This is a genomic window from Mesorhizobium sp. M0496, from assembly GCF_040321205.1.
In the GTDB taxonomy this organism is placed as follows: Bacteria; Pseudomonadota; Alphaproteobacteria; order Rhizobiales; family Rhizobiaceae; genus Mesorhizobium.
Genome location: NZ_JAMYRC010000013.1, coordinates 1 through 113820, shown reverse-complemented (window position 1 = coordinate 113820; position 113820 = coordinate 1). Strand labels below are relative to the sequence as shown.

Here is a 113820-nt window from a genome sequence, read left to right as displayed (position 1 = left end):
AAGGATTCGCCGTCCTTGGTCAACAGCCTCACCTTGCCGTCCATCAGCGGCACGACGACATAGTCGTGGCCGTGGCGGTGCCAGCCGGTGTTTTCGCCCGGCGCGAAGCGATATTCGGTGACGATGACACGCTCATTGTCGATGAAGACGGTGGCCTTGGCGGATCCGGTCATTGGGTTCTCCTATCTCCCTCAAGCAGATGACATGGAGTGGCCGGACGCGAGGGCCAGAGCGGCGCAGCGCATGACCCAGAAAATCGGAATCGATTTTCTGAAAGGATCATGCGCCAATCAAACTGCTACAGCGTCCTTTGCGCGTCCAAGGACGCGCGGCGCTGTAGATGACGCCAACAAAAAGCCCGGCGCTAGGCCGGGCTTGATGGTCACGAATTTCAGATGGATCAGGCGAGGCTGCCATTGATCCAGTGCGACAGCGCGGTCTTGGGCGCCGCACCGACCTTCATGTCGGCCACTTCGCCGCCCTTGAAGATCATCAGCGTCGGGATCGAGCGCACGCCGAACTGCGCGGCAAGCTCGGGATTCTCGTCGATGTTCAGCTTGGCGATCTTGATCTTGGCGCCGAGTTCGGTGGCGATGTCTTCCAGCGCCGGCGCGATCATCTTGCAGGGACCGCACCATTCCGCCCAGAAATCGACGACGACCGGTACGCTGGCGTTAAGCACATCGGCCTGGAAATTGCTCTTGTCGACCTTGACAGTGGTCATGCAGAAATCCTTTCGAAATTTTTCGTCGCACCAAATGTGGTGGTGATCGCGCCCGTCTTCAAGCAGGTGTTGTGTCACGCTCCCGTGAGTCGAGCAAGGGCGTCATCCATGGCACCGGCCGGCAGCTCGATCAGCCGCGGCGCCTCGGTGAACAGCAGGGCCGCCTTGACCGCGCGTCCGGGATAAAGCGGCTGCAACAAAGCGCGATAGAGCGCGAGCTGCAGGACATAGGCCGGCGGGACCTCGGCCAGAGAGGCGGGTGCCGGCCGGTTGGTCTTGTAGTCGACGATCGATACCGAATCTGGCGTCACCGCCAGCCGGTCGATCTTGCCGGAAATCGAGCGCCTTTTGCCCTTGACCTCCAGGCTGCCCATGATCGCGACCTCGGCACGCGACGACGGCGCAAACAGCGGACCGAAGCTGGCGTCGGCAAGGATGGCGGTCACCGAATCCAGGGCCTTCTCCCGCTCTGACGGAGGCCATTCCGCACCGGTTCGTGCGAGGTAGCGTTCCGCCGCGCCCTGACGCTCGGGCTCGGCAATGCCAGGCAGCATCTGCAGCAGTTTGTGCAGGGCAAGCCCTCGCAGCACGGCAAAGCCAGGCTCCGCATCGGTGTCCAGCACCGGCGAAGCCTTGTCGACCACCGCTTCCTTGCCCTCGTCGATCAGCGCCGAGGCGCCGGATGGCGACAGCGGACGCGGCAAGTCCTCGAAAGGCGGCAGGGGCCGGAACAGGCCAGTCGGCAAAGGCTCGAAAACGTCGGCCTGCCGTACCTGCTCGCTGGATACCAGTGCGACCGGCGGCAGTTTGGTGACATGGAACCGATGCACCGGCTCGCCGCCGGCGGGATGGGGACGTTGCTCGCTCTCTGGAGCGCCGAGCAGCGCGCGGCTGACGATCGAGTGCCAGGTGCCGGCGTTCGGTGCCCGCTTGCCGTGATAGCCGCAGACGATCAGCCGGTCCTCGGCGCGGGTCATGCCGACATAGAGCAGCCGGCGGTATTCGTCGTCGGCGAGTTCTCTGGCCCGCACTGCCGCTGCTTTGGAAAAGCCATTGGCGACGTCGCTGGCCGAGCGCCAGAGATAGCCCTTGCCGTCCCAGTTTGCGCCGGAGCCATCGAAGGGCATCAGGCGCGGCAGATGCTGATCGCTGAACGGGGCGGAACCGCCATCGACCAGGAACACGACCGGTGCTTCCAGGCCCTTGGCGGCGTGCACGGTCATCACCCGGACCTCGTCGCGGGTTTGGTCCATCTCGCGCTTGATCTCGGGACCGGCGTTTTCCAACGTCGACAGGAACGCTTCCAGCCCCGGCAGGCCGGTCCGCTCCTCGGCAAGGCAGAAACTCAGGAACTCGTCGAGAATGTCGCCGGCTTCAGGCCCGAGCCGCGCGATCATCTTTTTGCGCACGCCATCGCGCGCCAGCAGCCCGGCATAGAACTCGAACACCGGCTTGAAGGCGGCTTCGCTCGCCCAGGTATCGAGCCGAGCGACGACCGCCGCCAGCCGCTCGCTGTCGCCGGCCTGGGTGCGCAGCGATGCGATCAATGACAGGCCAGATGGCCTCTCCGCGGCGAGTGTGAACAGCGTCTCTTCAGGCAAATCGAATATCGGGCTACGCAGCACGGCGGCGAGCGACAAATCGTCCTGCGGCTGGATCAGGAAATGGCCGAGCGCGATCAGGTCCTTGACCGCTATGTGACCGGGCAAGCTCAGCCGGTCGGCGCCGGCGACCGGAATGTCGCGGCGTTTCAAGGCGCGAGTCAGCGCATGGACGAAGCGGTCGCGCTTGCGCACCAGCACCAGCACGTCGCCAGGCCGCAGCCGCTTGCCGCTTCCTTCGATGATTTCGTCTGACCCGATCCAGCCGGCAATGGTGGCGGCGACATTTTCGGCGACGCGCACCGCCGGCGCATGCGCATGGTCGATGGCTTGCGTCCAGTCGTCGGGCTCGTCGACGACGTCGGCACCAACCGACGGCCACACCTCGACATAACCCGGCGCGTCGGTGCGGATCGCCTTGTGGCTCAGCGGATCGGGATCATGGCTGATGCCGCGCCGCACGAGGGGATCGGCGAAGACGCGGTCGACGGCGGCCAAAACGTCGTCGGTCGAGCGGAACGACCAGGTCAGCTTGAGGTCGGCAAAGGAAGCCTCGGCGTCGCGCACCCTGCCGGCAAACAACAGCCGGCTGTCGGCGAAGGAATCCGGCGCGGCTCCCTGGAACGAATAGATGGACTGCTTCTCGTCGCCGACAGCGAAAACCGTGCGATGGACATTGTCGCGGGCGCCGAAGCCGGCAAAGAACTCTTCCGCCAGCCGCTTCACAACCTCCCATTGATCCGGGCTGGTGTCCTGCGCCTCATCGAGCAGGATGTGGTCGATGCCCTGGTCGAGCTTGTATTGCACCCAGGGGCCGGCATCGGGCCGCGCCAGAAGGTTGACGGTTCGGGTGATCAGGTCGTTGAAGTCGAGAAAGCCGCGGCTGCGCTTTAGCACTTCATAGCGGGCGATCAGCCAGTCGGCGATGGTCAGCGCGGCAACCGTGCCTTCGAGCATCCGGAACAGCGCCAGCCGTTCGACGGTTTCGACGATGGCTTTTGTCGCCGAGAGATAGCGCTCCGCCAGATCCGGCAGCCGATCGACCAGAGCTTTCTTGAAGGCCTTCGCCGGGTCGTAGGCATCGCCATCGGTCTTGAGGAAGGCTCTTGCGAGCAATTGCAGACGGCGAATGGGGTCGCCCTCGGCGAAAGCCTGGCGCGCATAGGGCAGGATGTTGTTCAGCACCGCTCTCGCATCGGTGGCATCGGCGGCCTGGGCAAAGCCGGCAAAATAGTCCGGCAGGAAGCCCGGCAACGGCCAGACCGACGCCGCTATGCCCTCGGCGGTCTGGCCGGGGCGGAAATGGAATTCGTCGAAAAGCGCCTGGAAGCGCGTGCCGTCGCGGCCAATTGCGTCGATAAGATTGCGCAAGCCGTCACGCTTGCGCACGATCTCGCCCAGCAAGGCGTCGAGCCCGGCTTCGCCGCCGCGATCGAGTATGGTGGCAAAGGCCTCGGCCAGATCCCTGTCGCCCGCAGCAGTGCCGGAGATCATGTCGCGGCGCGCGGCGGCAAACAGCGATGCCTCCATCTGGCCGTCGAGCATCTCGAAATGGGCCGGAATGTTGGCTTCCAGCGGGAACTGGTGGAGCACCGATTCGCAGAACGCATGGATGGTCTGGATCTTCAGCCCGCCGGGTGTTTCCAGCGCCTCGGCGAACAGGCGCCGCGCCCGGCGCATGGTCTCGATATCGGGCCGGCGATCCTCCAGCGCCTCGACCTTTGCCGCCAAATCCGCGTCACCGAGCGTCGTCCATTCCGACAGTGTCGAGAACACACGATTCGACATGTTGGCGGCAGCGGCGCGCGTGTAGGTCAGGCACAGGATCTTCGACGGGTCGGTGCCGCGCAGCAGCAGCCGGATGACGCGCTGGGCCAGCACATGGGTCTTGCCGGAGCCGGCATTCGCCGACACCCAGGCGGAATTCCCGGGATCTGCGGCGCGGGCCTGGCTGGTCGCGGTGTCGCTGGGGATGGGATATGCCTTCTTCATGCCTCCCCTCCCTCGTCACCGGCGTCGCCGCCAGCCGACCATTCGAGCACGCGAGCGAGATGGTCGTAGTCTCCATCGGTCTCGCCTTCGCGAAACGGCAGCGCGCGCGACAGATAGCCCGTCGCCGGGTCGGCATAGTGGATCAACAGCTTTTCCAGCCGCGCCAAGGCCTCTTCGGCAAGATCGGTCGCGGTTCGCGGCTGGCGGTTGTGTTCGAGGATGGATTCCTCGAACACTTCGCCATTCGGCTTCAGCCTGATGAAGGCCAGTTGCGAGGGTTCGCGCGCGCCCAAATCCTTGAAAGCGCCGCGCCTGAGCAGCGCGCCCTCCAGCGCCAGTTGCGGCGCCAGCAGCGTGTGCGCCTGCGCCTTGGACGGCGAGGAGCCGGTCTTGTAATCCAATATGTCGGCCATGCCGCCGGCCAGCAGGTCGACCCGGTCGGCGTAGCCGGACAGCGTCACGCCGGACTGGCCGACGACGGTCTTGCCGGCGCGCTCCTCGGCATGCCGCCGTATCACCGCGTCGGCGCGCGTGCGCTCCCACTCGATGATGTTGGCGGCGAGTTTTTCAAAACGCGGCCACCACACCGCCTCGACATCAGCCGGAAGTGCGGCTTCGGCAAAACAGGCGCGGCCGGCGGCGATGAGACCGGCGAGCGCGTCGGGCGCTCGTGGGTCGGCCACACGTGCCGAGAACAGATGCAGGATGGCATGGAACAGCGTGCCGCGCTCGGCCGCTCCGGGGTCGCGGATGACCGGGTCGAGCGGCATCAGGCCGAGGACGCGTCTTGCGTAGACGGCGTATGGATCACGGCGCAGGGTCTCAATCTCGGTGACGGAGAAATGGCCGGGGCGCACTGACAAGGGCGGTTTCGGCTGCGGCCGTGGCGCGAAATCCTGCCTTGGGCCGGTGTCGAGCGAGCGCGCCCAGGCGAGCAGCTCGTCGCCGCGGCGACGTATCTCCAGCCCCTGGTCCTTGCCGATGAAGGTGAGCAGACGCTGCAACCAGCGCGACGGTACGGCGGGCGCATCGCCGGCACGCGCCGAGCGGGACAGCACCACCTTCTTCGCCCCCATGGCCATCTGGAAATCATGCGCGGCGAGGCCGATGCGCCGTTCCGGCGGTTCGAGGTCGATACCGGTCTTCATCAGCCGCGACATGAAGCGGTCGCTCTCCGGCTTGCGCGGCCACACGCCCTCGTTGAGCCCGCCGATAACCAGCGTATCGACAGTCTGCAAGCGCGCTTCCAGCGCGCCCCAGATGGCGATGTTCCTGTCGGTGCCTTGCGCCGGCTTGACCGTTTCTGGCGCGATCAGCGCCGCCATCACGTCTGGCCATTCGCTCGCCGCGAAGGACAGCGATGCGGAAGCAGCGACCAGTCCGCGCAGCAGTTCGGCAAGCTTTTCGCCGGCGTCACCGGCATAGAGTTCGCCAAGGCCGCCATCGGCGGTGCGGCCGAGATTTTCGAGTGCGACGACGCTGGCTGTGGCCAGTGCGGCAAGGTCGGCGTCATCCTGGCCCCGGAAAGCCGCAAGTGGCGCCAGTGCTTGCGTGAGACGTTCCAGCAAATTCCGCGCGCTTTCGATGGCGCGCACGGTCAACCGGGAAAACCAGAAGGGCGGCCGGCTGCCGCTGCCGAGGCCGGTGAGGCGGGCTTCGAATAGTTCCAGCAACGAAACGATGTCGGGACGGCCTGTGCCGCCGCGCAGCGCCACCAGTTCGACCAGTTCCGCCGCATGGCGCATATAAGCGCGTTCGAGGCCGAGGCCAAGCAGCGGATGCTTGAGCAGCGACAGCAGGCCAACCGGATCGCCTGGCCGGAACACCGCTTCGAGCGCCAGCCGGAGCAGGCTGGCCGGCGGGGTGTTGGCGAGCGAGGTGCCGCCGGAATCGTCGGCGACGACGCCGAAGCGCTGGAGTTCGATCGAGACGCGCCGCGCCAGCGCGCGGTCGCCGGTGACGAGAGCCGCCCTTTGGCCTGATACCTCGACCGCGCGCTTGAGCGCGACGGCGATGGCGACGGCTTCATCGCGTTCGCTGGCAGCTTCGAGCAAGGTCACCTCGGCGAAGGCGCTGGCAATGTCAGACGCCGGGAAACCGGCACGTGTCTCAGCCCAGAGTTCGGTGGTCTCGGCCGGCCGCAGCGCTTCGCCGACAAGAGCCGCGCGGAGCGCAAGCTGCGGCTCGGCCGCGCCGACCTCCTCGACGTCGCCACGCAGCACGCCGATCTTGCCGATCAACCTGGCGAGGCCATATTGCGGGTGGCCGAGCACGGCCGGGCGGGCGCCGGGCGCCGCGATCGCCTGGAAGGACGCTTCGTCCAGCGTCCGGTCGAGGCCGGGCAGCACGATGGCGCCGCCGGGTAAGCTGGCGATCGCGGCAAGCAGTTCGGCGGTGGCGGGTATGGAGCCGGTGGACCCCGCCGCGATGACGGGCCCGGCAGGCGGATTGCGCTGCAGCCGTACGGCCTCGGCGCGGATCAGCGCGCTACGATGCGCGGCCGGATTGGAGCGATCGCTCTCCGCAAGGAATTTCGGCCAGGCATCGGTGACAATGCCGAGGAATTCGAGCGTCACCTGCCACCATCCGGCAAGGTTGCCGGTTACCAGATCGGTGAGTTTGGCCCAGTCCGTGCCTTCCGTCTCGATCTCGTCCATCAGCCCCGCAAGATCGCGTGCCAGCCAGATCGCGTCGGCGGTCGAGGCCGGGATGACAATCTCCTCGGCGAAAAGGGCGGCGACATGGGCCGGCAGCCGGCGTTTCCAGGCCCGCACCAGCGGCGTCAGCAGCAACAGGCGCTCAGTCGCGGCTATCGGCGGCGCGAGATCGATCGCCGCCGCTGCCTCGGTCTCGAACGCGGCCTCATCCTCATCGAACTCGCCGAGTGGCCGGATGACCGGCAGGATCGCCGACCCACCGCCGCCGCGTGCCGCCAGGCTGTCGACGAAGACACCCCGCAAGGCGCGCGCGGCGCGGCGTGTCGGCACGTAGATGGTGACATCGGCCAAAGCGAGCGGGTCGCCGTCAAACCGAAACCCTGGAACGAGGCGACCATCAAGCAGCGCCTCGGCAAGCGTCGGCAGAAACGGCGCTCCGGGGGGAATTGAGAAAACGCGGCTCGAGCCGCTCATTGCGACTCGATTAACGCATCGGCGACCGCCGCTTCGGCGAGCGGAATGGCATCGGGTGTGCCGACGGTGATCCAGTGGCCATGCATCGGCATACCGAACAGGCGCCCGGCGGCAATGGCCGTGTCGAAATAAGCGTTGAGCGAGTGCGGCCCGGCCGGTGCATGCCTGAACAGGCGCGGATGGACGATCGCCGCGCCGGCATAGATCAGGCCTGCCGGATCGCCTTTTGAACGCCGCAAGCCACCATCCGGCGCTACCAGGAAATCGGTACTGCCGCAGTGTCCGGTCGCCTGATGGAGATCCGCCAGCATCAGCAGAATATCCATTTTCGCCGCGTCCCATGCAAGGGCGAGGCGCTTGAGATTGAGAGGACCGTCGTCGATCCAGAACGTGTCGGCGTTGAGGATGTAGAAGGGCTGCTCACCCAGTTCCGGCAACGCCTTGACGATGCCGCCGGCGGAATCGAGCAGTTTCTCACTCTCATCGGAGATAACAATCTTCGGCGACTGGCGCGCCGCGACATGGGCGACGATCTGTTCGGGAAAATAATGGACGTTGACCACGGCCTTGCCGACACCGGCGGCGGCCAGGCTGTCGAGGCTCCAGTCGAGCAGCGTCTTGCCGGCGATCCTGACCAGCGGCTTGGGAATGGTGTCGGTGATCGGCCGCATGCGTTTGCCGAGCCCAGCGGCAAGTACGATGGCAGTGTCCGGTTTTGCTGTCACAGCGCTCGCTCCTCCAGCAAACCGTTGGCGTTGTAGAAATCCCGCAGGCTTGCGAGCGCCGGATGAGACAAGGCCCGGCGCAGATAGTCGCGAATGCGCGGCAGGTGCTTCAGATAATAGGGCTTGCCGTCGCGCTTTTCGAGACGGACGAAGATGCCGAGGATCTTGGAGTTTCGCTGCGCCGCCATGATTGCGTAGGATTCCAGGAAACTTGCTTCGTCGAAAGCACCGGCTGCGTGGCGCGCCGCGATATAGGCATCCAGCGTCTGTTTCTCGATCTCGGGCGACATGGTGACGCGCGCGTCCATGGCGAGCGAGGCGACGTCATAGGCGGACGGGCCGATCAGCGCATCCTGGAAATCGACGATTCCCAGCCGGTCATGCCCTGAGCGGTCGCCACGCCAGATGATGTTGGGCGAATGGAAGTCGCGCAGCATCAGCGTGACTTCACGACCTTGCAGCCGGTCGAATAGCGCGTTCCATTCCCTGCGGTAGCCGGCGCGCAAGCTGTCGCTTGCCGGGCCGCCCGATATCGCCGGCACGTACCAGTCGACCAGCAGATCGGCTTCGATCATCATGGCGTCGCGGTCGAAAGGCGGCACGTCGTGGAAACCGCCCAACCCTGTTTCCAGGCGCTGCGGCCAAGTCCTGCCATGCATCATGGCCAACAGCTCGGCCGCCGCCGCGCAGCGCTCCGCCACCGGCTGGCCATCGCTGCCGAGAAATGCTTCAGAACCAAGATGTTCGAGCAGCAGGAATCCCTGATCCTGATCCTCGGCATGGATTTCCGGAACGCTGACGCCGCCGGCCTTCAAGGCACGGTCGATGGCGACGAAGGCCGAGACCGACTGCGCGGTATGAGCGATTTCGGCATAGGGCTTGCCGTCGCGCACCGGCGGGCCGAGCACCAGCCGGGGCGAGTTCATCAGCACTTGCGGCTTCCGGTCCGGCAGCGAAACGATCTCATAGGAGCGGGCCGAGGCATCGCCGATGAAATGGCGGCGCTGTGCTTCTCCCCAGCCTGCATTCACGAGAAAGTCGCGCATAGCCAGCGACCGTGCTGCCCGATCGAAGGCAGCACCCTGCCCCGACAGCCGCGCCAGCCGGCCCTCGCCATGCTGGATGAGTTCGATCAGGACCGTGGTTTTCGGCAGATAATCTTCCGCCCGTTCCGGCCATTCGACCAAGGCGGCGCCTTGGGTCAGGGCTTCGTCGAAGCCGAGCTCATCGATCTCGGCCGCCGAGGACAGGCGGTAGAGATCGAAATGATGGACCGGAATGCGGGTGTCGTAGCTCTGCACCAGCGTGAAGGTCGGGCTCGGCACATCGAGGCCGGCATCGTCGGCCAGGGTCCTGATCAAGGCTCGGGCAAGCGTGGATTTGCCGGCACCGAGATCGCCCTTGAGGGCAAGCACATCACCCGGGCGTAGCGACAGCGCCAGATCCTCGCCCAGCCGCGCTGTCTGTGTCTCGTCGGCGAGTAAACGCTCCAGCACCAATTCGGTCATCGAGCGCGCTACTCGGCCGCGGCGCGGATGCCCGGCATGTCGGGAAAGGTGCAGATGACGGTCGTACCCTTGTCCTTGCCGGTTTCGATGCGAACGCTGCCGCCATGCAGCTCGACAAAGCTCTTGACGATCGACAGGCCGAGACCGGCGCCGCGCCGGCGGCCGCCATTGGCGCGCGGCTCGAAACGGCGGAACACCGAATCGAGCACATCGGGCGGCATGCCGGGGCCGTCGTCATGAACCGAGAATTCCACCCCGTCTGCCAGATGGCGGCAAGTGAGCCGGATGGTGCTGGCTTCCGGCGCGTAGTTGGCGGCGTTGCTGAGCAGATTGTAGAGTATTTGGCGGACACGGATTTCGTCGCCGTGGAACGTCTTCGGCGCGGCAGTGGCGTCGACCTCGAGCCTGATCGAATGCTCTTCCAGCCGGTCGGCCACCAGTTCGGCCGCGGCCGCAATGGTGCGATCGACCTGTACCTCGGAAATGTCGAGCTGCATGATGCCGGCGTCCACCGTCGCTAGGTCGAGGATATCGTTGACGATGGTGAGCAGGACTGAGGACGACGAGCTGACATGCTCGACATATTCGTGCTGCTTCTGCGTTAGCGGACCGGTCGTGGGCTGCGACAGCAGTTCGGTGAAGCCGATGATGTTGGTCAGCGGCGAGCGCAACTCATAGGAGACGTGCTGGACGAATTCGTTCTTGAGCTGGTCGGACTTTTGCAACGCCTCGTTCTTGTCCTTCAGCGCCCTTTCGACATGGACGCTGTCGGTAACGTCGACGAAGGTCATCATCACTTGCCCGTTGGGCAACGGGATCATGGCGTAGCTCAGCACATTGCCGTTGTTGAGTTCGGTCTGGCCGTGGCGGTCGCGGCGCTCGTCGTCGAAGCCGGTGACGGCGGCCACGAAGCTTGGCCAGGGACTGTCCGCCGCCTGCCCGTCGCAAAGGTCGCGGATCGTGGACACATGGACATTGGGCTTGGCGGCTTCACCGCTCAAACCCCAGAGTGTGGCAAAGGCGGGATTCGACAGACGAAGCCTGCCGTCGGGGCCGAACACCGCCACGCCTTCGGCAAGATTGTCGAGCGTCTCGCCCTGGACGCGCACCGCCGTCTGGTAGCGGCTTTCGAGGTCCATCTTCTCGGTCAGGTTCTCGAACACCCAGGTCACGCCACCCTTGGGCTGCGGGTTGGCGACGACGCGGATGGTCTTGCCGTCCGGCAGATGCCACCAATGTTCCTGGGATTCGACAGCGCGATAGGCGCTGAGCAGGCCTTCCTTCCAGCGGCGCCATTCAGGTTGCTCGGCGATCTTGCCCTCGCTACGCAGCCGGTCGAGCAGCAGCGCATTGTCGGGAGCGCTGTGCAGGAAACCACTGTCGAGGCCCCACAGCTTCTGGAAAGCCTGGTTGAAGAACCGAAGCTTCTCGTCGGTGTCGAAAATGGCGACCGCCGTATTGAGCTGGTCGAGCGTGTCGGCATGGCTCCTGACGGTCCGCTCGTATTCGCCGCGAACCGTCTCGATAGCGCTGGTGTCGCAAGCAAGACCGGCCGAGCCATCGCTGCCGGCGAAATCGGTGACCGCGAACACACGGCGATCGCCTTCGATCACGGTGGAAAGCGACTGTTCGAAGACCGGATGCGTCTTGTGCTGGGCGGCAATTGCGTCGCGTGCCTGGCCGCCGAGGAACTCTTTTGCCTCCCGTACCGCGGCTTCGGCATTTTCAGCCTCGACCGCATCGGCATAGGCGCGGTTGACCCACTTCAGCCGCCCATCCTCGCTGCGCAGCCAGGCTGGCATGTTCAGCGCGTCGAGCAGGCCGATCATGGTGTCATGGTCGGCGGCCAACCGCTGGTTCTCGATCTTCAGCCTGGCTTGGCTGCGCTGCGTCTCCGAAAGCGAGACGAAGCGCACGAGCACATGCGCCGCACTCTTGCGGCCATGCACTTCGAGCGGCGCGCCGGCCTGCGATTCGATGACGAGGTCGAAGGGTTTCGCCTTTTCGCGCAATCCCGCAACGGCATGTTCAAGCGCCGCCGCCGAACGCGGCATCAGCCAGCGGCCGAAAGCAAGAAAAGCCGCCCTGTCCTCCGGAGCGCCGCTTTCGACGGGCAATGTGCCGATGAGTTCGGGCTTCTTGTTTTCCGCGGCCCAGACGACCACGCGCTGGTCGCGCAGATTGAGCAGCGCCTCCGAGCGGCGGAGCGCCGCGTTGATGTCGGCGAGGCGGCTCCTGAGCTCGACATTTTCCGCCGAGGTGCGGGCTCTTTCGCGGATGAGGACGATCGCCGATATCAGCGCAGCACCCGTCACACCGACAAACACCGCAAGCTGCATCACCTCGACGGCGCTCATGGAAAATCCGGCGACGGCGGAACCAGCGGTTTCGGCATGCGCGACAGCACCGGCCAAGGGGCCGGCAAGCGCGGAGGTGGCAAGGAAGATTGACGCGCGGGCGCGCCAGGACAGGCTTCCGTTTTGCAAGGCGGAGCCGGTGATCCTCGAATCGTCATGGCCGCCGGAAACGGCCCGTCCCGCTCTGTGCGGGTGTTGCCCCGGCATGTCTTGGTCCTCTCCGCCGCCTGAATGCAAGACCGCCCTGATGCGCACCTCTCTTGAACCCCTCTCGGGCCGGAAGCATCGCCGAATCACCTGACAATAAACCCTCGCCGAATCGGCGTGAAGGCTGATGGCGCGCAAAAATAAAGCCGGGCGAAAAGTCAATCGCCCGGCCTCAATATCTGGTAGTAATTTTAGCTTTGGTTAATAGCGGTAGTGTTCCGGCTTGAACGGCCCCTGCTGGGTGACGCCGATATAGGCGGCCTGCTCACCGGACAATTCGGTCAGGCGGGCGCCAAGCTTGTCGAGATGCAGGCGCGCGACCTTTTCATCGAGGTGCTTGGGCAGGACGTAGACCTGGTTCTCGTACTGGCCGGGCTTGGTGTACAGCTCGATCTGGGCCAGCACCTGGTTGGTGAAGGACGCCGACATGACGAAGCTCGGGTGACCGGTGGCGTTGCCCAGATTGAGCAAACGGCCTTCCGACAAAAGGATCATCCGCTTGCCGTCCGGGAAGGTGATCATGTCGACCTGCGGTTTGACGTTGGTCCATTTCAGGTTGCGCAGCGAAGCCACCTGGATCTCGTTGTCGAAGTGGCCGATGTTGCCGACGATCACCATGTCCTTCATCGAACGCATGTGGTCGAGGGTAACGACATCCTTGTTGCCGGTGGTGGTGATGACGATGTCGGCGGTCGGAGCCGCGTCTTCCAGCGTGACGACTTCAAAACCGTCCATCGCCGCCTGCAGGGCGCAGATCGGATCGACCTCGGTGACCTTGACGCGGGCGCCGGCACCCTTGAGCGAGGCCGACGAGCCCTTGCCGACGTCGCCATAACCGCAGACGACCGCGACCTTGCCGGCCATCATCGTGTCGGTGCCGCGACGGATGCCGTCGACGAGCGATTCCTTGCAGCCATACTTGTTGTCGAACTTCGACTTGGTGACCGAGTCGTTGACGTTGATGGCGGGGAAGGGCAGCAGGCCCTTCTTCTGCAGCTGGTAAAGCCGGTTGACGCCGGTCGTCGTCTCTTCGGTGACGCCGCGGATCGCCGCCTTCTGCTTAGTGAAGAAGCCGGGCGAGGCCTTCAGGCGCTTCTTGACCTGGGCGTAGAAGTACTCCTCCTCCTCGCTCTGCGGGTTGGACAGCACGTCCTCGCCGGCCTCGGCGCGCGCGCCGATCAGAATGTACATGGTGGCGTCGCCGCCATCATCGAGGATCATGTTGGAAAGGCCGCCGTCGGTCCACTGGAAGATCTTGTCGGTGTAGTCCCAGTACTGCTCGAGGCTCTCACCCTTGACGGCAAACACCGGGATGCCAGCCTCGGCAATGGCCGCGGCCGCGTGATCCTGGGTCGAGAAGATGTTGCAGGAGGCCCAGCGGATATCGGCGCCGAGCGCCTTCAGCGTCTCGATCAGCACCGCCGTCTGGATGGTCATGTGCAGCGAGCCGGTGACGCGCGCGCCCTTGAGCGGCTTCTTGTCGCCGAATTCCTCGCGGCTGGCCATCAGGCCCGGCATTTCGGTTTCGGCGATCTCGATTTCCTTGCGGCCCCAGCCGGCAAGCGAGATGTCGGCGACCACATAGTCCTTGCTACCCGTCATGGTAGTACTCCCTGCGAATGTTGTGCTGCGAATTGGTAGCGGATGCGCCCACGCCGGCCGGCGCGTCGAAGGGCGCGAATTGCCGGCCTGACTAGCAGATCGGGGCGAAGACGACAATGGGATATAAAGAAATCTTTATTCGTGCATGTCTCTCGGACATGCATTTGCGATGCACCGGATCAGCTTTCCTCGCCGAAACGAGACGCCACCAGCTGCTCAAGGGCGTCGATGACCTGCCGGGCCTCCGGTCCGCTGGCGGTAACACGGATCGAGTAGCCGGGGCTTGCCGCCAGCATCATCAGGCCCATGATCGAGGTGCCGCCGACTTTGACGCCGTCCTTCTCGACATGCACCGAAGCGTCGAAACCGCTGGCCAGCTGGACGAACTTCGCCGAGGCGCGCGCGTGCAGGCCGCGCTGGTTGATGATGGGAAAGTCCCTGGTGATCGTATCTTTGGCAATATGATCTTTTTCCGGGTACAGCGCGTTCATTTGCTGCTCAAAAGCTGGCTGGCGACATTGATGTATTTGCGGCCGGCCGCCTGAGCCTCGTCGAGGGCGGCCGCCATATTGTCGCCCTTGCGGATCGAGGAGAGCTTGATCAGCATCGGCAGGTTCATGCCGGCGATCACCTCCGTGCGGCCCGATTCCATCACCGAGATAGCGAGATTGGAGGGCGTGCCGCCGAACATGTCGGTCAGCACGATGACGCCTGTCCCGGTGTCGACACGGGCAACCGCATCGACGATGTCGCGGCGACGCTGCTCCATATCGTCGTCGGCGCCGATCGCCACGGTTTCGAAATTGTCTTGTGGCCCGACGACATGTTCCACGGCATGTCGAAACTCGGCGGCCAGTTGACCGTGCGTTACAAGCACGAGTCCGATCATTCTTTGGTGGCTCCCGTCATCGCCGCTTCACAGGCGCATATTATGCTCGCCAGCCATTCCTGGCGGCGGGAGCGCTATCTTGTCGACGCGCGGCCCGTTGACAAGCCCAAAATTGCGCAGGCCCATGCCATTTTGACGCATTGCAGCAAAAAAGCCGGGGCGGATCATAGAAAAGGCGCGATCGACAGCCGCGCCATCACGGCCGGCAAGGCCGTGGCAGCGTTACGCTCGGCGAGGTCGATACGCGGCACCGGGCAGCCTGCGACCGGCTCGCTGATTTCCTCCTGGAAACGGGCCATCTCTGCCTTGGGCACCAGCCTCACATGCAGGTCGATCACTCCGCCCGGCTCAAACGGCAGCGGGCGCGGCATGAACCCAGGTACTTCGGCGAGACCGGCGATGGTCGCCGGCACGCGACAGACCAGCCGCCCGGCGCGGGCCGCGGCAAGCAGCCTGTCGTCGCCGATCAGCCGCGAGAACAGCCCGCGCGCGCGGCAATGGTCCAGGAGTGTCAGCGCCAGCGTCGTCTTGCCGGCGCCGGACGGCCCGGTGATAAGGACGCCGCGCTCGCCGATCAGGATCGCGGTTCCGTGAATGTTTTCAGGCTGTGCAACTGAATCAGGCACGATCTTGCACGATCATGTTTTTGGATGAAGCATGATGATCTTGTCCGAAAACCGGTTTCCACTTTTCGGGATCATGCTTCGGCCGGCAGCGTCACGACAAAGCGCGCACCCTTGATCTCGCCGGGTTTGGTGCCCGGGATGTTCTCGGCGGTCAGCGTGCCGCCATGGGCCTCGACGATCTGCCTGGATATCGACAGGCCAAGGCCGGAATTCTGGCCGAACGCCTCGCCGGCCGGCCGGTCGGTGTAGAAGCGTTCGAAGATGCGGTCGATGTTGTCGGCGCGGATGCCGGGACCATTGTCGTCGACGGTGACAATGTTGAACTTGCCGGCGCGCGCCAGCGACAGGCCGATGTGGCCATGGTCCTCGGGAACGAAGGAGCGGGCGTTCTCGATCAAATTGGTGATGACCTGGCCGATGCGCAGATCATGGCCAACGACGAAATAGCCTTTGACGCCTTGCGGCAGTTTGGCGACCTTGAACTCGATCTCGACCGCCTTCTTGTTGCGCGTGGCTTCACGCGAAACGGCGACGAGATCGGTGATGAATTTCTTCAGGTCGACGTTCCCGGCATCTTCGCGCGCGAGCTCCGCATCAAGGCGTGAGGCGTCGGAAATATCGGTGATGAGCCGGTCCAGCCGCCTGACATCGTGCTGGATGATGTCCATCAAACGGCCGCGCGAATCGTCGTTCTTGGCCAGCGGCAAGGTTTCCACCGCGCTGCGCAGCGACGTCAGCGGGTTCTTCAATTCATGCGACACATCTGCCGCAAAGCTTTCGATCGCCTCGATGCGGGCGTAGAGCGCGTTGGTCATGTCGCGTATGGCGATCGACAGATTGCCGATCTCGTCCTGGCGGTCGGAAAAGTCGGGGATTTCCTCACGGCTCTTGACGCCGCGCCGCACCCGCACGGCCGCCGCCGACAGCCGGCGCAGCGGATTGGCGATGGTGGAGGCGAGCAGCAGCGACAGGATGGCGGTGACCAAGGCCGCGATGCCGAAGACGCGCAGGATGGCCTTGCGCTCGGCGGCAACGATCTTGTCGATGTCGCCGCCTTCGGTCGACAGCATCAGCACGCCAAGAACGGCGCGGAAGCGCTGGATCGGCACCGCCACGGAAACGATCTGCTCGCCCTGTTCCGAGACGCGAACGATGGTAGACGGGCTGCCGGTGAGCGCCTTGACCACTTCCGGGAAGGCGGCGCCATTGCCGCCCGGCTGCTCGTGATAGACCGGCAGCTCGGTGTTGCGGAAGAAGTCGAAGACGAATTTCTGGATGCGCTCGACCAGGTCGGGCTCTTCCTCTTCGACCGGCGGCAGGTCGTAGCGCAGGATCTGGCCGCGCGAATAGAGATGGCGCGAATCGAGCAGCAGATTGGCGTCGCGGTCATAGATGCGGGCGCGGGTCCGGGTCGGCGAGATCAACCTTCTCAGCACCGGCGCGACGCGCTCCGGGTTGATCGGGAAGTCGAGATTGTCGAGTTGGTCGGAGCCCGGTCCCAGGCTTTCGCCGGCCTGCAGCTCAAGCAGCTTTTCCGGGTCGATGCTGATCGAGTCCGTCTCGACCGTCGCCGACGCGGCGATCGCGCCGGCGATGATCTCGCCCTGGGTCATCAGGCTTTCGACGCGGGCGTCGATCAGCCCGTCGCGGAAGGTGTTGAGATAGAGGATGCCGGTCACCAGGACGGCAAGGCCGGCAAGGTTGAGGAAGAGGATACGCCGCGTCAGGCTGGAAAAGATATGATGGCCGAGGAAGCGGCGCATCGGCACCGTGATCTTCGACACGAAAGACGGCATGATCCGCGACGGCCGCCTGGAGGCGCCCGCCGGTCTGCTTCGCTGTGCTTCCACTGCCATCGAATAGCAGTCCCTGCTAACTTACGCTTCGCGGAACCGGTATCCGACTCCGTAAAGGGTTTCGATCATCTCGAAGTCGTCGTCGACGGCCTTGAACTTCTTGCGCAGCCGCTTGATGTGGCTGTCGATGGTGCGGTCGTCGACATAGACCTGTTCATCATAGGCCGAATCCATCAGCGCATCACGGCTTTTTACGACACCGGGACGCTGCGCCAGCGAATGCAGGATGAGGAATTCGGTGACCGTGAGCGTCACCGGCTCGCCCTTCCAAGTGCAGGTATGGCGCTCCTGGTCCATGACAAGCTGACCGCGCTCGAGCGAGCGGGCCGCTTGGCTTGGTGTCTTGGCCGCGGCTTCGCGGGCACTGGCACGGCGCAGCACGGCGCGCACCCGCTCGACCAGCAGACGCTGCGAGAACGGTTTGCGGATGAAATCGTCGGCGCCCATCTTGAGGCCGAACAATTCATCGATCTCGTCGTCCTTGGAAGTCAGGAAGATCACCGGGAGGTCGGACTTCTGGCGCATCCGGCGCAGCAGTTCCATGCCGTCCATGCGCGGCATCTTGATGTCGAGGATGGCAAGATTCGGCGGGCGTGCCGCCAATCCTTCCAGCGCTGACGCACCATCCGTGTAGGTCTCGACGCGATACCCCTCGGATTCGAGGGCGATCGACACCGATGTCAGAATGTTGCGGTCGTCATCGACAAGCGCGATTGTTGCCATTTCAAGCGGCTCCCTCATGAGCTGTCCCTTCTTTCGTAGAAGGGGCTTTTGCAGGACAAATTAGGTACAAAATGTGGCATAGGCCTTGTCCGCTGTCACGCGCGGCTTGCCGGCGGCCACAATCCTACCTCGATATGGATTGGACGAACGAACATCGCCAATCCTTTGGGCAACCGCGAAACTTTTTGCACATATAAACGATTTAAACAACTTTCAAAATATTTAAATCGATTAATGATTTGATATCATTTGGCTTTTCTGGTTCTGACCATTTCAGCCTGCGGTGCGGGCTTGCCGGAAACGTGCCGGCAAAGATGCGGCAAATCCAGAAGGGACACCCATGTCGGAAGTCGGCAAACGCAATTCCGCCTGCGCGATCGATCATATCGGCCTGAAAACCACCGGCATGGTGCGCTATAATTTCGGTGCAGCCGCGCTTTATGAGGAATCGATCCGGCGCGGCGAAGCCCGGCTGACCGCACATGGCGCGCTGGTCGCCGAGACCGGCCAGCACACCGGCCGCTCGCCCAAGGACAAGTTCGTCGTCCGCGACGGCGCCACCGAGCCGCATATCTGGTGGGACAACAACAAGGCGATCTCGCCGGCCCAGTTCGACACGCTGCTTGCCGATTTCCGGGCGCATGCCGCGGACAAGGATCTTTACGTCCAGGATCTGGTCGGCGGCGCCGATGAGGAGCTGAAGCTGCCCACCAGGGTGATCACCGAGTTTGCCTGGCACTCGCTGTTCATCCGCAATCTGCTCATCCGTCCGAATGCGGCCGAACTTGAGCATTTCGTGCCCGAGATGACCATCATCGACCTGCCGTCCTTCCGAGCCGATCCCGTCCGCCACGGCAGCCGCACCGAAACGGTGATCGCCGTCGATCTCACGCGCAAGATCGTGCTGATCGGTGGCACCTCCTATGCCGGCGAGATGAAGAAGTCGGTGTTCACCATGCTCAACTATCTGCTGCCGGCGAAAGGCGTGATGCCGATGCATTGCTCGGCCAATGAGGGTGCGGCCGGCGATGCCGCCATCTTCTTCGGCCTGTCGGGCACCGGCAAGACGACGCTCTCGGCCGATCCCTCGCGCACGCTGATCGGCGACGACGAGCATGGCTGGGGGCCGCACGGCATCTTCAATTTCGAAGGCGGCTGCTACGCCAAGACGATCAAGCTGTCGGCGGAGGCCGAGCCGGAAATCTTTGCCACCACGCAGCGCTTCGGCACCGTGCTGGAAAATGTCGTGCTCGATGTCCATGGCGTGCCGGATTTCAACGATGGAAGGCTCACCGAGAACACACGCTGCGCCTACCCGCTGGATTTCATCCCCAACGCCAGCAAGACCGGACGCGCCAACCATCCCAACAACATCATCATGCTGACCGCAGATGCCTTCGGCGTGATGCCGCCGATCGCGCGGCTGAGCCCGGCGCAGGCGATGTATCATTTCCTGTCCGGTTACACCGCCAAGGTGGCCGGGACCGAAAAGGGCGTGACCGAGCCCGAAGCGACGTTTTCGACCTGCTTCGGTGCCCCCTTCATGCCACGTCATCCATCGGAATACGGCAATCTGCTGCGTGAACTGATTGCACGCCATGGTGCCGATTGCTGGCTGGTCAACACCGGCTGGACCGGCGGCGCCTACGGCACCGGCAAGCGGATGCCGATCAAGGCGACGCGGGCCTTGCTTGCCGCCGCACTCGACGGCTCGCTGAAGACGGCCGAGTTCCGCACCGACCCGCATTTCGGTTTCGAGGTGCCGGTGGCGGTTCGCGGCGTCGACAGCGCCATTCTCGACCCGATGATTCTGGACCCTCGGGCGACCTGGGCGGACAAGGCCGGCTATGACCTGCAGGCGACAAGACTGGTCGGCATGTTTGCCGTCAACTTCGAGAAATTCGAAAGCCATGTCGACGCCGTGGTGCTGGGTGCCGCGCCGCGCATGCAGGAAGCGGCGGAGTAATCACGCCATCCGGCTCGGCTATCGTTGAAAGGCCCGGTTTCGATCGGGCCTTTTCTTTTTCGATCCGCCGCGCCATGACTGCGGCATGGCGAACGACGACAACATCATCATATCCGACGATGCGGTGATCTACCCGGGCGACCTGCACGAGGACTTCATCCGTTCGTCCGGTCCGGGCGGCCAGAACGTCAACAAGGTGGCGACAGCGGTGCAACTGCGCTTCGACGCGGCCAACGCGACGGGCCTGTCGGAGCGCGTGCGCGAGCGGGCGATCAAGCTTGCCGGCCAGCGCGCCACCAAGGACGGTGTCATCGTCATCGAGGCAGGCCGCTTCCGCACCCAGGAACAGAACCGGGCGGACGCACGCGCACGGCTTACGGCGCTGGTCGCCAAGGCCGCCGAACCGCCGCCGCCGCCGCGCAAGAAGACGCGGCCGTCGAAGGGCGCCGTGGAGCGGCGGCTGAAGAGCAAGGCCGGACGCGGCACGATCAAGAAACTACGCGGCCGGGTGGAGAACGATTAAGCACCACACCAATAACGCGCTCAAAACGACTTCCCATTTCGCATCGCAGATGCAAGGTTCCCTCATTGCCACAGCAAGGGAGACCAAAGATGGGCATGTTCGATTTCGTCAAGAGCGTCGGCAAGAAACTGGGCATCGGCGGCGACGAAGAAGCCGCACCCACGGCCGATACACTCAAGAAGGAGCTCGATTCGCACAAGCTCGGCACCGATGGCGTCGAGGTCGTCGTCAAGGGTGATACGGCAGTACTCAAGGGTGTGGTCAAGGACCAGTCGATCTTCGAAAAGGCGGTCATCGCCGTCGGCAACACGCTTGGCGTCTCCAAGGTGCAGGCGGACGAATTGCAGGTCGCGCCAGAGGCCGGCAAGACCGCGGCCCCAGCCAAGGAACCCACCTTCTATACTGTCCAGAAGGGCGACAATCTCTGGAAGATCGCCGAGAAGAGCTACGGCAAGGGCAAGGGTGTCAAGAACACGGTCATCTTCGAGGCCAACAAGCCGATGCTGACCCATCCCGACAAGATCTATCCGGGCCAGGTGCTGCGGATACCGGACCTGGCCTGATCGGGGCGAACTGCGAATTAGGCATGAGCGGCGGCTTTCGGGTCGCCGTTTTCATTCGATCGTGACATTTTACGGTTCCGAACTCTTCGCGAGGTGACCGAATCCGTGCTTGTCCTGCCCAAAGGCGTCCGCCACATGCCGGCTTACCTGTCACGCAGCGTGCAGGAAGCGCTGGTCGAGGAGGTGAGAAATATCGTGCAGCAGGCGCCGCTGTTCGTGCCGGCCATGCCGCGCACCGGCAAGGAGATGAGCGTTCGCATGACCAATTGCGGCCCGCTCGGCTGGGTCACCGACAAGGAGCAGGGCTACCGCTACCAGCCGACCCATCCGGTGACCGGAGCGCCATGGCCGCCAATCCCGGAGGCATTGCTCGAGCTGTGGCGGCAGGTCTCTGGCTATCCGCATCCGCCTGAGGCGTGCCTGGTCAATTTCTATACGCCGGAAGCAAAAATGGGCCTGCACCAGGACCGCGACGAGGCCGATTTTTCGGCGCCGGTGGTTTCCGTCTCGCTCGGCGACGACTGCCTGTTCCGGGTCGGCCAAGTGACGGGCGAGGGGGCGACGCGCGATGGTGCCACCAAGTCGTTCCGACTGAAAAGCGGCGATGTCGTGGTGCTCGGCGGCGAGGGGCGGCTGTGCTTTCACGGCGTCGATCGGATCTATCCCTCGACCTCGGCGCTGCTGAAAAATGGCGGCCGCATCAACCTGACGCTGCGACGGGTGACGAAGCCGGCCGTCACAGCTTCCTGAGCGCCACTTCCTCAACGAGATGGTCGGCGCCCTTGCGCAGGATCAAGTCGGCGCGGGCCCGCGTCGGCAGGATGTTTTCGCGCAGATTCTTCAGATTGATGTTCGTCCACAGGCCTTCGGCGATGGCGCGCGCCGAACCCTCCGAGAGCTGCGAATAGCGGTGAAAGAAGGAGTCCGGGTTGCGGAAGGCGGTCTCGCGCAGCCGCATGAAGCGGGAGATGTACCAATTGTGGATCAGCTTCTCGTCGGCGTCGATATAGATGGCGAAGTCGAAGAAATCCGACAGGAAGGGCACGATCTTGCCGTCCTGCGGCAGCTTGCCTGGCTGCAGGACATTGATGCCTTCGAAGATCAGGATGTCGGGCCGGTCGATGGTGACGAACTCGCCGGGAATGACGTCATAGGTCAGGTGCGAATAGACCGGCGCGCGGACATCGGGCAGCGCCGACTTGATGCCCGAGAGGAAGCGCAGCAGCGCGCCGACGTCGTAGCTGTCTGGAAAACCCTTGCGTTCCATCAGGTTCTCGCGGCGCAGCACCTCGTTGGGCAGCAGGAAGCCGTCGGTGGTGATGAGGTCGACCTTGGGGCTCGACGGCCAACGCGCCAACAGCTCCTTCAACACGCGCGCCGTGGTCGATTTGCCGACCGCGACGGAACCGGCAATGCCGATGATGAAAGGCGTCTTGACGATGTCCACCGCGTTGAAGAAGGCCTGGCGTTGCCTGAACAGCAGCTGGCTCGCCTCGACATGCGCGGACAAAAGCCGCGACAGCGACAGATAGATGCGCTTGACCTCTTCGAGGTCGATCGGGTCGTTGAGCGAACGCAGGCGGCGGAATTCGTCCGCGCTCAGCGTCAATGGCGTGTCGGCGCGGAATTGCGACCATTGCTCGGCGGAGAAGAAACGAAAGGGGGAATATTTCTCGGTTGGCGCGAGCTGATCCATCGAGATACCTGCCCTCCTCGCGGTCAGCCCTTGGGCCGTGACGCCTTCTCGGCGATGCCCGAACGCCTGGTGCGGCCTTCGAGTTCCCTAAGCACCTCGCTCAGCGGAACCCCGGAGAGGCCGAGAACGACGAGCCAATGATATACAAGATCGGCACTTTCCGAAACGAGGGCCTGCTTATCGCCCTTGACGGCGGCAATGACAGTCTCGACCGCTTCTTCACCGAGCTTCTGCGCCGCCTTGTCGATGCCGCGCGCAAACAGGTTTGCGGTCCAGGAGTCCGGATCACCGGAATGGGCGCGTTCCCCGATGATCTTTTCCAGGTCGGATAGCGAAAACTCTGTCATGACCGTCATCTATCTGCTTGTTTAAGCATGATCTTTTTCCGAAAACCGGTTCCCATTTTTCGGGATCATGCTTTAGGACCGATTACCGAGGGAGTCCAGCCGCATCGGCAGCCCCGCGGCGGCCATATGCGCCTTGGCCTGCGCTATCGTGTAGGTGCCGAAATGGAAGATGGAGGCCGCCAGCACCGCGCCGGCATGGCCATCGCGAATGCCTTCGACCATGTGATCCAGCGTGCCGACCCCGCCGGAAGCGATCACCGGCGCGCGCACCGCGTGGGCAATGGCGCGGGTCAGTGCGATGTCGTAGCCGGCCTTGGTGCCGTCTCGGTCCATCGACGTCAGCAGGATCTCGCCGGCGCCGCGATCGACCATCAGCCGAGCGAATTCGACCGCGTCGATGCCGGTCTTCTCGCGCCCGCCATGGGTGAATATCTCCCAGCGATCGGCCTCGCCGGTGCCAGACACCTTCTTGGCGTCGATGGCGACGACGATGCACTGGTTGCCGAACTTGTCGGCCGCCTCGGCGACGAAATCCGGGTTCTTCACCGCCGCCGTGTTGATCGACACCTTGTCGGCGCCAGCCAGCAGCAGCTTCCTGATGTCGGCGACCTGGCGCACGCCGCCGCCGACGGTCAGCGGCATGAAGCATTGTTCGGCGGTGCGGGCGACGATGTCGAAGATGGTCTCGCGATTGTCCGACGAAGCGGTGATGTCGAGAAAGCAGAGTTCGTCGGCGCCAGCCGCGTCATAGGCCTTGGCCGCCTCGACTGGATCGCCGGCGTCGATGAGATCGACGAAGTTGACGCCCTTGACGACGCGACCGTTCTTGACGTCGAGGCAGGGGATGACACGGGCTTTGAGCATCAGCGGCCCTCTATCGTGGCGATGAGATCGTTGAGCAACTGACCGACCAGCGGCGGGACGTCGCCCTGCGCGTCGAAAGCCGGATCGTAGGCGGAGACGGTGATGCCGACGACCGGCACCGCAAGTGCCATGGCGCAAGTGGCGTCGCGCAACTGTTCCGGGCTCGGCCCGCCGGAACTGACATAGCGGTTGGCCTGCAACTCCCGGGGATCGTGTACGTCCATGTCGAGATGCATGTGCACGCGTTTGGCACCGGCGACCTTCAGTCTTTCGGTCGCCTGGGCCACTCCGGGGCATTCCGTCCGGATTATCGGCAATGTTTCGAGGAGTTGCTTTTCCGCCGGATCGAGGTCGCGCGCGTTGACGAGCACACAGCGTGAGGGATCGATCGGCTTGAAGCCGGGGATGGCCGCCGCCATCGGCCGCCAGCACAGGCCAAGCACCGTCGCCAGCGCCATGCCGTCGAGAAAGCCGTATGTGGATGTCTCGGGCGTGTTGAGGTCGCCGTGCTGGTCGGCCCAGATGATCGCATCGGCGTCCTCGCCGGCGACCGCGCCGGCGCTGGTCAGGCAGTTTCCGGCAAGGACGATGGGAAACCGACCGGCGTCACGGGCAAGGCGAACCTCGGTCGCAACCGCGTTGCAGACAGCAAAGCCGGTGGCGATTTCGCGCTCCTGGGCATCTCCAACCTTGCCGATATCCTCGACCATCACATCGTGGCCGGCCATCGTCAGGGCGTCGACAAGCCCGCCTGATATCAGCGCATCCGGACCCTGGCCCATGCCGCCATGGTAATGGCCGCTATCATAGGAGGCCAGGATGATGGAGATGTTCACGTCCGCGTCTCCGCCTTGCCCTGCAGGATCGCCAGAGCCTCGGCCGGATCGATGCGGCCGTCATAGAGCGCGCGGCCGGAGATGGCGCCTTCGAGCTTCTGCGCATCGGGCATGGTCATGCGCACGATGTCGGCGATCGATGCGAGGCCGCCGGACGCGATGACCGGGATCGACACGGCGTCGGCGAGGTCGATGGTGGCATCCCAGTTGATGCCGGTCAGGACGCCGTCACGGTCGATGTCGGTATAGATGATGGCGGCGACGCCGGCGCCCTCGAATTTCTTCGCCAGTTCGATAACGCCGAGGCTCGACGCCTCGGCCCAGCCCTCGACGGCGACCTTGCCGCCCTTGGCATCGATGCCGACGGCCACCTTGCCCGGAAACGTCTTGCAAGCTTGCTTGACCAGGTCGGGATCGCGCACCGCCACCGTGCCGAGGATGACGCGGGCCAGCCCGCGATCGAGCCAGTCCTCGATCTGCGCCAGCGTGCGGATGCCACCGCCGAGCTGCACCGGGTTTTTCGTCGCCTTGAGGATGGCGCCGACCGCCGCACTGTTGACGCTCTGGCCCTGGAAGGCGCCATTGAGGTCGACGACATGCAGCCACTCGAAGCCCTGCTGCTCGAAGGCTTTGGCCTGGGCTGCCGGGTCGTCATTGTAGATGGTCGCGGTGGCCATGTCGCCGTGCTTGAGGCGCACGCATTGGCCGTCCTTGAGGTCGATGGCTGGGAAAAGGATCATCCGTTCAGGCGCCTTCAACGATGACGAAATGGCCTGATGAGGCGGCAAGCCGGAACTTCGAGGCGTGTTGATATTCCGGCGAATGATAGCATTCGACCGCCTTGTCGTAGGAGTCGAACTCAACCAGCACATGACGGTTGCCGGTCGGTCCTTCGGGATTCTCGTAACGACCGGCCCGCACTGGAAATTTAGCGCCGTATTTCGCGAAGGCGACGGCATTCGCCTCGATGTACTGCTTATACACATCGGGATCGCGGACATCGATCATCGCCATCCAATAGCCCTTCTTGCTCATGCGTTATCCCTTCGCTTGAGCATGATCTCTGGACAAACGGGAACCGTTTGTCCGAGAAAACCGGGGGCCATTTTTCGGGATCATGCTCAGGGCCTCCAGCGCAGGAAATTGGTGATCAGGGCAAGGCCCAGCGCCTGGCTCTTTTCGGGGTGGAACTGCGTGCCGACGAGATTGTCACGGGCAACGGCGGCCGTCACCGGGCCGCCATAGTCGGCGACCGCCAGGACCTCGTCCGCCTTGCGCGCATCGAGATGGTAGGAATGGACGAAATAGGCGTGCAGCCCGTCCGGCCCGGTCGGAATGCCGGCAAACAGCGGATGCCGGCGTTTGAGTTCGATCGTGTTCCAGCCGATCTGCGGGATTTTCAGCGCCGGATCGGCGGGCGTGATCTCCTTGACGTCGCCTGATATCCAGCCAAAGCCGTTGGTAATTGTCTTTTCGAGGCCACGCTGCGACATCAGCTGCATGCCGACGCAGATGCCGAGGAAGGGCCGGCCTTTACCGATCGCGACTTCTTCCACCGCTTCCCACATACCTTCGACGGCATGCAAGCCGGCCGCGCAGTCGGCGTAGGCGCCGACGCCGGGCAGGACGATGCGATCAGCGGTACGCACCCGTTCGGCATCGGCGGTCAGGTCGATGTCCGCTGATATGCCGGCTTCCCGCGCGGCGCGCTCGAAAGCCTTGGTGGCCGAGCGCAGATTGCCCGAACCGTAGTCGATGATGGCAACCCGCATGTCAGCGTCTTCCCGGAATGTGGGTCAGCCCCAACGCCATGCCCGGCTGCGCGGGCCGCGCGCGAGCAGCGTCCGGGACCATGCGTTGCACCGGGGCAGCCTCATCGGCAAGCGCATCCGTCTCGAGCGCATAGCGCGTATCGGCATCATCGAGCCATCCGGCCTCGACCACGCCCCATTCGTGCCAGCCGCGCCGGCGAAGTGCCGATATGCGCAGCGCCTGTCCTTCCAGTCCGACATAGAGCGAAACCAGCAGCGACAGCAGCGAGTCGGCCAGCCCAAGACCGAGCTTTTGGCCGAGCATCGAAAGCAGGCCCATGATGACGAAGGCAAGGGCTGCTTCGATCCACAGCCGGTGCCAGGCGAGCCATAGCGGCGGCACCAGAAAACCGAGCCAGGCGAAGCCATCGCGGACAAAGGCCGTTGTATCGGCTTTCTCACTGCCGCCGGGCGGTTCCATGACGACATAGGCGGCCATGACGCTATCCCTTCAAAGATCCCTTGGTGGAAGGAACCGCGTCCGGCTGACGCGGATCGCGTTCGAGTGCCGTGCGCAGCGCACGCGCCACCGCCTTGAAGCAGGTCTCGGCGATGTGGTGGTTGTTGGCGCCGTAATGATTGGTGACATGCAGCGTGATGCCGGCATTCTGCGCCAGCGCCTGGAAGAACTCGCGCACCAGTTCGGTGTCGAAGGTGCCGATCTTCGGCGACGAGAAGGAAACGTTCCAGACCAGGAAAGGACGGCCGGACACGTCGATCGCCGCACGCGTCAGCGTTTCGTCCATGGCAAGGTCGATCGAGGCATAGCGCATGATGCCGCGCCGTTCGCCGAGTGCCTTGGCCAGCGCCTGGCCGAGCGCGATGCCGGTATCCTCGACCGTGTGGTGGTCGTCGATGTGCAGGTCGCCCTTGGCCCTGACCGTCATGTCGATCAGCGAGTGGCGGGAAAGCTGGTCCAGCATATGGTCGAAGAAGCCGACGCCCGTCGAAATGTCTGATTTGCCCGAACCGTCGACATGGACCGATACCGCGATATCGGTTTCCTTGGTCTTGCGGCTGGCTTCGGCGGAACGGGGCAGCATGACCTTGTCCTTGTCCCAGGGTTTTCACGCGTTCCAAGCCTTCACCGGCTTGAAAACGAGAGCCTTCTAGCAGCATGATCCGGCGATTGCCAGTTGCCATCCCGGTCGGGTATCGAGCCGTTTGCAATCACCGGGCCCATGCATACATATGGCCGATCAAGTCACTCGTACCGCGCCAATCGCCTTTTGGGATAGCGCTGCTCGGAGCCAGGAAATGTCGAATGAACTGACCATGCACGCCACGACCATCGTGACGGTGCGCAAGGGCAACAAGGTGGTGATCGCCGGCGATGGCCAGGTCAGCCTTGGCCAGACCATCATGAAGGGCAACGCCAAAAAGGTGCGTCGCATCGGCAAGGGCGGCAATGTGATCGCCGGTTTCGCCGGCGCCACGGCCGATGCCTTCACCCTTCTGGAGCGGCTCGAAGCCAAGCTCGAACAATATCCCGACCAGCTGACGCGCGCCTGCGTCGAACTCGCCAAGGACTGGCGCACTGACCGCTATCTGCGCCGGCTGGAAGCGATGATGCTGGTTGCCGACAAGTCGGTCTCGCTGGCGCTGACCGGCACCGGCGACGTGCTCGAGCCCGAACATGGCGTCATGGCCATCGGTTCGGGCGGCAATTACGCGCTGGCCGCGGCGCGCGCGCTGATGGACAGCGACAAGGACGCCGAGGAGATCGCTCGCAAGGCGATGCAGATCGCATCCGACATCTGCGTCTACACCAACAATAATTTCGTCATCGAAACGCTCGATGCCGGCTGACCCGGCCGCCAATCATGATCCCGAAAAGTGGAAACCGGTTTTCGGGAAAGATCATGGTTGAACAAGAAGACAGGTATGATTTTCGGCCGGTAACCGAGAAAGACCTGCCGATGATTGCCGGCTGGCTCGCCGAGCCGCATGTCGCGGAGTGGTGGGACGATCCCGAAACGGAAATCGCCGAGATTCGCGAGCACATCGATAGCATTTCCGTCGAGCCGCTGATCGTCGAACTCGACGGCAAGCCGATTGCCTATCTGCAAAGCTACGATCCGCACATGGAAGACGACCATCCCTATGCCGACCAGCCGTTCGGCACGCTCGGCATCGACCTGTCGATCGGCCGGCCGGAGCTGCTCGGGCTCGGCCATGGCTCGGCAATCGTGCGCCAGTTCGTCGAACAGCTGTTCGAGGAAGGCGTGCCGCGCGTCATCATAGACCCGGATCCATCCAATGAACGGGCCATCCGAGCCTATGAGAAAGCCGGCTTTGTTGCCTTTGACACCAGAACATCGGAATACGGGCCAGCATTGATGATGGCGCGCGACGCGCCACAGGAGCCCGATTGATCCGCGCGGAAACACTCGACAAGGCAATCGCCGCGGGTCTGATTTCGCAGGCGCTGCGGGATCAACTTGAGGCCATGGAACGCTCGGTCGCGGCTGAGGCGCAGCGCGTCGATGATGAGGGTGACGAGGAAAACCTGCGGCTGGTCGGCGGCGGCAATGATCTCTTCATCACCGTGGGGACTGTTCTGCTCAACGCCGGTATCTTCTTCGTCCTCATCACCATGCTTCCTGGTCAGACGTTCTGGATTGCCGGCATTCTTGCGGTTTTCGCCTGGGCGCTCGCCGAAATTGTCACGCGTCAGCACCGGATGAAATTGTCTTCTTCCGTGCTTGCCCTGATCTTCATGGTCGCCATCCTGGTCGCGCTGGCACTGCGGGTTGAGGCCAGCTTTGACATCCGCATGCCGGAGACCATCTGGCAGCTATTGGCGTTGCGCCAGACGGCTTCCCGGGCCGGATATCTGTTTCTCGGCGGGGGAATAGCGGCGGCGGTAATCTATTTCTGGCGCTTTCGCGTCCCCGTCCTTGCCGGGGTCATCGCCATCGCCTTTACACTGCTTGCTTTCCTGCAAACGGCAATAATCCTGTACGACGGCGTGACGACAGGCGCGGTTGCGCCGCCAAGCCTCGAGGATGTTCCCGAATTGCTCCGCGCGGCACTCTACATGCCGCTGATCTGCGGCCTGATCGTATTCTCGACGGCCGTGGCTTTCGACATCCACGACCGGGATCGGCGCAAGATCTGGTCCGATTGTGCGTTCTGGCTGCATGTCGTATCGGCGCCCATGCTGGTGCATCCGCTCTTTATCATGGCAACTGGCCAGAACGTCGCATTTGGACATATCGCGCCCGACGCCAATGCGACCATCATGCTGACGATCCTGATCCTTGGCTTCGTTTATGTTGCGCTTGCCATAGACCGCCGTTCGCTGTTGGTTCCCACATTGGCCTATTTCGGCTCGCTGGGCATCTACTATCTGGTCAACTCCGCCTCCCATTCGACTGGCATTCCGCCTTTTGCCTTGATCTTGGTCGTTGTCGGCGCGTTGATCATCCTTTTCGGGGCGGGCTGGCAGCGTATCCGGCGAATTGTCGTCAAGCCCACTTTGCCGGCGGCCGTAATCCGCTGGCTGCCGCCGCTGAAGGCGTAGCGGGCTGTGATGACCGAAGAGCACGACGGGCATGAGGGGGAATGAGGGCATGAAAGCATCCGGCGAGGACAAAAACCTCTCGGCCTACGAAAACAGCTGGCGGATGGGGCTGCTCATCGTGCTTGGCCTGATCATCATCCAGGCCGTCACGCTTTATTTGATGGGACGGACACCGATCTGCACCTGCGGCTACGTCAAGCTCTGGCATGGCGTCGTGCAGAGTTCGGAGAATTCCCAGCATATTTCGGACTGGTACACGCCCTCGCATCTCATCCACGGCTTCCTGTTCTATGCCCTGGCGCGGTTTTTGTTCCCGCGCTCACCGATCGGCCTGAGGCTTGCATTCGCCGTTTTCATCGAAGGCGGCTGGGAACTGGTCGAGAACAGCCCGTTCATCATCGACCGCTACCGCGCCGGTACCATCTCGCTCGATTATTACGGCGACAGCATCATCAATTCGGTGTCCGACACACTGGCCATGGTGCTGGGATTTGTGATGGCGCGAAGGCTACCTATATGGGTGATCGTCAGCCTTGCCATCATCTTCGAACTGGGTACCGGCTATCTCATCCGGGACAATCTGACACTCAACGTGATCATGCTGCTGCATCCGTTCGAGGCCATCAAGCAGTGGCAAAGTGGAATTTAGTCATATGAGCACATTCTCTCCCCGCGAAATCGTTTCGGAACTCGACCGCTTCATCATCGGCCAGAAGGACGCCAAGCGCGCCGTGGCCATTGCCTTGCGCAACCGCTGGCGCCGCCAGCAGCTGGAAGGCCAGATGCGCGAAGAGGTGATGCCGAAGAACATCCTGATGATCGGGCCGACGGGCGTCGGCAAGACCGAGATCTCGCGCCGCCTGGCGCGGCTGGCCGGTGCGCCTTTCGTCAAGGTCGAGGCGACCAAGTTCACCGAAGTCGGCTATGTCGGCCGTGACGTCGAACAGATCATCCGCGACCTGGTCGAGATCGCCATCGGCCTGGTGCGCGAGAAGATGCGCGAGGACGTCAAGGCGCGCGCCCACATCAACGCCGAGGAACGGGTGCTGGAATCGCTTGTCGGCAAGACAGCGAGCCCGGCGACGCGCGATAGCTTCCGCAAGAAGCTGCGCGATGGCGAGCTAGACGACAAGGAGATCGAGATCGAAGTCGCCGACACCGGCACTGGCGGTATGCCAGGCTTCGAGATCCCCGGCATGCCGGGCGCCAATATCGGCGTGCTCAACATCAACGACATGCTGTCGAAGGCGATGGGCGGCAAGAAGACCAAGGCGCGCAAGACGACGGTCAAGGAATCCTACGCGCTGCTGGTCAACGATGAGTCCGACAAGCTGCTCGACCAGGATGAGGTGGTGCGCCGGGCGCTCGACGCGACGGAGAATGACGGCATCGTCTTCCTCGACGAGATCGACAAGATCGCGTCACGTGAAGGTGGCATGGGTGCCGGCGTTTCTCGCGAAGGCGTGCAGCGCGACCTGCTGCCGCTGATCGAGGGCACCACCGTGGCGACCAAATACGGACCGTTGAAGACCGACCACATCCTGTTCATCGCCTCGGGTGCGTTCCACGTCTCCAAGCCGTCCGACCTGTTGCCGGAATTGCAGGGCCGCCTGCCGATCCGCGTCGAGTTGCGCGCGCTGGAGAAGGACGATTTCGTCCGCATCCTGACCGAGACCGAGGCGAGCCTGATCAAGCAGTATATCGCGCTGATGAAGACAGAAGGCGTCGACCTGACCTTCACCGACGACGCCATCGATTCGCTGGCCGGCATCGCCGTCGACCTCAACGCCAGCGTCGAGAACATCGGCGCAAGGCGGTTGCAGACGGTGATGGAGCGGGTGCTGGACGACATCTCCTACGACGCGCCCGACCGCAATGGCACGGCGGTCACCATCGACGCCGCTTATGTCGAAAAGCATGTCGGCGACCTGTCGCGAAACACAGATTTGTCGCGATTCATCCTTTAAACGACGGCGCCGGGTCATTCCGGCGCCGGCTTAAGCAACAGATTCCGGCAAATAGAATCATGTGTGGCCAGATGGTACCATCAGGCCACCTTTCGTATTGCCGGGTGAAGGGGTGCTCTCGACTCAATCAAGAGCTTTACCTAGTTTGCGCGGCAATTCTCTAGGGCAGTTCACCGTTTCCCGGAGACGGTGAACCACTCTATCTCTTTGTTTTGACGCAATTCCGGACGGAAAACCGTTTCACACTTTTCCTGGAATTGCTTAGGCGGCGGCGCATGAAAAAACTGATCCTGATCATTCTCGGCTTGACGCTGGCGGCGACGCTGTTCGCCGCGGAGGCGGCGACATTGGTGCCGGCGGGAAACCGCAATGCGGAACAGCCCGACATTCCCGGCGCCTCCAGCCGGCGCACGCAGGCGACCAACACCACCTTCCAGGCGAAGTACCGCAAGGTTTACGCCTTGCTGCAAAACGACGCCGATCTGCGCGGCAAGATCAAGAAGGTAGCAGCCACCTACGGCATCGATCCTCTGCACATCGTCGGCGCCATCGTCGGCGAGCACACCTATAATGTCGACGCCTATGACCGGCTGCAGACCTACTACGTCAAGGCGATTTCCTATCTCTCCAGCAAGCTATCCTTCGCTTACGACGGCGAGGACATCACCGATTTCGTGCAGCGGCCGGAATTCAAGAAATGCGCCGGGGTGTCGGACAGCTACGATCTGTGGGAATGCCGCGAGCAGGTGTGGAACCATTCGTTTCGCGGCAAATCCGTCGGCGGGACAAGCTTTCCAGACGACCGCTTCGGCGCAACCTTCTTCCAGCCCTATTATGCCGGCCAGACCTTCGGCCTCGGCCAGCTCAATCCGCTGACCGCCTTGCAGATGAGCGATCTCGTGCACAAGGTTTCGGGCCTGCCGAAGCTCGACGTCGCCGATCCCAATTCGGTCTACAAGACCATCATGGATCCCGACCTGACGCTGCCTTACGTCGCCGCGACGATCAAAAAATCGATCGACGCCTACAAGAGCATTGCCGGCTTCGATATTTCGGGCAATCCGGGGCTGACCGCCACGCTCTACAATGTCGGCAATCCGGAGCAGCGCGCCTATGCGCTGAAGGCGGAGAACGACAGGCGCCGCGCCGCCAGCGAGCCGGAGAAGCTGCCGGAGGAGAATTATTACGGCTGGCTGGTCAACGACAAATTGGCGGAGCTGAAGGCGCTGTTTTAGGGCCTCGGCCCTCCATTCTTCGCAAGCTCAAGCCGCCAGCAACGACTTCAGCTTGACGGCTTGCGATCCCAGCGCTTCCGGCGTCGGCTTCGCTCGTTTGCCGATCAGCATTTCGGCCAGCCTGATGTCGCGGGCGACCGCGTTGCCGGGGCCGATGCCGCTGGCCGCCACCAGCCTGCCATCCTCGGCCAGATGGAAGAGGATGAAGGCGCCATCGCCGACGTCGCGGCGCACAGTGCTGCGGCCCTCGTCCGAGAGGCCCGCGATCTGCAGGGACAGACCATATTGATCCGACCAGAACCACGGCACCGCTGCGTGCACCTCGCCGGCGCCCAGCATGTTCCTCGCCGCCAGCGCGCCCTGCTCCTGGGCGTTGCGCCAGGCTTCCAGCCGCACGCGGCGGCCGCCATAGACAGCGAGCGGAAACGAGCAGCAATCGCCGGCGGCAAAGATATCGGGATCATTGCTGCGCAACTCGGCATCGACAGCGACGCCATTGTCGATCGTCAGGCCGGCTTCGGCGGCGAGCCCAGTCACTGGCACGGCGCCTATGCCGATGACGGCGAGATCGGCTGATATCTGCTGTCCGCCGGCAAGCGCAATGCGCACCTCGTTGCCATCGTCGGCGATGGACGCGATGCCGTCGCCGCACAGGATCTTCACGCCCTCGGCGACATGCGCATCATGAATGATTTGGGCGATCTCGGCCGGCACGCCGCGCATCAGGATGCGCGGCTGCGCCTCGATGACGGTGACCGACGCTCCGAGCTTGCGTGCCGCGGCGGCGAGTTCGAGGCCGATGAAGCCGCCGCCGATGATGGCGATACGATTGCCTGCCTTGAGATGCGCGCGAATAGCGAGCGCATCGGCGAAGGTGCGGAGATAAACGCAGCGCGAACCCAGTCCCGGCATCGGCAGCTTGCGCGGCATCGAGCCGGTTGCCAGCAGGAGCTTGTCGTAAGGCAGGGCCGAACCGTCCGACAGGCGCACCGCATGCGCCGCGCGATCGATCGCCACGGCCTGAACGGAATGGATATGCCGGATCGATTTCTCGGCCAGAATTGCGTCGCTGGCGATCGCCTTGATCTCGGGCGCTTCGCTGGCCATCGCGTCCTTCGACAGCGGCGGGCGTTCGTAGGGCAGATGCGGCTCATCACCGACCAGCGTCACCGGCCCGTCATAGCCCAACTCGCGCAGCGCCAACGCTGCGCGCCCACCGCATTCGCCGGCACCGATGATGACCATTCCCCGCGCCATATCAGTCATCCGATCTGGATCAGGACTTTGCCGGCGTTGACCTTGACCGGATAGGTTTTCAGGTTGACGCAGACCGGCGCGCCGCGGGCATCACCCGTCTTGTAGTTGAAACGGCCATTGTGCTTGGGGCACTCGATGATGTCATCCATCACCAGGCCGTCGGCCAGATGCACCTTTTCATGCGTGCAAAGGCCGTCGGTTGCGAAGAACTCGTCGTCGGGACTGCGATAGATGGCAAAGGTGCGGCCGCCATGATCGAAGCGCATCACATCCTCCTCGTCTATGTCGCCGGTGGTGCAGGCCTCGACCCAGTCGCTCATTCAAGTCCTCCCCTGGAAATCGGATAGAAGCACGATCATTCAGCCGCGGCGGCGACAGTGTCGTTGTGGAATTCTTCGCGATATGGCCGTGCGGTCGGCGGCAGCTCGCGCTTGAGGAAATAGTCCTCGTTGCGCAGCTGGCGCAGGAAGACCGGGATCATCTCGCGGTAGCCGGCCAGGATCGACGGTGTCGGCGCCGGCAGATCGTGCTTGATCAGTTCGTGCAGCTTCGGCAGCGCATGATAGGGCACCATCGGGAACATGTGATGCTCGACATGGTAGTTCATGTTCCAGTAGATGAAGCGGCTGATCGGGTTCATGTAGACGGTGCGGCTGTTCAGCCGATGGTCGGTGACATTGTCGGCCAGGCCGCCATGTTGAAGCAGGCCGACCATGACGTGATGCCAGGCGCCATAGAGCCTGGGCAGGCCAATCAGCATCAGCGGCAGGAACGAACCGGTGTAGAACGCCAGCGCGATGGTGGCGGCATAGATCGCCGTCCAGATGCGGGCGATGCGGATCGCCCTTGGCTGTTCCTGCTCGGGAATGAAGGTCTTTTCCGCCGCGCTGATGTTGCCGGCGGCGTTGCGCAGCATATCGCTCATCGCATGCCAGGCGTCGAGCACGCCGACGAAGCCCAGCATGGCGCGAACCAGATCAGGCGGCCGCATCACCGAGATTTCCGGGTCACGGCCGACGATGATGGTGTCGGTGTGGTGACGCGTGTGGCTCCAGCGCCAGGTCACCGGATTGCGCATAATCATGAAGCAGGCGGTCTGATAGACCACATCATTCATCCACTGCGTCCGGAAGGCGGTGCCATGACCGCATTCATGCCAGCGTGAATCGGTGGATGAGCCGTAGAGAACGCCATAGACGAAGAAGAACGGCACGCACCACCAGCTGCCCCAGAACCAGACGCCGCCGGCGCCACTGACGATCAGGGCGGCTAGCCAGATGATGGTATCGCGGATCGCCGGCCCGTCGGAGCGCTGCATCAGCTCTTTCATCTGCTTCCGCGGAATCTCGGTGTGATACCACTCGGCCGCCGACAGGCCGGTCTCGACGGCGAGCTCGGCGTCGCGGCCGATCAGGCTGTAGTCACGCCGGGACGGCGCAGTGGACATGATTGCCTCCCTCGGCGAGGCATTCGCCAGGGCGAACGCCTGAAATCCATTGGCTTCGAGGCTGAAAAATAGCGCCAGACCATGATAGACTCAACATCACAAAGATAGTTTCTATCATTTCCTATCAGAATGATGTAGGAAAGCCCAACACTCCAATGAGGCAAGCATGGCGAAACGGCCGACCATATCAGACCTGGCGCGCATCTCCGGTGTCAGCGTGGCAACTGTCGATCGCGTGCTCAACAGCCGCCTGCCGGTGCGCGAGGACACGGCGCGCCGCGTCTACGAAGCGGCGACCGAGATCGGCTATCACGCGGCAGGCCTGATCAAGCAGCGGATGCGCCATGAATTGCCCGAGTACCGGCTCGGCTTCCTGCTGCTCAAGGGCAACTACGTCTTCTACAGCGAGTTCGCCCGCGAGCTTGAACTTGCCGTGTCGCGGTCGCCGCGTTTCCGCGGCGTCGCCATGATCGATTTCGCGGACTCGCTGGCCCCAGACGAAATCGTCGAGCGCGCGCGCAAGCTGGCGGCCAAGTGCCGGGCCGTGGCCCTGGTCGGGCCGGATCACCCGACACTGACGGTCGCCGTCGAGGAGATGAAGGCGAAAGGGTTGCCGGTGTTTTCCCTGCTGTCCGACTTCGCCGCCGGCATCCGCGAGGGCTATGTCGGGCTCGACAACCGCAAGGTCGGCCGCAGCGCGGCCTGGATGATCTCGAAGGCGGCGAAGCGGCCGGGCAAGGTCGCGTTGTTCGTCGGCAGCCACCGCTTCCATGGCCACGAATTGCGCGAGATCGGCTTTCGCTCGTTCTTTCGCGAACAGGCGCCGGAATTCACCTTGCTTGAAACGCTGGTCAATCTGGAAGCCAACGAGATTACCCAGGACACGCTGCTCGACCTGCTCGGCCGCCACCCCGATCTCGTCGGCTGCTATGTCGCCGGCGGCGGCATGGAAGGCGCGGTCGCGGCACTCAGGCAGGCAAAGCCGGCCGAGATGCCCGCGGTCATCTGCAACGAGATCAACGCGACATCGCGCTCCGCCTTGGCGGATGGCATCCTGACAATGGTGATCTCCACGCCGCTGGCAGCGCTGTGCCGCGAACTGGTCGACCTGATGGCGCACGCCATCGAGACGGGTGCCGCCAACGCGCCCGGCCAGACCTTCCTGCCGTTCGATATTTATTTGCCGGAGAACATTTAGGGCTCTGACGTTCCAGACTGGTGCAGAGGTCTGTGAGATGTCGGCGGGACAGCACCCCCCTCTGGCCTGCCGGCCATCTCCCCCGCAAGGAGGGAGATTGGCAGCTTCGGCGCTCCGCACACTCTTGCAACGGAGGAGATTGGCAAAAGCCGGGATGACAGCCGATCTCCCCCCTTGCGGGGGAGATGTCCGGCAGGACAGAGGGCGGTGGGAAGGATCGCGACAGAACGGCTTCATTCTATGCCACCGCATTCTTCGGTAGCGGTCACGGCACGGATCCAGGTCTGCGTCTCGTTTCGCGTTCGCTCCTTCCGCGGCAAGCGCCCCTCATCCGAAAATCGCGCATCCGGTTTTGGAATCTCCTTGACGCCTCAAGGCAAAATGGAATAAATATTTCACCAACTGTGTATTTTGGTTCTTTCGTTCCGGAACATCTGTTTCAAACAGAGGGCTTGGCGTTCCAGCAAACGGCAAGGCGTCACCCGGAACAGAAACGACAGCAGGGAGAGATTCCCCGGGGAGATCGGGGATTCCGGATAAATCGGTGAAACCGGACACCAGCATGTGGAGGAGAAAGACAATGAAGAAACTGATTTTGGGCGTCGCTTTCGCGGCGCTGATGAGTTCATCCGCTTTTGCCGCCAAGGTCGGCGTGTCGATGGCCAAGTTCGACGACAACTTCCTGACCGTGCTGCGCAACGGCATGATCGAGCAGGCCAAGGGCATGGATGGCGTCGAGCTGCAGGTCGAGGACGCGCAGAACGACGTCGCCAAGCAGCTCGACCAGATCAAGAATTTCGCCGCGTCGGGCGTCGACGCCATCATCGTCAACCCGGTCGACACCTCGGCCACGCAGGCGATGTCGGATGCAGCCGCCGCAGCCAAGATTCCGCTGGTTTACGTCAATCGCGAGCCGGTCAATGTCGACACACTGCCCGACAACCAGGCCTTCGTCGCCTCGAACGAGGCCGATTCCGGCACGCTCGAGACCAAGGAAGTCTGCCGCCTGTTCACGGAAGCCGGCAAGAAGGAAGCCAATGTCTATGTGATCATGGGCGAGCTCTCCAACCAGGCCGCCGTGCAGCGCACCAAGGATATCGAAGAGGTAATCGCCACGCCGGATTGCAGCTTCATCAAGATCATCGACAAGCAGACGTCGAACTGGAATCGCGACGAGGCGCAGAATCTGATGACCAACTGGCTGTCGACCGGCAAGCCATTCGATGGCGTCATCGCCAACAATGACGAAAGCGCCATCGGTGCCATCCAGGCGATGAAGGCCGCCAACATCGACATGAAGACGGTCGTGGTCGGCGGCGTCGATGCCACCCAGGACGCGCTTGCCGCCATGCAGGCGGGCGACCTCGACGCAACCGTGTTCCAGGATGCGGCCGGCCAGGGCGCCGGTGCGCTGGATGCGGCGCTTAAGCTCTCCAAGGGCGAGAAGGTCGAACACAAGGTCTACGTCCCCTTCCAGCTGGTGACGCCGGCGAACATCGACAAGTTCCTGAAGAAGAACTGAGCCGCACGCACACGGAGCGGCGCTCTCACAGCGCCGCTCCTCTTTCCCTCAGCGCCGGCAAGGCAGCAAGGGACGACCGCGGCTGACGGAGGATAGAAGATTGGCACAGACATCTCATGGCGTCGGCGGGGTCAGCTATGACGCGAAGAAGCGCACATGGCCGGCCGAATTCAATGTTTTCCTGGCGCTCATCATCCTCGTCGTCATCTTCGAATTGATCGGCCGCGTCTTTCTTGGCGACAGCTTCCTGTTCAACACCCGCAGCGACGTCAGCGCGATCTTCAACGAGGCACGGCTACAGATCATCATCCTGCAGGTGTCGATCGTCGGCATCATCGCCATCGGCGTGACGCAAGTGATCATCACCGGCGGCATCGACCTGTCCTCGGGTTCGATCGTCGGCGCGACCGCGATGATCGCCATGAGTTTTGCCCAGGTGGCGACCGTCAACGGCAATCCCAACCCCAAGGCGATGTTCCTGGCGCAAGGCTGGACCGATCTGCCCGTGATCGTGCCGGTGCTGGTCGCGATCGGCTGCGGCCTGCTGGCCGGCCTGGTCAACGGTGCCTTGATCGCCTACACGCGCATTCCGCCTTTCATCGCCACGCTCGGCATGATGGTGACCGCGCGCGGCATCGCCAAATGGTGGTCCAAGGGCCAGCCGATCTCGTTTCCCACCGAGGGTTTCGCGGCCATCGGCAAAGGCCTGATGCCCGTCATCATCTTCCTGTCGCTGGCGGTGCTGTTCCAGCTGATCATGACCTACACCAGGTACGGCAAGCATTGCTACGCGATCGGCTCCAACGAGGACGCCGCGCGCATGTCCGGCATCAAGATCGCCAACCACAAGATCCTCGTCTACGTCATCGCCGGTGTGCTTGCAGCACTTGCCGCCGTGGTATTGAGTTCCAAGAACCTGACCGCACAGTCCGGCATGGGCGTGATGTATGAACTCGACGCCATCGCCATGGCGGTCATCGGTGGCGTCTCGCTGTCAGGCGGCCGGGGCTCGATCATCGGCACGGTGATCGGCTCGCTGATCTTCGGCGTCATCATCTCCGGCTTCACCTTCCTGCGCCTCGACGCCTACTACCAGGAGATGGTCAAGGGCGTGATCATCGTCGGTGCGGTGGTTCTCGACCAGTGGCGCCAACGCCTGCGGGCAATGAGGGCATGATCATGTCAGACATCGTCCTGAAGACCGAAAACCTGACCAAGCGCTATGGCGGCGTGCACGCGCTCGAAGGCGCTAACTTCGAACTACGCAAGGGCGAGCATGTCGCCATCATGGGCGACAACGGCGCCGGCAAGTCGACCTTCGTGCGCCAGATCACCGGTGTCGAGCAGCGCACCAGCGGTCAGATCTGGTTCGACGGCAAGGAAGTGAACTTTACTGGTCCGATCGAGGCACGCGAGGCGGGCATCGAAACCGTGTTCCAGAACCTTGCGCTGGCCGACGATCTCGACGTGCCGTCGAATCTGTTCCTCGGCCGCGAAAAGGTGCTGTTCAATCTCGGCCCGTTCTCGATCCTCGACCGCAAATACATGCGCAAGGCGACCGAGGCGGCACTTGTCCGCACGGCGGTGAAGATCCCCAATCTGTCCAACACCATCCGCCACATGTCGGGCGGCCAGCGCCAGTGCGTGGCAATCGCCCGGACGGCGACCTTTGCCTCCAAGCTGATCATCATGGACGAGCCTACCGCCGCCCTTGGCGTGCAGGAGACGGCGCAGGTCGAAAACATCGTCCGCACGCTGAAGGACAATGGCGAGCCGCTGATCCTGATCAGCCACAACATGCGCCAGGTGTTCGACCTTTGCGACCGCATCGTCGTGTTCCGGCGCGGCCGCATCGTCGCCAATCTGCGCAAGGAGAACACCGACGGAAACGATATCGTCTCCTACATCACCGGCGCCAAGACCGGCGAGGCGGAACTCGCGGCCTAAACAGGGTAATCACCCTGTTTTTGGGGCGATATGCGTGCTTGAAATAACCTCGCCACCTTCCTCCTAAGGAAGGTGTGGACACAACTCTCTCTAACCCATCCCCCTAGAGGAAATACTCATGACTGTTCGCTTCGCCCTCCTCGGTGCCGGCCGCATCGGCAAGGTCCACGCCCGCGCCGTCGGCTCCAATCCGCAGGCCAAACTGGTTGCTGTCGCCGATGCGTTCGAGAAGGCGGCAACTGAACTGGCGAGCGCCTATGGTGCCGAAGTTCGCAGCATCGACGCCATCGAGAAATCCGGGGATATCGATGCCGTCGTCATCTGCACGCCGACTGACACCCATGCCGATCTGATCGAGCGCTTCGCCAAGGCAGGCAAGGCGATCTTCTGCGAGAAGCCGATCGATCTCAACGTCAAGCGCGTCGAGAAGTGCCTGGCCGTGGTCGAGAAGACCAAGGCGACGCTGATGGTCGGGTTCAACAGGCGCTTCGACCCGCATTTCGCCGCCGTGCGCAAGGCTATCGACGACGGCGCTATCGGCACCGTCGAGATGGTCACCATCACATCGCGCGATCCGGGTGCACCGCCGATCGACTACATCAAGCGCTCGGGCGGCATTTTTCGCGACATGACCATCCACGATTTCGACATGGCGCGCTTCCTGCTCGGCGAAGAGCCGGTGGCGGTCAGCGCCCATGCCTCGGTGCTGGTCGACAAGAAGATCGGCGCGGCCGGCGATTTCGACTCGGTCAGCGTCATCCTCGAAACCGCATCCGGCAAGCAGGCCGTCATCTCCAATTCGCGCCGCGCCACCTATGGCTACGACCAGCGCATCGAGGTGCACGGCTCGAAAGGCATGATCGCGGCCGAGAACCAGCGCCCGGTGTCGATCGAACTGGCCAACGAGAAGGGCTACACCCGCCCGCCGCTGCATGACTTCTTCATGACGCGCTATCTCGACGCCTATGCCAATGAAATCGCTGCCTTCATCGCAGCGGCGACGTCGGGCAAGAAGGCGGCACCAAGCGGCGCGGATGGTCTCGTGGCCCTGAAGCTGGCGGATGCGGCGCTGAAGTCGGCGACCACAGGCAAGACCGTTCGCTTGGACACGGCAAAGTAAGATATCCAGACAGGAGCAGAGCGATGAGCGCATTAGCCGATCGCAATTCAAAAACGCGCGCCATCGTCACCGGCGGTGCGCAAGGCATCGGCTTCGCCGTCGCCGAAGCGCTGGCCGACGAAGGCTGCCGGGCGCTGGCGCTCATCGGCCGCTCGCAGGAGAAGGGCGACAAAGCCGTTGCCCATTTCAGGAAATTGGGTGTCGACGCGATTTTCATCAGCGCCGACGTCTCTGATGTGGCCGACTGCAAGCGTGCGGTCGCCACCGCGATCTCGCATTTCGGCACCATCAACGCGCTGGTAAACGCCGCCGCGACGTCGGCGCGCGGCTCGCTGGTCGAAACGAGCGAAGAGCTTTTCGACCAGATCTTCGACACCAATGTGCGTGGGCCGTTTTTCCTGATGCAGGGCGTGGTGGCGCATCTGCTGGAGAAAAAAGCACCCGGCTCGATCGTCAACGTGTTGTCCATGTCGGCGCATTGCGGCCAGTCGTTCCTGACGGCCTATTCCACCAGCAAGGGCGCGCTGATGACGCTGACCAAGAATGTCGCCAATGCGCATCGACACAATCGCATCCGCAGCAACGCGGTGCTGCCCGGCTGGATGGACACCGAGGGCGAAGACATCGTCCAGAAGAAATGGCACGACGCGCCGGACGACTGGCTGGCAAAGGCCGAAGCCGCGCAGCCGATGGGCCAGTTGGTCAAGCCGGACCAGCTTGCCCGCCTGATCAGCTACATGGTGAGCCCGCAGTCGGGTGTGATGACCGGATCGCTGGTCGACTACGACCAGAGCATCGCCGGGTCGTCTCCGGAATAGCAGCAGGCAAGTCCAGCGGAAACGCCCAACACTTCGTCATCCACGGGCGGAGCAAGGAGCTTCGCTCCTGCTTCGCCCAGGGATGACGGAGTCGAGAGGCTTCGACCCATCCCCAATTGGCTACCATCGGTCAGCCCCCCGCGCCCTGTTGCCGCCGCATCGCCATTCCCATATAGTCAAGATAGTCAGACTGGTCATGGAGGTCGCAATGCTGTCTGCACCCAAAGAGAATACCAACTGGACGGTCGCCGGGGCAAAAGCCCGGCTCTCTGAGGTTATCGAGCGCGCGCAGTCTTCGCCGCAGACGATCACCAGAAACGGCAAACCAAGCGTGGTTGTCGTCTCGGCCGAGGAATGGCAGCGGAAGACCGCGCGCAAGGGTACGCTTTCGGAGTTCCTGTTGGAGTCGCCGCTGCGCGGCGCCGATCTCGACCTGGAGCGTCAGCGCGACGAACCGCGCGATCTGCCGCTGTGAGGCTGCTGCTCGACATGAATGTCCTGTCCGAGGTGACAAGGCCGGCGCCGGACGCACGCGTTCTGGACTGGCTGGACAGGCTCGATGAGGACCGCTCATTCATCAGCGTCGTGTCGATCGCCGAGATCCGGCGTGGCGTCGCCCTAATGGATGAGGGCCGGAAACGTGAGGCACTGGCCGAGTGGCTCGCTCGGGACCTGCCGCAGCGCTTCGAGCAGAGGGTCCTTCCGGTGGATGAACCAGTTGCCTTGGCCTGGGGCGACCTGATGGGCTTTGCGAAGCGCCACGGTCGCGGCCTGTCGTCGATGGACGGCCTGATCGCAGCCACGGCGATTGCGCGGGAACTCACCTTGGCAACGCGCAACACGAAGGATTTCGAAGGCTTTGGGATTGGACTCTTCGATCCCTGGACTGAATGAGCCGCTCGGTGCAGCATGTCTAGAAAGCCGGCTGAGACAGGAGGGTGCGTTTGCTTTCATATCGCTTACTGAAAAATCACGCCGGCATTCTACTGGTTGGTGACTATACATCTCTTCAATGGCTCCACACGGTCGTGCATGAGGTCAATGACCGATCGCCGCTTATTAAGGACAGGGAAGGCCTGTTCTTAAATCTAGCCTACGATGTCCGGAAGGCCTACGAACGCCAACGCGAGATTCTACACCCGCCCTCAGATCATGAGGAAATGGGCATCCGTTATGGTGTCCAGGCGCTGTGGCCCGTTATTCTTCTTCAGCAAAGGATGCTGAGGGTATCGCTGGCGTATCTCGAACACACCGCAAAAACCCAGGCCATTGTCTATGCTCTGGAAGCCGTAATCGAGGAGGCTCTCAAGGAGGATTTCGCAGCGCTTGGCGCTGAAGCAGTCGCGCATTGGCAGCGGCTGGATCCAGCATACCGCAATGTTTTCGATGGTCTCTGGAGCCGTACCGCAATTTTCTGCTCATGGTCAAAATCCGAGCGGAGGCGGCATTTTCTGGACCTACTATCCAGTTTCGAACCCCTGTACGAAACCCTCTACACATACCGCCTTCAACGTGGCGAGAAGAATCTTCTGTCACCTGGAGACCTTCTGGAGTGGGATAACGTCGAATGGCCTGATCCGCGCTGGTAGGCCAATCAAGCACGTGACAAGCGCTTCCGCTTCGACTATATGAGCCGCATGATCAACCTGACCGCCACGTATTGGTACTTTAGGAGCTCGCTGGCGGCGGGAGGATTGCGCTCGATCTGAAGATTGCAGCAACAAGATCCAAACAGCCGCCATACCTGGCGGCTTTTTTGTTTCAGCCGGCAGGTTCCCCAAACAGGAGCAGAAAGCCGTGTTGACCACCACAGATGATCTTCGGGTCAAGGAAATCAGGGAATTGAGTACGCCGGACCAGGTGATGCGGGAAATACCGCGCACGCTGACGGCGACGCGCACCGTCAGCGCTTCACGTAACGCCATCCACGCTATCTTGAACGGCACCGACGATCGGCTGCTGGTCGTCGTCGGCCCGTGTTCTATCCACGATCCGGTCGCCGCCGTGGACTATGCCAGCCGTCTGGCGGCGCTGCGCGAGAGCCTGTCGGACCGGCTGGAGATCGTGATGCGGGTCTATTTCGAAAAGCCGCGCACGACGGTCGGCTGGAAAGGCCTGATCAACGATCCCGACCTCGACGGCAGCTTCAACATCGACAAGGGACTGCGGATGGCGCGCAACGTGCTCTCCGCCGTCAACAATCTCGGCCTGCCGGCGGCGACCGAATTCCTCGACATGACCACGCCGCAATACATTGCCGACCTCGTTGCCTGGGGCGCGATCGGCGCGCGCACCACCGAGAGCCAGATCCACCGCGAGCTTGCCTCCGGCCTGTCCTGCCCGGTCGGCTTCAAGAACGGCACCGACGGCAATCTGCGGATCGCCGCCGAGGCCGTCAAATCCGCCGCCCAGCCGCATCATTTCATGGCGGTGACCAAGGGCGGGCGCAGCGGCATTGCGACGACCACCGGCAATGAGGACTGCCACGTCATCCTGCGCGGCGGCGTTGCGCCGAATTATGACGCGGCCAGCGTCGAGGCCGCCTCAGTGGAGCTTGCCCGCATCGGTGTCGCGCCCCGTTTGATGATCGATGTCAGCCACGCCAATTCAGCCAAGAAGCCCGAGAACCAGCCCAAGGTGGCGGCCGATGTCGCGGGTCAGGTCGCGGCGGGGGACGAGCGCATAATCGGCGTGATGATCGAGAGCAATCTCGTCGCCGGCCGGCAGGATGTCGTGCCCGGCAAGCCGCTGGTCTATGGCCAGAGCATCACCGATGGCTGCATCGACTGGGCGACCACCGAGACGGTGCTGCACGGCCTTGCCCGCGCCGTCGAGTGGCGCCGTTCAGCGCGCCGCGCCATGATCGACAGCCGCCAGGGGGCTGCCTGAGCCACTATTGCCGGCCTTTGCCCGGCACGGACCCCCACCCCTAACCCCTCCCCACAAGGGGGAGGGAGACTCCAGTCGGCGCTGACAACGGCAAACTGCCGACGTTTCAGGCGCCAAAAGGATCGAATTGGAGTGCGCGGCAGCGTTCCCTCCCCCTTGTGGGGAGGGTTAGGGTGGGGTCCTCTTCGCAAGAAATCCATATCCTACCCTGCTCTCAGTCCTTCCCATGCCGTGAATACCGAGACCGCAACCAGCAGCAGTCCGGCCGCTCGGCCGGCAAAGGCGGTCGCCCGGGGGTTGGCGACCAGGAGATTTCGGCTGCGGCCGGCAGTGATGGCGAGCCCGCCATAGACGGCAAATTGCATGGCGATCGTCATCAATCCCATGATGGAAGCCTGCATCCAGATCGGACCGTAGGCCGGCTTCAGAAATTGCGGATAGACCGCGAAGACGAAGAGATAGGCCTTCGGATTGATCAGGCAGATCACCAGCCCCTGGCGAAACGCCTTCCATGCCGAGCGGCTGCCGGCTGGCCCCTCGTCGCCAACCTTGATCGAGCTGCGCATCAGCGTCAGGCCGATAAAAGCCATGTAGGCGGCGCCGGCAATCAGCAGCGGATTGTAGAGAATCGGCACGAAATGCATCAGCAGCCCGACGCCGAGCGCGCCGTTCAGCGTATGCACCATGCCGCCCAGCATAATGCCGCCGGTCGCGGCAAGTCCCCTGTTGCCGCCACCGGTCAGTGCATTGGCAAGCACGAACAGCATATCCATGCCGGGCACGATGATGATGCCGAAGAGGAGGAGACAGAAGAGCCAGAGATTTCCCGCGTAGTCCATGTCAGTTGCCCGTCGCCTCGCCCGGCCAGGCCGCAGCGGAATGTATTGATTCTCAATTCGATAGGCGCTCCTATAGGTCAGCCCAACTGACGATGGTGTGTCAGTTGCGATCGGAATCCGGGTGAAAAATGCGCAAGGCGTCACGCCTGTTCGAGATTATCCAGATCGTGCGGCTGGCGCGGCAGCCGGTGACGGCGGCAACGATTGCCGGGCGGCTGGAAGTGACGGTGCGCTCGATCTACCGCGACATCGCAGCACTGCAGGCGATGCGCGTGCCGATCGAGGGCGGGCGTGGCATCGGCTATATACTGCGCCCCGGCTTCGACCTGCCGCCGCTGATGTTTTCGATCGAGGAGATGGAGGCGATCGTGTTGTCACTGGCGCTGCTGGAGCGCACCGGGGACAGCGAGCTCAAGCAGGCGGCCAAGCGCGTCAGCGCCAAGATCGCCGGTGCGGTGCCGCCGCCCTTGCGCCAGGCGTTCGACGCCAATGCGCTGCATGCATGGGGATTTGCCGCACCCTCGACCGGTGCGATCGATCTGGCGCTGGTGCGTCGCGCCATCCGCGACGAGGAAAAGCTCGACCTCTCCTATCGCGACGAAATGGGCCGCGCCTCCGAGCGACTCGTCCGCCCGATCGCCCTGATATACTACGCCGAAACCGCCAATATCGTCGCCTGGTGCGAGCTGCGCCAGGCGATCCGCAATTTCCGCAGCGACCGGATCGAAGATTGCCAGGCGACGGGACTACGGTTCAAGGGCGAGGGCGACCGGTTGCGGCAGGTCTGGGTCAACGGCTGGGAGACTCCGGCCGCCGGCGGCTGAGGTGACCGCAGATACTTGGCGTGGTGCTTACCTTGGCAGGTCGCATGCCTTGGGGATTGGTCGAAACGCCCGTTGCTTCGTCATCCTGGGGCGAAGCGTCAGGGAGGCGTCGGCCAATCGCGAATGTCTGCGACGGGTCACCAAATGAATGGTGAAATCTTGTCTGCCGAGAGTCGGCAACCTACCCCGTCTCGACGAACTACGTGGCTCTACCGCACATCGACCCAGCGCTTTTCCTCGAAGGAGCGCGCCATCGCGTGCACCGTGCGCTCGATCTCCAGCCCTTCGGCAAATTCGATGAGCCGCGCCGGTTTGCCGGCAAGCCGCGTCAGCAGTTCGTGACATTCGATGATCTTGAGATCGTTGAAGCCGAGGCCATGGCCCGGCGCCGGAACGAAGAGGTCATAGGGCTTGTGGTGCGGCGCCACCAAGATGGTGCGGTAGCCCTGTTCGGTCGGGCGGTCGGCGGTGAGATAGAGCTGGAATTCGTTCGATCGTTCCTGGTCGAACAGGATCGACCCCTTCGAGCCGAAGATCTGGACGGCAATACGGCCCTTGCGGCCCCAGGCCGAGCGGTTCACAAGCAGCGTGCCGGCAATGCCGTTCTCCAGATGCATGAGCACGCTGGCGATGTCGTAGGTCTCGACCGCGCGACGGCCGCCACTGGCCACCTTGCGGTCGGCATAGGGCTTGGCCATGTCGCAGATGACGCTGGCGACGCGGCCAAACAGGGCGGAAACCAGCGACAGCGGGTGCACGGCGAAATCGTCGAGCGCGCCGTAGCCGGAAGCGGCTTCGTGCTTCCAGAAAAACAGCGCCTCGGGATCGGCCATGAAATCCTCATCCATCTCGATGCGCAGATGGTTGACCTCGCCGATGATCTTCTCATCGAGCAGCGCGCCGATGTGACGGATCGCCGGGCTCTGGATGTAGTTGTAACCAAGGGCCGCGACCTTGCCGGACTTTTTCGCCGCGGCCGCCATCGCTTCGGCCTCAGTGAAGCTTGGCGCCATCGGCTTTTCGCACCACAGATGCTTGCCCGCCTCGAGGATGGCGATGGCCATTTCCGGATGGAACTGGTTGGGCGTGGTCAGCGAGACGATATCGACCTCCGGGTCGTTGACGACGGCGCGCCAGTCGCCGGACGCCTTGGCGAAGCCGAACTCGCCCGCCTTGCGCCTGGCGAGGTCCTCGTTGACCTCGCCGAGATGGACAAGCCGTGGCTTGGCGACATCGGGAAAGACGGCGCCGACGGCACTCCATGCGATGGCGTGACATTTGCCCATGAAACCCGTGCCGATGAGACCGACGCCGACCATTTCCGTTTCTCCACTGCCTGAAGCGTTGCGTGGATGAATTAGTCCATTTTATCTTGGAATGGAACGTCTGCCTCATTTTTTATGGCGTTCTTGCGCAGGTTCACTATGATGAGGCACAGAGGGACGCTTCACGCATGAGCTTGGACAGGGCGACGATGGACGAACGGGTACCTCGCGACTTCGAGACGCTGCGCGCAACGATCCTCGATCGGCGCGAAAGCCTGCCGAAGCGCATCGCCCAGATCGCCGCCTATGCGCTCGACAATCCCGACGACATTGCCTTCGGCACCGCCGCCAGCATCGCCGCTTCGGCCGGCGTGCAGCCTTCGACCTTGATCCGTTTTGCCCAGCAGCTCGGCTTCGACGGTTTCACCAGCCTGCAGCAGGTGTTTCGCGAGCGGCTGCGCGAGCGCAACTCATCCTATGATGAAAGGCTGCAAGCCTTGCGCGCCAAGGCCGAGGGCGCCGCCGGCCACCGGGCGATCTTCGACGGCTTCGTCGCCGCCGCCTCCACCTCGCTCAACGACATCTCACGCACGCTGGACGACACGCATCTGGAAGATGCGATTTCGTTGCTGGCGAAGGCCGAGACCATCTATGTGCTGGCCAAGCGCCGCTCCTATCCGGTGGCGTCCTACATCGCCTATGCGCTGGGCAAGCTGAAGATCCGCAACCAGCTGATCGAATCAGCCGCCGGCCTGAATGCCGAGATGATCGCCTTCGCCACGCCGGCGGACGCCGTCATCGCCATCTCATTCTCGCCCTATGCGCCGGCCACCATCGAAGAGGCGCGCAGCATTTCGGAACAGGGCGTGCCGATCGTCGCCATCACCGACAGCTCGTTTTCGCCGCTCGCCCAGTTCGCCAAGGTCTGGTTCGAGGTTGCCGAGGCCGATTTTGCCGGCTTCCGCTCGCTATCGGCAACGATGGCGCTGGCCATGGCGCTGACCGTCGGCGTCGGCGAGAAGCGACGCGACACAGGCCGCAAGCGCAAAATTTAGAGGACCTCTACAGACGCCTCGCCTGCCGCCAAAAGCTGGGCTGCGTCGCGCGCGGGCGGCGATCCGAACTGGCGGGCATACTCCCGGCTGAACTGGGAAGCGCTCTCGTAGCCGACGGCGAAGGCGACGCTTGCAACATTGCCTGGCTGGGCAGCCAGCAGTTGGCGCGCCTCCAGCAGCCGGATCTGTTTCTGATACTGGATCGGGCTCATGGCCGTCGCCGCCTTGAAGTGGCGGTAGAATGCAGCGTTGCTCATATGGGCGATTTCGGCCAGATCGCTGACCCGGACCGGCTGATGGCAATGTGCGCGGATCCAGGCGATCGCCTGGCCAATCCGGGACAGATGGCCGTCGGCGCGCGCAAGCTGGCGAAGCTTTGCGCCCTGGGGGCCTTGCAGCAGCCGAAACAGCATCTCGCGTTCGAGCATGGCCGACAGCACGGGAATCTCCCCTGGCCGGTCGAGCAGCCGCATTATTCGCCGCAATGCGTCGAGCAGGTCTTCATTGACGGGCGAGGTGGAGAAACTGTCGCCGCCGAGCGCCGGTTCGTGCTCGACGAGGAGGGCGGCGACGGCCTGCAGGTCGAGGGCGAAGCCGATTGCCAGGTAGGGATGCTTGGCGCTCGCTTCGACCAACTGGCTGATGGTGGGTGTGTCGACTGTGTAGATGAAATAGCTGGCGGGATTGTAGCGAAGGGTCCGGTCTCCGATCAGAACCGTTTTCGCGCCCTGCAGCACAAACAGGATTCCCGACCCCCATACCCCCGCCATCGGCGCCGTGGCGACTTCGCTGCGGCCGATCGAAACGCGGGGGATCGCCGTTGTCGTTCGTCGCCCGCGCGCATGACGGCCGGCGATTTCGATCAGCTCCTGCAATGCCTCGCTCATGATGTCAGCTTCGCGCATCCACGGGGGCCGCGCAACCCATATGAGAGGATTAGGCAAGAGCCGGAGAGTTTTCGGCGCGCGGCGTTTCCTACAGGGCGTCATCTCTTGGTCTTCGACAGGAAGAGATGGAGAACCCAAATGACGAGATCGAAAACCGCTGTGGTGACGGGTGCCAACAAGGGCATCGGCCACGAAATCGCCCGACGGCTGGCGACGATGGGCTTCAAGGTGTGGCTTGGCGCCAGGAATGCCGAACGTGGCATGGCGGCAGCGCAGGAATTGCGCGCCGAAGGTCTGGACGTGCAATGGCTCGAGCTGGATGTCACACAGGACGAAAGCGTGGCGGCTGCGGCCAAGACTGTCGGGACGGAAAGCCCTTGTCTCGACGTGCTGGTGAACAATGCCGGCATCGCCATCAACTACGAGCTGCCGCCGAGCCAGCAGCATCTTGCCGATGTCAGGGCCACCTATGACGTCAATGTCTTCGGACCGATCCGCGTGACCCAAGCCTTCCTGCCGCTGCTGCTTGCAGCGCCGGCCGCCCGCATCGTGATGGTGAGCAGTTCCACGGGATCCATTGGGCGCGCGCTCGATTCCGGGACGCCGAACCAATCGGTCAACCTGATGGGTTATGGCAGTTCCAAGACGGCCCTGAATGCCATCACCGTCGCCTTCGCCCGCGAACTCGCGCCACAAGGCATCAAGGTCAATGCAGCGGCGCCCGGCTATACCGCCACCGACCTGAATGGATTTAGAGAGGCCACCGCACCGTGCAGCAGGCGGCCGAGATCGTCATACGCTTGGCGACCTTGGACGCCGATGGTCCGAACGCCGGGTACTTCAACGACGATGGCCCGCTTCCGTGGTGAACTGGGCAGACCCGCCAAAATCTCTTCCCGCACGCGACGGCCTAATGGTACTTTTCACGGAAGGAATGCTCATTCCATATTGACTATGGATTGGAATTATTATTTCATATTCCCGGCGCCACGCTGCCGCTCGCGCGTGTACCCCAAAACAACAAGGCCGACGGGAGGTTCCAATGAGCGAAGCCGTGGACGCGAAACAGGCGCCGCTCGACGTCATCACCATCGGTCGCGCTTCCGTCGACCTTTACGGCCAGCAGATCGGCTCGCGGCTGGAGGACATCACCTCGTTCGCCAAGTCGGTCGGCGGCTGCCCGGCCAACATTTCGGTCGGGACGGCCAGGCTCGGCCTGCGTTCTGCGCTGTTGACCCGCGTCGGCGACGAGCAGATGGGCCGCTTCATCCGCGAGCAGCTCAAACGTGAAGGCGTCAACGTCGACGGGCTGAAGACCGACAAGGAGCGGCTGACGGCGCTGGTGCTGCTGTCGGTCGAGGACGAAGGCGTCTCGCCGATGATCTTCTACCGCTCGGACTGCGCCGACATGGCGCTGGCGCCGGAAGACATCGACGAGGCCTTCGTCGCCTCGGCGCGGGCGATCGTCGTCACCGGCACGCATTTTTCCCGGCCCAACAGCGACGCCGCCCAGCGCAAGGCGATCCGCATCATGAAGGCCAAGGGCGGCAAGGTGGTGTTCGACATCGACTACCGGCCCAATCTCTGGGGTCTTGCCGGTCATGCCGAAGGCTTTGAGCGCTATGTCAAATCGGACCGTGTCTCGGCCCAGCTGAAGACGGTGCTGCCCGATTGCGACCTCATTGTCGGCACCGAGGAAGAGATCATGATCGCGTCGGGCGCCGATGATTGCCTGAGCGCGCTGAAGACGATCCGCTCGCTATCGTCCGCCACCATCGTCCTGAAGCGTGGCGCCATGGGCTGCATCGTCTATGACGGACCTATCAGCGACGATCTCGAGGACGGCGTCGTCGGCAAGGGGTTCCCGATCGAGATCTACAATGTGCTCGGCGCCGGCGACGCGTTCATGTCCGGCTTCCTGCGCGGCTGGCTGGGTGGCGAAGACCATGCGACGGCGGCGACCTGGGCCAATGCCTGCGGCGCCTTCGCCGTGTCGCGGCTGCTCTGCGCGCCGGAATATCCGACCTTCGAGGAGCTGCAGTTCTTCCTCAAGCATGGCAGCAAGCATCTGGCCCTGCGCAAGGACGAGGCGATCAACCACATCCATTGGGCGACGACGCGCCGGCGCGACATTCCCTCGCTGATGGCGCTCGCCTGCGACCACCGTGTGCAGCTCGAGGATGTGGCGGCGAAGGCCGGCGCCAATCCGGCGCGGATCGAAGAATTCAAGGTGCTGGCGGTCAAGGCCGCGGCGAAGGTCGCCGCCGGACGCGACGGCTACGGCATGTTGATCGACGAAAAACATGGCCGCAAGGCGATGTTCGAATTCGCCCGCCATCCCTTCGCCTGGCTCGGCCGGCCGGTGGAGCTGCCGGGCTCGCGGCCGCTGCGCTTCGAATTCTCGCAGGACATCGGCTCGCAGCTCACCGAATGGCCTGTCGATCACTGCATCAAGTGCCTGTGCTTCTATCATCCCGACGATCCGGCGGCGCTCAAGGAAGAGCAGCAGCAGAAGCTGCGCGCGCTGTTCGAAGGCGCGCGGAAAGTAGGCAGAGAACTTCTCATCGAGATCATTGCCGGCAAGCATGGCAAGCTCGACGATACGACGATCCCGCGCGCGCTGGAGGAACTCTATGGGCTCGGCATCAAGCCGGACTGGTGGAAGCTCGAGCCGCAGGCGTCGAGCGGCGCCTGGGCCAAGATCGAAGCGGTGATCCTGAAGCACGATCCCTGGTGCCGCGGCGTCGTGCTGCTTGGGCTGGAAGCGCCGCAGGACGAACTGGAAGCGGCATTCGCCGCCACCGCCAAGGCGCCCATCGTCAAGGGTTTTGCCGTCGGTCGCACCATCTTCGTCCACGCTGCCGAACAATGGCTGGCCGGCAAGATGTCGGATGAAGAAGCTATCGCCGACATGGCGCAGCGCTTCGAACAGTTGACCGAAGCGTGGCTTGCCGCGCGCGGCCGCAAAGCGGCATAAGAAGCGCGGCACAACGACTGCGGAGGAGACACCATGAGCAAGACAATCCGCCTGACGATGGCGCAGGCGCTGACCCGTTTTCTCAGTAGGCAGATGACCGAGATCGACGGCAACAAGGTCCCGATCTTCGGCGGGGTCTGGGCGATCTTCGGCCACGGCAACGTCGCCGGCATAGGCGAGGCGCTTTATCAGGTGCGCGACGAACTGCCGACCTTCCGCGCCCACAATGAGCAGGCGATGGCGCATGCTGCGATCGCCTACGCCAAGGCCAACTTCCGCCGTCGCTTCATGGCCGCGACCTCTTCGATCGGTCCTGGTGCGCTCAACATGGTGACGGCCGCGGCGCTCGCCCATGTAAACAGGTTGCCCGTCCTGTTTCTGCCCGGCGATGTCTTCGCCAACCGCATTCCGGACCCGGTGCTGCAGCAGGCCGAGGATTTCTCCGACGGCACGGCGACGGTCAATGACTGTTTCCGCCCGGTGTCGCGCTATTTCGACCGCATCACCCGGCCGGAGCAGATCATCCCGGCGCTCAGCCGCGCCATGACTGTGCTGACCGATCCGGCCGAGTGTGGGCCGGTGACGCTGTCGCTGTGCCAAGACGTGCAGGCCGAGGCCTATGACTATCCCGAGAGCTTCTTTGCCGAGCGGGTCTGGTACCAGCGCCGGCCGCGGCCGGACCGCCATGAGCTTGCGGCTGCTGTCGCCGCGCTCAAGGGCGCAAAAAAGCCGCTGGTGATCGCCGGCGGCGGCGTCCTCTATTCCCAGGCTTCGGACGAGCTGGCGAAATTCGTGGCGAGCGCCGGCATTCCGGTCTGCGAGACGCAAGGCGGCAAATCCTCGCTCCCGGACGAGCATCCGCTCAACATGGCGGCGGTCGGCGTCACCGGCACCTCGGCCGCCAACAGGCTGGCCGAAGAAGCCGATGTCGTGCTGGCCATCGGCACGCGCCTGCAGGATTTCACCACCGGCTCGTGGGCGCTGTTCAAGAACTCCGGCAAGACCATCATCGGGCTCAACGTGCAGCCCTTCGACGCCGGCAAGCACCGCGCGCTGCCGCTGGTCACTGACGCGGCCGAGGGTCTGGCCGAACTGGGTGCGGCGCTTAAAGGTTGGAAGGCGCCGGCGACCTGGACCGATAATGCGGCCACCGGCAAGAAGGCCTGGCAAGCCGAGGCCGCCAAGGTGACGGCGTCGACCAATGCCGCCTACCCGTCCGATGCGCAGGTGATCGGCGCCGTGCAGCGCGCGATGGGCTCCGGCGTGACGCTGCTGCATGCCGCCGGCGGTCTGCCGGGCGAGTTGCACAAGCTTTGGCAGGCTGGCGCGCCCGGCTCCTACCACGCCGAATACGGCTTCTCGACCATGGGCTACGAGATTGCCGGCGGGCTGGGCGCCAAGATGGCGAAGCCCAAGGAAGAGGTCGTCGTCATGATCGGCGACGGCTCGTATCTGATGCTGAATTCGGAGATCGCCACCTCGGTGATGCTCGGCCTCAAGCTCACCATCGTGCTGCTCGACAACCGCGGCTATGGCTGCATCAACCGGCTGCAGATGGCGACCGGCGGCGCCAACTTCAACAACCTCCTGAAGGACTCGCGCCACGAGGTGCTGCCCGATATCGACTTCGCCGCGCATGCGGCGAGCCTGGGGGCGATTGCCGAAAAGGTGCCGTCGGTCGCCGGATTGGAAAACGCGCTGGAAAAGGCCAAGAAGAACAACCGCACCACCGTTTTGGTCATCGACACCGATCCGCTTGCCTCCACCGATGCCGGCGGCCATTGGTGGGATGTGGCGGTGCCGGAAGTATCGGCCCGGCCGCAGGTGAACGCGGCGCGCAAGACCTATGACGAGAAGCGGCAGATCCAGACAATCGGCGATTGAATTTTTGCGCCGCCAAGCCCTACCTCCCCCTTGTGGGGAGGGTGAACAAGAAACCGGAGTGACGACTTGAAAGCCAAACTGGGCATGTCCCCCATTGCGTGGTGGAACGACGATCTTGCGGAACTCAGCGATGACGTGTCGCTGGAGGAGTGTTTGCGCCAATCGCGTTCGGCCGGCTTCACCGGCATGGAAATGGGCCGGCGTTTTCCCAACGACCCCGATGTCATGCTGCCGATCCTCAAGGCAGCCGACGTGACCCTGTGCGGCGGCTGGTTCTCCGGCACACTGGTCGACGGGGAGATGGCCGACAACAAGGACCGCATCCAGCCGATGATCGACCTGTTCAAGGCGGTGAACGCGCCTTGCATCGTCTATGGCGAGGTCGGCCGCTCCATCCAGGGCGACCGCTCAAAGCCGCTGGCGACCAAGCCGAAGCTGTCGGATGACGAGATGAAGGCCTATGCCAGGCGGCTCACCGAATTTGGCGAATGGTGTGCCGAGCAAGGCATGCCGCTCTCCTACCACCACCATATGGCGGCAGTGGTCGAGACGGAGCCGGAACTCGATGCCTTCATGCGCCATTCCGGAGCCGGCATTCCGCTGCTGCTCGATGCCGGCCATCTGGCCTTTGCCGGCGGCGACGTGCTGCGCGCCATCGACAGCCATCACAAGCGCATCAGCCATGTTCATGTGAAGGACGTGCGCATGGGCGTGATCGACAAGCTTGACCGCACCAAGCAGTCCTTCCTCGATGCCGTGGCGCTGGGCGCCTTCACCGTGCCCGGCGACGGTTCGCTGGATTTCGGCGCCATCGTGCAACGGTTCGCGGACCATGGCTACGAGGGCTGGTTCGTGGTCGAGGCCGAGCAGGACCCGAAGAAGAACCCGCCGCTCAGGATGGCGCAAGTCGGCTACAAGGAATTGATGCGCGTCATGACCGCCGCCGGCTACACGGTCGAGACGCAAGGCTTTCCCAATGTCTGATCAAGGGAGCCTGATGCGATGGGTTCCCGGCGAAGGCGATTGCTGTAGATTGGCCCAATGAAAGATTACGAACACCCCTTCTTCCGGCCTTTGTGGCGGCGTGTCGCCGTCGTCGCGGTCTGCATCATCTGGTCGATCATCGAGTTCGCCACAGGCACGCCGTTCTGGGGCGTCATCGCGCTTGGTTTCGCCGGCTACGCCGTCTGGCAATTTTTCTACCTCTACAAGCCGGTCGATGAGACCAAGGCCGAGGCCGAACCGAAGGAGTGACTGATCCCATGCGTTGGCGATTAGCTTGCGGCGCTTCTCGCTTCGTCATCCTGGGGCGGAGCAAGGAGCGAAGCGACGCAGCGCAGACCCCGGGATCCATGCCGCGACATCAAAACAGCCGCCGCGGTGCAGTATTCCGTCCCGCTGCGCTCTTGGACTGAGGTTACGGCATGGATCCTAGGGTCTTCGCGACGGAGCTTCGCTCCTGCTTCGCCCTAGGATGACGAAGTTGGGAGACTTCGGCCAATTCTCGAAGATTTGCGATAGGAGAGACAAAAATGTCGAAGCTGCTCGTCAAAGCCAATAAAGGCCATGGCCGGGTCGCCCATGTGACACCGCAAATCGCCGGCTGGACCTATGTCGGTTTCGACCTGCACCGACTGAAGCCCGGCGAGAGCGCGTCCGGAAAAACCGATGATCGCGAAGTCTGCCTGGTGTTCGTCACCGGCAAGGGCACGGCGTCCGCCGGCGGCAAGGATCTGGGCCTGCTTGGCGAGCGCATGTCGCCCTTCGAGGGCAAGCCGTGGTCGGTCTATGTGCCTGAAGGATCGGACTGGTCGGTGACGGCGGACACCGAACTGGAACTCGCGGTCTGCTCGGCGCCGGGCCTTGGCGGCGGTCTGCCGGTGCGGGTGATCACACCGGACGATCTCGGCCAGGAGGTGCGCGGCAAGGGCACCAACACGCGCTACGTCACCAACATATTGCCGGAGGGCAAGCCGGCCGATTCGCTGCTGGTGGTCGAGGTCATCACGCCCGGCGGCCATACGTCGAGCTATCCGCCGCACAAGCATGACCAGGACAATCTGCCCGACGAATCCTATCTCGAGGAAACCTACTATCACCGGCTCAACCCGCCGCAGGGCTTTGCCTTTCAGCGCGTCTACACCGACGCCGACAAGAATGGCCATCGCGCGCTCGACGAAGCGATGGCGATCGAGGATGGCGATGTCGTCCTGGTGCCCAAGGGCTATCATCCCTGCGCCGCCTGCCACGGCTACGATCTCTATTATCTCAACGTGATGGCCGGACCGAAGCGGACGTGGAAATTCCACAATGCGCCCGAGCACGAATGGCTGATGAAAGCCTGACAGGCCATTCTTGAAGACCCGGGGACTGGTCCAGCACGAAAAAATCGTCGGCTAATGACCCGGCCGCACCGTTTTGTTATCGGAAACGCTGCAAAGCTTCGTCAATCCGTCATGGAAATCACCTATGGCAGCGGAGCTGACAAGGACCTTCCATGCGCTACGCCATCTATTTCACCCCCCGGCAGGACGAGCCACTGGCGCGGATCGCTGCCAACTGGCTCGGCCGCGACCCGTTTGGCGCGGCGACAAGGCCGGTCGAGGCGGTGGCCGACCTGTCGGCGGCGGAAGTCGCTTTCCATACCGCTTCGGCGCGCCGCTATGGTTTCCACGCGACGCTGAAAGCCCCTTTCCGCCTGGCCGCCAGCGAGACGGAAGCCTCGCTGCGCACGGCCCTCGACCATTTCGCCGAGGCGACGGCGGTGGTGACCATCCCGCGCCTCGTCGTCAGCCAGATCGACAGCTTCTTCGCATTGGTGCCGGAAGGGCCGCTGCCTCTTCTCAACCGCTTCGCCGATGACGTGGTGCGCGATTTCGATCGCTTTCGCGCCCCGCTGACCGAATCCGAGATTGAGCGGCGCAGCCCGGATTCGCTGAAGCCAGCCGAGTTCCGCAATCTCTGCCAATGGGGCTACCCCTATGTCTTCGAAACCTTTCGCTTCCACATGACGCTGTCCGGCCGTGCGGCGTCACAGGAAAGCCCTCGTCTTCGACTAGCAATCGACAGCCTGTTTGCGCAGGTGCTGCAACAGCCGGTGCTGGTGGATGCGCTGACGCTGTTCGTCGAAACCGAACCGGGCGCACCGTTCATGGTGCTCTCGCATCACGCGCTCGGGCGCCGCCCGGCCAGAAAAACCGCCTGAACAACCAAGGACTGCCTGAAATGACCGCCGAAACTGTTCTCCACAACGCCCGCATCGTTCTTGCCGACGAGATCGTCGAGGGTTCGCTGGTGCTGCGCGACGGCTTTATCGCCGGTATCGATGCCGGCACCAGCCAAGCCAGCGGGAGCGTGGCCGGCGAGGATATGGGTGGCGACTACATCATTCCCGGGCTGGTCGAACTCCACACAGACCATCTCGAAGGCCACTACGCGCCACGGCCCAAGGTGCGCTGGAACCCCATCGCCGCCGTGCTCGCCCATGACGCGCAAGTGGCGACAGCCGGCATCACCACCGTGCTCGACGCCTTGCGAGTCGGCATGGACGAGGATGCCGACCTGACGTCGACCGACATCCGCAAGCTGGCCGATGCGATCGAGGACAGCGTGCAGCAGGATCGTCTGCGGGCCGACCATTTCATCCATCTGCGCTGCGAGGTTTCGGCGCCGGATTGCCTCAAGGCTTTCGCTAATTTCGACGGCGACGAGCGGGTCAAGCTGGCATCGCTGATGGATCATGCGCCCGGCCAGCGCCAGTTCGTCAACCTCGAAACCTATGCCTATTATTACCAGCGCAAGCTGAAGCTGACCGATCGCGACTTCAAACTGTTCTGCGAAAAGCGGATGGGGGAATCGGCGCGCAATTCCGTGCCGAACCGGGCAGTGATCGCCGCCGCCTGCCACGAGCGCGGGATCGTGCTGGCCAGCCATGACGACGCCACCCTTGGCCATGTCGGCGAAGCGATCGAACAGGGCGTGCGCGTCGCGGAGTTCCCGACCACGGAAGAAGCCGCCAGGGCTTCGAAAGAGGCCGGGCTCGGCGTGCTGATGGGTGCGCCCAACGTCATGCGCGGCGCCTCGCATTCGGGCAATGTCTCGGCCCGCACGCTGGCCAGCGACGGCCTGCTCGACATCCTGTCGTCCGACTACATTCCCTTCAGCCTGATCCAGTCGGCGTTCTTCCTCGGCGACGTCGTCGACGGCATTTCACTGCCGCAGGCGGTCGCCATGGTCTCAAAAAACCCGGCCGAGGCGATTGGCCTAACCGACCGCGGCGTCATCGAGCAGGGCCGCCGCGCCGACCTCGTGCGCGTGCGCGTCGACGACCATGTTCCGGTCGTACGCACCGTCTGGCGGCAGGGACGCCGGGTTGCATGATGGTGTCGGCGTTGATCGAGCGTGAATTGTCGGCCGAGATGTTTCCGATCCGTGACGGCGTCTTCGTCGCCGTCGTCGGTCCAAGCGGCGCCGGCAAGGACACGGTGATCGGCTATGCCCGCAGCCGCTTTGCCGACGAGACAAGGCTGGAGTTCGTCCGCCGCGTCATCACCAGGCCGAGCGATGCCGCCAGCGAGGATCACGACACGCTGGCCGACGCCGCCTTCGTCGAGGCCGAAGCCGACGGCGCCTTCGCCATTTCCTGGGAGGCGCATGGCTTGCGCTATGGCATCCCCGCCGATGTCGACTGGTCCGTCGCCAATGGCCGCGTTGCCGTGGCAAACGTTTCGCGCGCGATCATCCCGGTGCTGCGCGAGCGCTATGCCAATCTGGCGGTGGTCGAGATCACCGCCTCGCCCGACGTGCTGGCAGAGCGTCTGGCGATGCGCGGCCGCGAGTCACGCGGCGAAGTGCTGGCGCGACTGGCGCGCAGTGCCAATGTGAGCCTGTCGGGACCTGGCGTCACCTCGATCGACAACAGCGGCCCGCGCGAAGCCGCCGGCGAGCGCTTCGCCGACGTGCTACGCAAGGCGATGGCTTTTTCCGACATGTCGGGCTTGATCTAGGCTAGCCTTCAAGCGCGAAGGGCATGAACGAGACGGTGCCGGCGATGCTTTCGGTCGGGGCAAGCACGATGATGCCCTCGTCCGGATCGTTCCATCCGTCGCGGTGGAAGGCGCCGGAGGCATTGGTCTGCGGCTCGACGCAGAAATACGGTTTCGCAGGATCGGCATAAAGCATCAGGTGCTTGAACATCGGATCGGCCTTGATGCGCAGCCCGACGCCGCGTGTCGGGAAGCGGATCTCGGCCTCGCCGCTCCAGCCGCCATAATCATTGTTGCGCCAGCCGCCCGGCAGAGGCCGGCCATCGGCGAAGTCGAGTTCGGGGGCAAGCGTGATCGGATCGCCGGCAATGCCTTGCGGTTCTTCCAGATAGAACCGCGTGGCGTTGAACCGCAGCGTCACGTCCGGGTCGCGGTCGAACCAGGGATGCAGTCCGAACCCGAACGGCATCGAAACCGGCCCGGTGTTGGTGATCGTCATTCGGACCGCGAGGCTTTCATCGGAGGCTTCGAAAAATTGCGTCGCGCGATAGGAATAAGGCTCGGGACCGGCGGTAATTTCGAGCGACAATCCGGCCCTGTCGGCGGTCGCGTCGGTGACAGTCCAGGGATACTTCCAGCCACTGCCATGCACATTGATTGTTTCGGGGAGATTGTTCGGCTGGACCTGCCAGCGTTTCCCTCCGAACATGAAGGCATTCCCGGCGATGCGGTTGGCGTACGGCATCATCGGGAACATGGCGACGCCAAGCACGTTGCCGGCTTCGCGATCATGGTCGCAAAGCCGGCGCATGAGATCGATGCCGCGCCAGCGCAGCGCGCCCAGGCTGCCGCCGATTTGCGGCGCCAGTTCGGCTTCAAGCGCGCCCGCCTTCAGCATCAACAGTTCAGGTTTCGCGCTCATGGCCTGCCATCCGTCCGCCACCGACATCCGGCATGATGTGGAGACGTCCCGCAATCGCAGAAGGGCGGCAAGGCCGCAACCATTTCATTCATGCCGCCAGGCGCCGACAAACGCGCGGCGCGTCCTGGCAGGGCGGTTATTCCGCGGCGGCGCCGGCGGCGCTTTTGCGGGTGGCATCGACCATCAGCCGCCGTTCCCGGAACACGCCCCATTGCTGGTCGACCAGCACGCCGATGAGGATAACGCCGCCCATCACCGCGAAGTTGAGCGATGACGGGATGCCGAGCAGATTGACGAGGTTCTGCAGCTCTTGCAGCAGCACCGTGCCGAGGATGACGCCGATCAGCGAGCCCTCGCCGCCGCGCAGCGAGAAGCCGCCGAGCACGGCGGCTGCGATGGCGTAGAGTTCGTAGAACTGGCCATGGCTGGCCGGCGATATCGAGCGCGTGTACATGGCGAAATAGATCGCCGACAGCGCCGTCAGCACGCCGCAGATGACATAGGCAGCCATGACGACGCGGCCGGTGCGGATGCCGGAGTATTTCGCCGCCTCCTCGTTCTTGCCGATGGCGTAGAGATAGCGGCCGAACACCGAACGATGCAGCACCACCCACATGACGATGGAAATGACGATCAGCGCGATGAAACTGTTGGGCACGCCGTATGAGCGCCCGGCGGTCAGGAATTCGAGGTTGGGAAAATTCTGGCCGAAGGCGAAGCCGGCGGTGCCGTCAGCGGTATAGAAGCGGGCGACGCCGCGGTAGATCAACAGGCCGCACAGCGTGACGACGAAAGGCTGCAGCTTGAGCCGCGTGATCAGCCAGCCATGCACCAGGCCGATGATGGCGCCGAGGAACAGGATCAGCACGAAGGCCAGCGGCCAGCCCACCTCGCGCACGGCGATGAAGTCGATGAACAGCGTGCCCAGCAGGGCGACCACCGAGCCGACCGACAGTTCGATGCCGCCGGTGATGATGACGAAGGCCTGGCCGATCGACAGGATGCCGAACAGGCCGATCAGGTTCGAGGTGTTGGCGAGGTTGATCGGCAACAGGAAGCGCGGATTGATGATCGCCACGATGGCGCCGACCACCAGGATCAGGATCAGCAGGCCGAGATCTTTCTTGCTCATCGTCTTCTCCCCAATGCCCGCCCGAGAAGGTTCCGGACCGGAACCCGTGGCAAAACAAAAAACTATTTCGGCTGCTTGCCCACCGCCAGCAGCAGCACGTTTTCCTGGCTGAACCGGTCCTTGTCGAGAATGCCCGAGATCTGGCCCTCATGCATGACGGCGATGCGGTCGGACACGCCGATCACCTCTTCCATGTCGGAGGAGATCATCAGCACGGCGACGCCGGCATCAGCGAGTGCACGCATCAGCCCGTAGATTTCCGCCTTGGCGCCGATGTCGATGCCGCGCGTCGGCTCGTCGAGGATCATGACTTTCGGATTCATGGCCAGCCATTTGCCGAGCACGACCTTCTGCTGGTTGCCGCCCGACAGCGTGCCGGTGCGCGTCTGCACCGACGGCGCCTTGATGCCGAGATCTTTCTTTTGCTTCTCGGCGGTGGCGGTTTCGGCGCTGGCCGAAACCAGGGAGCGCCGCGCATGCGCTGGCAAATTGGGCAGCGAAATATTCTGCGCGATCGACAGGTCGAGCAGGATGCCGGTCAGCTTGCGGTCCTCGGGCACCAGGAAGATGCCATGCGCGACGGCATCCGCCGCGGAAGCCAGCACGAGCGGCTTGCCGTCGAGCTCGAGCGCGCCGCCAAGGCTTGAGTCGATGCCGAAAAACACCCGCGCCAGCTCGGTGCGGCCGGAACCGACAAGGCCGGCCAGGCCGAGGATTTCGCCGCGCCTGACGTCGAGATCGACCGGCCGGCCGGGGTAGGCAGGAGTGCGGATGGCCTTGGCCGACAGCGCCGTGGCGCCCGGTGCCCGCGCGGCTTCGGATGCCTTTTCGCGCTCCTTCAGCATGCGGCCGATCATCAGCTTGACCATCTGGTCGTGGCCGATGTCGCTCTTCGGCAAGGTGCCGGCCAGCATACCGTCGCGCAGCACGACGACGCGGTCGGCGACGCGCTCGACCTCGTGCAGGCGGTGCGAAATGAAGATGACGCTGATGCCGTCGGCCTTCAGCGCCTTGATGACGTCGAGCAATTTGTCGGTTTCGGCGAGCGGCAGGCTCGATGTCGGCTCGTCGAGGATGACCAACCTTGCCTCGATCGACAGCGCCTTGGCGATCTCGACCATCTGCTGCTGCGCCAGCGATAGGGTCGCGACCGGTGTGTCGGCGGAAAAATTGGCGCCGACGCGCTTCAACAGCGGCGCCACCATGGTGCGCAGTTTCGCGCGGTCGACGAGCCTGAGCGGCCCGGCGCGCAAGGGCTCGCGGCCGAAAAAGATGTTGGCGGCGACATCGAGATTGTCGAACAGGTTGAGTTCCTGGTGGACGAAGGCGATGCCCGAACCCAGGCTGGCTTCGACGGTCAGGCCCTTGTGGGCGGTGCCATCGACGGTGATCGTGCCGGTGTCCGGCGTGGTGACGCCGCCGAGGATCTTCATCAAGGTCGATTTGCCGGCGCCGTTTTCGCCGACGAGACCGATGACCTCGCCTGGCCTGACCTCCATGGAGAAGCCATCGAGCGCGACGACGCCCGGATAGGTCTTGCGCACGTTCTCAAGGCTGAGGAACGGCGTGATTGCTGCGATGGATGTGTCGGAATAGTTCATCATGCCTGACAGCGATTGGCGATCTCGCAGACTGACTGGCCTGATCGAACCCGTCAATAAAAAGCGAGGCGTTGGCGCTGCCCCTCACCCTTACCCTCTCCCCGTGAAGAACGGGAGAGGGGGATTGCCAGCGTTGGAGCGCGTCCCTTCTCCCCGTCACTATACGGGGGGAAGGTGCCGGCAGGCGGATGAGGGGCGGCGCCGACGACGATCAGTTTCCGGCCATCGCCTTCAGGTTGGCGGCATAGGCGTCGACATCATCCTTGCCGATGATCTTGGTCGGGATGATGATGAGGTTGCCGTCCGGGATGCCCGACTTGTCGCCCTTGAGATAGGCAGCCATCAGCTTCATGCCCTGATAGGCCCATTCGAAGGGCTGTTGCACGACGGTTGCGGCAACGGTGCCTTCCTTGACGCCGCCCAGCGTGATCGGATCGTCATCGAAACCGACGACGGTGATCGAGCCGAGCTTCCCGGCATCGCGCAGCGCTTCATAGATGCGCGGCGTGTTGTAGGAGTAGAAGCCGACCATGCAGGTGACGTCGGGGCTGGCGACCAGCGCGTCCTCGACATTCTTCTTGGCGCGCGCCTGGTCGATGTCGTCGCCGCGCACGTCGATCAGCTCGATCTTGGTGCCGGCCAGACCGTCCTTCATGCCCTGGATGCGCTCCTTGGCATTGTCGGCGCCGAGCAGACCGACGAAGCCGAGGCACTTGCCGCCATCGGGCATCGCCTTCTTGGCGATTTCGGCCGCCTGCTTGCCGGCATCGACGTTGGACGAGCCGATATAGGCGACGCGCTTGGTCTGCGGGGCGTCCGAGTCGGTGGTGAACAGCGCCGTTTCCGAAGCGATCTTGTTCAGCCCGTCGGTCGAGGTCTTGGGATCGACGGCCGAGACCATGATGCCCTTGACGCCCGCCGTCACCAGATCGTCCATCAGCCGCTGCTGGATGGCGACCGAGGACTGCTCGGGATATTTGAGTTCGAGATTGTAGTCCGGCAGTTCGCCTTGCGCCTTCTTGACGCCGGCTTCGGCGGCCTTCCAGAAATCGGAAGCGCCGTTGACGACGAAGGCCAACGTCGGCTTGTCGTCGGCGCGCGCGATTGCCGTGGCCGACAGGCCAAGCAGCAGCGCCGCGGTGGCTACGGATGCATTTCGTATCAAGGATTTCATGTTCAACCTCCCATTTGGCTCAGTCATCAGACTGACCGATCTTGCACTGACCTGATTTTGCCGTTTGCAGCTTGGACGCCCTCCTCCTCAAAGGGTTCCCGGCAACGAAAGAATGACGCCGTTCCAGCCACGATGCGGACCTTAGAGACTCATCCTTCATTCGTAAATAGTCCGATTTGTCAGACATATCACAATATCCGAGACATAGCTCGCGGAGGTAATATCCGCTCGCCATCGGGCCATTTTCGTACTCTCCCACCGCCTCCGGGCCAGTCGGGCCGGACGCGACGGATTGACGGTACAGCGCATTTTTGTATTAGTAAACAGTATTAGTTTGGGGCGACATCAGAGGGCATGATTGCGGTTTCGCGGCGCATCTACCAACGAGCCGCCGCCCCGGCTGCGCCAGGATCCAAGCCTTATAATATTTGTATTCAGGGTTGTGTGGAGATGAATGACGGATGGACCTTGAAGGTACTAATAGATATAAATTCCCGTGGCGACCTCTATAAATCGACAACGTCACGCTATCTTGTCGACCTGACAGGTCGCCGCTAGACAGACCGGGGATTGGGAGTGACATGAGCGAGACCATCGACACGGCGAGACGCCGCAAGGCGCCGGCGAAGAGCGCCAGGGGCCGCGTCACCATGACCGATATCGCCAGGGCCGCCGGCTGCTCGCAGGCGACCGTTTCCTTCGTGCTCAACAACTCGCCCGGCATCAAGCTGTCGCAGCAGACCCGCGAACGGGTGATCGAGGCCGCGCGGACCCTTGGCTATACCGCGCCCGCCTTCGAGGCACTTCACCCGCCGCTTCCGGCGTTCGAGGGACTGGACGGCGTCATCGGCTTCGCCGTCGACCAGCTCGCCACCAGCCCGGAAGCCGTGGTCGCCATCGAGGGCGCGCGCCAGGCCTCATGGAATGCCGGCAATGTGCTTCTGGTGGCGCAGACGCTGGGCGATTCCGTCATGGAGCCGCGCGCCATCGCAGCGCTGACCAAGCGGGGCATTTCGGCGCTGATCTACATGACCATCTTCACCCGCGAGATATCAGCGCCCGACTATCTCTACGGCCTCGACATCCCGGTGATCCTGCTCAACTGCTACACGGCGGACTATGCCTTCCCGGCCGTGGTGCCAAGCGAGATCGCCGGCGGCCAGAGCTCGACCCGCCACCTGATCAGCCACGGCCACCGCCGCATCGCCACCATCACCGGCGAGCCGTGGATGCAGGCCGCGCAAGACCGGCTGAAGGGCTACCGCCGCGCGCTCGCCACCGCCGACATCCCGTTCGACCCCGAACTGGTGGTCGAGGGCGACTGGTCGGCCAGCGCCGGCTACGCCGCGACCGTCAAGCTGCTAGCACTGAAGGACCGCCCGACCGCCATCTTCTGCCAGAACGACCGCACCGCGATCGGCTGCTACGAAGCGCTGAAGGAAGCCGGCCTGCACATTCCGCAGGACATTTCCGTCGTCGGCTACGACGACGAGGAAATCGCCCGGCATCTGTTCCCGCCGCTGACAACCTCGATCCTGCCGCACATGGCGATGGGCCAATGGGCGATCGAACAGCTGGAAGCGCCGGCGGCGCCTGGACGGGGGCGGTATCCGATTACGAAGCTGGAGTGTCCGCTGGTGGAGCGGGAGAGCGTGAGGGGGGTGGTGGCTAACGCAAATTGAGCAGTTGGCGCACCCGACAGGATTCGAACCTGTGACCTCTGCCTTCGGAGGGCGCTATATCGCTTTCGCTATGGTGCGCTACAGTATCCAAATCTCCTATTAAACCAATATGATACGGCGCATCACGTCGCCGGGCATATCCATTTTTTGCCTTGAGCTTGCTCCCATTTGGTTGCACTATGGTTGCAACGTGGAGGACCCTGGAGGCAAGATGCCCAAGCTTAGCAAACGCGCAATCGAGAGCCTTCGGTCAGATGGCACCAAGACAGGAACCCTTTACTGGGATACCGAGCTCAGAGGGTTCGGCGTCAGAGTGTTCCCATCCGGGCGAAAGACATTTGTGGTCAAGTTCCGCACCCACAGTGGACGCCAGCGATGGCTGAAGATTGGCGCCTATGGTCCACTGACCGCGGAGCGCGCACGTGACCTTGCGAAGATCGAGCTGGCCAAGGTCGTGGAAGGCAAGGATCCGGCGACGCTTCGGCACGAGTTGCGAAATGCGATGTCCGTCTCTCAGCTCTGCGAGCTCTACATGGAGGCCGCCTCGGCCGGCCTGGTTCTTGGCCGCAAGGGACTCCCCAAGAAAGACAGCACGCTGTCAACGGATCGTTCCCGCATTGAGGCGCATATCAAGCCTCTGCTGGGACAGCTCAAGGCCAGAGCGGTTACGCGAATGGACATGGAGCTGTTCAAGACAGGCGTCGTAACCGGAAAGACCGTCAGAGACGAAAAACTCGGGCCACGGCGTCGGTCGATCGTGAAAGGCGGCAAGGGTGCGCTGACTCGCACACTAGGGCTTCTTGGTGCGATCTTTGCCTGGGGCATCGATAGTGGGCATGTCGAGCAGAATCCGGTGCGCGGTGTGCGTCGTTTTGCGGATGCGCAGAAGAAGGCACTCCTAACCGGCGATCAGTATCGCGCGCTGGCAGAGGCCCTTCATACACTTGAGCAGAAACGCGATCGCCACGGCGCACCTAGGCACAGCCAGATTGGAATCGCTGCCATTCGCTTCATTGCGCTGAGCGGTGTCCGACGTGGCGAATGTCAACAATTGCGCTGGGACGAGGTAGATTCTCTGGGAACTTGTCTCGCCCTTGGCGAGACCAAGACCGGACCATCCTTGCGGCCGCTCAGCCAGGCTGCATTTGCGATGATCGACAGTTTGGAGCCGATTTCGGACTACGTGTTTGCCGCCGGGCCTGAGCAAGCGGGTTACCAGGGGCTACCTGGCCTCTGGGAGATGGTTCAAAAAACGGCACGCCTTTCGGCTGAGGCAGCTGCGGCCGGGTGCCGTGACGAAAAGCTTCCCGTGGTCGGACCGCTCGATGCCGTGACTTTGCATAGTTTGCGCCATAGCTTCGCGGGCGTTGCGGAACAGCTCGGGGCTACGATTCCGACGATTGCCGCGATGCTGGGGCATCGGCTCAGCGGGGTGACCGGCGGCTATATTCTGAAACGCGTGGATAGCTTGCTGATCGATGCGGCGAACGGAGTGGGCGACCACATCGCTGCGCTGATGCGTGGCGAGGCACCATCCGCACGGGTGATACAGTTTCGTCCCAGAGGCAGGAACGCAGGCTCAAAGGCGGCAGCGAGACTGCCGGCCATTGAATGCCGCCAGATTTGACGCTATATTGCGTCATACATGCGTCAATCATAGGAAGCAGCTGATGGGCCTAGTTCAATATTCCGACAATGGGTTTTTCGCGCCGCGCAAGATCGCGGAGGCTCTCCGCACGACCAGCGAGGAGGTTGCGAGGACCGCAGGCCTCGGCAAGGACGCCGTCCAGCGTAAGGACCGCGTTCGGTCGGACAAAACCCAGCGCCGGCTGCGCGAAATGGTGGAGATCGTCAATAAGGTCGAGCCGCGCTTCGGCTCGGCGCTCATGGCCTATGCATGGTATCGGTCCGAACCGTTGCCCGGCTTTTCCGGGCAGACGGCCATGCAACTGGTCCGTGGCGGTCGGGCTGACGAGGTGCTCGACTATATCGACGCCGTCGATGCCGGCATCCACGCCTGACCCGGTGAATGCAGTATCGAGGCAAGCTTTATCGGGCGCTAAACCCCATTTACGCGCGTGCGTCGCTTTCGGGTCGCGGTGCTGAGCTTTACGGCGGTCGATTCAATCCGAAGGGCACTCCCGCACTCTATACATCGCTTTCCGTGATCACTGCGCTGCGGGAAGCAAATCAGGTCGGCAATTTGCAGCCGACCACGCTAGTCTCCTACGATGCAGACATCGAGCAGGTCTTCGACAGCCGGGACGAACAGGCGCTTTTGGCCGAGAGTGTCGATGCCGGCGCGCTTGCCGATAGCTCCTGGCGCGACCAGATGAAGGCGACCGGTGAGGCAGTGACGCAGGCATTTGCCCGAAGACTGATCGGCCTTGGCTATCACGGATTACTCGTCAGGAGCTTTGCGCTGGGCGCGACCGCGGACGATGTCAATCTCGTGCTCTGGACGTGGGGACATGCCCCGCCCTCTCGCCTGACCCTTGTCGACGATGAGGGTCGGCTGTCGCGGTGATTTGGTACGCTGCCCGGAAGATCGGTCTCCTCGGCGGCATTCACAAAGCGCACCTGGATAGGCATGGAATTCTTGCAGCGCGTGGAAAGTTCCCGGAAGACAGCGAGCATCTTGTTCAGGGCTTCGAACGTGCCGCGAGACTTGATGGATACAGGAAGTAGATCGTCAGTTCTTGCCCGGCTTCGAAGGTGCCGCCAGAAAATGGCGGTCGTGCGAGTGCACGCTGCCCTCATATCGCGACAGCGCTGTGATCGGCATCTCGTTTATGGCGATGTCGAACTCGCCAGCACCAGAAGGTTCGGCGGGTCGAAGAGGTCAGAGCCAGCCGTGCCCTCTCGCCGCCCACCCCGCAATTCTTCTCGAACTCGTCGTCGTGGCCTCATCAGACCGTTCTTGGTCCCTCAGCGCGTCTTGCACAATCAGGCTCGCCTCTATCATTCCGCGGTCAGCATGACCTTGACGCTCTGTGAGCGGTCGGCGGCGAGACGGAAAGCATCGGGGGCGGAGGACAGGGCGTGCTCGGCGGTCACGAGCTTGAGGACGTCCACGTCGCCCCGCACGATGAGATCGACAGCCCGGCCGAACTCGGCGCCGAAGCGGAAAGTGCCTTTGAGATCGATCTCCTTGGCCATCACCGCGTTGGCCGGCAGCGGAATCTGGCCGCCTGGAAGGTTGCCAACCTGGACAACCGTGCCGCCGCGCCGGACGCTGGCGATCGCTGCGGCAAGGCCCGCCGCGGTGCCTGAAACCTCGAACGCCACGTCGAGCGACCTGTCGGCGGCGAGCGCCTGGAGCTCGGCGTCGTCGCCGGAAAGGTCGATCGTCCTGTCTGCGCCAAACCGGCGGGCGAAGGCGAGCGGGGCGGCTGATATGTCGGCAACAGTGAGCTCGCCGCAGCCGCCAAGCCTGGCCGCGAGCATGGTCAAGAGACCGATGGGGCCGGCACCGAACAGGATGACGTTGCGGCCCTTGATGTCGCCGGCCCGCGCGACGGCATGCAGGCTGACCGCCAGTGGCTCGGCAAGTGCGGCGGCCTGGTAGGCCACATCAAGTGGAACCTTGAAACATTGCGCGGGGGTGGCGTCGAACAGACTGGCGAACCCGCCCTGCATATGCGGCGTCTTCGATGCCGAACCCATGAAATAGATGTTTTTGCAGAGATTGGCGCGGCCTTCGAGGCATCGCGCGCAATGCCCGCACCAGCGCGACGGATTGATCGCGACGTGGTCGCCGACGCTGAGGCCAGGTGCCGCACCGTGGATCTCGACGATCTCGCCAGCGATTTCGTGACCAAGGATCAGCGGCGAAGTAACGACGAAATCGCCGGTGCGGGCGTGGCGGAAATAATGCAGGTCGGAGCCGCAAATTCCGCCCGCGCCAAAGCGCACCCGCACCATCCCTGGCGCCAGCGGGCCGAGCGGATGTTCCACGACACGCAGGTCTTGCGGGCCGAACAATGTCGCCGCGATCGCCTGGCCGCTCACCGGATCAGTCCCATCTCAGTCGGCAGCCAGAGCGTGATGGCCGGTATGAAGGTGATCAGAAGCAACGCCACGATAAGCGGCACCAGCCACGGCAGGATCGCCATGGTGGTGCGTTCGACCGAGAGTTTGGCGACGCGCGACAACACGAACAGCACCATGCCGAGCGGCGGGTGCAAAAGCCCGATCATCAGGTTTAGCGTCATGATCAACCCGAAATGCACCGGGTTGATACCGTAGACGGCGGCCACCGGCAGCAGGATCGGCACCAGAATGGTGATCGCGGCGATCGTATCGAGAAAGCAGCCGACCACCAGCATGAGGATGTTGACCAGGATCAGGAAGACCCACTTATTTTCGGTGAGCGCGAAGATGAAGTTCGAAAACAGCTGTGCCGCCTGGCTGACGGTGAGCAGCCAGGCGAAGATCGATGCGGCGGTAACGATGAACAGTACCGACGCCGTCGTCTCGATCGTGTCGAAGCTGGCCTTGGCGAGCAACCGCAGCGTCATCGTACGGTAGCGCACCAGCCCAAGAAAAAGCGACCAGATCACGGCCGCCATGGCCGCTTCGGTCGGCGTGAACCAGCCCATCGTCATGCCGCCGATCAGGATGACCGGTGTCATCAGCGCCATGACCGCGGAGAAGTCAAAATACCAGTCGGCCACGATCAGCACCAGCAGCGCGATACCGACCGCGATGTTGATCGACAGGCCAAGCTGCACGAGCACATAGCAGGCAACCGGAAAGGCAGCCACCACCAGCACCTCGCCCGCCGCTTCGGCCAGCCGCCGAAACTCGAAGGGCGTATCGGAGCCCCAGCCACGCCTGTAGGCGAAGATGGCGACCGTGATCATCATCAGCACGGTCATGACCACGCCAGGCAGGATGCCGGCCATGAACAGCGCGCCGATCGAGACATTGGCCATCATGCCGTAGATGACGAAGGGCAGCGAGGGCGGGAAGATCGGCCCGAGCGTCGCGGAAGCGGCGGTGACCCCGACCGCGGCGTCGATCGGGTAGCCATGATCCTTCATCGCCTTGATCTCGATGGTGCCGATGCCGGCGGCGTCGGCGAGCGCGGTGCCCGACATGCCGGAAAAGATCACCGATCCGATAATGTTGACCTGCGCCAGGCCGCCCTTCATCCAGCCGACCAGGGCAAGGGCGAAGGAATAGATGCGCCCGGTGACGCCGGCGATGTTCATGAGGTTGCCGGCCAGGATGAAGAAGGGAACGGCGAGCAGCGGAAAGCTCTCCACCCCGGCAATCATGCGCTGGGCTGCGATGATATCGGGCGCGACGCCGTAGATGACGAGGTAAAGGATCGAGGCGGCCGCCGTCGAAACGGCGACCGGCACGCCAATGAGCATCAGGACAATGAAACCTCCGACCAGAAGCAGCATCGCTCAGACCCCTGCCGTCTCGAACGCACCAGGACGCTCGAGCACTGAGTAGCCGCGCCTGTAATTGCCGATAAAGACCTGGATCGAGCGCAGAAGCATCAGTACGAAGCCGGCCAGGACGGCGTAGAAGAACCAGCGCCGCGGCAGGTTCACGGTGACCATGCGCTCATGCGCCACGATCGTGACGTAGCGCCACATCAGCCAGGATCCGTAGGCGAAGAATGCGATGCGGATAACATCGACGGCGAGTGCCAGCCAGCGGCCGGCCCGTTCCGGCAGATAGTGATAGAGCACGTCGACATGGATATGGCGCGAAAGGCGCACGCACATGGCGGCGCCGAGAAAGACGACGACGACGAGCGCGTTGATGGCGATCTCCTCGGTCCAGGCAAGACTGTTGTTGAGCGCATAGCGGGTGAAGAACTGCAGGAAGACACAGACGACCATGCCCCAGAACACGGCTAGCGTGATCCAGTCCTCGATGCCGTGGTCCGACAGGTCGACGTGTACCGGCACCTCCTCGAAGGCATGGGCGATCTCTTCGACGGTGATCTCGGTGTGGTGTTCCTCGGCCATCGCGCGGGCTCCCGAAGCTGGTGGGTCGTCAAGGATTGGAAAGGCCGTCCGGCACAACGTGAAGCCGGACGGATGGGCAGGCTAAAGCAGCGAATCCGATTGCCGCTCTATCCTCGTTGATGAGCATCCGATTTCCCGCTGCCCTATTTGATGGCGCGGATCGCTTCCCAATCAGCCTTGTTGTAGCCGAACTCCTCGAAGCTGACCTTCTCCAGCACATTCTTCTCGAAATCGGCACTGTCGACATCCGTCACGCTGATGCCGCGGTCCTTGAATACCTGCACCAGGTCCTTTTCTCGGGCGACGATCTTTGCCGTGGCGCGGGCGGCGGCCTCCTGCATCACCTCCGTGAAGATCTTCTTGTCCTCATCGGAAAGCGAGGCCCAGCGCGACGCTGATACGATGGTATTGAGATGATCGACGATGTGGCCGGTGAGCACGATGTTCTTCTGCACCTCGTAGAACTTCTTTGCCTCAATGGTGGTCAACGGGTTCTCCTGGGCCTCGACCGTGCCGTTCTGCAGCGCCAGATAGACCTCGGCGAAGGCAATCGGCGCGGTGTTGGCACCGCAGGCACGGGGCATGGCGAGATAGGCCGGCACGTCGGGAACACGCATTTTTAGGCCTTGCATGTCGGAGCATTTGGCGATCGGCCGGTTCGAGGTGGTCTGCCGCGTGCCATAATAAGTGGTGGCAGCGATGTGATTGCCGGTCTTGTCCTCGTAGCCCTTGGTCAGGGCCTTGTAGACGTCGCTCTTGGTGTATTTCAGCAAATGGTCGGCATCACGGAAAGTATAGGGGAAATAGGTGACGCCGATCGGCGGATATTCGCGCGCCGCGAAGCTCGATCCGGAAATGATGATATCGACAGTGCCGAGCATCAGGCCCTGGTTGATGTCTGCTTCCTTGCCGAGCTGGGAGGCCGGATAGACATCGATTGTGTAGCGGCCCTGGGTGCGCTTCTTGATCTCGTCGGCTGCCCAGACGGACTCGGTATGGAAGGGTTCCGACGTCTCGTAGACATGGGCCCATTTCAGCACCGTTTGAGCCGAGGCCGAAGCCATCGGCATAACGATCGCGGCGATCACACCCAGCAGAACTGCGTATTTTCTCAGCATCCAAATTCCTCCCTGTGGTCGTGTTGGCTATCTGGCTCCCCCGCCCGATTGCTAATCCAACTCTCTATTGCGTAACCTCCTTGGCTACGGATCTTTCATCGAAATTGCGTGAGAACCTGATCTGCGACTGGCGCAGATGATGCTGCATGGCAGCCTTCGCACGCTCGGGATCGCGCGCCGCAATCGCATCGCGCACTGCACGATGCTCCCCAGCGGCGATTTGCCAGGAATCCTTGTTCTCGAAATAGGTGGAGAGGCGTTCGAAGTAAGGGTTCATGCGCTGGTCGAACAGCTCGCCGATGAAGCGCACCAGCACGGCGTTTTCGAGAATGCCCGCCACGGCCGTGTGGAATTCCCGGTCAAGCGCGATGGTCATTTTGTTCGGGTGGCGCATGGCCTCCATCCGGCGCAGCACGTCATCCAGCAGCTTGAGATCGGCCGGCCGAATATGGAGAGCAGCTTCGGCGGCGATCGCGCCTTCGACGAATTCGCGCGCGCGCAATAGCTCGAACGGACCTTCGTCCGTTGCCGCTTCGGATGCGGCCGTGTTCGGCGGATCCGTGACGTAGATGCCGGAGCCGACGCGGATGCGGATGCGACCTTCGACTTCCAGTGCGATCAATGCTTCGCGCACTGTCGGACGAGAGATTCCCAATTGGTCGGCCAAATCCCGCTCGGTCGGCAGACGGTCGCCGACGGCGAACTCGCCGGAGTCGATCAGCTGCCTGAGCTGATCGGCGACCTGTCGATAGAGCCGACGCGGTTCAACGGCCTGGATCGGCATATCAGCCTAATCCTCTCTTCAGATATCGCTATGCCGATTGGCATATTGGTCTGACCTATTGACCGGAGCCTACACTGAGGATTGGGTGAGTCAAGAGCGACCAACAGCAGGTTGTTCATCGGATAATTTCGATGCTGAAGAACCATTCCGAGACCGATTCGAGCTGACGTCATATTTCCCGCCAACGGCGCAGCACCATTCGCAACATCGCAGATCACGTTGCCAATGATGTTTGATTACAAAAATTGGCCATTCCGCTCAGCGAAATGAGGCCAGCCATTTCGCCGCCAGTTCTGCGGCCGACGCGATCCTGATGCCGCAATCCGCAATTATCCGTGCTGTCGCCACTACGAGTTCAGCGTTAGACGCGGCTATGCCGCCGTTCGGGAGAAAAAGATTGTTTTCAAAGCCAACCCGGACATGGCCGCCAAGCAGGGCGGCCGCCATCACGCAAGCGGCTTCGTTGCGGCCAAAGGCGCAGACACTCCAATGAGTGAAGCGCGGCTTCTCCGGAGCGAGAAATGGCAGAAGGTCGGAGGGAGAAGAAATCTGCCCCTGCGTGTAGCGACCCAGAACATAAAGCACCGGCACGTCTGGCCAGGGGATAAGTCCGCGCTGCTGCAAGTTGGACAGCCTGACGGCCTCCTCGGGGGAATAGAGGATGATCTGTGGGGAAATCTGCTCGGCACGCAACCAGGCCATGAAGCTTGCAAATTCTGGTTCTGATGCGGAATCCGGAACGATTTCGCGAAGCGCGAGGGAAACCGCTTGCGGCCTCACGTCCCGCACGACGGCCATCTGTTCGGCTGGCGCATAGATGCCGAGCGCCTCGGATGTGATTTGAACCATCAGCCTGTTGCCAACGGCACCGCGAATGGCGGCGATCGCCTGGCGATACACATCGGCATCGAGGAGATGTTTGCCGTCTCGATCACGGACATGGACATGAATCATGGCGGCACCGGCTTCGGCGCATTCGGCACCTGTGCGGGCCAGCTCGGCCGATGTCAGTGGGATTGCCGGATGGTCAGCCTTTGTGCGACGGCCACCGTTCGGTGCAACGGCAATAGTGATCGGGCCGAGATTATTGGTGAGGCTCAATGAGGGATACCGAACATTATAAGATTCATATGGATCAGTAATTCATCATATTGAAACATGTGTTGCAATCACTGATCTGCCGCGCTAGCAATACCCATGGACCGGGGAGAGCTTGAAGGACAGATCATCGATGCGTTCGACGGGATGTCGGCGCAGCTTCGGTCCGCGGCACGGTACGTCCTTGACAGGCCGCATGATGTCGCACTGCTGTCCATGCGCGAGCAGGCCAAGCACGCTGGTGTCCAGCCGGCGACCATGACGCGACTGGCCCAGCGTCTCGGCCTCGATGGCTACGAGACGGTGCGCGAGATCTACGCCACCGCGATCCGGGGTGGCGAGATCGGGTTTGCCGGCAAGGCCGGCATCCAGGTCGCCAGTCAAAAGCACAAGGGCGATCATGCGCTGGCCGGCGACATCATGCGTTCAATTTCCAGTCAGGTTGCCTACTTGGCCGAAAGCAAATCGATCGACCGGCTGGTGGCAATCGCCAAGGCGCTGACCGCGGCAAAGCGCGTCTACTGCCTCGGACTGCGATCAAGCCACGCGGTCGCCTGGCATCTTCACTATATCCTGTCGCTGATCGGCGAAAAGTCGGTCCTGCTGCATGGCATCGGCGGAACGGATGGCGACGCGCTCGGTCATGCGACGGGCGACGACGTTCTTGTCGCGGCCAGTGTGCTGCCCTACACGCGATTCACGATCGAGCTGGCCGAGTTTGCCGCGGGACGGGGCGTGCCCATCATTGCAATCACCGACAGCGAGGTAGCGCCGCTGGCGCAACTGGCCGATCATCTGGTCATAGTACCGACAAGCAGTCCGTCCTTTTTTCACACCATGACGCCGGCCTTCATCGTGTCGGAAGTCCTCGGCGCTCTTGTCGCGGGACAGGCAGGGGAGAGTGCTGTCGATGCGCTGCGCCGCTTCGATGAACAGGGCGCCGCCCTCAACACCCATTTGAATCAACGTCCGCCGAAGAAAGTGCTCTGAGAAACAGTCCATGACACACATCCTCCATCGAGCCATCCATTCGACGCTCCCAGTCGCGGTCCGGGGCAAGGGCATCGAACTGTTCGATGCCGAGGGCAAGTCCTACATAGACGCATCAGGCAGTGCGGCCGTCTCCTGCCTCGGCCATGGTCATCCCGACGTGATCGCCGCGCTCCATTCCCAGCTTGACCGCATTGCCTACGCCCATACCGGCTTCTTCACCACAGAGGTGGCGGAGCAATTGGCGGATCGGCTGGTCGAGGACGCGCCTTCAGGGCTCGACCACGTCTATCTGGTCAGCGGCGGCTCGGAAGCGATCGAGGCCGCGCTCAAGATGGCCAGGCAATATTTCGTCGAGAAGGGCGAGCCGCAACGGCGCCATATCATCGCCCGCCGACAGAGCTATCACGGCAACACGCTCGGCGCTCTCGCCACCGGCGGTAACGAGTGGCGGCGCGCCCAGTTCAAGCCGTTGCTGATCGAGACCCATCACATCGATCCCTGCTACGCCTACCGCTGCCAGCAGGAAGGCGAAAGCGACGAAACCTATGCGGCGCGCGCGGCCCAGCAACTGGAAGACAAGATCCTCGAACTTGGCGCCAACGAAGTCATCGCCTTCGTCGCCGAGCCTGTCGTAGGCGCCACGCTGGGTGCCGTGCCGCCCGTCGGCGATTACTTCAAGCGCATTCGCACCGTCTGCGACCGCTACGGCGTCCTGCTTATCCTGGATGAAGTCATGTGCGGCATGGGCCGCACCGGCACCCTGCATGCTTGCGAGCAGGACGGCATCGCTCCCGACCTTTTGACCATCGCCAAGGGCCTCGGAGGCGGCTATCAGCCAATCGGCGCGGTTCTGTTGGGCAGGCATATCTTCGACGCTTTCGCCAATGGCACCGGCTTCTTCCAGCATGGGCATACCTATATGGGCCACCCGATGGCGGCGGCGGCCGGTCTTGCTGTGCAGGAGGTGATCCGTCGCGATGGCCTGCTCGACAGCGTCAAGGCGATGGGGACGCGGCTGGACGAGCGCCTGCGCCAGCGTTTCGACAACCATCATCATGTCGGCGACATTCGCGGGCGCGGCCTGTTTCAGGGCGTCGAGCTTGTGATCGATCGTGCAACCAAGGAGCCCTTCGATCCCAAGCTCAAGCTCCATGCCCGCATCAAAAAGGAGGCGATGGCCCGTGGGCTGATGGTCTATCCGATGGGCGGCACGCTCGACGGTGTTCGCGGCGATCATGTGCTGATTGCGCCGCCCTTCATCATCACCGAACCGGATATCGACAGGATCGTCGAGCGGCTTGGCGACGCGGTCGATGCGGCACTTGCATCGGCAATGTGAAATGCGCGCCGCAGGACCATCAGTCAACTTCAAAGCGTCACCGGCGCAAGGCCGGGACAACCCACCAGAGAGGTAACAACCATGCATAGTTCAATGAAAACACTGATTGGCGTCGCAGCCAGCATGCTGCTGGCGCTGCCGTCGAACGCGGCCGAGCAGCGCTTCGTCACCATCGGCACTGGTGGGGTCACCGGCGTCTACTACGCGGTCGGTGGGGCCATCTGCCGGCTGATGAACAAGGATCGCAAGGAGACCGGCATTCGCTGCTCGACAGAATCGACGGGGGGTTCGGTCTTCAACGTGAACTCTATCCAGACCGGCGATCTCGATTTCGGGCTGACACAGTCCGACGTGCAGTATCAGGCCTACAACGGTGCCGGGAATTTCGACGGCAAGCCGTTCAAGGATCTGCGGGCGGTGTTCTCGGTTCATCCCGAGCCATTCACCGTGCTGGCGAGGCCCGATGCCGGCGTCACCAAATTCGAGGATTTCAAGGGCAAGCGCTTCAATGTCGGCAATCCTGGTTCCGGCACGCGCTCGTCGATGGAGGAATTGCTAAAGCAGATGGGCTGGACGCTCGGCGACTTTTCGCTGGCCGCGGAACTGAAGGCGGATGAGCAAGGCAGCGCGCTCTGCGATAACAAGATCGACGGCTTCTTCTACGGCGTCGGACATCCTTCCGCTGCGATCCAGGACCCGACAACGGCCTGCGGCGCCAAGCTCATTGCGCTGACCGGGCCAGCCGTGGACGCCCTGGTGGCCGCGCATCCCTACTATTCGGTCGCCACCATCAAAGGCGGCATGTACGCCAACAATCCGGACGACGTGACGACGTTCGGCGTCCGCGCCACCGTGGTGACGAACGCCAATACGCCTGACGACGTGGTCTATGAGATGGTGAAGGCGATCTTCGGGAATTTCGACGACTTTAAAAAGCTGCATCCGGCCTTCGCCAATCTCGATCCCAAGGAGATGATCAAGGCTGGTCTGTCGGCGCCGCTGCATCCGGGCGCGGAGCGCTACTACAAGGAAAAGGGCTGGCTGTAAGCGCGCCAACGCGAGGCGCCGACGGGCGCCTCGCGTTGCAATCATAAGAGACGAAAATGAGCGTGGGGAACGATGACAGATCAAAGCCAGCGGGTGGAAACGCCTGACCAACCCGTTATCGACATCGACAAGCTCAACGAGATCGTCGCCGAGGCCGACACTGGCGGGCGCAAGCCGACCGGCCTCACGGCGAAGCTGATCCTCGGCGTGTCGCTGGCGTGGTCGTTGTTCCAGCTCTGGTATGCATCGCCCATTCCCTTCCTGGTCAATTTCGGCGTCGTCAGCGACGGCATCGCACGATCGATCCACCTTGCCTTCGCGCTGTTCCTGGCAATGCTGACGTTTCCTGCCTTCAAGGCATCGTCGCGCAGCCGCGTGCCGCTGCCCGATTGGGTACTCGGCATCGCTGGCGCCGCGGCAGCTCTGTATCTGGTGGCCTTCTACAAGGATATTGCCCAGCGGCCTGGTCTTCCCACCACTGTTGATCTCATCGTCTCGATCGTCGGCGTCCTCATCCTGCTCGAAGCCGCCCGCCGTGCCGTTGGGCCGGCCATCACTGTCATCGCGGCTATCATGCTGGCCTATATCTTCGCCGGTCCCTATCTGCCCGGATTGCTCGGTCACAAGGGCGCCACCTTGCCGCGCGCGGCCTCGCAGATGTGGCTGACATCCGAAGGCGTGTTCGGCGTCGCCCTCGGTGTTTCGACCAACGTCGTCTTCATGTTCGTGCTGTTTGGCACCCTGCTCGAGCGCGCCGGCGCCGGCGGCTTCTTCATCCAGCTTGCCTTCTCGCTGCTTGGCAAGTACCGCGGCGGGCCCGCCAAGGCTGGAGTGGTGGCCTCCGGCCTGACCGGCATGATCTCGGGGTCATCGATTGCAAATGTGGTGACGACCGGAACCTTCACCATCCCACTGATGCGAAGGGTCGGATATACGGCGGTGAAGGCCGGCGCCATCGAATGCGCGGCCGGCGTCAACGGCCAGTTGATGCCTCCGGTGATGGGCGCCGCCGCGTTTCTGATCGCGGAATATGTCGGCATTTCCTACGCCGAGGTGGTCAAGCATGCCTTCTATCCCGCACTGCTGACCTACGGCTCACTGTTCTACATCGTCGACATCGAGGCGATGAAGATGGGGCTGAAGGGCCTGCCGTCAAGAAGTACAAATACTGCATTTCAGGGTGTGGTTCGCGGCTTGATGGGCGTGTGCGGTTTCATCATCCTCGCAGGTCTCGTCTACTACGGGATTGGCTGGACGAAGATTGTGTTTGGCGCGGCCGCGACCTGGATGATCAGTGCCGCACTTGTCGCCACCTATGTGGGGCTTGTTGCCTACCGCGCCCGCCATCCCGATCTGCCGCTCGAAGACCTGGACGGTGAAATCGTCAGGATTCCCCACTTCGGCGAGACGGCGCGCACTGGCCTGCATTTTCTGCTGCCGGTGATCTTGCTGATCTGGTGTCTGATGGTGGAGGAACTTTCGCCCGGCCTTTCCGCATTCTGGGGCGTCGTCGCTCTGATGGCGCTGATCATCACCCAGCGTCCGCTAACCGCCTTCTTTCGCAAAGACCACAAATTGGCGTCGCATTGGCGTCACGGCCTCGACGATTTGGTCGGTGGGCTGGCTGCCGCCGCGCGCAACATGACGACGGTCGGCATCGCTACCGCCACCGCCGGTATCATCGTCGGCACCGTCCTGCTCACCGGCATCGGCCTGGTGATGACGGAACTGGTCGAATTCATCTCGGGCGGCAGCTTCATCGTCATGCTTTTGTTCACTGCGGTGATCTGTATCATCCTTGGGATGGGTATGCCGACGACCGCGAGCTACGTTGTCGTTGCCACCCTGATGGCGCCGGTCATTGTCGATCTGGCGGCCCAGAATGACCTCGCCGTGCCGCTGGTCGCGGTCCACATGTTCGTGTTCTATTTCGGGCTGATGGCGGACGTGACGCCACCAGTCGGCCTTGCTGCCTATGCGGCGGCGGCAATTTCCGGGGCCGACCCGGTCAAGACGGGGTTGCAGGGCTTCAAATATGAGATCCGGACCGGCCTTTTGCCCTTCATCTTCATCTTCAACACCGGTCTGTTGATGATCGACCTGGAAGGGCCGTTCGACTTCGTCGCCATGGTGGTGACGTCCACATCGGCGATGGTCTCCTTTGTCGCTGCGACGCAGAACTGGCTGCTGATCCGCAACCGCTGGTACGAGACGGTCGCGCTGCTTCTGGTCTGCTTCACGCTGTTCAGGCCGGGCTTCCTCCTTGATCAGGTGAGTGAACCATATAAGGCAATACCCGCCTCTGAACTCGGCCATGTTGTCGACCAAACAGCCGACGGAGGCGCTATTCGCTTGCGCCTGACGACATTGAATCTCAACGGCGACGAGATATCGAAGCTGGTGAGGCTGCAACTCGGGCCTGGCAATTCATCCACGGAGCGCCTCAAGGCTGCAGGATTGGATGTCAGCGCGCTTGGCGACAGCGTAACGGTGGGCGTCGTGCGGCTGGGCAGCCAGGCGGCCAAATTCGGCCTGCAACCCGGCGACGAGATCAATCAGGTGCTGGTGCCCGCCGAGCGACCGTCGCGCTACTGGTTTGCCGTTCCGGCGATATTGCTGCTCGGGCTGATCTTCTGGGCTCAAAGGCGGCGAAAGGGGACGGTTGCCTGTGAGCCTCTGTGAGATCCATGTACGACGCGTCCATCCCATGACATTGTGACAGTGGGGCGCACGCCGCGTTTCGTGCCCAGCTGCGGGCCGCTTAAGGTCGGTCCGTATACTGATTTCGCGACGGCGAGCGGCATGGAGTTTGGAATGGATATGAGAACCAACACTTTAGAACCTCCCGGTGACGAGGCGCATTCTACCCGCAGCAAGATCAAAGAGATCGCGGCCGAGTTCTATGTCCTGCGCGGCCACGACGGTTTCAGCTTCGGCGATATAGCGACGGCGATTGGCACGACACGAGCCAACATCCACCATCACTTCGGCAACAAGCGTCAATTGATGGAGGAGTTGATCGCCGACTTCGCCACGAACGCCGAGACCCGGATCAGGCGCTTCTGGACGACGCCCGACGTCCGGTTCTTCGACCGGCTCGATATGCAGCTCGAGGATCTTCGCCACTTCTATAAACGTTTCAACGCTGAGGACGGAGCCCGTAACATGTGGAGCCCGCTGTCACGCTTGCGCCACGATCTCCCAGTCCTCGGCGAACCGGCGGAACATGCCCTGGAGCGGGTCAACCGGGTCTATGAACAGAGCCTGCGCCATGCGGTGGACCAGGCTGTGGAGGACGGAGACCTCTCCGCCGACACACTCAGGGACGAACTCGTGCACATGCTGCGCACCACACTTCTGTCCTGCCCACCGATGACTCAGGACACCGGAAGCTTTGATGAGGTCGCCAGGACCTTCGCCGTACTGGCGGCCATCATTCGCGCAGCCTGGCAGGATGCGAGGAAAGGCTCGCGTCGAGGCTAGAAGCCAAGAAATCAAAAACGAGGGCGAGTTGACAACTGTTGACGCCGGAGGTACTTACTTACAGGTAAGTCAGCCATCGTTCAGTGGCGACAAGGCGCGTACAGGGAGGTCCAGGTGCTGCGTGATGACGAATTCACCCGTTTCGAGATCAATCCCTTTACCGGAGCACTGGGTGCGGAAATCCGCGGAATCGATTTGGCGAGTGCGAGTGAGGACGCCTTCGCGGACGTCCGCCGAGCGCTCTACAAATACCACGTCCTCGCCGTTCGCGGTCAGGAGCTTGATCCAGTTGGTGTTCATAAGGTCGCCCGCCGCTTCGGCCCGTTCAGCGGCAATCCGGTGCACAAGCCGATCGACGGCTTCGAGGATGTCGTTCGCTTCGTGCGTGAACCGGACGACAAGGGCAAGGTGATCGGCGAGGATTGGCATATGGACCTCGCCTGGCTTGCCAAGCCGCCGGGCATCACGATGCTCTACGGTGAAGAGGTGCCGCCGGTTGGCGGCGACACCTGCTTTTCCAGTCTCGAAAAAGCCTACGATTCGCTGTCACCGCAGCTCGTCGAAATCCTGCGAGGACTAACTGGCGTCCATAGCGGCCGCGGTGTCTTCGCGATCAACGCGGCGCATAGCCGGCTCGGCGTGAAGTCCGATGTCGAGGCGATCGAGAATGCCGTCGTGGAGCACCCGGTGATCTGCCGGCACCCCGAGACAGGCCGGCGCTATGTCTTCGTCAGCAGTGTCATGACCAACTTCAAGGGGATGACGGAGGACGAAAGCAAACCGATGATCGACTTCCTGATGGCGCGGGCAGTTCGGCCCGAGTTCAACTGCAGGCTGCGTTGGGAACCGAAGACGCTTGGGATGTGGAACAATCCCCACGTCCTTCACACAGCCATCAACGATTATCCCGGATACCGCCGGGTGATGTACAGAACGACGGTGGAGGGCACCGTTCCACTTGCCGCCACGGACGGCTGACGCGCAACCGCTCAGGGAGGAGCAATGGCATTTGGTTCCGAGGCGTCCGCCGGCTACAGGGGGGAAGGGGCGGCGGAAGCGGCTGGCGAGACCAAGAGGCGGCGCTTCGCGTTTTCGCCTGCCTATCTCTATGCGACGCCCGTGCACCTCCTGGTGCTTGGGATCATCGTGCTGCCCGCCATCTTCGTCCTGTGGCTGAGTTTCGAGGCCTCGTCATTCGGCCAATCGGCAACCTTCGTTGGGCTCGATAACTATATCCGCGTCCTCACCGATCCATATTTTTGGGGTTCGATCTGGAACACGGTCCTCGTCGTCGCCGTGGCAGTTCATATCGAACTGCTACTCGGCCTCGGCCTGGCTCTGCTTTTCGCCTCCGGGCTTCCCTTCCAGCGTGTCATGCTCGTCGTGGTGCTCGCTCCCTACGCTATCAGCGAGGTGACGGCGGTCGCAATGTGGCGCTTCCTGTTCGATCCAGACGTCGGGCCGATCACGCTGATGCTGCGATACGCCGGGCTGCCGACGCTCGACTGGACGTTCATCCCTTCCCATGGCCTCATCCTCGTCGGACTGCTGACAATCTGGCTGCACTTGCCATTCACATTTATCATTCTCTACGCGGCACGGCTCGCGGTTCCGAAGGAGCTATACGAGGCTGGGCGTACCGACGGAGCCAATGCGTTCCAGCTCTTCCGCAACATCACGCTACCGCTTCTGACGCCAGCGATGCTGATTGCGCTGCTCTTCCGCTACATCTTCGCCTTCCGCCTCTTTTCCGAGGTCTGGCTCCTGACCCAGGGCGGCCCGGCGCGCACGACCGAGGTCGTTTCCGTTTATCTCTATCAGGAAGGCTTCCGCTACAACGCGTTCGGCACGGCGGCCGCGACGGCGTGGATGATGGTCGTGATCTCGCTGCTGCTTGCGACTGGCTATGTATGGCGGCTGCGCAAGGAATCCGTGGCCAATGCGTTCTAAGCGTCTCGCCATCGGTGCCGGAAAGACGCTCGCTGTTGCGGCAATCGTCGTCTGGTCACTGTTTCCGATCGGCTTCATCGTGCTCTCGTCGTTCAAACCCGGTCGCGAGATTTTCGCGGTTCCACCAGAGCTCTTCTTCGAACCGACCTTCGAGCACTACGCCTCGCTGTGGCGGCGCTGGCCGTCCTTTTTCGACGGGCTCGTCAACAGCCTGATCATCACCACCGGGGCAACGGCGCTTGCCGTCATGGCAAGTTTGCTCGCTGGTTTCGCCTATTCACGCTATCGGGGCGTCCGTTTCCTGGAAGGATCGGTGATGTTTCTGATCGGATCGCGGCTGATCCCGCCGATTGTCGTGACGCTGCCACTGTTCCCGGTCGTCAATCGGCTCGGGCTCAACGACACCCATCTGGTGCTGATCCTGCTTTACGCGACATTCTTCGTCTCGCTCGGTACGCTTTTGATGCGGACGTTCATCGATCAAGTGCCGCGCGAACTCGACGAGGCGGCTGTCCTCGACGGCGCGCGGCCGCTGACGATCCTTGTGAAGATCATCTTGCCGCTCGTAGCGCCCGGCATGCTCGCCGTCGCCGTCTTCGTCGTCGTCTTCGCGTGGAACGAGTTTCTATTCGCCTATATTTTCACCGCCAACCACGCCAAGACCGCGCCTCTGGTCCTTTCAGAGATGATCAGCTCGATCGATGGCGTTGACTGGGGCGTGCTCTTTGCAGCCTCTACCGTCCAATTGCTGCCGGTTCTCGTCTTCGTGGTCCTGATGAACCGGTTTCTTGTCGCCGGGCTGACCGCTGGCGCGACCAAGGGGTGACGAGGTCACCAAGAAAGGGAGGAAGACAATGCCTTTGCACATGACACGCAGAGCCCTGCTGACGACCGCGATGGCTGCCGGCGCGACGGGCGCATTGAGTCGGTTGGCCCATGCTCAGGTAAAGACGCTGAACGTGCTTTGCCATCGCGTCCACCAAACCAACTTGACGACCGGCGCCGCCGGCAATGTCATCAAGCCTTGGGAGGACAAGAACAACGCCCAGATCTCCTGGACGACGCTCGACAGCAATCCGCTCCAGGACCGGTTATTCCGGGAGGCGAGCCTGAGCGAGACCGATTTCAACGTCGGCTATGTCATCGACAACCGCATGACATCGCAGATCGCCTCGCTCTTCGAGCCGCTCGACGACCTCCGGAAAGTCGAGCCGATCGAGGATTTCGACGATATTGCCGAGGGGCTGCGCCAGTCGATGACCGTAGGCGGCAAGCTCGTCGGCATCCCGGTGCGTCACGCCACGCAGGGGCTGTTCTACAACGAGGAGCTGCTTCAGGAGGTCGGCATTTCGGCCCCGCCGAAGACCTTGGAGGAATTGGTCGAGCAGGCGAAGAAGCTGACCTTCACTTCGAAGTCCGGCACGCCGGTCGTCGGCATGATTCTCGCGAGCGACCTCGCCGTCTTCCCCGTCATGTTCGCCCGCGCCTTCGGCGGCGATTTCATCGACAAGCAGTTCCAGGTCGTCCCCAATCCGGAGGCGATGGAAGAAGGCCTGTCCGTGCTCGCCGACCTCTTCCAGGCCGGTGCGCTCCCGCGCAGCTACGCCACGACGCGCAACGACGACATGGTGACATGGATGCAGCAGGAACGCGCGGCCTTCGCCGTGCTGCCGTTTGCCCGCTATGCGCAGCTCAACAATAAGGAGCAGTCGACGGCGCCGGGAAAGATCAAGGCGATCGAGTTCCCCGGCTCGAAGACGCTTGGCGACGATCAAGAGATGCACACGGTCGTCGAATCCTGGGCGATGGCGATCCCCGCTAACGTAGAGGACAAGAAGCTTTCCTGGAGCTACATCCGTTTCGTGTCGAGCAAGGCGGCGACGCTCGGCATGGCACGGAATGGCAACGGCCCTGTCCGCGTCTCGACCTATACCGACCCATCGTTCACAGAGTCACAGCCGCAGGCGAAGGTCGAGGCCGCCGCCCTCGCCAATGCGAGATCGGCCTTCCCGGCTTTTCCCGAAGCCGCCCGCGCACAGTCGACGTTCCTCGAGGAAGTGCAGCTCGCCGTTCTCGGACGCAAGAGCCCGAAGGAGGCGGTCGCCGCCATTATCGAACGTGTCAAGCCGTTGATGCCGGCATGATCACTACCAGTGCCCGCCGACTGGCTCTTGGCTAGCGGAGACGAGCTGCTCCCTTCACTAGCTTCCGCTTGGAGGGACTTCATCGCCCGGAAACAGCCAGCCGTCGCGATGCATGAGGCATGGTCAGGCTCCTTGTTGAAGAAGCCCGTGATGCTCTGCCGCTGCCGAACCACCCTCAATGCGAGCGACGTCCGGTTCGTGATCTCTACCTCATCCCACGCGCCCATCCCCGCAGCGGGTTCGTTCAGCGTCGCCAACGCAGCCGGCGCGCCAAGTGGAGCAAGCGGACTTCTTCGCGGAGCGCATTCGCGAGACCGACATTGCTGCTGTGGAGATTTGAATGCTGGTGTTTCGTTCCGCCGGCCCCGCCGCCTTTCACAATGCCCGACCGTCCTCGTCAAAGAAGTGCAGCGTGCCCGGTCGAGCCGTCAGACCTACGCAACTTCCGATCTCAAGCGGATTTCTTTCGTCACTCATGACGTGACAGGAGGTCCGGTCAGGCAATTCAATGTGGATAAGTGTCACTGCTCCCGTGTATTCTGTAAGGGTCACCTTTCCGTTGAGCTTGGCTCTTTCGGACGCTGTCAACGTCAGGTGTTCTGGGCGGACGCCAAGTGATCCAGCGGTTTCGGGTACTCTGAGCTCCGGCGACAATGCCGAAGCGAGTGCGGCCGGCAGGATATTCATCCTCGGGCTGCCGATGAACTGCGCCACGAAAAGATTGCTTGGACTGTCATAAAGCTCTCGCGGCGAGCCGACCTGCTCAATCTTGCCGTCGCGCAGCACGACGATCTTGTCCGCCAAGGTCATCGCCTCGATCTGATCGTGAGTGACATAGATCATTGTAGTGGCAAGGCGGCGGTGGAGTGCTGCGATTTCGGAACGCATGTGGACACGCAGCTCCGCGTCGAGGTTGGACAGAGGTTCGTCGAACAGAAAGACGTCCGGATTGCCGACGATGGCCCTGCCGATGGCAACCCGCTGGCGTTGGCCTCCCGACAGTTGGCGCGGATATCGGTCGAGCAACAGCTCGAGTTTCAGGATGGCGGCCGCCTCCGCGACCCGCTGGACGCGCTCCTCGGCGGGCACTTTGCGCACCTTGAGGCCGAAGCCCATATTGTCGCGGACGGTCAGATGCGGATAGAGCGCATAGGATTGGAACACCATAGCCACGCCGCGTTTGGCGGCGGGCACTTCGTTGACGATCCGGTCACCGATCCTGAGTTCGCCCTCGCTGATGTGTTCGAGGCCGGATATCAGGCGCAACAAGGTAGACTTGCCACATCCCGAAGGGCCAACAAAGACGACGAACTCGCCGTCGTCGATTTCGAGGTCGACGCCACGAATGGCCTCGGTGGCGCCGAATCGTTTGCGGATGTCCTTCAGCAGAACCCTGGTCATAGCAGATTTTCCTTATCCCTTGACGCCTGAGAGGGCGAAGCTCTCGATGATCTGGCGCTGGGCGATCAAGTAGACGATGAGGATCGGAACGACGGCCAGGCTGGTTGCGGCAAGCTGGAGGTTCCAGAGCGGCAGTCCATAGCTGTCATTGAAGTTGGACAGGGCGAGCGGCAAGGTGAACTTCTCTAGCGAACTGAGGAAGATCAGCGGTTCGAGGAAGAGGTTCCACGAATGCAGGAAGGTGATGATCGCAACCGCCGCAAGCGCCGGGCGCGACATCGGCAGGGCAATCTTCCACCATACGCCGAAGCGCGACAGGCCATCCATCTTGCCGGCCTCCTCCAGTTCTTTCGGCAAGGCCAGGAAGAACTGGCGCATCAGGAACGTCGCCACCACGCCCTGCGGGCCGAAGACGGGCAGCAGGATGAGCGGCCAGTGGGTGTCGATCATGCCGAGCGTCCTGATCAGAAAGAAGTTCGGGATGATGGTAACTTCCTCCGGCACCATCAGCGCCATGACGAGGAACAGCATCAGAAGCCCGGCGCCGGCGAAGCGCATGCGAGCCAGGGCGTAGCCCGCCAGCGACGAAATGAACAGGGTCAGCGCGGTCACCGTGAAGGCGATGTAGAGAGAGTTGAAGTACTGTCTTGCGAAAGGCTGATACCTGAAAACCTCGGCGAAATTCCCGAAGCGCCAGACACGCGGGACAAGAGTGGGCGACCCGAAGATCTCGGTCGTGCTCTTGAAACCGCCCGAAATCATCCAGAGGAAGGGGAAGACGAAAGGCACCGCAAGCAACAGGAGAGCGATCGTCCAGCATATGCGGTAGAGGGTTTCGGTCTGTCGCGAGGTCATTCCATTTCCCTCCGACGCAACATCACCTGCACCAGGACCAGCGCCATGACGATGACGAACATGATCATGGCGAGCGCGGCCGCATAGCCGACATTGAAGAACTTGAAGCCCTGCTGGTAAATGTAGAAGGCTAGCACGAGCGTTCCGTTTTCCGGTCCGCCGCCGGTCATCTGATAGATGTGATCGAACACCTTGAACGAGCCGATTGTCGTGAGCACCATGATGACGAGCGTCGTCGGCGCCAGCATCGGCCAGGTGATCATGCGGAATATCTGCCAGCGCGACGCACCCTCCAGGGTCGCGGCCTCCTCATAGTCGCGCGGGATCGCCTGCAATGCCGCGATGTACAGAATCATGTTGAGGCCGACCATCTTGATGACGCGCGTCACGATCACTGCGGCCATCGCCCAATTGGGCTCGCGCAACCAGTTCGGCCCGTCGATGCCAAACCAGCCGAGCAGCAGGTTCACCGCGCCACCTTCGCCCTGGAGCATGAATTTCCAAACGATCGCCCAGGCTATTGCCGACGTGACGACCGGCGCAAAGAAGATGGTGCGAAAGAACACGACACCGCGGAACGGCCTCGACAACGCTAGCGCCAGCATCAGCGCAAGCGCCATGTTCAGAGGAACCAGACCGAGGGCGAAGACCACCGAATTGCGCACGACATGCCAGAAGTCCGGATTCTGAAACAGCACGTTCTGGAAATTGCGCAGGCCGACGAACGTGGATTGCTGGCTAAGCAGGTTCCATTCGGTCATCGAATAGTAGACGATGGCGATCAGCGGCCCGAGGAAGAAGATCAGGAAACCGACGAAGGTCGGGCTGACGAAAAGCCATGCCTCCAGCGTCTCGCGATATTTCAGACTCAGCCACGGCGCGCGGTGATCACGCGCCATGGTGTCCCGATATGCCTGCTTCGCCATCGGCAGGCCCTTTTAGAGCAGGGGCTGGATGGCGGCGCAAACGCCCTTGAGCGCCTCTTCGACATTTGCGTCGGGCTTCCAGAGCGCGTCTACCCGCGGCGCCATGGCGGCGAATATCTGCGGCACTTTCTCGTGCGACGGGTGGACACGGCCATTGGCGATTGCGGCAGCGACATTTTTCATCTGCTCCGGCGGGATGAGCTTGTTGGAATTGACGAAGGCACCGCTCTCCAAGACGCTTTTGCGGGCCGGTGGGAAGAACTGCGCCATGACGGCGACATTTTCCTTGCTGGTCATCTCCGCGACCAGCTGCGCGGCGAGCTCCTTGTTCTTGCTCGACTCGAAAACGGTCAGGGCAGCCTGTCCGATGACGGGAGCCTCGCCGGCCGGACCCGAAGGCAGTGGGGCGACGCCCCATTTGAAGCCGGCCTCCGGCATCTTGGAGGCGCGCGAGATCTGATTGACGGTCATCGCGGAATTTCCGGAGAAATAGTCACCCTGTTCGCCCGGCGGCGCGATCGACTTGTCCTTGAACACCATGTCGTGGAGCTGCCTGACCGCCGCGACGGCCTCCGGCTTGTCCAGCCCGCATTGCCCATTTGCCCATAGGTCACCACCATAGGCCCTGACAGGCGGCAGCAGGGCATGCGTCATGCGCGACGCGTAGCCTTCCCCGTCCTTGAACTCGAAGCCCCATTTGCCGGGATTCGCCTCGGTGAGTTTCTTCGCGACGTCCTGGAATTCCTGCATGTTCCATTCGCCTTTGGCGGCGAGCTGGTTCGGGTCTTCGAGGCCCGCTTTATCGAACATGTCCTTGTTGTAATAGATCAGGAACGGCGACGTGGAGAACGGGATGCCGAAGACCTTGCCGTCCTTCTGCCAGAGTGCCATCGCCGGCTGCGAGAAGTCGTCGAAATCGTAACCTTTTGCCGCCTTGAGGGTCGGGCCAAGGTCCATCAGCAGCCCCGCATTTTCGAATGCGGGCGCTGCGTCCTCCATCATCCATGCGACATCCGGTGCATTGCCACCGGCAACCTGGAAGGTGAGCTTCTGCGTATAGTCCGCAACCGGAACGGTTTCGAACTTCACCGTGACGCCCGGGTGCGTGTCGGTGAAACCCTTCGCGATGCCTCCGAGCATCTTCAGGTGCGCCTCGCTACCCGTCCACACCGTGACGCGGAGTTCCTGCGCCACGACATGGGCAGACAGCGCAAACAGCGTGAATGCCGATACTGCAAGTTTCAATGCGGTCTTCATGTTTTTCCTCCCATTGGTTCAACGATGCACTTCGGTCCGCGGTCAGCGCGCCGTAGTCAGGACGCTGTTCCTGGCAGCAAACCGGGCGCATCGCCTATGGTCCAGCCGCCGTCGACAGGTATGTCGGCGCCGGTGATGTACCGGGCGGCATCGCTGCACAGGAACACGAAGGCACCCACGAGATCATCAGGCTGGCCATGCCGGCCTGCCGGAATCTTGGCTGACACGGCCTTGCGGAACGACGCGTCCACATAGCGACTGGCGGTGGCCTCGGTTTCGATCGCGCCAGGTGAGATCACATTCATCGTGACGCCATGGGGAGCTACGTCGCGCGCGATGGCGCGGACAGCCGTCAGTTGCGCGGCCTTCAGCGAGGCATAGACCACGGTTTCGGAGCGTGGCCGGCGGGCCATGATGCTGCCGGTCGCCACGACGCGTCCCCAGCCGCGTCTGGCCATGGCCGGCACGAGCGATGCCGTCAGCGTCAGCAGCGCGGTGAAGTTGGCGGCGACATGTTCGTGGACATGCCCGCTGTCGATCTCCTCCCAGGCGCGGCGGTGCTCTATCGCCGCGTTCGAGATCAGGATGTCGATCGCGCCTGCCCTGGCCTCAAGTTCGTTTGTAAAGGCGGCCACGGCTTCGGCCTGCGTGAAATCGGCCTCCAGGACCGTCGTGTCCGCTCCGGTCCGTTCAGCGGTTCCGCGCGCACCATCTTCGTCACCCAGATGATGCAGAACGAGCGAAGCGCCGTGCTCGGCCAAGGCGATGGCAACCGCTCGCCCGATGCCGGAGCTGGCACCTGTCACCAGTGCGCGGCGACCTGCCAGCGAAAAGCGGTCGCTGCTCACGGTTCCGACCCACCCAGCTTGTCGACCACCTCGAACGAGGCAATGTCTGCCGCGTCGAAGTGCTCGCGTATGCGCTTGTCGGCCAGGTCGGCGTCGCCGGCGGCAATGGCCTTGAGGATGTTGCCGTGGCGCTCGATCGTCGCGCGCCAGTCGGCCTCACTGCGGTTGGAACGCCGCGAGAAGAGCTCGGAGACCTCACGCTGCACTGAGCGCAATCCCTCCATCTGGATGCGGATCATGGCATTGCCGGTCGCCATGGCAAGACCGAGATGAAACAGAATGTCCGCTTCGGTGAAATCACGCGGTTTGCCGAGGCCGTTTTGCATGTCGGCAAGCGCCCGACGCATCGTTTCAATACCCTCTGGGTCGCGGCGCTCCGCCGCAAGGCGAGCAATGCCAGTCTCGATGACGCGACGCATTTCGTTGGCTTCCTGAAGTCGCTTCAGGCTGGACCGTACGGCGTAGGCGTAGATGCGTTCCATCGGCTCGCCGCTAAGGGCCTTTGCCCGCGCGACCTTGCCTTGCTGCGTGAATACGAGCCCGGCGCTCGTCAACTGGCGCAGCGCCTCGCGTGCGATCGGTTTTGAGACGCCAAATTCCCTGGCGATCTCACCTTCCGTTGGCAACGCTTCGCCGGGCGCTATGCGGCCATCAACCAGGGCCGCCGCTATCGCGTCCGAAACGCCATCGGCAAGCCGCGAGGGGCTGGCCGGTTTGGCTGTGAAGATCGATTTGCGTGTGGCGTCTGTCGGCATTCAGGGTCCCTTTCGTCGATGCCGTAGCATATTGCGCGCAAACATAGCAACTAAGTTTTTTGGTTGCTAAGCAGGAAAGTGCGCGCTAAGAGAATTCGCAGTTCGAGGAAGGCAGTGGAATGGGAGAAGCGTGAGGCCGATGCGTCCCAGCGAGCCGATGGCGGCAGAACCGCTCAAGATTGTGGAGGTGATCGCCCACCCGCTTAGCCAGACGCTGCCGGCACCAACGGTGACGTCGTGGGGCTCTTACACCAAGGTCTCGCTCGTGCTGGTGGAAGTGCGCACCGACGCCGGCATTGTCGGCGTCGGTGAAACGCTGGCCCGCTTTTCGCCCAAGGCCTATGCCGACCTGATCGAGACGTCGCTCAAGCCCCGCCTTGTCGGTCAGGATGCGCGCAACATCGGGGCGTTGTGGCAATCGATGCGCAGGGCTTTGTCGGGCAAGGCAGGGGGCATGCTCATCGAGGCCATTGCCGGCGTGGATATTGCGCTGTGGGATATCCTCGGCAAGGCAACCGGCCAGCCCATCGCCAAGCTCCTGGGAGGCGTTGGCCGCGATCGCATCGATGTCTACGCCGCCGCGGTCAATTGGACGGATGACAAGGCTGCCGACGCCGAACTGGATCGTTATCTGGGCGAAGGCTTCCCGTGCATCAAGATCAAGATGGCGCGCCCGGTGCGCGATGCTTGCAAACGGATAGAGCGTCTGCGCAAGCGTGCGGGCGACCTGGTCGGCCTCTGCGTCGATGCGAACTGGGCTTATACGCTCGACGAGGCCGTCGAAGTTGGCCGCGCGCTGTCGGCGAACGGTTATTTCTGGTTCGAGGAACCGCTGCAGCCGGAGAACGAGCAAGGTTACGAAGAACTGCGCCGCCGCTGCGATGTCCCGCTGGCGGCGGGCGAAAGCAATTTCACGCTCGACCAGGCCCAGCGGCTGATCGCAAACCGGACGCTATCCGTCCTCCAGCCGGACGTGGCACGCGCCGGCGGCATAACCGAGACAAGGCGCATGGCAGATTACGCCGCGGCGCATGACATCCGCTACGCACCGCATATCGGCATGTCGGGTATCGTCTGCGAAACCGCCAGTGTCCATCTGGCTGCCGCGATGCCGAATTTCGGAATGATGGAGTGCGAGTGCGACGCCAGCCCGTTCAAGACCACGCTGGCCGACATCGCGCCGGGATGCCGCCGGCAGAAAAACGGGACGCTCGACGTTCCCGACCGGCCCGGGCTCGGTATCGAGATCGACTGGGAAGCCGTCAAGAAACTGAAAGCCGAATGAGGCCAGCGACCCGATGAACAACCAGACCCCACTTTCATCCGCGGACATGACCGAGGCAATGCGACTTGCGCTGTTGCGCGCGGACCCCTCGCTCAGCCGCTTCGATCCGTTGCCGCGAATCCTGTCCTTCGACGATTTCTCGCGCGGCCATTGCGGCTGGTCGCAGCTCGTCGGCAACTACGAGGACGATCTCGACACCATGCTGCCGGGCTATGCGCAACACACAAGCGCCATGCTGTCGACGCTCGGCCACTGGGATGCCGGGTCGCACGGCGGCATGGACTCATCCTACGCCCTGAAAGTCGCGACGCGCCCGATACCTGGCGCTCGCAACGTGGCCATCAAGCGCCACACGTTCAGGAAACGGGGGCCGATCCGGTTCGAGATGTATTTCACCTTCAAGCCGGAGGCCACCGAACTGAAGCTGTCGGAAACGGATGTGCGTTCGGTCGGCTTCCTGTTCGATCTGCAAGGCGGAGACCGGGACAGCAACGATGACAGGGTCATGCCGCATCTGCGCTTCCTCAATGCGCTCGACGGCCAACATCTTCAAAAATGGCAATACAAGCGTGAAACGGAACGCATTATCCCGCTCGGCACCGAGAACAAGACGATCAGCCACTATCATCTCGCGCCGGAGGGCTGGCTCGACATTGCCGGCGGCGCGCAGCGCCTCTGCTACAATGAGATCCCGACGAAGGTGAACTGGACCTATCTGTGTTTCGATTTCGACCTGGAGTCGATGCGGGCGCTCGCCCTGCGCTGCAACGACCGTAGCTTCGATTTGTCTGGTTTCGAGTCGATTCACATTCCGGCCATGAAGAACCTCTGGTGCATGCTCAATTTCTGCGTGTTCGCGGAGACCGACGTCGCCAAGCGGGCATTCCTCTATGTCGATTCCATCTGCATTTCCGGGGATTTCTGATGCTGCCCGAGAGCATTACCGCCATTGTCGCGCGCAACGAACGATGGAGCGGTGAGGCCGCCAGTGAACCTTATGAGGCAGGATGGGCGCGCGAGGCGATTTTCTTCGTCCGGGCCTTGAAGGAGCCTGGCGGTCCCGTGCCGAAGGCACGGGTCGAAATCTCACCGGACGGGATGCGCTGGTTGCCGGAGGGCACCGAATTCCGCATGCCGAACCGGCGCGACGGCATGGCGATGGCGCGCTTGACGCATTTCGGCAACTGGCTGCGTGTAACGGCCCGCTTCGAGGACGGTGGGGAATGTTTCGTGCTGGTGACACTGCATCTCAAGGCCTGACGGGCGGCAATTTCTTGATTTCCCATCTTCAACACGGGACGGCCTTTTTCGAGGAGGAAACATGACCGCCGCCTACGCTACATATGCAGATGACAGTTTCGCCGGCCGCACGGTGCTGGTAACGGGCGCCGCCGGCGGCATGGGACTGGAGATCGCCCGGGCATTCCTATCCAAGGGCGCCGAAGTGGTCATGTGCGACCGCGACGCAGACGGGCTGAAGCAGTGTTCGGTCGACCTCCATGCCTTGGGCGGCAAGCCTCACACCGTCGTGGCCGACATGGGCGATCCCCACAGCATCAAACGCATGTTCGACTATTGTGACGCTCACCTGCCGCGGCTCGACAACATCGTCACCTGCGCGGCCATCATAACGGCTAAGAAAATACCGGACCAGGACTGGGCGCATTGGCAGCGTGTTCTGGGCATCAACCTTTTGGGCACTTTCTTCACCGTCCAGGGAGCGGTGCAGCGCATGCAGGCCAATCCCGAAGGCGGCAATATCGTATGCGTGGCTTCGGATGCCGGCGTGCATGGCGGCGGTGGCCTGATCGCCGATACCGCCTATGCCGCATCCAAGGCAGGAACGCTTTCGCTGGTGAAGTCCGTCGCGCGCGAAATGGCGGGGAAGAAGGTGCGCATCAATGCCCTCAATCCGGGACCGACGGACTCGCCGATGCATTCGCACATCGACCAGGCGCTGAAGGATCGTATCGCCGCAAACCTGCCCATGCGTCGCATGGGCCATCCCCGCGACATGGCCGCCGCGATCCTTTTCCTGTGTTCTGACGCTGCCAGCTTTGTCTACGGTGCCGCACTCGACGTGGATGGAGGATCCATGTTCAGGTAAGTCTCCACCATGCAACGTTCATTTTGACCGTTGCGTGTCGAGCACTTTGGCAGCTTGTGATGCAGAACGTTTCGGCAATCGACTGTCTGCATGAGGGCATCTCGGCTTTGCCGACCAGATCGCCGATGCTCTGGCCGAGTACCTGCTGGAAACCGTGAGACATCTCGAGGAAATCGGTATTCACGATCCGAGACTTTGGCGGATGCAATGCGCTTGTGGCAGAGCGCATCGAAGCTGCCGGCCGGCGAATGTCCTGTGCTGTGTTGAGCGCGATCAGTGGTTGTACTGCTTACGAAACTCAATCGGGGTGAAGCCGGTTTCGCGGCTGAAAAACTTAGCGAAATTGGTTGCCTCAGCGAAGCCGAGGCCCTCCGCGATGAGGTAGATGGGCCTGCGGGTATGGACCAGGAGCCGTTTGGCCTCGAGCGCGATGCGATCCGTGATGACACGCTTGGCGCCCTTGCCAGTCGCCTCCACGGCTGCTCGCGTCAGGCTTTTCTCGGTACAGGAGAGAGCGCTGGCATAGGCTGATACCTGATGCCAGCCATAATAGGTTGGTTCGACAAGCCCTCGGAACCTGGCGTAGCGCTGCAAGCTCTGACTCGTCGCAATGTCGGTGCCCAGGTTCCTATCCTGCACGATGGCAAGGCGCAGAAGCAGTGCACAAAGTTGGTATCGCAGAAGGGCATGTATGTCCTTCGATCGCGCCTCGCTGGCCGCGTCCAGCTGCATCCTGGCGATCACCTCGCTCATTGCATGAAAATCGGCAGTCGACAGAGAAAGATGATCGGGTAGCCGGTCCAAGCCGAGGACGGGCAGCAGGTCGGCGGTCGTCTGCGTTTCGGAGGGCAAGAATTCTGCGCGGAACAGCACCATCCACCCGTCCCAACCTTCATCGTTTCCGAAACTGTGAACCTGGCCGGGCCTCACAACCAGGAGAGATCCGGGCGCGCAATTGACCGGCTGGAAGTCCACCAGTTGAGTGACCGCACCTTCGGTCACGCAGATCAGCGTGTGGAAAGAATAATGGTACAGCGCCAGGATTTGCTCGGAGGTCACGCGGCGCCGCAAGTCCGAAAAATGGAATATCTCAACATCCAGCTCGCGTCCGCTCGGACGGTAATTGAGTTGATCCAGCTTCACTCGCCTCTTTGTCATTCGCGTTTCGCAAATCCCGATCGGACATGTCCGATAAGTATCAAATTTCGGCGTGTATGAACCACGACGGAATGGGATGTCACCTATTATTACCACTCTGATGAACTGCGGGGGAGACACGCCGCAGCAGGTTCCAATAAAATGAGAGACCGAAAATGACCAATACCGATATCGCAAAGAGCTACATCAAAGCCGTCCAGACGGGCGACCAGGCCACGCTTGGTAGCTCCTTTCCCCGCAGGTGATCTGGCATCAGCCGGGCAATAACCAGTTCTCGGGCACCAAGAACGGCCTCGCCGAATTCGGCGCCATGATGGGCGGCATGATGAAGGTCGCTGGCGATAGTTTCGCCATCACCCATGCCCACCGGTTTCTCGCCAACGGCAATCTGGTTGCCATTGAGATCGAGTTCGCCGCCCAGCGTGAAGGCGCCAGGCTCGACCAGCCCGGGATCGATCTGCTGCGCGTGCAGGATGGCAAAATCGTCGAAGTCTGGCTGTTCTCCTCGAATCCCGCGCAGGAAGACGCGTTCTGGGGCAAGTAGATCGCTGCATCCAGGGCAGCGGAGCGAAAGCGTCCCTGCTCTCACCACCTGCCCATTTCCAAGGAGCTTCGCAATGAACACGAACAACGAGCAAATCGTCACTCACGCTTACCAGCGAATTTTCGGCGATTTGGATATCTCGGCAGTGGACGACTACATGAGCAAGGATTTTGTTCAGCACAATCCAACAATTGCTGATGGACCTGCGGGAGTAAAACAACTTGTACAAATGCTTATTTCGCAAGGAGTTGATAAACAAAAAGTCGAGTTCAAGCATGTCATTGCGAACGGCGATATTGTCATTCTTCATACACGCTACGAAATGGTGGGAAATGAGTGGAGATTTATCGATATCTATCGCGTCGAGGACGACGAATTGGTCGAGCACTGGGATGCGATGATGCAAATGCCTGACACGCGCGCAAACAACAATCCGATGTTCTAGAGCGGAAATCCCTGTGAATGACAGTGAGGCGGCTGTTGCCGCCTTACATCGTTGTTGCCGCGGTAATCTGCGTTCTGAGGTACGACAATGAGAATTGTTGAGACTGAGGCCAAAAGCTTCATCCAGAAATCGCAGATACCCTCGATTTCCTACGTCGCAAACCCCTATACCGGCTGCATTCTCGGCTGTGCCTATTGTTACGCCAGCCTCATGGGCCGGGCGGTTGGGGAAACCGTCAAGGATTGGGGCGAATATGTCTACATCAAGAAGAACGCCGTCGAGTTGATGCGTGAAGAACTCAAGCGCATGCCGCGCGACAAGCGCGAAGGCACCTTTCTGCTCAGCTCGGTCACCGATCCCTATCAGGGACCCGAGCGCCGATACCCGTTGACCCGCGGGATACTCACGGTCCTTGCCGAGGAGCGCTACCCGGTATCGTGCGTATCCTAACCAAGTCCCCCCTGGTCGTGCGGGATATCGACCTGCTGACGCGCCTGCCGCGGGCGGATGTCGGGATGACCGTGACCACGACCGATGACAAGATCAGCCGTGGCTCGAGGTGCGGGCACCCCGCAGCTCGCATCGTCTCAACGCCCTTGCCGCCCTGCATGAGGCGAGGATTCCAACCTTCGCCTTTGTCGGACCGCTCCTACCGCATTTCGCCGAGAAGCCGGAACTGCTGGACCAGTTGTTCGGCCGGCTTGCGGACGTTGGCGTGCGCGAAGTCTATATCGAGCACATAAACCTGAAGCGGCACATCATCGAGCGGATGAACCTCATCCTGGCCGACGAAGCGCCAGAGGTGCGGGAAGCCTATGCTCGGGCTCGCGCAAAAGCGCATCGCGAAACGCTCGACGAAATCGTGGAGAAGCTTCTAGGCAAGCACGGCCTCAAACTGCGCTTCGATGAAGTCATCTTCCACGACGAATTCCAGGCAAAGCACCAGAAGTAATGTCGATGTCCTTCGGGACACCCAAGCGGCTCGCTGCTTGCTCGTATTCCGGCCGCAGGTGGCGGGCAGGTCCTGGTCGTACGTGTCATCCCGCCAGATGCTGCGCGAGAAGGAACCCGGAACCGCCGCCCAGCCCGGATCCAGGATGGGTCGAGGCTCCGATCAGATAAAGACCTTCGACATCGGTCTTGTGGTTGACGCTGTGCTTGAACGGCCGCCACAGCAACGCTTGGTCGATGGTGGAGGAACCGCTGTAGGGATCGCCGCCAACCAGATTAATATTCATGGCCTCGATATCGGCGGGCGAATAGGCTCGACGTGCTATTACCGATTCCTGGAATCCGTCGATATGCGCCGCAAGCATGGCTTCGACCCGATCGGCATAGGCCTCGCGCAAACTCTCGGTCCACCGTGCGTCTTCCGGCGGACCCAGCAAGCCGGCTGCATCGCCCTTGACGAAGCGGGGCGCCTCCGGCATTTGCAGCCACAAGATGGCCTTGCCCGGCGGGCAACGCGACGGGTCAAGCGCATGCGGTTGCTGAACGCAGATCGTCGGCAGGTCCGGGAGCATACCGCGCAGGGCTTCGTTGCAAGCCTTGGAAACCCCGTCGATGCCGGCGGTGAGATGCACCACCGCCGCCTGGGCCAGTTCGGCGTTCTTCCAGGCTGGCATCCGGTCGAGTGCGTAATGCATCTGGAAATTGCCCTTGCCGTGGCGATAGTTCGCGACGGCATTCGGCTCGTTCGTGACTTGGACGCCGCCAAGTAGCCTTTCGTAGAGTTGGGTCGGCGTCATCGAGCAGATGACGCCTTTCGCGGCGGAAAACTCCGCGCCCGAAGCAACGCGCACTCCCGTGGCGCGACCTCCCGTCCTGATCACGCTCACCGCGTCGGACTGCGTCCTGATCGTTCCGCCGCGCTCCGCGATCAGTTTCGAGAAGGCGGCGAGCAGCTTGCCCGCCCCGCCCTTGACGATCGGCGAGCCGCCAGCCTCCAGCGAGAACCCGATCACTTTGCCTATCTGGCCAGAAAAGGCATCCTCGGGACCAAGACCAGCATGAAGCGACCAAGGGGCCCATAGAGCCCTGGCGACATCGGAGCGATAGCTCGACTCCAGCCAGGAACGGGCCGGTGTCAATGCATTGCCAAGCACGGCTTTGAGCCCGAGTGGACCGCGCCGCCAGGCTTCCGTCAACAGCAGCTTGAGTGTCGCGAAGCTCCACAGGCGCCCGCCCAGAAGGCCGAACAGCAAAGCCGCATCCTTCTCGATTCCTTCCATATCCCGACGGTAATTCGCGCCATCGCCCGAGGCGAGCGTGTCCAGAGCTTGGACATTAACATCCCGGTCGCGCCGGATGACGAGATGCCGGCCATCGGGCAGAACCACCGCATGCGGCATATCAGTATTGCAGAATTCGACGCCAAGGCGTCTGAGATCGGCTCCTAGCACAGAATATGCGGGCCCGGTCACAAACAGAATGAAGGTCGTTGCCATCACGTCGTGGACAAAGCCCGGCGCGTCACGGTGATCTGGCAGTTCACCGGCATCTGGAACGAATATCTGTTCGGCGTCGTCTTCACCTCCGGGCAGCAACAGCCGATCACGGCCGCCCTCGTCGCGCTGACGGCAAGCGGCACGAATGTACGCGCCTACGATGTCATGAGCGCCGCCGTGCTGATCGGCGCGCTGCCGCCGCTGCTGATCTATCTCTTCGGCGGCAAGTATTTCGTCCGCGGCCTGACCCAAGGTGCAATCAAGTGAGGCGCGATCAAGTGAGCGGAGCCTGTCTCATGTCGACAATCGTCCCGTCCGTCAAGAAGGGCATCGCATGTCGACATTGACCATCCGATCGCTGCGCAAGAACTTCGGCGCGGTCGAGGTGCTGAAGGGCATCGATCTCGAGGCGCAGAACGGCGAGTTCATCGCGCTGGTTGGACCGTCCGGCTGCGGCAAGTCCACCTTACTGGCGATGATCGCCGGGCTGGAATCTGTTACCTCCGGCGAGATCCGCATCGACGGAAGGCTGGTCAATTCGGTTGCGCCGAAGGACCGCGACATCGCCATGGTGTTCCAGTCCTACGCGTTGTACCCGACAATGACGGTGCGCGAGAACATCACCTTCGGCATGGAAAGCCGCCGCGTACCGAAGCCGCAGCAGGACGAGGCCGTCAAGCGGGTTGCCGCTTTCCTGCAGATCGAACCGCTGCTTGGGCGCAAGCCCGGACAGCTTTCGGGCGGCCAGCGCCAGCGCGTCGCGATGGGCCGGGCGCTGGTGCGTGATCCGAAACTGTTCCTGTTCGACGAGCCGCTCTCCAATCTCGACGCCAAGCTGCGCGTCGACATGCGTACCGAAATCAAGAAGCTGCATCACCGCGTCGGCAAGACGACTGTTTACGTCACCCATGATCAGGTTGAGGCAATGACGCTGGCATCGCGCATTGCCGTGATGCATCAGGGCGAGGTCCAGCAATTCGATGAGCCGGCCACGATCTACAACCGCCCGGCCAACATGTTCGTCGCCGGCTTCATGGGCTCGCCGGCGATGAATTTTCTGCCGGCCGAACTGAGCGAAGAAGGCGGCCGCCCCACTGTTGTCTTGCAGGCCGCCGACGGCAAGGCGGCCAGCCTGCCGATCGTCCAGACGCTTGCCTCCAATACGCCGCGACAGCTCGTGCTCGGCATCCGGCCGGAGCACATCTACCGGTTTGATCTCGATCTTGCGCGCCGCAAGCCAAGCATCGCGCAAATCGATGCCGTGGTCGAACTGGTCGAGCCGACAGGTGCGGAAACCATGGCCGTTCTGCGCCTGGGCACCAAGGAGATCACCGGTCGTTTCGACCCCGACGGCACGCCACGGATGGGTGAGACGGTGACGCTCGGCATCGACATGGCGCGTGCGTGCCTGTTCGACCCGACGACCCAACGCCTGATCTGACCTGATCTGAAAGAGCTCCGCATTGTCCTTTGCCACCTATCCGAGCCTGACTGAGCGTGTCGTGCTGATCACCGGCGGCGCGTCGGGTATCGGCGCCGACACGGTCCGCGCCTTCGCCGCCAATGGCGCGCGCGTCGCCTTTTTCGATCTGCAGCAGGAGGCCGGCGAGGCGTTGGCGCGCGAACTCGCCGCCACGGTGCCGCACGCGCCACTGTTCATACGCTGCGACGTGACCGATATTCCTGCCCTCCAGGCTGCGATCGGCACGGTGCGCGACCGCCTCGGACCGGTCGCGGTGCTGGTCAACAACGCCGCCGACGACAATCGCCACCCGGTCGCCGACGTGACGCAGGCGTACTGGGACCACGCCCAGGACGTGAACCTCAGGCACCACTTCTTTGCCGCCCAGGCCGTGCATCCGCACATGCAGGAGCTAGGCTTTGGTTCGATCGTCAATTTTTCCTCGATCGCCTGGCGTTTCGGCGCAGCCGAGATGGCGCCCTATGCGACGGCCAAGGCTGCAGTGGTCGGGTTGACATTCGCGCTGGCGCGGGCGTTTGGCCCCGACAACATCCGCGTCAACGCCATCGAGCCGGGTGCCGTCATCACCGACCGGCAACGGCAGCTTTGGTACAAGACGCAGGCGTCGGTCGACCAGGCCGTACAGCGTCAGATGATCCGCCGGGTTCTGCTCGGCGAGGAGATCGCGCGCACGGTGTTGTTCCTCGCCGCCGACGACAGCCGCATGATCACCAAGCAGTCGATCACCGTGGATGCCGGCCTGCGATGACCGCAAAACCCCAATCAAAGGATCGCTCCATGCTCCAGGTCGGCCTGAACCCCTACGGTCTGACCTATCATCTCGGCCTCCAGGCCCGCGGCACGCCACGCGCCAATCCCAAGCCGGCAGGGCTGGAAGGTTTCATCGCGCTGGCGACCGAACTCGGCGCGCGGGTGCTGGAGATCTGGGTGCCATGGCTGAGCGAGCTTTCCGACGAGGCGGTGATCGCGCTGCGGGAACGGCTCGCCGGCCTTGGCATCACGCCGATCGTCAGCGGCGGCCTTCTGGTGGGCGAACCACTCGACGAGGCATTTCGGGCCGCACGCCTGCTGAGGGTCAAAGTCATCCGAACCGCGCTGACGCCGGTTCTCTGTGGCGACCGCAACGCCGCCGGCGAGAAATGGAACGAGTTCGCCGGCATCATTCGATCGAGATTGAAGGAATGGGGTCCCCGCGCGATTGCCGAAAGCCATGTCCTTGCGATCGAAAACCACCAGGACTTCACCAGCCAGGAACTCGTCGATTTCTGCGCGCTCGGCGGCGAAGGCGTCGGCGTCACCTTCGACACCGGCAACACCTTCCCGGTCGGCGAAGCGCCGCTCGATTTTACTAGGGCGATCGCTCCTTATGTCCGCCATGTCCACCTCAAGGATTACCGCGTGCAGTTCACGACCGAAGGCTACCGGCTGATCCGTTGTGCCATCGGCGACGGCGCGGTGCCGTTTGCCGAGCTGTTGGCAGTTCTCGGCCAACACCACGATCGCATGACCGCCGTTCTCGAACCGGGCGCATTGGAGGCGCGGCATGTCCGGTATCTCAGCGACGACTGGTGGCACGGCTATCCACAGAAGACGGCGCGTGAATTTGCTGCCTGCGCGCGGCGTAGCGCAATCGGCTGCCCGACGATGCCGACTACCGCACCCCTTGGGAGCGCGAAGACGACCGTTCCCTGGTTTCCTATGAGCTCGACATGATCCGGCGCAGCGCCGCCAAAATGCGCAACCTTGGTTTGATGAAAGTGGAGACGACCTGATGACGACACGTGAACTCGATGGATTGACCGCCTTCGTCACCGGCTCCGGCCGTGGCCTCGGTCGCGTGATGGCCGAGCGCCTGGCGGAACTCGGCGCCAATGTCGCGATCCACGACATGGACGAAACAGCGCCGGCCAAATACGGCGAGTTCGCCAATCTCGGCGAGGTGGTCGAGCGCCTGAAGCGGCATGGAACGAAGGTCACGTCGGTGACCGGCAACATCGGCGACCAGAAGGCGGTGGCCGAGATGAAGCGCAAGATCGAGGCCGATCTCGGCGACGTGCATGTGCTGGTCAATTGTGCCGGCGGCGACATCGGCGCCAAGGGCGGCAAGCCGAACCCGAACAACGCCCTCGACATCGAACTCGAGGACATCCGCGTGCTCACCGAGAACAATCTGATCGGCACGATGCTGGTCTGCCAGGCCTTCGTGCCGCCCATGAAGCAGCGCGGCGGCGGCTCCGTCATCAACATCGCGTCGGCGGCAGCACATCTCGGCTGCTCGCCCGAGGTCGTCTACTCGACATTGAAGGCCGCGGTCGTGCATTACACGCGCTGCCTGGCCAAGGAACTGATCGACGACGGCGTGCGCATCAATGCGGTCAGCCCCGGCGCCACCAAGACGGCACGCTTCCAGGCGACCCGCGTGGTCGATCCGGAGCGCATGGATTCGAGCAGGAAATCGCTGAACCGCTATGCCGAGCCGGAAGAGATCGCCGAGGCAGTGGCCTTCCTCGCCGGCCCCCGCGCACGCTTCATCAACGGTCAGGTCCTCCGTGTCGATGGCGGTTTCACGATCTTTCCAGGTTGACTGGCCGCCGTTTGGCGATGTCAGCTTTTGCTGAATGGATGCGACCGCATGAATGGCTGGCATTGGGCGCCTTCCATACATTTAGTAGCTGGTCGGCCACGCAGCGGCCGGCCTCATCCCTTCGACATCGACGAATGGAGAATAGCCTGCAATTGCTCTGACAGGTCGAGTTCGCCGCGCGCCTCGATCTGTAAAAGATATCGGGCCTTTGCGAGGCGATCTCCTTCCTCGGACGCAGGATAGGCGCAGATGGCCAGTAGCACCCTCTCCTCCGCCCGGCTGGCCTTGACGCGGTCGAGGCTAAGCGTCTCGACCGATTTGCCGGCGACATCTTCAAAAAGAGCCACGCAGGATGCCGTGATCTCACCGTTGACGATCATGCGGCAGGAGCCGCATTAAGCCAGTCCGCGGCCGAATTTCGGGCTGTGAGCTCGAAATCATTTCGCACGTAGAGGAGAGGTGCCGGCTTCCGCGTTTGCCAAACCCTCGGCCGTTGAATCGGAAAGGCACCTTCATGGTCCAGCACTATCGGGTTTCGGCCCCGTGTAGCGGAGTATCCAGAGCCCCTGGTTCTTGTCGCTGATATGGATGAAGCCGCGACGATCCACGACGACGTCTTCGGTCTGCAGGACCAGTTTGTCCTCGGGCATCGGCCCATAGCGCCGGGTGGGTTCCGGCGGGATGAAATAGCCGACCTCACGCGGAAGCCGGGTGTTCGAAACGTCATAGATCCTAAGCCCAGCATTGAAGTGCGCGATGTAGAACAGATCGCCCTGCTTCTGGACATCGGGATGATGCTGATGGTGGTTGATGTTGTGCGGCCCGCGCCAGCCGCCACGCGTTGTGAAATCCGAATAGGGAGCGCCTTCGGGCGGCACGGGTTCAGGCAACAGCGACAGTAGAAAGGGCTCGCTCGGATCTGAAATGTCGACGATCGACGCGTGATGCATCGGACCACGTCCATAGGTGACGTTCTCCGAATTGGCGAAGGCAATGCCGCGCTCGGGGATCGGCAGCACGCCATGCACGCCAAAACGCGAGTGGAAGGGAGGGCTGAAGCTTAGGCCGCCGACCTGCCTCGGCCGGGAGACGTCGCTGATGTCGAGCACAATTATGCCGGCCGCTCCATAAGGCAAATAGACGAGATCGCCGGTGACATAGGGCGGGCCGTGCAGCGAGACATCCGCGCCCGTGCTGGCGCAGAAGGCGCCGCACATGCATTGCGGCTTCAGTTGCAATTGGTGGCGATCAGAGGTCTCCTGATCGGCGGCGGGTTCGGCAGCCGCGAAGCTCTCGCCGCCGGTCTCATGCTGGCCGGGCACCCACCAACGTCCGGCTTCGCGCGGATTGGAGCGGTCCGATATGTCGAGAATGACGTAGATGTTGCCTTTGTATCCCGGCATGCCGGCGGCAAGGTGAACGTAGCGCCCGCCCGGATAGAGATTGCGGTGTGTGCCGTTTCCGCCGGTGCGGTAGTGGCTAAGTTGTTTCGGATTGACGGGATCGGCGATGTCCCAGATCAGAACCCCTTCGCCGAACGACGCATCGGGATCTCCGCCGAAATTCGCGAACGGCTTTTCGAGTGCGGTCACCATCGTGTCGCCGGACAAATCGATCTGCAGGGTCCAAGTGTTCGTGCCGGGATAAGGCACGAATTTGACGACCTCCGGCTTTGCAGGATCGGTCACGTCGATGATGCTCCATCCGGAGTGCCAGAAGTGCCCCGTATAAAGATACCATCGCTCGCCTACCTGTCTGATCGCCATCTTGAAGGCCGGGCGATGATCGAGATCGGTATAGCCAACCGCTTCGACATTATGGGCGAAGGCGCCGGGCGGCGCCGGCGACGAAGCTGGAACCGGCTGTGCAAGTGCCTCGCAGACAAGTCCGGATTGAGAAGCCGCGGCGATCGCCGCCCCGGCAAGCGGTACCTTGAGCATCTGGCGGCGTGAAATCTCGGAATTCTTCAAAATCCTGCCTCCTTGTTTTTGCGGCTTTTCAGACTTTGCAGGCTCCAATATTTTCAGTCCAATATCGATTGGAGTCGCAGTAATTCGATCTTGGAAATTAAGCATGGACCACAAACTTATGCAGTCCTTCGTGGCTGTAGCGGAAGAACTGCATTTCGGGCGCGCCGCGATTCGCCTGCACATCTCCCAACCCCCTCTGACAAAGCAGATCCAGCAGCTGGAGCAGGCCATCGGCGTGCGCCTACTCGATCGCACCAAGCGCAAGGTCGAACTGACTGCTGCCGGCCGTGTGTTTCTCGACGAGGCGCGGGCAGTGCTTCATCAGACGGGGCAAGCGGTGGAACTTGCCCGCAAAGCCGATCGCGGTGAAACCGGCCATCTGTCCGTCGGGTTCATCGATGCGGCGATCTACAGTGTCGTGCCCGCAATCGTTCAGCGCTTCGTTGAAGCTTATCCAGAGGTCGAGCTGAGCCTGACGGATCTGCGTATTCCCAACCAGATCAAACTCGTGTCTGAAGGCCAACTTGATATCGGCTTTGTTCATCCGCCTATTGTTCACAACGCTCTGCAGGTCGAAAGCATATTGGTCGAACCTTTGATCGTAGCCTTGCCGGAAACGCATCGGCTGGCCTCGGAAGCCGAGGTGGCGCTAGCGGACTTGGCACCAGAGGCTCTGATTCAATTTCCGCGCGGCATCAATCCATCCCTCTATGACGAGATCGTCGGGCTGTGCCGGTCGTCGGGTTTCAGCCCAAGGATCGTACGAGAAGCAACGCCCAAGCAGACGATCATCGGCCTTGTGTCTGTCGGGCTTGGTGTCTCACTGTTGCCGGCCTGTCTTCGGAACCTGCGGCGATCCGGCGTGGTCTATCGCCCAATTCGGGGCCGAAACCTGGCTATCGACACCTCCATCATCTATCGGCGCGAGCAGCCCTCACCGGTGCTGAAGGCATTCCTCGACGTCGTGCGGAGCACGACGCAGACCAATGGCCGTGGGCGATAGTCTCGGCAATCACTTGGCTCGCGCGACCTTGGCTGCAGCCTCTTCGACGAGGGTGCGATCGCCGCTTTCCTCGGCCAAGTGAAGGGTCATCCGCGAGAGCTGCCAGCCGTTGCCGGTGCGGATAAGTGCGTATTCGTAAGATCCGGCCACGACCCACATGCGATCGCCCAGCCAGTGCGTTGCGCGGACACTGGCTTGTGCCGTTGCCGCGCCATCGCCGATCTCGACCTGGATATCGGAAAGCTCATGACGCGTGGCGTCGAAACCCGGCAGCAGGTCGGCCCAGGCATCCATCAACGCCGAGGGCGCAAAGCGCTACGGCTCGCCACCCCACAAGGACGTGTAATCGATCGTCGTTTCCGGTGCGAAGAAGCGTTCGAGAGGGCGGAAATCGCGATTATCGGCGTAAACGGCGACGGCAGAGATTACACTGGCTATGCGGGCTTCGTCGGCGGGCGAAGCAAAGGACATCTGAGCGCCAGCGACTGTGAGCAGTGCGGCGCCGAGCAACGCTGCCTTCATCCCACGACATTTTTGGCCGGTGGTTCCGGTGGGCCGCGTCTCTGCCGGGTTTGAATGATTAGGTTCCATGGAAATATCCTTTTTGTTTGCATGCAAGCCGTTTCGTTACCATCCGTCGATCCGCCAGCCGCCCGAGCAGTGGCTTTGGTGCAAGGTAGGCCCAGTAGAAGGCGTCGGACTGGTTCGTGAGGAAGTTGGTTGCTTCATCGTCTTTGAGGTGGAACGTCTGTGTAGAATTGGTTGATCTCGCGAGGGCTGCCGATATTGCTCCAGCCACGGTGGATCGACGACGAGGACGCTGGCCGCCTGGCACCAGGATAGCTCTGTATCAAGAGCCACTATTGATTCGGATGAAATGCGCGGCAGCTGCATCGGCGGCCCGCGTCACGTTCTCGGGCTTGTCGTAGAAGTCGAACTGGGGGACGTCGTCCAGCCAGAGTTCGGACCGGTCGCCCTCAAGAAGCGCGAAGAAAGCATGCGCACCCTGCGGGATCGCTGCGGCTTCCGAGTGGACGATGAGCGTGGGCTTGTCGAGCTGCGCACCGACGGCCACGGAGTCGTAGGTCAGCCACGGTTCCCAAGAGGCCAGGTTGAACTTGTTGTCATAGGCCGGGATGAGGCCCCGGTTACTCTCCGTGTAATAGGGTATCTGGTACATCAGCGACGTCCGGTCGCTCATGCTCGCGGCGACGATGATCCGGGGTCGGCCCTTGCGCTCAGCGGCCTCGGCCTCTCGCGATGTCGCAATCAGTGCGGCCACACCTTCTGGACCGCCATAGACCTGTTCGACGATGCGGGCGTCATGCAGCCAGGGAGCCACCAGCGCCACACTGGCGAAGTTCGCATTGGCTGATGCGGCCTGCGCCATGTAGCCGGCTGAGGCGCAGATACCGAGGCCCGCGATCTTGGCCGTGTCGACATCAGGCAAACTCGCCATGAAACGGCCGGCAGCAACAATATCTGACGTCTTGGCCGCAGGGTCTTCCATGAACCTGGCAGTCCCGCCGGACTCACCCCAGCCGCGGAAGTCGAAGGCAAGGGACACGTAGCCGCGTTCTGCCATTTCTCGGGCATAGAGGCCGGACATCTGCTCCTTGACCGATGTCCAGGCGCCGGTCACCAGCACGCCGGGGCGCTTCTCGCCGGGCCGGTAATCGGCGGGCAGATAAAGTGTGCCGATCAGGGTGACCCCTTCATTGTCAAAGGAAACCTTGCGGGTCTGAACCTCAGCGCCAAGCGCAGCTCCGGCAAAAAACATCGAAGCCGCCGCGGCGATAAACGACGAGAGCACGGACATGGGAAAAGCCTCCTCAGGACAGGATTTCCTCCAGCATCGCGTCATGACGTCCGCTCGTCAGCGCCCGTCCTTGCGCTTTCCCGATCCGATCTTGCCCTTTAGTGCCCGCGCCATGCTCCCGGTCTCTCGCCCACGAGCTTGCGGAACTGCGCCGCGAACTTTGCCGGATTGGAATAACCGACCCGCCATGCAACCTCGGCGATCGGGAGTCGGGTTGAGCGCAACAGATCCTTCGCCCGCTCGATCCGGCGGGAAACGACAAAGGCATGTGGCGGCACGCCAACGGCATCGCGAAATGCGCGCGCGAAGTGGAACCGGCTCATCACCGCTATCGCCGCCAGGTCATCGAGCGAAATGTCATCCGCAAGATGCGCCTCGATATAGTCGAGCGCCCGCAGAATACGCGGCTCTGCCGCAGGCGGATCGCCTGCAGGCTGGCCCGCGACACGCGTGAGCTGCGCTGCGAGTGCGACAGCCAAAGCGTCGCGATACAGCCGAGGCGCGGCATTTCCTGCAGCGTGAAGGCTGACGGCGAGTTGAGTCACCAACGCATCGATCGTACCTGACTGAGGCACTAAGGACGGTGCTGGCATCCCTGCATCCATGAGGAGATCGTCGTCGATCTCGACATTGAGGAAGTCGTTCGGCTCATCCCACCGGCACCAGCCCTCGAAGCCGGCGGGGAAAACCCAGCCTTGGCCCGGCAGCAATGGCAAGGCCCGGCGGCGGTCATTCCCATAAGCAGCATGATGGCTTCTAAGCGGCGCCAGCACCACGCCCACGGTCACGCGCTCGAAATGGAACGCACCTTCACCAGGACCGGCCCTGAGAAACGTGGACGCGCCTCCCGACCATTCATATGAACCGGCGTGCAGTTCTCGCCTAGTCTGTTCCAGCCCGATCAACATGGAGTCAAAATAGCAACAGAGGTCGCCAGCTTCCAGTGAACCGCTTCAAATACCGCGTGGTCAAGCTACAATATTGGCAAGGCCGACATCAGTGCGGGGATCGCCAATCCAAGCGATGCATCTATCGAAGGGTCAGGGGCGGCTTGCGGCTGCGATGGCGGGATAGTCGGTGTACCCGGCGGAGCCGCCGCCATAGAGCGTCGCCGAGTTGAACTCCGTCAGCGGCGTGCGCGTCTTCAGCCGTTCCACAAGGTCGGGATTGGCGATGAACGGGCGCCCGAAGGCGAACAGGTCCGCCTTGCCCTCGGCGAGCCGCGACGCCGCGAGTTCGAGGCCATAGCCGTTATTGGCGATATAGGTGTTGTTGAAGCGACCACGGAGCGATCCGAAGTCGAACGGCGCGACATCGCGCGATCCGCCCGTAGCGCCCTCTACGACATGGATATAGACGATGCCCAAAGCGTCGAGTTGATCGACGATATAGTCGAACTGTGCCTGGGGGGCGCTGCTCGAGACGCCGTTGGCGGGCGAGACGGGCGAAATCCGGATGCCGGTACGCTCTGCGCCGATCTCCTCGACCACCGCAGTCGCAACCTCCAGCATCAGCCGGGCGCGGTTCTCGACCGATCCGCCATAAGCATCCGTGCGGACATTGGCACCGTCCTTGGCGAACTGATCCAGCAGATAGCCGTTGGCGCCATGAATCTCGACGCCATCGAAGCCGGCCTCAATGGCGTTCGCGGCTGCTTGCCGGAAATCGTTGACGATCCCCGCAAGCTCGTCGAGCGCCAGCGCACGGGGCTCCGAAACCTCGACAAAACCGTTGTTCACGAACGTCTTGGTCGCGGCCCGGATTGCCGAGGGCGCCACGGGCGCGGCGCCGTTCTCCTGCAGATCGACGTGCGAGACGCGACCAACATGCCAGAGCTGCAGGAAGATACGCCCGCCCTTGGCGTGCACGGCTGTCGTGACCTTGCGCCAGCCGTCGATCTGAGCCTGGGAGTAGATGCCGGGCGTGTCTTGGTAACCTTGTCCCTGCCGCGAAATCTGCGTGGCCTCGGAGATCAGCAGGCCGGCGGAGGCCCGCTGGCCGTAATACACGGCGGCAAGATCGCCCGGAACGAAGCCCGGGCCAGCGCGATTGCGCGTGAGGGGCGCCATGACGATACGATTGGAGAGCGTCAGCGAGCCGAGAGAATAAGGCTCAAAAAGTGCTTTGTTGGTCATAGGTCACCTTGTTTGTCCCCGCCGCGACGAGGTCGTTATCAAATGGATTCGTTGGTGCTCAGGCGACCGTGCGGTACCGCTCGGCGGGAATTTCGTTCCGATAGTTCGGAAGCATGGCCTGGCGCGCGGCCTGAAGCGCGTCCCACTGACCGGCATCGGGGAGTGGCGGGATGGTCACCGGTTCGCGGCGGTCGAAGCCGACCAGCGCCGCGTCAACCAGATCGTCCACCTCCATGACGTTGGAGAGCGTGTTGATGTCGGCCCCGACGTGGCCCCAGATCTCGGTTCGCGTCGTGGCGGGAAGCACGGCCTGGACGTAGACGCCCTTCGGCTCAAGCTCGAGGCTGAGCCCCTGCGACAGAAACAGCACGAAGGCTTTGGTTGCGCCGTAGACCGTCATGCCGAACTCCGGCGCCAGCCCGACCACGGAACCGATGTTGATGATCGCCCCTGCACCCGCCTTCGCAAGTCGCGGGGCGATGGCGCTGGCAAGCCGCAGAAGTGCGGTCGTGTTGAGCGCAACGAGCCGCGCCACGTCATCGGTGCTCTGTTCGACGAAGCTTCCGCCGATGGCCGTTCCGGCGTTGTTGACGAGGATTCCGATGCGGGCGTCGTCGCGCAGCCGCGTCTCTACCGTTGCAAGCTCGGCAGGCTGCGTAAGATCAGCCTGGATGATGTCGATCGCAACGCCAGTTTCCTGACGGAGCCGGACTCCCAGTGCCTCCATTCGTGCCACGTCACGGGCAACCAACACGAGGTCGTGTCCGCGGCGGGCGAACCGGTCGGCATAGGAAGCTCCGATGCCCGTGGAGGCGCCGGTGATGAGGACTGATGGAATGGTGGTCATGGCATTGCTCTTTTCTCTAATGGAACCTATATTCATGACGATCATCATGATTGCGGCTAAATATGATGAGCATCATGTAAATGTCAACGGGGACTGTGGAGAATTTTGAAATGAAGGTCAGCCGAGAGCAGATGGCGGAGAACCGTCACCGGATATTGGATGCGGCCAGCCGGCTGTTTCGCGAGAAGGGGTTCGACGCGGTCAGCGTGGCGGAAGTGATGAAGGCCGCCGGGCTCACCCATGGCGGCTTCTATGGCCATTTCAGTTCGAAGGACGACCTGATCGCGCAGACCCTTGCCCACGTCCTCGCCGCGGACTCAGGTGGAGGGAGCGATCTTCGCGCTTATGTGGCGTCCTATCTTTCGCCCCGTCATCGCGACAACGCCGCCGGCGGCTGTCCGACGGCGGGTCTTGCCGCGGCTGTCCGCCATCAGACCCCGGCTGCCCGCTCAGCCATGACAGAGGGCCTTCGATCGCAGATCGACCATATTGGCAAGGCGCTCCCGAAGCTGGATGCGGCAGACAGACGCCGTGCGGCGATCGGAAGCTTTGCGGCGATGGTGGGGGCAGTGATCCTCGCCCGGGCGATCGACGACCCAACGTTTTCGGATGAAGTGCTGGAACAGACGCGTGCTTGGATCGATACCATTGTCGCCAAGTGACGGCCATTTATGTGGCCTGCGACAGCCCGCTAAACCCGTGAAGGAAGCCGTTCAAGGTTGCGCATCGAAAGAGCGCTCCCTCGCATAGCCTCGCCCCAGCGCTCGCCTTTGAACAACGCCGCTCTCAACGGCCGTGCCGTTCGCGTTATGGAAGATGTACGTCCGCCTCGGGCGGATACTGTTGAAAAAGTCCGGGTCGCGGTTGCCCATGGCATTTGCGTAGAGTGGCGTTCCACGAAGACTCCAAAAGTGAATCCTGATTCCATGCAATGCGCCGGGTAGAACGGGATTCTACCATCGGGGACTTTGCAGTGCGTCGGACTTTTTCAACAGTATCCGCGCGTTGCTGCCATTCAGAAGCCTGCTCGCCTAGTTGTGAGCTTTCAGAGGGTTGTCCATTCGGACCGGACCGAGGAGACTGGAGTTACCAAGCTGCAGCACTCACCGGAGGGTCCGAATGAACATCCACAAGAATGCCCGTCTCACGCCGCTGCGTCGAGAGGAGATGGCGCTGTCGGTCATTGAGGGGCGTCTTTCCCAAGCCGATGCGGCGCGCGTCTACGGCGTGTCGGCCAAGATCGTGGCGCGCTGGGTCGAGCGCTACAAGGCCGAGGGCAGCAAAGGCATGATCGATCGTTCCTCG

General features: G+C 62.6%; 112 protein-coding genes and 1 pseudogene (1 of these 113 only partly in view). 59 read left to right on the top strand and 54 right to left on the bottom strand.

Translation table 11 applies throughout. From position 1 onward, the window contains the following. The 13 genes from NKI73_RS14405 to NKI73_RS14345 all read right to left on the bottom strand — a co-directional run. Positions 1-173, bottom strand: the 5' portion of a protein-coding gene (locus NKI73_RS14405) for a cupin domain-containing protein (protein WP_352630664.1). Its footprint begins 109 nt before the window's first position; the window shows 173 of its 282 coding nt (coding positions 1-173); its start codon is at positions 171-173; its stop codon lies beyond the left edge, outside the window. A 227-nt stretch (positions 174-400) separates the two neighbouring features. Continuing rightward, on the bottom strand, positions 401-724 hold the full coding sequence (gene trxA, locus NKI73_RS14400; protein ID WP_023761143.1) for a thioredoxin: 324 nt from the start codon (positions 722-724) through the stop codon (positions 401-403). Between the two features lie 74 nt (positions 725-798). Then, positions 799-4317 (bottom strand): double-strand break repair helicase AddA, encoded by a 3519-nt coding sequence (gene addA / locus NKI73_RS14395; RefSeq protein WP_352630662.1) that lies wholly within the window; start codon positions 4315-4317, stop codon positions 799-801. Beyond that, positions 4314-7448 (bottom strand): double-strand break repair protein AddB, encoded by a 3135-nt coding sequence (gene addB, locus NKI73_RS14390; RefSeq protein WP_352630660.1) that lies wholly within the window; start codon positions 7446-7448, stop codon positions 4314-4316. The genes addA and addB overlap by 4 nt, the downstream gene beginning before the upstream one ends. After that, entirely contained in the window at positions 7445-8173 is a 729-nt protein-coding gene (locus NKI73_RS14385) for a nucleotidyltransferase family protein (RefSeq protein WP_352630658.1), read from the bottom strand. Before NKI73_RS14385 ends, addB begins: the two co-directional genes overlap by 4 nt. Next, positions 8170-9681: a tRNA (adenosine(37)-N6)-threonylcarbamoyltransferase complex ATPase subunit type 1 TsaE gene (gene tsaE, locus NKI73_RS14380; RefSeq protein ID WP_352630656.1), complete on the bottom strand. Its 1512-nt coding sequence runs from the start codon at positions 9679-9681 to the stop codon at positions 8170-8172. The genes NKI73_RS14385 and tsaE overlap by 4 nt, the downstream gene beginning before the upstream one ends. Before the next feature lie 8 nt (positions 9682-9689). Continuing rightward, positions 9690-12245, bottom strand: a complete 2556-nt coding sequence (locus tag NKI73_RS14375) for a sensor histidine kinase (RefSeq protein ID WP_352630654.1) — start codon at positions 12243-12245, stop codon at positions 9690-9692. A 201-nt stretch (positions 12246-12446) separates the two neighbouring features. Next, a complete protein-coding gene (gene ahcY, locus NKI73_RS14370) occupies positions 12447-13847 on the bottom strand; it encodes an adenosylhomocysteinase (RefSeq protein ID WP_352630652.1) in 1401 nt (466 codons plus the stop codon). A gap of 179 nt (positions 13848-14026) precedes the next feature. Beyond that, positions 14027-14338 carry an HPr family phosphocarrier protein gene (locus NKI73_RS14365; RefSeq protein WP_352630650.1) on the bottom strand — a complete coding sequence of 104 codons (312 nt, stop codon included), beginning with the start codon at positions 14336-14338 and terminating at the stop codon, positions 14027-14029. Continuing rightward, positions 14335-14736, bottom strand: coding sequence for a PTS sugar transporter subunit IIA (locus NKI73_RS14360; protein WP_056589309.1), 402 nt, complete (start codon positions 14734-14736; stop codon positions 14335-14337). The genes NKI73_RS14365 and NKI73_RS14360 overlap by 4 nt, the downstream gene beginning before the upstream one ends. Before the next feature lie 164 nt (positions 14737-14900). Further along, entirely contained in the window at positions 14901-15362 is a 462-nt protein-coding gene (locus tag NKI73_RS14355; protein WP_352630647.1) for an HPr kinase/phosphorylase, read from the bottom strand. Between the two features lie 71 nt (positions 15363-15433). Next, positions 15434-17218, bottom strand: a complete 1785-nt coding sequence (locus tag NKI73_RS14350; protein WP_352630646.1) for a sensor histidine kinase — start codon at positions 17216-17218, stop codon at positions 15434-15436. Positions 17219-17239: 21 nt separating this feature from the next. Beyond that, positions 17240-17941, bottom strand: coding sequence for a response regulator transcription factor (locus NKI73_RS14345; protein ID WP_352630644.1), 702 nt, complete (start codon positions 17939-17941; stop codon positions 17240-17242). Positions 17942-18281: 340 nt separating this feature from the next. Between NKI73_RS14345 and NKI73_RS14340 the strand changes: the two genes are divergently transcribed. From NKI73_RS14340 to NKI73_RS14325, 4 genes are all read left to right on the top strand, one after another. After that, positions 18282-19907, top strand: coding sequence for a phosphoenolpyruvate carboxykinase (locus tag NKI73_RS14340; RefSeq protein WP_352630642.1), 1626 nt, complete (start codon positions 18282-18284; stop codon positions 19905-19907). An 85-nt stretch (positions 19908-19992) separates the two neighbouring features. Next, complete coding sequence (gene arfB, locus NKI73_RS14335; RefSeq protein WP_352630640.1) at positions 19993-20430, top strand: alternative ribosome rescue aminoacyl-tRNA hydrolase ArfB; 438 nt, start codon at positions 19993-19995, stop codon at positions 20428-20430. Positions 20431-20519: 89 nt separating this feature from the next. Beyond that, complete coding sequence (gene lysM, locus NKI73_RS14330; RefSeq protein WP_352630638.1) at positions 20520-20993, top strand: peptidoglycan-binding protein LysM; 474 nt, start codon at positions 20520-20522, stop codon at positions 20991-20993. Positions 20994-21098: 105 nt separating this feature from the next. After that, a complete protein-coding gene (locus NKI73_RS14325) occupies positions 21099-21743 on the top strand; it encodes an alpha-ketoglutarate-dependent dioxygenase AlkB family protein (protein ID WP_352630636.1) in 645 nt (214 codons plus the stop codon). Here NKI73_RS14325 and coaA read toward each other — a convergent pair. The 9 genes from coaA to hisB all read right to left on the bottom strand — a co-directional run bounded on the left by coaA (position 21730) and on the right by hisB (position 27590). Further along, the gene (coaA, locus tag NKI73_RS14320; RefSeq protein ID WP_352630634.1) at positions 21730-22689 is read right to left on the bottom strand and encodes a type I pantothenate kinase; all 960 of its coding nucleotides are present in this window, start codon (positions 22687-22689) and stop codon (positions 21730-21732) included. The genes NKI73_RS14325 and coaA overlap by 14 nt on opposite strands. Before the next feature lie 23 nt (positions 22690-22712). Continuing rightward, positions 22713-23036, bottom strand: a complete 324-nt coding sequence (locus NKI73_RS14315) for a phosphoribosyl-ATP diphosphatase (RefSeq protein WP_352630632.1) — start codon at positions 23034-23036, stop codon at positions 22713-22715. 72 nt (positions 23037-23108) lie between these two features. Beyond that, complete coding sequence (gene hisF, locus NKI73_RS14310; RefSeq protein ID WP_352630713.1) at positions 23109-23903, bottom strand: imidazole glycerol phosphate synthase subunit HisF; 795 nt, start codon at positions 23901-23903, stop codon at positions 23109-23111. Next, on the bottom strand, positions 23900-24736 hold the full coding sequence (locus NKI73_RS14305) for an arginase family protein (RefSeq protein WP_352630630.1): 837 nt from the start codon (positions 24734-24736) through the stop codon (positions 23900-23902). The genes hisF and NKI73_RS14305 overlap by 4 nt, the downstream gene beginning before the upstream one ends. Beyond that, the gene (gene hisA, locus NKI73_RS14300; RefSeq protein ID WP_352630628.1) at positions 24733-25476 is read right to left on the bottom strand and encodes a 1-(5-phosphoribosyl)-5-[(5-phosphoribosylamino)methylideneamino]imidazole-4-carboxamide isomerase; all 744 of its coding nucleotides are present in this window, start codon (positions 25474-25476) and stop codon (positions 24733-24735) included. The genes NKI73_RS14305 and hisA overlap by 4 nt, the downstream gene beginning before the upstream one ends. Positions 25477-25480: 4 nt before the next feature. Next, positions 25481-25771, bottom strand: coding sequence for a DUF1330 domain-containing protein (locus NKI73_RS14295; RefSeq protein ID WP_352630626.1), 291 nt, complete (start codon positions 25769-25771; stop codon positions 25481-25483). 86 nt (positions 25772-25857) lie between these two features. Further along, the gene (hisH, locus tag NKI73_RS14290; protein ID WP_352630624.1) at positions 25858-26508 is read right to left on the bottom strand and encodes an imidazole glycerol phosphate synthase subunit HisH; all 651 of its coding nucleotides are present in this window, start codon (positions 26506-26508) and stop codon (positions 25858-25860) included. A 1-nt stretch (position 26509) separates the two neighbouring features. Further along, entirely contained in the window at positions 26510-26986 is a 477-nt protein-coding gene (locus NKI73_RS14285) for a DUF2628 domain-containing protein (RefSeq protein WP_352630622.1), read from the bottom strand. Between the two features lie 4 nt (positions 26987-26990). Then, positions 26991-27590 carry an imidazoleglycerol-phosphate dehydratase HisB gene (hisB, locus tag NKI73_RS14280; RefSeq protein WP_352630620.1) on the bottom strand — a complete coding sequence of 200 codons (600 nt, stop codon included), beginning with the start codon at positions 27588-27590 and terminating at the stop codon, positions 26991-26993. Positions 27591-27804: 214 nt separating this feature from the next. On the opposite strand from hisB, the gene hslV reads away from it, so the two are divergent. The 6 genes from hslV (at position 27805) to NKI73_RS14250 (ending at position 33275) form a co-directional block, all read left to right on the top strand. Then, positions 27805-28356: an ATP-dependent protease subunit HslV gene (gene hslV, locus NKI73_RS14275; protein ID WP_352630618.1), complete on the top strand. Its 552-nt coding sequence runs from the start codon at positions 27805-27807 to the stop codon at positions 28354-28356. Positions 28357-28409: 53 nt separating this feature from the next. After that, complete coding sequence (locus NKI73_RS14270) at positions 28410-28922, top strand: GNAT family N-acetyltransferase (protein ID WP_352630616.1); 513 nt, start codon at positions 28410-28412, stop codon at positions 28920-28922. Continuing rightward, a complete protein-coding gene (locus tag NKI73_RS14265) occupies positions 28919-30073 on the top strand; it encodes a hypothetical protein (protein WP_352630614.1) in 1155 nt (384 codons plus the stop codon). The genes NKI73_RS14270 and NKI73_RS14265 overlap by 4 nt, the downstream gene beginning before the upstream one ends. A gap of 49 nt (positions 30074-30122) precedes the next feature. Next, positions 30123-30722 carry a DUF2585 domain-containing protein gene (locus NKI73_RS14260; protein WP_352630612.1) on the top strand — a complete coding sequence of 200 codons (600 nt, stop codon included), beginning with the start codon at positions 30123-30125 and terminating at the stop codon, positions 30720-30722. A gap of 4 nt (positions 30723-30726) precedes the next feature. After that, positions 30727-32040: an ATP-dependent protease ATPase subunit HslU gene (hslU, locus tag NKI73_RS14255; RefSeq protein ID WP_352630610.1), complete on the top strand. Its 1314-nt coding sequence runs from the start codon at positions 30727-30729 to the stop codon at positions 32038-32040. A 275-nt stretch (positions 32041-32315) separates the two neighbouring features. Then, positions 32316-33275 carry a DUF1402 family protein gene (locus tag NKI73_RS14250; protein WP_352630608.1) on the top strand — a complete coding sequence of 320 codons (960 nt, stop codon included), beginning with the start codon at positions 32316-32318 and terminating at the stop codon, positions 33273-33275. Positions 33276-33302: 27 nt separating this feature from the next. Here the strand turns inward: NKI73_RS14250 and NKI73_RS14245 are convergent, their stop codons facing one another. From NKI73_RS14245 to NKI73_RS14235, 3 genes are read right to left on the bottom strand one after another with little or no spacing between them, the layout of a single operon-like run. Next, positions 33303-34541: an NAD(P)/FAD-dependent oxidoreductase gene (locus tag NKI73_RS14245; RefSeq protein ID WP_352630606.1), complete on the bottom strand. Its 1239-nt coding sequence runs from the start codon at positions 34539-34541 to the stop codon at positions 33303-33305. Then, a complete protein-coding gene (locus tag NKI73_RS14240; protein ID WP_352630604.1) occupies positions 34538-34852 on the bottom strand; it encodes a Rieske (2Fe-2S) protein in 315 nt (104 codons plus the stop codon). Before NKI73_RS14240 ends, NKI73_RS14245 begins: the two co-directional genes overlap by 4 nt. Positions 34853-34887: 35 nt before the next feature. Next, entirely contained in the window at positions 34888-35979 is a 1092-nt protein-coding gene (locus NKI73_RS14235; protein WP_352630602.1) for a fatty acid desaturase family protein, read from the bottom strand. Positions 35980-36145: 166 nt separating this feature from the next. On the opposite strand from NKI73_RS14235, the gene NKI73_RS14230 reads away from it, so the two are divergent. The 10 genes from NKI73_RS14230 (at position 36146) to NKI73_RS14185 (ending at position 45473) form a co-directional block, all read left to right on the top strand. Next, positions 36146-37177 (top strand): LacI family DNA-binding transcriptional regulator, encoded by a 1032-nt coding sequence (locus NKI73_RS14230; RefSeq protein ID WP_352630600.1) that lies wholly within the window; start codon positions 36146-36148, stop codon positions 37175-37177. Positions 37178-37757: 580 nt separating this feature from the next. After that, a complete protein-coding gene (locus tag NKI73_RS14225; protein WP_352630598.1) occupies positions 37758-38699 on the top strand; it encodes a sugar ABC transporter substrate-binding protein in 942 nt (313 codons plus the stop codon). Between the two features lie 100 nt (positions 38700-38799). Next, positions 38800-39876: an ABC transporter permease gene (locus tag NKI73_RS14220; protein WP_352630596.1), complete on the top strand. Its 1077-nt coding sequence runs from the start codon at positions 38800-38802 to the stop codon at positions 39874-39876. A 2-nt stretch (positions 39877-39878) separates the two neighbouring features. Further along, positions 39879-40646: an ATP-binding cassette domain-containing protein gene (locus NKI73_RS14215; protein WP_023761106.1), complete on the top strand. Its 768-nt coding sequence runs from the start codon at positions 39879-39881 to the stop codon at positions 40644-40646. A 118-nt stretch (positions 40647-40764) separates the two neighbouring features. Continuing rightward, the gene (gene iolG, locus NKI73_RS14210) at positions 40765-41766 is read left to right on the top strand and encodes an inositol 2-dehydrogenase (protein WP_352630594.1); all 1002 of its coding nucleotides are present in this window, start codon (positions 40765-40767) and stop codon (positions 41764-41766) included. Between the two features lie 23 nt (positions 41767-41789). Further along, on the top strand, positions 41790-42584 hold the full coding sequence (locus NKI73_RS14205; protein WP_352630593.1) for an SDR family oxidoreductase: 795 nt from the start codon (positions 41790-41792) through the stop codon (positions 42582-42584). A 208-nt stretch (positions 42585-42792) separates the two neighbouring features. Next, positions 42793-43059 (top strand): type II toxin-antitoxin system Phd/YefM family antitoxin, encoded by a 267-nt coding sequence (locus NKI73_RS14200; protein WP_352630592.1) that lies wholly within the window; start codon positions 42793-42795, stop codon positions 43057-43059. Beyond that, positions 43056-43478 carry a type II toxin-antitoxin system VapC family toxin gene (locus tag NKI73_RS14195; protein WP_352630591.1) on the top strand — a complete coding sequence of 141 codons (423 nt, stop codon included), beginning with the start codon at positions 43056-43058 and terminating at the stop codon, positions 43476-43478. Before NKI73_RS14200 ends, NKI73_RS14195 begins: the two co-directional genes overlap by 4 nt. A 50-nt stretch (positions 43479-43528) precedes the next feature. After that, a complete protein-coding gene (locus NKI73_RS14190; protein ID WP_352630589.1) occupies positions 43529-44173 on the top strand; it encodes a DUF6904 family protein in 645 nt (214 codons plus the stop codon). A gap of 208 nt (positions 44174-44381) precedes the next feature. Continuing rightward, entirely contained in the window at positions 44382-45473 is a 1092-nt protein-coding gene (locus tag NKI73_RS14185; protein WP_352630588.1) for a 3-deoxy-7-phosphoheptulonate synthase, read from the top strand. A 203-nt stretch (positions 45474-45676) separates the two neighbouring features. Here NKI73_RS14185 and NKI73_RS14180 read toward each other — a convergent pair whose 3' ends face one another. Beyond that, positions 45677-46312, bottom strand: a complete 636-nt coding sequence (locus tag NKI73_RS14180; RefSeq protein WP_352630587.1) for a LysE family translocator — start codon at positions 46310-46312, stop codon at positions 45677-45679. A 128-nt stretch (positions 46313-46440) separates the two neighbouring features. Between NKI73_RS14180 and NKI73_RS14175 the strand changes: the two genes are divergently transcribed. After that, entirely contained in the window at positions 46441-47136 is a 696-nt protein-coding gene (locus NKI73_RS14175) for a helix-turn-helix transcriptional regulator (protein WP_352630585.1), read from the top strand. A 209-nt stretch (positions 47137-47345) separates the two neighbouring features. On the opposite strand, the gene NKI73_RS14170 is transcribed toward NKI73_RS14175, so the two are convergent. Beyond that, positions 47346-48455, bottom strand: a complete 1110-nt coding sequence (locus NKI73_RS14170; RefSeq protein ID WP_352630583.1) for a Gfo/Idh/MocA family protein — start codon at positions 48453-48455, stop codon at positions 47346-47348. A 155-nt stretch (positions 48456-48610) separates the two neighbouring features. Here NKI73_RS14170 and NKI73_RS14165 point away from each other — a divergent pair, with 155 nt between their 5' ends. Further along, positions 48611-49456 (top strand): MurR/RpiR family transcriptional regulator, encoded by an 846-nt coding sequence (locus NKI73_RS14165; protein ID WP_352630711.1) that lies wholly within the window; start codon positions 48611-48613, stop codon positions 49454-49456. Here NKI73_RS14165 and NKI73_RS14160 read toward each other — a convergent pair. Then, a complete protein-coding gene (locus NKI73_RS14160) occupies positions 49453-50343 on the bottom strand; it encodes an AraC family transcriptional regulator (RefSeq protein ID WP_352630709.1) in 891 nt (296 codons plus the stop codon). The two genes, NKI73_RS14165 and NKI73_RS14160, sit on opposite strands and share 4 nt — an antisense overlap. A 138-nt stretch (positions 50344-50481) precedes the next feature. Between NKI73_RS14160 and NKI73_RS14155 the strand changes: the two are divergent. The 9 genes and pseudogenes from NKI73_RS14155 (at position 50482) to phnN (ending at position 60210) form a co-directional block, all read left to right on the top strand. Continuing rightward, positions 50482-51212, top strand: a pseudogene (locus NKI73_RS14155) (SDR family oxidoreductase). Positions 51213-51385: 173 nt separating this feature from the next. After that, positions 51386-53320, top strand: a complete 1935-nt coding sequence (locus NKI73_RS14150; protein ID WP_352630581.1) for a bifunctional 5-dehydro-2-deoxygluconokinase/5-dehydro-2-deoxyphosphogluconate aldolase — start codon at positions 51386-51388, stop codon at positions 53318-53320. A 33-nt stretch (positions 53321-53353) separates the two neighbouring features. Continuing rightward, positions 53354-55204, top strand: a complete 1851-nt coding sequence (gene iolD, locus NKI73_RS14145; protein ID WP_352630579.1) for a 3D-(3,5/4)-trihydroxycyclohexane-1,2-dione acylhydrolase (decyclizing) — start codon at positions 53354-53356, stop codon at positions 55202-55204. A 66-nt stretch (positions 55205-55270) separates the two neighbouring features. After that, positions 55271-56188, top strand: a complete 918-nt coding sequence (gene iolE, locus NKI73_RS14140; RefSeq protein WP_352630576.1) for a myo-inosose-2 dehydratase — start codon at positions 55271-55273, stop codon at positions 56186-56188. 57 nt (positions 56189-56245) lie between these two features. Next, a complete protein-coding gene (locus tag NKI73_RS14135) occupies positions 56246-56458 on the top strand; it encodes a DUF3329 domain-containing protein (protein WP_352630574.1) in 213 nt (70 codons plus the stop codon). Positions 56459-56736: 278 nt separating this feature from the next. Beyond that, the gene (iolB, locus tag NKI73_RS14130) at positions 56737-57549 is read left to right on the top strand and encodes a 5-deoxy-glucuronate isomerase (protein ID WP_352630572.1); all 813 of its coding nucleotides are present in this window, start codon (positions 56737-56739) and stop codon (positions 57547-57549) included. Positions 57550-57701: 152 nt separating this feature from the next. Continuing rightward, positions 57702-58409, top strand: coding sequence for a DUF1045 domain-containing protein (locus tag NKI73_RS14125; RefSeq protein WP_352630571.1), 708 nt, complete (start codon positions 57702-57704; stop codon positions 58407-58409). Between the two features lie 20 nt (positions 58410-58429). Beyond that, positions 58430-59584: an alpha-D-ribose 1-methylphosphonate 5-triphosphate diphosphatase gene (locus NKI73_RS14120; RefSeq protein WP_352630570.1), complete on the top strand. Its 1155-nt coding sequence runs from the start codon at positions 58430-58432 to the stop codon at positions 59582-59584. After that, entirely contained in the window at positions 59581-60210 is a 630-nt protein-coding gene (gene phnN / locus NKI73_RS14115) for a phosphonate metabolism protein/1,5-bisphosphokinase (PRPP-forming) PhnN (protein WP_352630568.1), read from the top strand. Before NKI73_RS14120 ends, phnN begins: the two co-directional genes overlap by 4 nt. 1 nt (position 60211) lies before the next feature. Here phnN and NKI73_RS14110 read toward each other — a convergent pair whose 3' ends face one another. The 4 genes from NKI73_RS14110 to NKI73_RS14095 all read right to left on the bottom strand — a co-directional run bounded on the left by NKI73_RS14110 (position 60212) and on the right by NKI73_RS14095 (position 65018). Beyond that, a complete protein-coding gene (locus NKI73_RS14110) occupies positions 60212-61111 on the bottom strand; it encodes an aldose 1-epimerase (protein ID WP_352630567.1) in 900 nt (299 codons plus the stop codon). 136 nt (positions 61112-61247) lie between these two features. Beyond that, a complete protein-coding gene (locus tag NKI73_RS14105; protein WP_352630565.1) occupies positions 61248-62243 on the bottom strand; it encodes an ABC transporter permease in 996 nt (331 codons plus the stop codon). A 62-nt stretch (positions 62244-62305) separates the two neighbouring features. Further along, positions 62306-63844, bottom strand: a complete 1539-nt coding sequence (locus tag NKI73_RS14100; protein WP_352630706.1) for a sugar ABC transporter ATP-binding protein — start codon at positions 63842-63844, stop codon at positions 62306-62308. Between the two features lie 211 nt (positions 63845-64055). Further along, positions 64056-65018 carry a sugar-binding protein gene (locus NKI73_RS14095; protein ID WP_352630563.1) on the bottom strand — a complete coding sequence of 321 codons (963 nt, stop codon included), beginning with the start codon at positions 65016-65018 and terminating at the stop codon, positions 64056-64058. 581 nt (positions 65019-65599) lie between these two features. Between NKI73_RS14095 and NKI73_RS14090 the strand changes: the two genes are divergently transcribed. The 4 genes from NKI73_RS14090 to NKI73_RS14075 all read left to right on the top strand — a co-directional run bounded on the left by NKI73_RS14090 (position 65600) and on the right by NKI73_RS14075 (position 69227). Next, entirely contained in the window at positions 65600-66700 is a 1101-nt protein-coding gene (locus tag NKI73_RS14090) for a LacI family DNA-binding transcriptional regulator (RefSeq protein ID WP_352630561.1), read from the top strand. A gap of 211 nt (positions 66701-66911) precedes the next feature. Continuing rightward, positions 66912-68327, top strand: a complete 1416-nt coding sequence (locus tag NKI73_RS14085) for a tyrosine-type recombinase/integrase (protein WP_352630560.1) — start codon at positions 66912-66914, stop codon at positions 68325-68327. A 43-nt stretch (positions 68328-68370) separates the two neighbouring features. Continuing rightward, on the top strand, positions 68371-68721 hold the full coding sequence (locus tag NKI73_RS14080; RefSeq protein ID WP_352630558.1) for an MbcA/ParS/Xre antitoxin family protein: 351 nt from the start codon (positions 68371-68373) through the stop codon (positions 68719-68721). Between the two features lie 8 nt (positions 68722-68729). Next, positions 68730-69227, top strand: a complete 498-nt coding sequence (locus NKI73_RS14075; RefSeq protein ID WP_352630556.1) for an RES family NAD+ phosphorylase — start codon at positions 68730-68732, stop codon at positions 69225-69227. Between the two features lie 434 nt (positions 69228-69661). Here NKI73_RS14075 and NKI73_RS14070 read toward each other — a convergent pair whose 3' ends face one another. From NKI73_RS14070 to NKI73_RS14045, 6 genes are all read right to left on the bottom strand, one after another. Further along, positions 69662-70711 carry an L-idonate 5-dehydrogenase gene (locus tag NKI73_RS14070; protein ID WP_352630554.1) on the bottom strand — a complete coding sequence of 350 codons (1050 nt, stop codon included), beginning with the start codon at positions 70709-70711 and terminating at the stop codon, positions 69662-69664. Then, positions 70708-72114 carry a TRAP transporter large permease gene (locus tag NKI73_RS14065; RefSeq protein ID WP_352630552.1) on the bottom strand — a complete coding sequence of 469 codons (1407 nt, stop codon included), beginning with the start codon at positions 72112-72114 and terminating at the stop codon, positions 70708-70710. The genes NKI73_RS14070 and NKI73_RS14065 overlap by 4 nt, the downstream gene beginning before the upstream one ends. A 3-nt stretch (positions 72115-72117) precedes the next feature. Next, the gene (locus tag NKI73_RS14060; protein WP_352630551.1) at positions 72118-72690 is read right to left on the bottom strand and encodes a TRAP transporter small permease; all 573 of its coding nucleotides are present in this window, start codon (positions 72688-72690) and stop codon (positions 72118-72120) included. A 143-nt stretch (positions 72691-72833) separates the two neighbouring features. Further along, entirely contained in the window at positions 72834-73808 is a 975-nt protein-coding gene (locus NKI73_RS14055) for a sialic acid TRAP transporter substrate-binding protein SiaP (RefSeq protein WP_502905600.1), read from the bottom strand. Between the two features lie 64 nt (positions 73809-73872). Then, positions 73873-74592: a FadR/GntR family transcriptional regulator gene (locus NKI73_RS14050; protein ID WP_352630549.1), complete on the bottom strand. Its 720-nt coding sequence runs from the start codon at positions 74590-74592 to the stop codon at positions 73873-73875. Between the two features lie 258 nt (positions 74593-74850). Then, positions 74851-75693, bottom strand: coding sequence for a beta-keto acid cleavage family enzyme (locus tag NKI73_RS14045; protein WP_352630548.1), 843 nt, complete (start codon positions 75691-75693; stop codon positions 74851-74853). Between the two features lie 96 nt (positions 75694-75789). Here NKI73_RS14045 and NKI73_RS14040 point away from each other — a divergent pair, with 96 nt between their 5' ends. The 9 genes from NKI73_RS14040 to NKI73_RS14000 all read left to right on the top strand — a co-directional run bounded on the left by NKI73_RS14040 (position 75790) and on the right by NKI73_RS14000 (position 86646). Beyond that, on the top strand, positions 75790-76680 hold the full coding sequence (locus NKI73_RS14040; RefSeq protein ID WP_352630547.1) for a MurR/RpiR family transcriptional regulator: 891 nt from the start codon (positions 75790-75792) through the stop codon (positions 76678-76680). A gap of 10 nt (positions 76681-76690) precedes the next feature. Further along, positions 76691-78022, top strand: coding sequence for an aspartate aminotransferase family protein (locus NKI73_RS14035; RefSeq protein WP_352630545.1), 1332 nt, complete (start codon positions 76691-76693; stop codon positions 78020-78022). Between the two features lie 93 nt (positions 78023-78115). Then, a complete protein-coding gene (locus NKI73_RS14030) occupies positions 78116-79069 on the top strand; it encodes a TAXI family TRAP transporter solute-binding subunit (protein ID WP_352630543.1) in 954 nt (317 codons plus the stop codon). A 72-nt stretch (positions 79070-79141) separates the two neighbouring features. Continuing rightward, positions 79142-81751, top strand: a complete 2610-nt coding sequence (locus NKI73_RS14025; protein WP_352630541.1) for a TRAP transporter permease — start codon at positions 79142-79144, stop codon at positions 81749-81751. Positions 81752-81883: 132 nt separating this feature from the next. After that, the gene (locus NKI73_RS14020; protein WP_352630539.1) at positions 81884-82552 is read left to right on the top strand and encodes a TetR/AcrR family transcriptional regulator; all 669 of its coding nucleotides are present in this window, start codon (positions 81884-81886) and stop codon (positions 82550-82552) included. A 114-nt stretch (positions 82553-82666) separates the two neighbouring features. Further along, entirely contained in the window at positions 82667-83530 is an 864-nt protein-coding gene (locus NKI73_RS14015) for a TauD/TfdA dioxygenase family protein (protein ID WP_352630536.1), read from the top strand. 24 nt (positions 83531-83554) lie between these two features. Beyond that, complete coding sequence (locus NKI73_RS14010; RefSeq protein ID WP_352630534.1) at positions 83555-84502, top strand: carbohydrate ABC transporter permease; 948 nt, start codon at positions 83555-83557, stop codon at positions 84500-84502. Next, positions 84492-85328: a carbohydrate ABC transporter permease gene (locus tag NKI73_RS14005; RefSeq protein WP_352630532.1), complete on the top strand. Its 837-nt coding sequence runs from the start codon at positions 84492-84494 to the stop codon at positions 85326-85328. Before NKI73_RS14010 ends, NKI73_RS14005 begins: the two co-directional genes overlap by 11 nt. A 40-nt stretch (positions 85329-85368) precedes the next feature. After that, positions 85369-86646 (top strand): ABC transporter substrate-binding protein, encoded by a 1278-nt coding sequence (locus tag NKI73_RS14000; RefSeq protein ID WP_352630529.1) that lies wholly within the window; start codon positions 85369-85371, stop codon positions 86644-86646. Positions 86647-87021: 375 nt separating this feature from the next. Here NKI73_RS14000 and NKI73_RS13995 read toward each other — a convergent pair whose 3' ends face one another. Genes NKI73_RS13995 through NKI73_RS13970 form a run of 6 tightly spaced genes read right to left on the bottom strand, consistent with a single transcriptional unit; the run spans position 87022 to position 92688 of the window. Then, the gene (locus NKI73_RS13995) at positions 87022-88047 is read right to left on the bottom strand and encodes an ABC transporter ATP-binding protein (protein ID WP_352630527.1); all 1026 of its coding nucleotides are present in this window, start codon (positions 88045-88047) and stop codon (positions 87022-87024) included. A 12-nt stretch (positions 88048-88059) separates the two neighbouring features. Beyond that, the gene (locus NKI73_RS13990) at positions 88060-88902 is read right to left on the bottom strand and encodes a carbohydrate ABC transporter permease (protein WP_352630525.1); all 843 of its coding nucleotides are present in this window, start codon (positions 88900-88902) and stop codon (positions 88060-88062) included. Further along, positions 88899-89828, bottom strand: a complete 930-nt coding sequence (locus NKI73_RS13985; protein WP_352630523.1) for a carbohydrate ABC transporter permease — start codon at positions 89826-89828, stop codon at positions 88899-88901. The genes NKI73_RS13990 and NKI73_RS13985 overlap by 4 nt, the downstream gene beginning before the upstream one ends. Before the next feature lie 12 nt (positions 89829-89840). Beyond that, positions 89841-91085, bottom strand: coding sequence for an ABC transporter substrate-binding protein (locus tag NKI73_RS13980; protein ID WP_352630519.1), 1245 nt, complete (start codon positions 91083-91085; stop codon positions 89841-89843). A gap of 56 nt (positions 91086-91141) precedes the next feature. Beyond that, a complete protein-coding gene (locus NKI73_RS13975) occupies positions 91142-91933 on the bottom strand; it encodes an SDR family NAD(P)-dependent oxidoreductase (RefSeq protein WP_352630507.1) in 792 nt (263 codons plus the stop codon). Next, positions 91930-92688, bottom strand: a complete 759-nt coding sequence (locus NKI73_RS13970) for a FadR/GntR family transcriptional regulator (protein ID WP_352630505.1) — start codon at positions 92686-92688, stop codon at positions 91930-91932. Before NKI73_RS13970 ends, NKI73_RS13975 begins: the two co-directional genes overlap by 4 nt. A gap of 139 nt (positions 92689-92827) precedes the next feature. On the opposite strand from NKI73_RS13970, the gene NKI73_RS13965 reads away from it, so the two are divergent. The 4 genes from NKI73_RS13965 (at position 92828) to NKI73_RS13950 (ending at position 96080) form a co-directional block, all read left to right on the top strand. Next, a complete protein-coding gene (locus tag NKI73_RS13965) occupies positions 92828-93973 on the top strand; it encodes a mandelate racemase/muconate lactonizing enzyme family protein (protein WP_352630503.1) in 1146 nt (381 codons plus the stop codon). A gap of 58 nt (positions 93974-94031) precedes the next feature. Next, positions 94032-94898: a DUF6772 family protein gene (locus tag NKI73_RS13960; protein WP_352630702.1), complete on the top strand. Its 867-nt coding sequence runs from the start codon at positions 94032-94034 to the stop codon at positions 94896-94898. Further along, positions 94898-95233 carry a hypothetical protein gene (locus NKI73_RS13955; protein ID WP_352630502.1) on the top strand — a complete coding sequence of 112 codons (336 nt, stop codon included), beginning with the start codon at positions 94898-94900 and terminating at the stop codon, positions 95231-95233. Before NKI73_RS13960 ends, NKI73_RS13955 begins: the two co-directional genes overlap by 1 nt. Before the next feature lie 61 nt (positions 95234-95294). After that, entirely contained in the window at positions 95295-96080 is a 786-nt protein-coding gene (locus NKI73_RS13950; RefSeq protein WP_352630499.1) for an SDR family NAD(P)-dependent oxidoreductase, read from the top strand. A 273-nt stretch (positions 96081-96353) separates the two neighbouring features. Here NKI73_RS13950 and NKI73_RS13945 read toward each other — a convergent pair whose 3' ends face one another. Continuing rightward, positions 96354-97238, bottom strand: coding sequence for a helix-turn-helix domain-containing protein (locus tag NKI73_RS13945; protein WP_352630497.1), 885 nt, complete (start codon positions 97236-97238; stop codon positions 96354-96356). A gap of 241 nt (positions 97239-97479) precedes the next feature. On the opposite strand from NKI73_RS13945, the gene NKI73_RS13940 reads away from it, so the two are divergent. From NKI73_RS13940 to NKI73_RS13925, 4 genes are all read left to right on the top strand, one after another. After that, the gene (locus NKI73_RS13940) at positions 97480-97782 is read left to right on the top strand and encodes a nuclear transport factor 2 family protein (protein ID WP_352630495.1); all 303 of its coding nucleotides are present in this window, start codon (positions 97480-97482) and stop codon (positions 97780-97782) included. A gap of 73 nt (positions 97783-97855) precedes the next feature. After that, positions 97856-98227 (top strand): nuclear transport factor 2 family protein, encoded by a 372-nt coding sequence (locus NKI73_RS13935; RefSeq protein WP_352630493.1) that lies wholly within the window; start codon positions 97856-97858, stop codon positions 98225-98227. An 87-nt stretch (positions 98228-98314) separates the two neighbouring features. After that, a complete protein-coding gene (locus NKI73_RS13930) occupies positions 98315-98677 on the top strand; it encodes a radical SAM family protein (RefSeq protein WP_352630491.1) in 363 nt (120 codons plus the stop codon). A gap of 109 nt (positions 98678-98786) precedes the next feature. Next, positions 98787-99179, top strand: a complete 393-nt coding sequence (locus tag NKI73_RS13925; RefSeq protein WP_352630489.1) for a hypothetical protein — start codon at positions 98787-98789, stop codon at positions 99177-99179. A gap of 85 nt (positions 99180-99264) precedes the next feature. Here the strand turns inward: NKI73_RS13925 and NKI73_RS13920 are convergent, their stop codons facing one another. Further along, positions 99265-100926 (bottom strand): phytoene desaturase family protein, encoded by a 1662-nt coding sequence (locus NKI73_RS13920; RefSeq protein ID WP_352630487.1) that lies wholly within the window; start codon positions 100924-100926, stop codon positions 99265-99267. Between the two features lie 82 nt (positions 100927-101008). On the opposite strand from NKI73_RS13920, the gene NKI73_RS13915 reads away from it, so the two are divergent. The 4 genes from NKI73_RS13915 to NKI73_RS13900 are packed head-to-tail and all read left to right on the top strand — an operon-like array spanning position 101009 to position 104741. After that, the gene (locus NKI73_RS13915; RefSeq protein ID WP_352630484.1) at positions 101009-102115 is read left to right on the top strand and encodes an ABC transporter ATP-binding protein; all 1107 of its coding nucleotides are present in this window, start codon (positions 101009-101011) and stop codon (positions 102113-102115) included. Between the two features lie 22 nt (positions 102116-102137). Continuing rightward, positions 102138-102905 (top strand): SDR family NAD(P)-dependent oxidoreductase, encoded by a 768-nt coding sequence (locus NKI73_RS13910; protein WP_352630482.1) that lies wholly within the window; start codon positions 102138-102140, stop codon positions 102903-102905. Between the two features lie 29 nt (positions 102906-102934). Continuing rightward, the gene (locus NKI73_RS13905) at positions 102935-103870 is read left to right on the top strand and encodes a sugar phosphate isomerase/epimerase family protein (RefSeq protein ID WP_352630479.1); all 936 of its coding nucleotides are present in this window, start codon (positions 102935-102937) and stop codon (positions 103868-103870) included. Positions 103871-103928: 58 nt separating this feature from the next. Continuing rightward, positions 103929-104741 (top strand): SDR family NAD(P)-dependent oxidoreductase, encoded by an 813-nt coding sequence (locus NKI73_RS13900; protein ID WP_352630477.1) that lies wholly within the window; start codon positions 103929-103931, stop codon positions 104739-104741. Positions 104742-104854: 113 nt separating this feature from the next. Here NKI73_RS13900 and NKI73_RS13895 read toward each other — a convergent pair whose 3' ends face one another. Together NKI73_RS13895 and NKI73_RS13890 are read right to left on the bottom strand one after the other, a co-directional pair. Next, complete coding sequence (locus NKI73_RS13895) at positions 104855-105121, bottom strand: hypothetical protein (RefSeq protein ID WP_352630474.1); 267 nt, start codon at positions 105119-105121, stop codon at positions 104855-104857. Positions 105122-105253: 132 nt separating this feature from the next. After that, positions 105254-106711 carry an LVIVD repeat-containing protein gene (locus NKI73_RS13890; RefSeq protein ID WP_352630472.1) on the bottom strand — a complete coding sequence of 486 codons (1458 nt, stop codon included), beginning with the start codon at positions 106709-106711 and terminating at the stop codon, positions 105254-105256. 103 nt (positions 106712-106814) lie between these two features. Here NKI73_RS13890 and NKI73_RS13885 point away from each other — a divergent pair, with 103 nt between their 5' ends. Further along, entirely contained in the window at positions 106815-107714 is a 900-nt protein-coding gene (locus NKI73_RS13885) for a LysR family transcriptional regulator (protein ID WP_352630470.1), read from the top strand. 9 nt (positions 107715-107723) lie between these two features. Here NKI73_RS13885 and NKI73_RS13880 read toward each other — a convergent pair whose 3' ends face one another. The 6 genes from NKI73_RS13880 to NKI73_RS13855 form a co-directional block, all read right to left on the bottom strand. Continuing rightward, on the bottom strand, positions 107724-108008 hold the full coding sequence (locus NKI73_RS13880; protein ID WP_352630468.1) for a nuclear transport factor 2 family protein: 285 nt from the start codon (positions 108006-108008) through the stop codon (positions 107724-107726). A 21-nt stretch (positions 108009-108029) separates the two neighbouring features. Then, entirely contained in the window at positions 108030-108332 is a 303-nt protein-coding gene (locus NKI73_RS13875; protein WP_352630465.1) for a hypothetical protein, read from the bottom strand. Positions 108333-108564: 232 nt separating this feature from the next. Next, positions 108565-109533 carry an alpha/beta hydrolase gene (locus NKI73_RS13870; RefSeq protein ID WP_352630463.1) on the bottom strand — a complete coding sequence of 323 codons (969 nt, stop codon included), beginning with the start codon at positions 109531-109533 and terminating at the stop codon, positions 108565-108567. Positions 109534-109631: 98 nt separating this feature from the next. Continuing rightward, on the bottom strand, positions 109632-110441 hold the full coding sequence (locus NKI73_RS13865; RefSeq protein ID WP_352630461.1) for an AraC family transcriptional regulator: 810 nt from the start codon (positions 110439-110441) through the stop codon (positions 109632-109634). Between the two features lie 132 nt (positions 110442-110573). Further along, entirely contained in the window at positions 110574-111668 is a 1095-nt protein-coding gene (locus NKI73_RS13860; RefSeq protein ID WP_352630459.1) for an alkene reductase, read from the bottom strand. Positions 111669-111726: 58 nt separating this feature from the next. Beyond that, positions 111727-112515, bottom strand: coding sequence for an SDR family NAD(P)-dependent oxidoreductase (locus NKI73_RS13855; RefSeq protein ID WP_352630457.1), 789 nt, complete (start codon positions 112513-112515; stop codon positions 111727-111729). Between the two features lie 110 nt (positions 112516-112625). Between NKI73_RS13855 and NKI73_RS13850 the strand changes: the two genes are divergently transcribed. Both NKI73_RS13850 and NKI73_RS13845 read left to right on the top strand, forming a co-directional pair. Beyond that, entirely contained in the window at positions 112626-113177 is a 552-nt protein-coding gene (locus tag NKI73_RS13850; protein WP_352630455.1) for a TetR/AcrR family transcriptional regulator, read from the top strand. 457 nt (positions 113178-113634) lie between these two features. Then, positions 113635-113820: helix-turn-helix domain-containing protein (locus tag NKI73_RS13845; RefSeq protein WP_352630453.1), on the top strand; the 186-nt coding region annotated here is incomplete at its 3' end.

Coding starts and splice junctions, on each gene's coding strand:
- trxA (WP_023761143.1), bottom strand. CDS start 724: ATGACCACTGTCAAGGTCGACAAGAGCAATTTCCAGGCCGATGTGCTT.
- addA (WP_352630662.1), bottom strand. CDS start 4,317: ATGAAGAAGGCATATCCCATCCCCAGCGACACCGCGACCAGCCAGGCC.
- addB (WP_352630660.1), bottom strand. CDS start 7,448: ATGAGCGGCTCGAGCCGCGTTTTCTCAATTCCCCCCGGAGCGCCGTTT.
- tsaE (WP_352630656.1), bottom strand. CDS start 9,681: ATGACCGAATTGGTGCTGGAGCGTTTACTCGCCGACGAGACACAGACA.
- NKI73_RS14375 (WP_352630654.1), bottom strand. CDS start 12,245: ATGCCGGGGCAACACCCGCACAGAGCGGGACGGGCCGTTTCCGGCGGC.
- ahcY (WP_352630652.1), bottom strand. CDS start 13,847: ATGACGGGTAGCAAGGACTATGTGGTCGCCGACATCTCGCTTGCCGGC.
- NKI73_RS14365 (WP_352630650.1), bottom strand. CDS start 14,338: ATGAACGCGCTGTACCCGGAAAAAGATCATATTGCCAAAGATACGATC.
- NKI73_RS14360 (WP_056589309.1), bottom strand. CDS start 14,736: ATGATCGGACTCGTGCTTGTAACGCACGGTCAACTGGCCGCCGAGTTT.
- NKI73_RS14350 (WP_352630646.1), bottom strand. CDS start 17,218: ATGGCAGTGGAAGCACAGCGAAGCAGACCGGCGGGCGCCTCCAGGCGG.
- NKI73_RS14345 (WP_352630644.1), bottom strand. CDS start 17,941: ATGGCAACAATCGCGCTTGTCGATGACGACCGCAACATTCTGACATCG.
- NKI73_RS14340 (WP_352630642.1), top strand. CDS start 18,282: ATGTCGGAAGTCGGCAAACGCAATTCCGCCTGCGCGATCGATCATATC.
- arfB (WP_352630640.1), top strand. CDS start 19,993: ATGGCGAACGACGACAACATCATCATATCCGACGATGCGGTGATCTAC.
- lysM (WP_352630638.1), top strand. CDS start 20,520: ATGGGCATGTTCGATTTCGTCAAGAGCGTCGGCAAGAAACTGGGCATC.
- coaA (WP_352630634.1), bottom strand. CDS start 22,689: ATGGATCAGCTCGCGCCAACCGAGAAATATTCCCCCTTTCGTTTCTTC.
- NKI73_RS14315 (WP_352630632.1), bottom strand. CDS start 23,036: ATGACAGAGTTTTCGCTATCCGACCTGGAAAAGATCATCGGGGAACGC.
- hisA (WP_352630628.1), bottom strand. CDS start 25,476: ATGATCCTTTTCCCAGCCATCGACCTCAAGGACGGCCAATGCGTGCGC.
- NKI73_RS14295 (WP_352630626.1), bottom strand. CDS start 25,771: ATGAGCAAGAAGGGCTATTGGATGGCGATGATCGATGTCCGCGATCCC.
- hisH (WP_352630624.1), bottom strand. CDS start 26,508: ATGCGGGTTGCCATCATCGACTACGGTTCGGGCAATCTGCGCTCGGCC.
- NKI73_RS14285 (WP_352630622.1), bottom strand. CDS start 26,986: ATGGCCGCCTATGTCGTCATGGAACCGCCCGGCGGCAGTGAGAAAGCC.
- hisB (WP_352630620.1), bottom strand. CDS start 27,590: ATGCTGCCCCGTTCCGCCGAAGCCAGCCGCAAGACCAAGGAAACCGAT.
- hslV (WP_352630618.1), top strand. CDS start 27,805: ATGTCGAATGAACTGACCATGCACGCCACGACCATCGTGACGGTGCGC.
- NKI73_RS14270 (WP_352630616.1), top strand. CDS start 28,410: ATGGTTGAACAAGAAGACAGGTATGATTTTCGGCCGGTAACCGAGAAA.
- NKI73_RS14260 (WP_352630612.1), top strand. CDS start 30,123: ATGAAAGCATCCGGCGAGGACAAAAACCTCTCGGCCTACGAAAACAGC.
- hslU (WP_352630610.1), top strand. CDS start 30,727: ATGAGCACATTCTCTCCCCGCGAAATCGTTTCGGAACTCGACCGCTTC.
- NKI73_RS14250 (WP_352630608.1), top strand. CDS start 32,316: ATGAAAAAACTGATCCTGATCATTCTCGGCTTGACGCTGGCGGCGACG.
- NKI73_RS14245 (WP_352630606.1), bottom strand. CDS start 34,541: ATGACTGATATGGCGCGGGGAATGGTCATCATCGGTGCCGGCGAATGC.
- NKI73_RS14240 (WP_352630604.1), bottom strand. CDS start 34,852: ATGAGCGACTGGGTCGAGGCCTGCACCACCGGCGACATAGACGAGGAG.
- NKI73_RS14235 (WP_352630602.1), bottom strand. CDS start 35,979: ATGTCCACTGCGCCGTCCCGGCGTGACTACAGCCTGATCGGCCGCGAC.
- NKI73_RS14230 (WP_352630600.1), top strand. CDS start 36,146: ATGGCGAAACGGCCGACCATATCAGACCTGGCGCGCATCTCCGGTGTC.
- NKI73_RS14225 (WP_352630598.1), top strand. CDS start 37,758: ATGAAGAAACTGATTTTGGGCGTCGCTTTCGCGGCGCTGATGAGTTCA.
- NKI73_RS14215 (WP_023761106.1), top strand. CDS start 39,879: ATGTCAGACATCGTCCTGAAGACCGAAAACCTGACCAAGCGCTATGGC.
- iolG (WP_352630594.1), top strand. CDS start 40,765: ATGACTGTTCGCTTCGCCCTCCTCGGTGCCGGCCGCATCGGCAAGGTC.
- NKI73_RS14205 (WP_352630593.1), top strand. CDS start 41,790: ATGAGCGCATTAGCCGATCGCAATTCAAAAACGCGCGCCATCGTCACC.
- NKI73_RS14200 (WP_352630592.1), top strand. CDS start 42,793: ATGCTGTCTGCACCCAAAGAGAATACCAACTGGACGGTCGCCGGGGCA.
- NKI73_RS14180 (WP_352630587.1), bottom strand. CDS start 46,312: ATGGACTACGCGGGAAATCTCTGGCTCTTCTGTCTCCTCCTCTTCGGC.
- NKI73_RS14175 (WP_352630585.1), top strand. CDS start 46,441: ATGCGCAAGGCGTCACGCCTGTTCGAGATTATCCAGATCGTGCGGCTG.
- NKI73_RS14170 (WP_352630583.1), bottom strand. CDS start 48,455: ATGGTCGGCGTCGGTCTCATCGGCACGGGTTTCATGGGCAAATGTCAC.
- NKI73_RS14165 (WP_352630711.1), top strand. CDS start 48,611: ATGGACGAACGGGTACCTCGCGACTTCGAGACGCTGCGCGCAACGATC.
- NKI73_RS14160 (WP_352630709.1), bottom strand. CDS start 50,343: ATGAGCGAGGCATTGCAGGAGCTGATCGAAATCGCCGGCCGTCATGCG.
- NKI73_RS14150 (WP_352630581.1), top strand. CDS start 51,386: ATGAGCGAAGCCGTGGACGCGAAACAGGCGCCGCTCGACGTCATCACC.
- iolD (WP_352630579.1), top strand. CDS start 53,354: ATGAGCAAGACAATCCGCCTGACGATGGCGCAGGCGCTGACCCGTTTT.
- NKI73_RS14135 (WP_352630574.1), top strand. CDS start 56,246: ATGAAAGATTACGAACACCCCTTCTTCCGGCCTTTGTGGCGGCGTGTC.
- iolB (WP_352630572.1), top strand. CDS start 56,737: ATGTCGAAGCTGCTCGTCAAAGCCAATAAAGGCCATGGCCGGGTCGCC.
- NKI73_RS14125 (WP_352630571.1), top strand. CDS start 57,702: ATGCGCTACGCCATCTATTTCACCCCCCGGCAGGACGAGCCACTGGCG.
- NKI73_RS14120 (WP_352630570.1), top strand. CDS start 58,430: ATGACCGCCGAAACTGTTCTCCACAACGCCCGCATCGTTCTTGCCGAC.
- phnN (WP_352630568.1), top strand. CDS start 59,581: ATGATGGTGTCGGCGTTGATCGAGCGTGAATTGTCGGCCGAGATGTTT.
- NKI73_RS14110 (WP_352630567.1), bottom strand. CDS start 61,111: ATGAGCGCGAAACCTGAACTGTTGATGCTGAAGGCGGGCGCGCTTGAA.
- NKI73_RS14105 (WP_352630565.1), bottom strand. CDS start 62,243: ATGAGCAAGAAAGATCTCGGCCTGCTGATCCTGATCCTGGTGGTCGGC.
- NKI73_RS14100 (WP_352630706.1), bottom strand. CDS start 63,844: ATGAACTATTCCGACACATCCATCGCAGCAATCACGCCGTTCCTCAGC.
- NKI73_RS14095 (WP_352630563.1), bottom strand. CDS start 65,018: ATGAAATCCTTGATACGAAATGCATCCGTAGCCACCGCGGCGCTGCTG.
- NKI73_RS14090 (WP_352630561.1), top strand. CDS start 65,600: ATGAGCGAGACCATCGACACGGCGAGACGCCGCAAGGCGCCGGCGAAG.
- NKI73_RS14085 (WP_352630560.1), top strand. CDS start 66,912: ATGCCCAAGCTTAGCAAACGCGCAATCGAGAGCCTTCGGTCAGATGGC.
- NKI73_RS14080 (WP_352630558.1), top strand. CDS start 68,371: ATGGGCCTAGTTCAATATTCCGACAATGGGTTTTTCGCGCCGCGCAAG.
- NKI73_RS14075 (WP_352630556.1), top strand. CDS start 68,730: ATGCAGTATCGAGGCAAGCTTTATCGGGCGCTAAACCCCATTTACGCG.
- NKI73_RS14065 (WP_352630552.1), bottom strand. CDS start 72,114: ATGCTGCTTCTGGTCGGAGGTTTCATTGTCCTGATGCTCATTGGCGTG.
- NKI73_RS14060 (WP_352630551.1), bottom strand. CDS start 72,690: ATGGCCGAGGAACACCACACCGAGATCACCGTCGAAGAGATCGCCCAT.
- NKI73_RS14055 (WP_502905600.1), bottom strand. CDS start 73,808: ATGCTGAGAAAATACGCAGTTCTGCTGGGTGTGATCGCCGCGATCGTT.
- NKI73_RS14050 (WP_352630549.1), bottom strand. CDS start 74,592: ATGCCGATCCAGGCCGTTGAACCGCGTCGGCTCTATCGACAGGTCGCC.
- NKI73_RS14040 (WP_352630547.1), top strand. CDS start 75,790: ATGGACCGGGGAGAGCTTGAAGGACAGATCATCGATGCGTTCGACGGG.
- NKI73_RS14035 (WP_352630545.1), top strand. CDS start 76,691: ATGACACACATCCTCCATCGAGCCATCCATTCGACGCTCCCAGTCGCG.
- NKI73_RS14030 (WP_352630543.1), top strand. CDS start 78,116: ATGAAAACACTGATTGGCGTCGCAGCCAGCATGCTGCTGGCGCTGCCG.
- NKI73_RS14025 (WP_352630541.1), top strand. CDS start 79,142: ATGACAGATCAAAGCCAGCGGGTGGAAACGCCTGACCAACCCGTTATC.
- NKI73_RS14020 (WP_352630539.1), top strand. CDS start 81,884: ATGGATATGAGAACCAACACTTTAGAACCTCCCGGTGACGAGGCGCAT.
- NKI73_RS14010 (WP_352630534.1), top strand. CDS start 83,555: ATGGCATTTGGTTCCGAGGCGTCCGCCGGCTACAGGGGGGAAGGGGCG.
- NKI73_RS14005 (WP_352630532.1), top strand. CDS start 84,492: ATGCGTTCTAAGCGTCTCGCCATCGGTGCCGGAAAGACGCTCGCTGTT.
- NKI73_RS14000 (WP_352630529.1), top strand. CDS start 85,369: ATGACACGCAGAGCCCTGCTGACGACCGCGATGGCTGCCGGCGCGACG.
- NKI73_RS13995 (WP_352630527.1), bottom strand. CDS start 88,047: ATGACCAGGGTTCTGCTGAAGGACATCCGCAAACGATTCGGCGCCACC.
- NKI73_RS13990 (WP_352630525.1), bottom strand. CDS start 88,902: ATGACCTCGCGACAGACCGAAACCCTCTACCGCATATGCTGGACGATC.
- NKI73_RS13985 (WP_352630523.1), bottom strand. CDS start 89,828: ATGGCGAAGCAGGCATATCGGGACACCATGGCGCGTGATCACCGCGCG.
- NKI73_RS13980 (WP_352630519.1), bottom strand. CDS start 91,085: ATGAAGACCGCATTGAAACTTGCAGTATCGGCATTCACGCTGTTTGCG.
- NKI73_RS13970 (WP_352630505.1), bottom strand. CDS start 92,688: ATGCCGACAGACGCCACACGCAAATCGATCTTCACAGCCAAACCGGCC.
- NKI73_RS13965 (WP_352630503.1), top strand. CDS start 92,828: ATGCGTCCCAGCGAGCCGATGGCGGCAGAACCGCTCAAGATTGTGGAG.
- NKI73_RS13960 (WP_352630702.1), top strand. CDS start 94,032: ATGCGACTTGCGCTGTTGCGCGCGGACCCCTCGCTCAGCCGCTTCGAT.
- NKI73_RS13955 (WP_352630502.1), top strand. CDS start 94,898: ATGCTGCCCGAGAGCATTACCGCCATTGTCGCGCGCAACGAACGATGG.
- NKI73_RS13950 (WP_352630499.1), top strand. CDS start 95,295: ATGACCGCCGCCTACGCTACATATGCAGATGACAGTTTCGCCGGCCGC.
- NKI73_RS13945 (WP_352630497.1), bottom strand. CDS start 97,238: ATGACAAAGAGGCGAGTGAAGCTGGATCAACTCAATTACCGTCCGAGC.
- NKI73_RS13935 (WP_352630493.1), top strand. CDS start 97,856: ATGAACACGAACAACGAGCAAATCGTCACTCACGCTTACCAGCGAATT.
- NKI73_RS13930 (WP_352630491.1), top strand. CDS start 98,315: ATGAGAATTGTTGAGACTGAGGCCAAAAGCTTCATCCAGAAATCGCAG.
- NKI73_RS13915 (WP_352630484.1), top strand. CDS start 101,009: ATGTCGACATTGACCATCCGATCGCTGCGCAAGAACTTCGGCGCGGTC.
- NKI73_RS13905 (WP_352630479.1), top strand. CDS start 102,935: ATGCTCCAGGTCGGCCTGAACCCCTACGGTCTGACCTATCATCTCGGC.
- NKI73_RS13900 (WP_352630477.1), top strand. CDS start 103,929: ATGACGACACGTGAACTCGATGGATTGACCGCCTTCGTCACCGGCTCC.
- NKI73_RS13895 (WP_352630474.1), bottom strand. CDS start 105,121: ATGATCGTCAACGGTGAGATCACGGCATCCTGCGTGGCTCTTTTTGAA.
- NKI73_RS13885 (WP_352630470.1), top strand. CDS start 106,815: ATGGACCACAAACTTATGCAGTCCTTCGTGGCTGTAGCGGAAGAACTG.
- NKI73_RS13880 (WP_352630468.1), bottom strand. CDS start 108,008: ATGGATGCCTGGGCCGACCTGCTGCCGGGTTTCGACGCCACGCGTCAT.
- NKI73_RS13870 (WP_352630463.1), bottom strand. CDS start 109,533: ATGTCCGTGCTCTCGTCGTTTATCGCCGCGGCGGCTTCGATGTTTTTT.
- NKI73_RS13865 (WP_352630461.1), bottom strand. CDS start 110,441: ATGTTGATCGGGCTGGAACAGACTAGGCGAGAACTGCACGCCGGTTCA.
- NKI73_RS13860 (WP_352630459.1), bottom strand. CDS start 111,668: ATGACCAACAAAGCACTTTTTGAGCCTTATTCTCTCGGCTCGCTGACG.
- NKI73_RS13855 (WP_352630457.1), bottom strand. CDS start 112,515: ATGACCACCATTCCATCAGTCCTCATCACCGGCGCCTCCACGGGCATC.
- NKI73_RS13850 (WP_352630455.1), top strand. CDS start 112,626: ATGAAGGTCAGCCGAGAGCAGATGGCGGAGAACCGTCACCGGATATTG.